The sequence below is a fragment of the Streptomyces sp. NPDC001709 genome (assembly GCF_053596375.1).
Genome location: NZ_JBSFGB010000014.1, coordinates 1 through 112714, shown reverse-complemented (window position 1 = coordinate 112714; position 112714 = coordinate 1). Strand labels below are relative to the sequence as shown.

105 protein-coding genes, 5 tRNA genes and 1 pseudogene (1 of these 111 cut by a window edge) are annotated in these 112714 nt (G+C 70.7%); 77 read left to right on the top strand and 34 right to left on the bottom strand.

The window, feature by feature from the left end:
• Positions 1-162, top strand: the 3' end of a protein-coding gene (locus ACWC0C_RS21640; protein WP_449199297.1) for a branched-chain amino acid aminotransferase. It extends 927 nt beyond the left edge of the window; the window shows 162 of its 1089 coding nt (coding positions 928-1089); its start codon lies off the left edge, out of view; its stop codon occupies positions 160-162.
• On the opposite strand, the gene ACWC0C_RS21635 is transcribed toward ACWC0C_RS21640, so the two are convergent.
• Entirely contained in the window at positions 159-1631 is a 1473-nt protein-coding gene (locus ACWC0C_RS21635) for a cytosine permease (protein ID WP_450865274.1), read from the bottom strand. The two genes, ACWC0C_RS21640 and ACWC0C_RS21635, sit on opposite strands and share 4 nt — an antisense overlap.
• A 144-nt stretch (positions 1632-1775) precedes the next feature.
• Here ACWC0C_RS21635 and ureA point away from each other — a divergent pair, with 144 nt between their 5' ends.
• The 6 genes from ureA to cimA all read left to right on the top strand — a co-directional run bounded on the left by ureA (position 1776) and on the right by cimA (position 9069).
• Positions 1776-2459, top strand: a complete 684-nt coding sequence (gene ureA, locus ACWC0C_RS21630; protein ID WP_450865273.1) for an urease subunit gamma — start codon at positions 1776-1778, stop codon at positions 2457-2459.
• On the top strand, positions 2456-4138 hold the full coding sequence (locus tag ACWC0C_RS21625; protein ID WP_449199300.1) for an urease subunit alpha: 1683 nt from the start codon (positions 2456-2458) through the stop codon (positions 4136-4138). Before ureA ends, ACWC0C_RS21625 begins: the two co-directional genes overlap by 4 nt.
• 29 nt (positions 4139-4167) lie before the next feature.
• A complete protein-coding gene (locus ACWC0C_RS21620; protein WP_450865272.1) occupies positions 4168-5208 on the top strand; it encodes an agmatine deiminase family protein in 1041 nt (346 codons plus the stop codon).
• A gap of 17 nt (positions 5209-5225) precedes the next feature.
• The gene (locus ACWC0C_RS21615; protein WP_450865271.1) at positions 5226-5831 is read left to right on the top strand and encodes a TetR/AcrR family transcriptional regulator; all 606 of its coding nucleotides are present in this window, start codon (positions 5226-5228) and stop codon (positions 5829-5831) included.
• Between the two features lie 40 nt (positions 5832-5871).
• Positions 5872-7173: an MFS transporter gene (locus ACWC0C_RS21610; protein WP_449199303.1), complete on the top strand. Its 1302-nt coding sequence runs from the start codon at positions 5872-5874 to the stop codon at positions 7171-7173.
• A 285-nt stretch (positions 7174-7458) separates the two neighbouring features.
• On the top strand, positions 7459-9069 hold the full coding sequence (cimA, locus tag ACWC0C_RS21605) for a citramalate synthase (RefSeq protein ID WP_449199304.1): 1611 nt from the start codon (positions 7459-7461) through the stop codon (positions 9067-9069).
• 37 nt (positions 9070-9106) lie between these two features.
• Here the strand turns inward: cimA and ACWC0C_RS21600 are convergent, their stop codons facing one another.
• On the bottom strand, positions 9107-9706 hold the full coding sequence (locus tag ACWC0C_RS21600) for a GOLPH3/VPS74 family protein (protein ID WP_449199305.1): 600 nt from the start codon (positions 9704-9706) through the stop codon (positions 9107-9109).
• Between the two features lie 57 nt (positions 9707-9763).
• Complete coding sequence (locus ACWC0C_RS21595; protein WP_450865270.1) at positions 9764-10429, bottom strand: TetR/AcrR family transcriptional regulator C-terminal domain-containing protein; 666 nt, start codon at positions 10427-10429, stop codon at positions 9764-9766.
• Positions 10430-10550: 121 nt separating this feature from the next.
• Here ACWC0C_RS21595 and ACWC0C_RS21590 point away from each other — a divergent pair, with 121 nt between their 5' ends.
• Entirely contained in the window at positions 10551-11012 is a 462-nt protein-coding gene (locus ACWC0C_RS21590; RefSeq protein WP_450865269.1) for an ester cyclase, read from the top strand.
• A gap of 29 nt (positions 11013-11041) precedes the next feature.
• Here the strand turns inward: ACWC0C_RS21590 and ACWC0C_RS21585 are convergent, their stop codons facing one another.
• The gene (locus ACWC0C_RS21585; protein ID WP_450865268.1) at positions 11042-12916 is read right to left on the bottom strand and encodes a lectin; all 1875 of its coding nucleotides are present in this window, start codon (positions 12914-12916) and stop codon (positions 11042-11044) included.
• 149 nt (positions 12917-13065) lie between these two features.
• Between ACWC0C_RS21585 and ACWC0C_RS21580 the strand changes: the two genes are divergently transcribed.
• Positions 13066-16080 carry a glycoside hydrolase family 3 protein gene (locus ACWC0C_RS21580; protein ID WP_450865267.1) on the top strand — a complete coding sequence of 1005 codons (3015 nt, stop codon included), beginning with the start codon at positions 13066-13068 and terminating at the stop codon, positions 16078-16080.
• A gap of 47 nt (positions 16081-16127) precedes the next feature.
• Positions 16128-17507, top strand: coding sequence for a hypothetical protein (locus ACWC0C_RS21575; protein WP_450865266.1), 1380 nt, complete (start codon positions 16128-16130; stop codon positions 17505-17507).
• A 20-nt stretch (positions 17508-17527) separates the two neighbouring features.
• On the opposite strand, the gene ACWC0C_RS21570 is transcribed toward ACWC0C_RS21575, so the two are convergent.
• On the bottom strand, positions 17528-17980 hold the full coding sequence (locus tag ACWC0C_RS21570; RefSeq protein WP_450865265.1) for a MarR family winged helix-turn-helix transcriptional regulator: 453 nt from the start codon (positions 17978-17980) through the stop codon (positions 17528-17530).
• A 61-nt stretch (positions 17981-18041) separates the two neighbouring features.
• Between ACWC0C_RS21570 and ACWC0C_RS21565 the strand changes: the two genes are divergently transcribed.
• Positions 18042-19121, top strand: a complete 1080-nt coding sequence (locus ACWC0C_RS21565; protein ID WP_450865264.1) for an FUSC family protein — start codon at positions 18042-18044, stop codon at positions 19119-19121.
• Positions 19122-19148: 27 nt separating this feature from the next.
• On the opposite strand, the gene ACWC0C_RS21560 is transcribed toward ACWC0C_RS21565, so the two are convergent.
• Entirely contained in the window at positions 19149-19745 is a 597-nt protein-coding gene (locus tag ACWC0C_RS21560; protein ID WP_449199314.1) for a YceI family protein, read from the bottom strand.
• A 402-nt stretch (positions 19746-20147) separates the two neighbouring features.
• Between ACWC0C_RS21560 and ACWC0C_RS21555 the strand changes: the two genes are divergently transcribed.
• The gene (locus tag ACWC0C_RS21555) at positions 20148-21743 is read left to right on the top strand and encodes an acyl-CoA carboxylase subunit beta (protein WP_449203599.1); all 1596 of its coding nucleotides are present in this window, start codon (positions 20148-20150) and stop codon (positions 21741-21743) included.
• A 35-nt stretch (positions 21744-21778) separates the two neighbouring features.
• Positions 21779-21967 carry an acyl-CoA carboxylase subunit epsilon gene (locus ACWC0C_RS21550; RefSeq protein ID WP_449202322.1) on the top strand — a complete coding sequence of 63 codons (189 nt, stop codon included), beginning with the start codon at positions 21779-21781 and terminating at the stop codon, positions 21965-21967.
• A gap of 138 nt (positions 21968-22105) precedes the next feature.
• Here the strand turns inward: ACWC0C_RS21550 and ACWC0C_RS21545 are convergent, their stop codons facing one another.
• The 8 genes from ACWC0C_RS21545 to ACWC0C_RS21510 all read right to left on the bottom strand — a co-directional run bounded on the left by ACWC0C_RS21545 (position 22106) and on the right by ACWC0C_RS21510 (position 32688).
• Positions 22106-22687, bottom strand: a complete 582-nt coding sequence (locus ACWC0C_RS21545; protein WP_031224757.1) for a GTP-binding protein — start codon at positions 22685-22687, stop codon at positions 22106-22108.
• Positions 22668-23237, bottom strand: a complete 570-nt coding sequence (locus tag ACWC0C_RS21540) for a DUF742 domain-containing protein (RefSeq protein ID WP_449202268.1) — start codon at positions 23235-23237, stop codon at positions 22668-22670. Before ACWC0C_RS21540 ends, ACWC0C_RS21545 begins: the two co-directional genes overlap by 20 nt.
• Positions 23238-23333: 96 nt before the next feature.
• The gene (locus ACWC0C_RS21535) at positions 23334-23747 is read right to left on the bottom strand and encodes a roadblock/LC7 domain-containing protein (RefSeq protein WP_004983065.1); all 414 of its coding nucleotides are present in this window, start codon (positions 23745-23747) and stop codon (positions 23334-23336) included.
• 10 nt (positions 23748-23757) lie between these two features.
• The gene (locus ACWC0C_RS21530) at positions 23758-26988 is read right to left on the bottom strand and encodes a nitrate- and nitrite sensing domain-containing protein (RefSeq protein WP_450865263.1); all 3231 of its coding nucleotides are present in this window, start codon (positions 26986-26988) and stop codon (positions 23758-23760) included.
• Positions 26989-27377: 389 nt separating this feature from the next.
• A complete protein-coding gene (locus ACWC0C_RS21525; protein ID WP_069778535.1) occupies positions 27378-27953 on the bottom strand; it encodes a GTP-binding protein in 576 nt (191 codons plus the stop codon).
• Positions 27934-28332, bottom strand: a complete 399-nt coding sequence (locus ACWC0C_RS21520) for a DUF742 domain-containing protein (RefSeq protein ID WP_009190816.1) — start codon at positions 28330-28332, stop codon at positions 27934-27936. The genes ACWC0C_RS21525 and ACWC0C_RS21520 overlap by 20 nt, the downstream gene beginning before the upstream one ends.
• Before the next feature lie 111 nt (positions 28333-28443).
• A complete protein-coding gene (locus ACWC0C_RS21515) occupies positions 28444-28857 on the bottom strand; it encodes a roadblock/LC7 domain-containing protein (protein ID WP_003973453.1) in 414 nt (137 codons plus the stop codon).
• A 9-nt stretch (positions 28858-28866) separates the two neighbouring features.
• Positions 28867-32688, bottom strand: coding sequence for a nitrate- and nitrite sensing domain-containing protein (locus tag ACWC0C_RS21510; RefSeq protein ID WP_450865262.1), 3822 nt, complete (start codon positions 32686-32688; stop codon positions 28867-28869).
• Between the two features lie 570 nt (positions 32689-33258).
• Here ACWC0C_RS21510 and ACWC0C_RS21505 point away from each other — a divergent pair.
• The 3 genes from ACWC0C_RS21505 to gltX all read left to right on the top strand — a co-directional run bounded on the left by ACWC0C_RS21505 (position 33259) and on the right by gltX (position 35941).
• On the top strand, positions 33259-33450 hold the full coding sequence (locus ACWC0C_RS21505; RefSeq protein WP_449201396.1) for a hypothetical protein: 192 nt from the start codon (positions 33259-33261) through the stop codon (positions 33448-33450).
• A gap of 228 nt (positions 33451-33678) precedes the next feature.
• Positions 33679-34464: a fumarylacetoacetate hydrolase family protein gene (locus ACWC0C_RS21500; RefSeq protein WP_449201397.1), complete on the top strand. Its 786-nt coding sequence runs from the start codon at positions 33679-33681 to the stop codon at positions 34462-34464.
• Positions 34457-35941, top strand: coding sequence for a glutamate--tRNA ligase (gene gltX, locus ACWC0C_RS21495; protein WP_450865261.1), 1485 nt, complete (start codon positions 34457-34459; stop codon positions 35939-35941). Before ACWC0C_RS21500 ends, gltX begins: the two co-directional genes overlap by 8 nt.
• A 60-nt stretch (positions 35942-36001) precedes the next feature.
• Here the strand turns inward: gltX and ACWC0C_RS21490 are convergent, their stop codons facing one another.
• Positions 36002-36286, bottom strand: a complete 285-nt coding sequence (locus ACWC0C_RS21490; RefSeq protein WP_449201399.1) for a type II toxin-antitoxin system RelE family toxin — start codon at positions 36284-36286, stop codon at positions 36002-36004.
• Between the two features lie 41 nt (positions 36287-36327).
• Here ACWC0C_RS21490 and ACWC0C_RS21485 point away from each other — a divergent pair, with 41 nt between their 5' ends.
• From ACWC0C_RS21485 to ACWC0C_RS21460, 6 genes are all read left to right on the top strand, one after another.
• Positions 36328-37059 (top strand): HAD family hydrolase, encoded by a 732-nt coding sequence (locus tag ACWC0C_RS21485; RefSeq protein ID WP_450865260.1) that lies wholly within the window; start codon positions 36328-36330, stop codon positions 37057-37059.
• Between the two features lie 90 nt (positions 37060-37149).
• A tRNA-Gln gene (locus tag ACWC0C_RS21480) sits at positions 37150-37221 on the top strand.
• A 21-nt stretch (positions 37222-37242) separates the two neighbouring features.
• A tRNA-Glu gene (locus ACWC0C_RS21475) sits at positions 37243-37315 on the top strand.
• Between the two features lie 29 nt (positions 37316-37344).
• Positions 37345-37417, top strand: a tRNA-Glu gene (locus ACWC0C_RS21470).
• Positions 37418-37438: 21 nt separating this feature from the next.
• Positions 37439-37510 (top strand) — tRNA-Gln (locus ACWC0C_RS21465).
• A gap of 28 nt (positions 37511-37538) precedes the next feature.
• Positions 37539-37611: transfer RNA gene (locus tag ACWC0C_RS21460), tRNA-Glu, on the top strand.
• A 53-nt stretch (positions 37612-37664) separates the two neighbouring features.
• On the opposite strand, the gene ACWC0C_RS21455 is transcribed toward ACWC0C_RS21460, so the two are convergent.
• Positions 37665-38309, bottom strand: coding sequence for a MerR family transcriptional regulator (locus ACWC0C_RS21455; RefSeq protein ID WP_449201401.1), 645 nt, complete (start codon positions 38307-38309; stop codon positions 37665-37667).
• Positions 38310-38393: 84 nt separating this feature from the next.
• Here ACWC0C_RS21455 and ACWC0C_RS21450 point away from each other — a divergent pair, with 84 nt between their 5' ends.
• Entirely contained in the window at positions 38394-38903 is a 510-nt protein-coding gene (locus ACWC0C_RS21450) for a DUF4188 domain-containing protein (protein ID WP_450865259.1), read from the top strand.
• Positions 38904-39508: 605 nt separating this feature from the next.
• On the opposite strand, the gene ndgR is transcribed toward ACWC0C_RS21450, so the two are convergent.
• Entirely contained in the window at positions 39509-40225 is a 717-nt protein-coding gene (ndgR, locus tag ACWC0C_RS21445; protein ID WP_009320373.1) for an IclR family transcriptional regulator NdgR, read from the bottom strand.
• Between the two features lie 208 nt (positions 40226-40433).
• On the opposite strand from ndgR, the gene leuC reads away from it, so the two are divergent.
• The 4 genes from leuC (at position 40434) to ACWC0C_RS21425 (ending at position 43747) form a co-directional block, all read left to right on the top strand.
• Entirely contained in the window at positions 40434-41858 is a 1425-nt protein-coding gene (gene leuC, locus ACWC0C_RS21440) for a 3-isopropylmalate dehydratase large subunit (protein WP_449201403.1), read from the top strand.
• Positions 41859-41864: 6 nt separating this feature from the next.
• Positions 41865-42458 carry a 3-isopropylmalate dehydratase small subunit gene (gene leuD, locus ACWC0C_RS21435; protein ID WP_449201404.1) on the top strand — a complete coding sequence of 198 codons (594 nt, stop codon included), beginning with the start codon at positions 41865-41867 and terminating at the stop codon, positions 42456-42458.
• A gap of 265 nt (positions 42459-42723) precedes the next feature.
• Complete coding sequence (locus ACWC0C_RS21430) at positions 42724-42954, top strand: SCO5555 family protein (protein WP_449201405.1); 231 nt, start codon at positions 42724-42726, stop codon at positions 42952-42954.
• A 136-nt stretch (positions 42955-43090) separates the two neighbouring features.
• Positions 43091-43747 carry an HU family DNA-binding protein gene (locus tag ACWC0C_RS21425; protein WP_449201406.1) on the top strand — a complete coding sequence of 219 codons (657 nt, stop codon included), beginning with the start codon at positions 43091-43093 and terminating at the stop codon, positions 43745-43747.
• 71 nt (positions 43748-43818) lie between these two features.
• On the opposite strand, the gene ACWC0C_RS21420 is transcribed toward ACWC0C_RS21425, so the two are convergent.
• Entirely contained in the window at positions 43819-44022 is a 204-nt protein-coding gene (locus ACWC0C_RS21420) for a hypothetical protein (protein WP_449201407.1), read from the bottom strand.
• Between the two features lie 122 nt (positions 44023-44144).
• Positions 44145-44783 carry a 2-phospho-L-lactate guanylyltransferase gene (gene cofC / locus ACWC0C_RS21415; protein ID WP_449201408.1) on the bottom strand — a complete coding sequence of 213 codons (639 nt, stop codon included), beginning with the start codon at positions 44781-44783 and terminating at the stop codon, positions 44145-44147.
• A gap of 154 nt (positions 44784-44937) precedes the next feature.
• Here cofC and ACWC0C_RS21410 point away from each other — a divergent pair, with 154 nt between their 5' ends.
• The 3 genes from ACWC0C_RS21410 (at position 44938) to ACWC0C_RS21400 (ending at position 48000) form a co-directional block, all read left to right on the top strand.
• On the top strand, positions 44938-45732 hold the full coding sequence (locus ACWC0C_RS21410) for a lysophospholipid acyltransferase family protein (protein ID WP_450865258.1): 795 nt from the start codon (positions 44938-44940) through the stop codon (positions 45730-45732).
• The gene (locus tag ACWC0C_RS21405) at positions 45729-46739 is read left to right on the top strand and encodes an NAD(P)H-dependent glycerol-3-phosphate dehydrogenase (RefSeq protein ID WP_450865257.1); all 1011 of its coding nucleotides are present in this window, start codon (positions 45729-45731) and stop codon (positions 46737-46739) included. The genes ACWC0C_RS21410 and ACWC0C_RS21405 overlap by 4 nt, the downstream gene beginning before the upstream one ends.
• Positions 46740-46842: 103 nt before the next feature.
• Positions 46843-48000 (top strand): D-alanine--D-alanine ligase family protein, encoded by a 1158-nt coding sequence (locus ACWC0C_RS21400; RefSeq protein WP_449201411.1) that lies wholly within the window; start codon positions 46843-46845, stop codon positions 47998-48000.
• Positions 48001-48010: 10 nt separating this feature from the next.
• Here the strand turns inward: ACWC0C_RS21400 and ACWC0C_RS21395 are convergent, their stop codons facing one another.
• Both ACWC0C_RS21395 and ACWC0C_RS21390 read right to left on the bottom strand, forming a co-directional pair.
• The gene (locus ACWC0C_RS21395; RefSeq protein ID WP_450865256.1) at positions 48011-48529 is read right to left on the bottom strand and encodes a DUF3515 domain-containing protein; all 519 of its coding nucleotides are present in this window, start codon (positions 48527-48529) and stop codon (positions 48011-48013) included.
• A gap of 20 nt (positions 48530-48549) precedes the next feature.
• Complete coding sequence (locus ACWC0C_RS21390) at positions 48550-48783, bottom strand: Lrp/AsnC family transcriptional regulator (RefSeq protein WP_069778518.1); 234 nt, start codon at positions 48781-48783, stop codon at positions 48550-48552.
• Between the two features lie 247 nt (positions 48784-49030).
• Here ACWC0C_RS21390 and ACWC0C_RS21385 point away from each other — a divergent pair, with 247 nt between their 5' ends.
• Together ACWC0C_RS21385 and thiD are read left to right on the top strand one after the other, a co-directional pair.
• A complete protein-coding gene (locus tag ACWC0C_RS21385; RefSeq protein WP_449201413.1) occupies positions 49031-49996 on the top strand; it encodes a thiamine-phosphate kinase in 966 nt (321 codons plus the stop codon).
• Entirely contained in the window at positions 49993-50778 is a 786-nt protein-coding gene (gene thiD / locus ACWC0C_RS21380; protein WP_450865255.1) for a bifunctional hydroxymethylpyrimidine kinase/phosphomethylpyrimidine kinase, read from the top strand. The genes ACWC0C_RS21385 and thiD overlap by 4 nt, the downstream gene beginning before the upstream one ends.
• 90 nt (positions 50779-50868) lie before the next feature.
• Here the strand turns inward: thiD and rpmB are convergent, their stop codons facing one another.
• Positions 50869-51054, bottom strand: coding sequence for a 50S ribosomal protein L28 (gene rpmB, locus ACWC0C_RS21375; protein WP_003993230.1), 186 nt, complete (start codon positions 51052-51054; stop codon positions 50869-50871).
• A 261-nt stretch (positions 51055-51315) separates the two neighbouring features.
• Between rpmB and ACWC0C_RS21370 the strand changes: the two genes are divergently transcribed.
• Positions 51316-52986, top strand: a complete 1671-nt coding sequence (locus ACWC0C_RS21370) for a DAK2 domain-containing protein (protein WP_450865254.1) — start codon at positions 51316-51318, stop codon at positions 52984-52986.
• Between the two features lie 51 nt (positions 52987-53037).
• Here the strand turns inward: ACWC0C_RS21370 and ACWC0C_RS21365 are convergent, their stop codons facing one another.
• Together ACWC0C_RS21365 and ACWC0C_RS21360 are read right to left on the bottom strand one after the other, a co-directional pair.
• Positions 53038-56505, bottom strand: coding sequence for a tetratricopeptide repeat protein (locus ACWC0C_RS21365; protein ID WP_450865253.1), 3468 nt, complete (start codon positions 56503-56505; stop codon positions 53038-53040).
• The gene (locus tag ACWC0C_RS21360; RefSeq protein WP_450865252.1) at positions 56502-58340 is read right to left on the bottom strand and encodes an HSP90 family protein; all 1839 of its coding nucleotides are present in this window, start codon (positions 58338-58340) and stop codon (positions 56502-56504) included. The genes ACWC0C_RS21365 and ACWC0C_RS21360 overlap by 4 nt, the downstream gene beginning before the upstream one ends.
• Positions 58341-58561: 221 nt before the next feature.
• On the opposite strand from ACWC0C_RS21360, the gene ACWC0C_RS21355 reads away from it, so the two are divergent.
• The 8 genes from ACWC0C_RS21355 to mutM all read left to right on the top strand — a co-directional run bounded on the left by ACWC0C_RS21355 (position 58562) and on the right by mutM (position 66731).
• Entirely contained in the window at positions 58562-61597 is a 3036-nt protein-coding gene (locus ACWC0C_RS21355) for a helicase-related protein (protein WP_450865251.1), read from the top strand.
• Positions 61598-61680: 83 nt separating this feature from the next.
• Positions 61681-62268: a 16S rRNA (guanine(966)-N(2))-methyltransferase RsmD gene (gene rsmD / locus ACWC0C_RS21350; RefSeq protein ID WP_449201419.1), complete on the top strand. Its 588-nt coding sequence runs from the start codon at positions 61681-61683 to the stop codon at positions 62266-62268.
• Between the two features lie 26 nt (positions 62269-62294).
• Positions 62295-62774 (top strand): pantetheine-phosphate adenylyltransferase, encoded by a 480-nt coding sequence (gene coaD, locus ACWC0C_RS21345; protein ID WP_055704332.1) that lies wholly within the window; start codon positions 62295-62297, stop codon positions 62772-62774.
• 66 nt (positions 62775-62840) lie between these two features.
• The gene (locus ACWC0C_RS21340) at positions 62841-63920 is read left to right on the top strand and encodes an ATP synthase F0 subunit B (protein WP_450865250.1); all 1080 of its coding nucleotides are present in this window, start codon (positions 62841-62843) and stop codon (positions 63918-63920) included.
• Between the two features lie 153 nt (positions 63921-64073).
• Complete coding sequence (locus tag ACWC0C_RS21335) at positions 64074-64727, top strand: YceD family protein (RefSeq protein WP_450865249.1); 654 nt, start codon at positions 64074-64076, stop codon at positions 64725-64727.
• A gap of 2 nt (positions 64728-64729) precedes the next feature.
• Complete coding sequence (rpmF, locus tag ACWC0C_RS21330) at positions 64730-64903, top strand: 50S ribosomal protein L32 (protein WP_003951102.1); 174 nt, start codon at positions 64730-64732, stop codon at positions 64901-64903.
• Positions 64904-64911: 8 nt separating this feature from the next.
• Positions 64912-65769, top strand: a complete 858-nt coding sequence (gene rnc / locus ACWC0C_RS21325) for a ribonuclease III (protein ID WP_449201422.1) — start codon at positions 64912-64914, stop codon at positions 65767-65769.
• Between the two features lie 101 nt (positions 65770-65870).
• Positions 65871-66731 carry a bifunctional DNA-formamidopyrimidine glycosylase/DNA-(apurinic or apyrimidinic site) lyase gene (gene mutM / locus ACWC0C_RS21320; RefSeq protein WP_449201423.1) on the top strand — a complete coding sequence of 287 codons (861 nt, stop codon included), beginning with the start codon at positions 65871-65873 and terminating at the stop codon, positions 66729-66731.
• Here the strand turns inward: mutM and ACWC0C_RS21315 are convergent.
• Positions 66704-67114: a winged helix-turn-helix transcriptional regulator gene (locus ACWC0C_RS21315; protein WP_450865248.1), complete on the bottom strand. Its 411-nt coding sequence runs from the start codon at positions 67112-67114 to the stop codon at positions 66704-66706. The genes mutM and ACWC0C_RS21315 overlap by 28 nt on opposite strands.
• A gap of 106 nt (positions 67115-67220) precedes the next feature.
• On the opposite strand from ACWC0C_RS21315, the gene ACWC0C_RS21310 reads away from it, so the two are divergent.
• Positions 67221-67814 carry a flavodoxin family protein gene (locus ACWC0C_RS21310; RefSeq protein WP_450865247.1) on the top strand — a complete coding sequence of 198 codons (594 nt, stop codon included), beginning with the start codon at positions 67221-67223 and terminating at the stop codon, positions 67812-67814.
• 37 nt (positions 67815-67851) lie between these two features.
• On the opposite strand, the gene ACWC0C_RS21305 is transcribed toward ACWC0C_RS21310, so the two are convergent.
• Positions 67852-69108, bottom strand: a complete 1257-nt coding sequence (locus ACWC0C_RS21305) for a CAP domain-containing protein (protein ID WP_450865337.1) — start codon at positions 69106-69108, stop codon at positions 67852-67854.
• 181 nt (positions 69109-69289) lie between these two features.
• On the opposite strand from ACWC0C_RS21305, the gene ACWC0C_RS21300 reads away from it, so the two are divergent.
• The 4 genes from ACWC0C_RS21300 (at position 69290) to ACWC0C_RS21285 (ending at position 75645) form a co-directional block, all read left to right on the top strand.
• A complete protein-coding gene (locus tag ACWC0C_RS21300) occupies positions 69290-69571 on the top strand; it encodes an acylphosphatase (RefSeq protein WP_449201427.1) in 282 nt (93 codons plus the stop codon).
• A 382-nt stretch (positions 69572-69953) separates the two neighbouring features.
• Complete coding sequence (locus ACWC0C_RS21295; protein ID WP_014675251.1) at positions 69954-70157, top strand: hypothetical protein; 204 nt, start codon at positions 69954-69956, stop codon at positions 70155-70157.
• Positions 70158-70404: 247 nt separating this feature from the next.
• Positions 70405-74016, top strand: a complete 3612-nt coding sequence (gene smc / locus ACWC0C_RS21290) for a chromosome segregation protein SMC (protein WP_450865246.1) — start codon at positions 70405-70407, stop codon at positions 74014-74016.
• 210 nt (positions 74017-74226) lie between these two features.
• Complete coding sequence (locus tag ACWC0C_RS21285; RefSeq protein ID WP_450865245.1) at positions 74227-75645, top strand: sugar porter family MFS transporter; 1419 nt, start codon at positions 74227-74229, stop codon at positions 75643-75645.
• 189 nt (positions 75646-75834) lie between these two features.
• On the opposite strand, the gene ACWC0C_RS21280 is transcribed toward ACWC0C_RS21285, so the two are convergent.
• Positions 75835-76806 carry an LLM class flavin-dependent oxidoreductase gene (locus ACWC0C_RS21280; protein WP_450865244.1) on the bottom strand — a complete coding sequence of 324 codons (972 nt, stop codon included), beginning with the start codon at positions 76804-76806 and terminating at the stop codon, positions 75835-75837.
• Positions 76807-76898: 92 nt separating this feature from the next.
• Between ACWC0C_RS21280 and ACWC0C_RS21275 the strand changes: the two genes are divergently transcribed.
• On the top strand, positions 76899-77099 hold the full coding sequence (locus ACWC0C_RS21275; protein ID WP_450865243.1) for a hypothetical protein: 201 nt from the start codon (positions 76899-76901) through the stop codon (positions 77097-77099).
• A 6-nt stretch (positions 77100-77105) separates the two neighbouring features.
• On the opposite strand, the gene ACWC0C_RS21270 is transcribed toward ACWC0C_RS21275, so the two are convergent.
• Positions 77106-78557 carry a cytosine permease gene (locus tag ACWC0C_RS21270; protein WP_449201432.1) on the bottom strand — a complete coding sequence of 484 codons (1452 nt, stop codon included), beginning with the start codon at positions 78555-78557 and terminating at the stop codon, positions 77106-77108.
• Positions 78558-78725: 168 nt separating this feature from the next.
• Between ACWC0C_RS21270 and ftsY the strand changes: the two genes are divergently transcribed.
• Positions 78726-79931: a signal recognition particle-docking protein FtsY gene (gene ftsY / locus ACWC0C_RS21265; protein WP_449201433.1), complete on the top strand. Its 1206-nt coding sequence runs from the start codon at positions 78726-78728 to the stop codon at positions 79929-79931.
• A gap of 114 nt (positions 79932-80045) precedes the next feature.
• Here the strand turns inward: ftsY and ACWC0C_RS21260 are convergent, their stop codons facing one another.
• A complete protein-coding gene (locus tag ACWC0C_RS21260) occupies positions 80046-80702 on the bottom strand; it encodes a bifunctional DNA primase/polymerase (protein WP_450865242.1) in 657 nt (218 codons plus the stop codon).
• 490 nt (positions 80703-81192) lie between these two features.
• On the opposite strand from ACWC0C_RS21260, the gene nsdA reads away from it, so the two are divergent.
• The 6 genes from nsdA to ftsH all read left to right on the top strand — a co-directional run bounded on the left by nsdA (position 81193) and on the right by ftsH (position 90848).
• Positions 81193-82671: a transcriptional repressor NsdA gene (gene nsdA, locus ACWC0C_RS21255; RefSeq protein WP_449200913.1), complete on the top strand. Its 1479-nt coding sequence runs from the start codon at positions 81193-81195 to the stop codon at positions 82669-82671.
• A gap of 345 nt (positions 82672-83016) precedes the next feature.
• A complete protein-coding gene (locus ACWC0C_RS21250) occupies positions 83017-84360 on the top strand; it encodes an ammonium transporter (RefSeq protein WP_449200914.1) in 1344 nt (447 codons plus the stop codon).
• Positions 84357-84695 carry a P-II family nitrogen regulator gene (locus ACWC0C_RS21245; protein ID WP_030990174.1) on the top strand — a complete coding sequence of 113 codons (339 nt, stop codon included), beginning with the start codon at positions 84357-84359 and terminating at the stop codon, positions 84693-84695. The genes ACWC0C_RS21250 and ACWC0C_RS21245 overlap by 4 nt, the downstream gene beginning before the upstream one ends.
• Before the next feature lie 29 nt (positions 84696-84724).
• Positions 84725-87166 (top strand): [protein-PII] uridylyltransferase, encoded by a 2442-nt coding sequence (locus ACWC0C_RS21240; RefSeq protein WP_449200915.1) that lies wholly within the window; start codon positions 84725-84727, stop codon positions 87164-87166.
• A gap of 126 nt (positions 87167-87292) precedes the next feature.
• Positions 87293-88843: a signal recognition particle protein gene (ffh, locus tag ACWC0C_RS21235; RefSeq protein WP_449200916.1), complete on the top strand. Its 1551-nt coding sequence runs from the start codon at positions 87293-87295 to the stop codon at positions 88841-88843.
• Between the two features lie 61 nt (positions 88844-88904).
• Positions 88905-90848, top strand: a complete 1944-nt coding sequence (ftsH, locus tag ACWC0C_RS21230; protein WP_450865241.1) for an ATP-dependent zinc metalloprotease FtsH — start codon at positions 88905-88907, stop codon at positions 90846-90848.
• Here the strand turns inward: ftsH and ACWC0C_RS21225 are convergent.
• Positions 90845-91753: an SAM-dependent methyltransferase gene (locus ACWC0C_RS21225; protein ID WP_450865240.1), complete on the bottom strand. Its 909-nt coding sequence runs from the start codon at positions 91751-91753 to the stop codon at positions 90845-90847. The two genes, ftsH and ACWC0C_RS21225, sit on opposite strands and share 4 nt — an antisense overlap.
• Positions 91754-92274: 521 nt before the next feature.
• Here ACWC0C_RS21225 and ACWC0C_RS21220 point away from each other — a divergent pair.
• The 17 genes from ACWC0C_RS21220 (at position 92275) to ACWC0C_RS21140 (ending at position 105329) form a co-directional block, all read left to right on the top strand.
• Positions 92275-92871 (top strand): hypothetical protein, encoded by a 597-nt coding sequence (locus ACWC0C_RS21220; RefSeq protein ID WP_449200919.1) that lies wholly within the window; start codon positions 92275-92277, stop codon positions 92869-92871.
• A gap of 327 nt (positions 92872-93198) precedes the next feature.
• Entirely contained in the window at positions 93199-93618 is a 420-nt protein-coding gene (gene rpsP / locus ACWC0C_RS21215) for a 30S ribosomal protein S16 (RefSeq protein WP_449200920.1), read from the top strand.
• 5 nt (positions 93619-93623) lie between these two features.
• Positions 93624-93863: an RNA-binding protein gene (locus ACWC0C_RS21210; protein ID WP_003973401.1), complete on the top strand. Its 240-nt coding sequence runs from the start codon at positions 93624-93626 to the stop codon at positions 93861-93863.
• A 94-nt stretch (positions 93864-93957) separates the two neighbouring features.
• Positions 93958-94500, top strand: coding sequence for a ribosome maturation factor RimM (rimM, locus tag ACWC0C_RS21205; protein WP_449200921.1), 543 nt, complete (start codon positions 93958-93960; stop codon positions 94498-94500).
• On the top strand, positions 94500-95333 hold the full coding sequence (gene trmD, locus ACWC0C_RS21200) for a tRNA (guanosine(37)-N1)-methyltransferase TrmD (protein WP_449200922.1): 834 nt from the start codon (positions 94500-94502) through the stop codon (positions 95331-95333). Before rimM ends, trmD begins: the two co-directional genes overlap by 1 nt.
• 135 nt (positions 95334-95468) lie before the next feature.
• Complete coding sequence (gene rplS / locus ACWC0C_RS21195; RefSeq protein WP_361234944.1) at positions 95469-95819, top strand: 50S ribosomal protein L19; 351 nt, start codon at positions 95469-95471, stop codon at positions 95817-95819.
• A 63-nt stretch (positions 95820-95882) separates the two neighbouring features.
• The gene (lepB, locus tag ACWC0C_RS21190; protein ID WP_450865239.1) at positions 95883-96584 is read left to right on the top strand and encodes a signal peptidase I; all 702 of its coding nucleotides are present in this window, start codon (positions 95883-95885) and stop codon (positions 96582-96584) included.
• A complete protein-coding gene (lepB, locus tag ACWC0C_RS21185; protein WP_449200924.1) occupies positions 96577-97668 on the top strand; it encodes a signal peptidase I in 1092 nt (363 codons plus the stop codon). The genes lepB (ACWC0C_RS21190) and lepB (ACWC0C_RS21185) overlap by 8 nt, the downstream gene beginning before the upstream one ends.
• Positions 97556-98536 (top strand): signal peptidase I, encoded by a 981-nt coding sequence (gene lepB / locus ACWC0C_RS21180; protein ID WP_449200925.1) that lies wholly within the window; start codon positions 97556-97558, stop codon positions 98534-98536. Before lepB (ACWC0C_RS21185) ends, lepB (ACWC0C_RS21180) begins: the two co-directional genes overlap by 113 nt.
• A gap of 91 nt (positions 98537-98627) precedes the next feature.
• Positions 98628-99365: a signal peptidase I gene (lepB, locus tag ACWC0C_RS21175; protein ID WP_449200926.1), complete on the top strand. Its 738-nt coding sequence runs from the start codon at positions 98628-98630 to the stop codon at positions 99363-99365.
• Complete coding sequence (locus ACWC0C_RS21170; protein WP_449200927.1) at positions 99355-99891, top strand: NUDIX hydrolase; 537 nt, start codon at positions 99355-99357, stop codon at positions 99889-99891. Before lepB (ACWC0C_RS21175) ends, ACWC0C_RS21170 begins: the two co-directional genes overlap by 11 nt.
• Before the next feature lie 75 nt (positions 99892-99966).
• The gene (locus ACWC0C_RS21165) at positions 99967-100275 is read left to right on the top strand and encodes a DUF2469 domain-containing protein (protein WP_003965949.1); all 309 of its coding nucleotides are present in this window, start codon (positions 99967-99969) and stop codon (positions 100273-100275) included.
• Between the two features lie 113 nt (positions 100276-100388).
• Complete coding sequence (locus ACWC0C_RS21160; RefSeq protein ID WP_449200928.1) at positions 100389-100754, top strand: YraN family protein; 366 nt, start codon at positions 100389-100391, stop codon at positions 100752-100754.
• Complete coding sequence (locus tag ACWC0C_RS21155; RefSeq protein ID WP_450865238.1) at positions 100755-102380, top strand: YifB family Mg chelatase-like AAA ATPase; 1626 nt, start codon at positions 100755-100757, stop codon at positions 102378-102380.
• Positions 102377-103537, top strand: a complete 1161-nt coding sequence (dprA, locus tag ACWC0C_RS21150; RefSeq protein WP_450865237.1) for a DNA-processing protein DprA — start codon at positions 102377-102379, stop codon at positions 103535-103537. Before ACWC0C_RS21155 ends, dprA begins: the two co-directional genes overlap by 4 nt.
• A gap of 321 nt (positions 103538-103858) precedes the next feature.
• The gene (whiG, locus tag ACWC0C_RS21145; RefSeq protein WP_449200931.1) at positions 103859-104701 is read left to right on the top strand and encodes an RNA polymerase sigma factor WhiG; all 843 of its coding nucleotides are present in this window, start codon (positions 103859-103861) and stop codon (positions 104699-104701) included.
• Between the two features lie 70 nt (positions 104702-104771).
• Positions 104772-105329: a TetR/AcrR family transcriptional regulator gene (locus ACWC0C_RS21140; protein WP_450865336.1), complete on the top strand. Its 558-nt coding sequence runs from the start codon at positions 104772-104774 to the stop codon at positions 105327-105329.
• A gap of 34 nt (positions 105330-105363) precedes the next feature.
• Here ACWC0C_RS21140 and ACWC0C_RS21135 read toward each other — a convergent pair whose 3' ends face one another.
• On the bottom strand, positions 105364-105960 hold the full coding sequence (locus tag ACWC0C_RS21135; RefSeq protein WP_450865236.1) for a murein hydrolase activator EnvC family protein: 597 nt from the start codon (positions 105958-105960) through the stop codon (positions 105364-105366).
• Positions 105961-106233: 273 nt separating this feature from the next.
• Between ACWC0C_RS21135 and rpsB the strand changes: the two genes are divergently transcribed.
• The 6 genes from rpsB to ACWC0C_RS21105 all read left to right on the top strand — a co-directional run bounded on the left by rpsB (position 106234) and on the right by ACWC0C_RS21105 (position 111590).
• Entirely contained in the window at positions 106234-107112 is an 879-nt protein-coding gene (gene rpsB, locus ACWC0C_RS21130; protein ID WP_450865235.1) for a 30S ribosomal protein S2, read from the top strand.
• A gap of 184 nt (positions 107113-107296) precedes the next feature.
• Entirely contained in the window at positions 107297-108133 is an 837-nt protein-coding gene (gene tsf / locus ACWC0C_RS21125) for a translation elongation factor Ts (RefSeq protein WP_449200934.1), read from the top strand.
• A 207-nt stretch (positions 108134-108340) separates the two neighbouring features.
• Positions 108341-109099 (top strand): UMP kinase, encoded by a 759-nt coding sequence (pyrH, locus tag ACWC0C_RS21120; RefSeq protein ID WP_449200935.1) that lies wholly within the window; start codon positions 108341-108343, stop codon positions 109097-109099.
• A 185-nt stretch (positions 109100-109284) separates the two neighbouring features.
• Positions 109285-109842, top strand: coding sequence for a ribosome recycling factor (gene frr / locus ACWC0C_RS21115; RefSeq protein ID WP_067041614.1), 558 nt, complete (start codon positions 109285-109287; stop codon positions 109840-109842).
• Positions 109842-110987 (top strand): phosphatidate cytidylyltransferase, encoded by a 1146-nt coding sequence (locus ACWC0C_RS21110; RefSeq protein WP_450865234.1) that lies wholly within the window; start codon positions 109842-109844, stop codon positions 110985-110987. The genes frr and ACWC0C_RS21110 overlap by 1 nt, the downstream gene beginning before the upstream one ends.
• A 156-nt stretch (positions 110988-111143) precedes the next feature.
• A complete protein-coding gene (locus ACWC0C_RS21105; protein ID WP_450865233.1) occupies positions 111144-111590 on the top strand; it encodes an SRPBCC family protein in 447 nt (148 codons plus the stop codon).
• Positions 111591-111601: 11 nt separating this feature from the next.
• Here ACWC0C_RS21105 and ACWC0C_RS21100 read toward each other — a convergent pair whose 3' ends face one another.
• The 3 genes and pseudogenes from ACWC0C_RS21100 to ACWC0C_RS21090 all read right to left on the bottom strand — a co-directional run.
• The gene (locus tag ACWC0C_RS21100) at positions 111602-112267 is read right to left on the bottom strand and encodes a YceI family protein (RefSeq protein ID WP_450865232.1); all 666 of its coding nucleotides are present in this window, start codon (positions 112265-112267) and stop codon (positions 111602-111604) included.
• Between the two features lie 148 nt (positions 112268-112415).
• Positions 112416-112619, bottom strand: coding sequence for a hypothetical protein (locus ACWC0C_RS21095; protein ID WP_450865231.1), 204 nt, complete (start codon positions 112617-112619; stop codon positions 112416-112418).
• A 9-nt stretch (positions 112620-112628) separates the two neighbouring features.
• A pseudogene (locus ACWC0C_RS21090) lies at positions 112629-112714 on the bottom strand (IS5/IS1182 family transposase); the annotation flags it as partial.

The following is a 112714-nucleotide window of genomic DNA, read 5'->3' as shown; positions in this document are numbered from 1 at the left end:
GCGGTGATCACCCCGGTCGGCACGGTCAAGCGGGCCTCTGCCGAGTGGCGGCAGAGCGGCGGAGAGCCGGGTGAGGTGACCCTCCGTCTGCGCCAGGCCCTGCTCGACCTTCAGCGGGGTACCGCTGGGGACAAGCACGGGTGGATGCACAAGATCGGTTAAGCGCGCGGTTCGAAGTGCCGGGAAGGGGCGTCGGGCGTCTGCGGGGCCGTTGTGGCCGGTCGCGCAGTTTCCCGCGCCCCTTCGGGGCGCCGGCCGACTGACGTCAGCAGCAGGTACACCGCGCCGCCCACCGCCCCCGACAGCAGGAAGCTGCAGTCCACCCCGCCGGTCAGGTGCAGCAGCGGGCCCTGGTACGAGGGCAGGGACACCGCCAGCAGGCCGACCGCGGCACCGGCCGCCCAGGAGACGGCCGCCCGCACGTTCCAGCCGGCCCGGTACCAGTAGATCCCGCCCCGCGAACGGCGGTTGAAGACCTGCAGGGCGTCCGCGTCGTACACCCCGCGGCAGCGGGCGAAGCCGATGAGGGTGATGACGGCCCACGGGGTGCCGATCGCGGTGAGGAGCAGGACGAAGGACGTCATGGCGGACTGCGCGTTCCAGGTGTAGTGGCCGACGAACACGCAGGCCGTGGCGACGGCGGCGACCGTGTAGGTGGCGCGGGCACGCGAGGCCCTGGGCAGGATCGCGTCCAGGTCGAGGCCCATCGAGTACAGCATCAGACCGGCGTTGCCCACCGAGCCCGCGGACGCGGCCAGCAGCAGCGGGACCAGGTACCAGGTGGGGGAGGCGGAGACCAGCGGGCCCGCGTAGTCGGTGGCCGCGCCGGCCGCGTACGCCGTGAAGGTGCCGAAGAGCTGCGGCACCAGCAGGCCGAGGACCAGGCCGAGCCAGGTGGCGTGCAGTACCCGGCGGCTGGAGTGCCGGGACGGCGAGATGTAGCGGGTGTAGTCGCCGAGCAGGGTGATGAAGGCGATGGGGCCGGAGAGGCCGGCGGCCACCGCAGACAGGAACCAGGTCGGCCAGAACGAGCCCAGTAGATAGCCGCCCGCGCCGGGCAGCGCCGAGGCGGTGAAGTGCGGGGCGTAGGCGACGATCCCGAGGGCCAGTAGGGCCGTCATGCCGATGGACAGCACCTTCGACATGTTCAGCAGCACCCGGTAGCCGTAGACCGCGCCCGCGACGGTGGCCGCCGCGAGCACCGCGTAGACCAGGGCGTACGACACCCCGTCCGCCGGCACCCCGAACAGCCGGCCGAGCACGCTCAGCATCACATCGCCGCCGATCCACACGGTCAGCGCGGTGTAGCCGAGGGCGAGCAGCAGACCCACGACCGAGCCGACCAGCCGGCCCCGGACCCCGAAGTGGGCGCCGGAGGACGTGGACAGGTTGGTGGCGGTGCGCAGCGAGATGAGGGCGAGCGGGGCGGTGACGGCCGTACCGACTACCGTGCCCGCGACGATCGCGCTCACCGACGCCCACCAGCCGAGCCCGAAGGACGGCGGCAGCCAGCCGAAGATGATCACCCCGAGGCAGAGGTTGGAGCCGAGCAGGATCGAGACGAGGTCGCGCGGACCACTGGTCCGCTCCTCGTCCGGGATGGTGTCGACTCCGCGCTGTTCTATCGGCATGGCTGGTCTCCTTCGACTACCGCCAGAGAGTTTGAGCGACGTTCAATGTGACGTGCAGCTTCCACATCGGTCAATGCTTCAGTTCCATGAATTCTGTGTTTAGAGTGGTGTTCTAACCTGGAGATGGCAAGGAGGTGCCGCGAGGTGAGACTGACCCCCACGGAACGTGACCGGCTGCTGCTCTTCGGAGCCGCCGAGCTGGCCCGGGCCCGCCGGGCGCGCGGCCTCAGGCTGAATGTGCCGGAGGCGACCGCGCTGATCGCGGACACCGTGTGCGAGGCCGCGCGGGACGGCAGGCGGCTCGCCGAGGCGATCGAGGCGGCCCGGTCCGTGCTCGGCCCCGAGGACGTGCTTCCGGGGGTCGCCGACGTCGTCACCGAGGTGATGGTCGAGGCGGTCTTCGACGACGGCTCCCGGCTCGCGGTGGTCTCCGACCCGATCGGCGGCAGCCTCGGCGACCAGGCGCCGGGCGCGCTGCTGCCCGCGCCCGGGCACGCCGAGCCGGCGGCGGCCGTACGGCTGCCGGTCACCAACACGGCGACCGTGCCGGTCTCCGTCACCTCCCACTTCCACTTCTTCGAGGCCAACCCGCGGCTCGACTTCGTACGCGAGAAGGCCTACGGGATGCGCCTCGCCGTCCCCGCGGGCTCCTCGGTGCGCTTCGGCCCCGGCGAGAGCGTCGAGGTGGGACTGGTGCCGATCGGCGGTGACCGGGTCGCGATCGGCTTCGCCGGACTGGTCGACGGGCCGCTGGACGCGCCCGGCGCGAAGGAAGAGGCCCTGCGCAGGGCCGCAGCCTGCGGATACCTGGGAGCTGAGCAGCGATGAACCCCTACGAGTACGCGGCCACCCACGGCCCCCGCGCCGGCGACCGCATCCGCCTCGGCGACTCCGGGCTCACCATCCGCGTCGAGTCCGACTCCCAGCGCTACGGCGACGAGTTCCTGGCCGGCTTCGGCAAGACCGCCCGCGACGGACTGCACCTGAAGGCCGCCGCCGTCCGCGAGACCTGTGACGTCGTCATCAGCAATGTGGTGGTGATCGATGCCGCGCAGGGCATCCGCAAGGTGTCCATCGGCATCCGGGAAGGCCGGATCTGCGCCATCGGACGCGCCGGCAACCCCGACACCCTCGACGGTGTCGACGTCGTGGTCGGCACCGGCACCTCCATCGTCTCCGGCGAGGGGCTGATCGCCACCGCCGGGGCCGTGGACACCCACGTCCACCTGCTGTCGCCGCGCATCATGGAGGCCTCCCTCGCCTCCGGCGTGACCACGATCATCGGGCAGGAGTTCGGCCCGGTGTGGGGCGTCGGCGTCAACTCCCCCTGGGCGCTGCGCCACGCCTTCAACGCCTTCGACGCCTGGCCGGTCAACATCGGCTTCCTGGGCCGGGGTTCGTCGTCCCACGACGCGCCCCTGATCGAGGCGCTGGCCGAGGGCGGCGCGTCCGGCTTCAAGGTGCACGAGGACATGGGCGCCCACACCCGCGCGCTGGACACGGCGTTGCGCGTCGCCGAAGAACACGACGTGCAAGTCGCCCTGCACAGCGACGGCCTGAACGAGTGCCTGTCGGTCGAGGACACCCTCAAGGTGCTGGAGGGCCGGACGATCCACGCCTTCCACATCGAGGGCTGCGGCGGCGGACACGTGCCCAACGTGCTGAAGATGGCCGGCGTCCCGAACGTCATCGGCTCCTCCACCAATCCCACCCTGCCCTTCGGCCGGGACGCGGTCGCCGAGCACTACGGCATGATCGTCTCCGTCCACGACCTCAAGCCCGACCTGCCCGGCGACGCCGCCATGGCCCGCGACCGCATCCGCGCCGGCACGATGGGCGCCGAGGACGTGCTGCACGACCTGGGCGCGATCGGCATCACCTCCTCCGACGCCCAGGGCATGGGCCGCGCCGGTGAGACGGTCCGCCGTACCTTCGCCATGGCCGGCAAGATGAAGGCCGAACTGGGCCCCCTGGCGGGCGACGGCGAGGGCGACGACAACGCCCGCGTCCTGCGCTACATGGCCAAGCTGACGATCAACCCGGCCATCGCGCACGGCCTTTCGCACGAGGTCGGCTCCATCGAGGCCGGCAAGCTCGCGGACATCGTGCTGTGGCGCCCGGAGTACTTCGGCGCCAAACCGCAGCTCGTGTTGAAGTCCGGCTTCCCGGCGTACGGCGTGGTCGGCGATCCCAACGCGGCCACCGACACCTGTGAACCGCTCGTCCTGGGCCCGCAGTTCGGCTCGTACGGCGCCACCGCCGCCGACATCTCGGTCGCGTTCGTCGCCCGGGCCGCCGTCGACCAGGGGGGCGACTCGATGCCCACCCGCCGTCGCCGGGTCGCCGTGCGCGGCACCCGGGGGATCGGCCCGGCCGACCTGCGGCTGAACGCCCGTATCGGCGCGGTCGACGTCGACCAGCACACCGGTCTGGTCACCCTCGACGGCGATCCGCTGCGCTCCGAGCCCGCCGACTCCGTCTCCCTCAACCGCCTCTACTTCCTCTGACCCCCTGACGCAAGGACCCGGGAATTCCCATGACGACCCCCGCCGCCGACGGCTTCCGTATGCCCGCCGAGTGGACCCCGCACGAGCGCACCTGGATGGCGTGGCCGGGCCCCAACCCCACCTTCGAGGACCCCGAGGACCTCGCCGCCTCCCGGGTCGCGTGGGCGAGGGTGGCCCGCGCCATCCATCGCTTCGAGCCGGTGACCGTGGTCTGCGGCCCCGGCCAGTCGGCCGAGGCGCGGGCGCTGCTCGGCGACGGCATCGACACCGTCGAGCGCGAGCTGGACGACGCCTGGATGCGGGACATCGGCCCGACCTTTCTCACCAACGGCAAGGGTGAACTGGCCGCCGTGGACTGGACGTTCAACGGCTGGGGCGCCCAGGACTGGGCCCGCTGGGAGCACGACTCCAAGATCGCCGCCTATGTCTGCGACCTCGCGGGCGCGAAGACGTACGCCTCGAAGCTGGTCAACGAGGGCGGCGCGATCCACGTCGACGGCGAGGGCACCGTGCTGCTCACCGAGACCGTGCAGCTCGGCCCCGAGCGCAACCCGCACTGGTCGAAGGCGGAGGTCGAGGCCGAGATCCACGCCCACCTCGGCACCAGCAAGGCGATCTGGCTGCCGCGGGGCCTCACCGGCGACTACCCCCCGTACGGCTTCGGCACCCTCGGCCACGTGGACATCGTCGCCGCCTTCGCCCGGCCGGGCGTCGTGGTGGCGCACTCCCAGCCGGACCCGGCCCACCCCGACCACGAGGTCACCAAGGAGGTCATCGGCATCCTGAAGTCGGCGACCGACGCCCGGGGCCGCAGGCTGGAGGTCGTCGAGGTGCCCGCGCCCACCGTCCTGGAGGCCGACGGCCACTGGGCCGACTACTCCTACATCAACCACTACATCTGCAACGGCGGCCTGGTGCTGTGCGGCTTCGACGACCCGCGCGACGAGATCGCCGCCGGGATCTTCCGCCGCCTCTTCCCGGAGCGGACGGTGACCCTGGTGGACGCGCGTACGATCTTTGCGGGTGGGGGCGGCATCCACTGCATCACCCAGCAGCAGCCCAAGGCATGAACATGTAGGAGACTCGGATGGCCGGTGCGGCACGGGCGCGGAAGAACGCGCCGCCGCGCGAGGAGGTCCTCGCCGCCGCCATGGACATGATCGCCGAGCGCGGTCTGGAGAAGCTGACCATGGCGGCGCTCGGCCGCGAGGTGGGGATGAGCAGCGGCCATCTCCTCTACTACTTCCGCTCCAAGGACGAGCTGCTGCTGCAGACCCTGGAGTGGAGCGAGGGCCGGCTCGGCGCGGAGCGGGGCCGGCTGCTGACCCGTCCCGGCACGGCACACGAGCGGCTGTCGGCGTACGTCGACCTGTACGTCCCGGACGGCCACCGGGATCCGCACTGGACGCTGTGGCTGGAGGTCTGGAACCGCTCGCAGAACGCGGACGACGACGCACGTGCCCGGCAGTCCGCGATCGAGGGGGCGTGGCACCGCGACCTGGTCGCGCTGATCGCCGAGGGGGTCTCGCGGGGGGAGTTCCGCCGGGTGGACGCGGACCGTTTCGCGGCGAGGCTGCGCGCGCTGCTGGACGGGTTCTCCATCCACGTCGCCATCGGGTTGCGCGGTACCGACAGGGACCAAGTCCTCTCGCATGTCCGGGAGTTCATCGAGGACGCGCTTGTGGTTCCTTAGTCAGGAATCGTTCACTCCGCCGCCGGGCAGGTTACGCCGCATGGGACGACAACACTGGAAGAAGATCTGGGTCGGTTCGGCGGGGAACATGGTCGAGTGGTTCGACTGGTTCGTGTACGCGAGCTTCGCCACCTACTTCGCCGGCGCGTTCTTCCCGAGCGGCAACCCCACCGCCCAGCTCATGAACACCGCCGGCATCTTCGCCGTCGGATTCTTCATGCGCCCCGTGGGCGGCTGGCTGCTGGGCCGCGTCGGCGACCGCAAGGGCCGTAAGGCGGCGCTGACACTGACCGTGACGCTGATGTCCGCGTCGGCGGTCCTCATCGCCGTCGCCCCGACCTACGCGGTCGCCGGCTACGGCGGGGCGCTCGTGCTGCTCGTCGCCCGCCTGCTGCAAGGACTGTCGGTCGGCGGCGAGTACGCGGCCAGCGCCACCTATCTGACGGAGGCCTCGGACCCGAAGAGGCGCGGGTTCGCCTCCAGCTTCCAGTACGTGTCCATGACCGCCGGCCAGATCGTCGGCCTCGGGCTTCAGATCATCCTCCAGCGCACCCTGTCCGACAGCGCGCTGCACAGCTACGGCTGGCGCATCCCGTTCGTCGTCGGCGCACTCGGCGCCGCCGTCATCTTCTATCTGCGGCGCAGCATGCTGGAGACCGAGGTGTACGAGGAGGACTCCTCCCACTCCGAGGAGCGCGGCACCCTGCGCGCGCTGTGGCGGCACCGGCGGGAGGCGTTCCTGGTCGTCGCCCTCACCATGGGCGGCACGGTCGCGTACTACACGTACACCACCTATCTGACCAAGTACCTCTCCAACTCGGCGGGCCTGTCCAAGGAGACGGCGACGCTCGTCTCCTTCACCGCGCTGATCGTCTTCGCCGCGCTCCAGCCGCTCGCCGGCGCCCTCTCCGACCGCATCGGCCGCCGCCCGCTGCTGATCACCTTCGCGGTCGGCTCCACCCTCCTCACCGTGCCGATCATGACTCTGCTCAAGCACGCGGACGGCTACTGGACGGCCCTCGGGCTCGCCCTGCTCGCGCTGGTCGTCGTCACCGGCTACACCTCGATCAACGCCTGTGTGAAGGCGGAGCTGTTCCCGACCGGGGTGCGCGCCCTCGGTGTGGCCCTGCCGTACGCCATCGGCAACGCCCTCTTCGGCGGCACCGCGGAATACATCGCCCTGTGGTTCAAGAAGGCCGGGATCGAGTCCGGCTTCTACTGGTACGTGGCGGGCTGCGCCGCCGTGTCCCTCGTGGTCTACGTCGGCATGCGGGAGACGAAGGACCTGGACCTCGCCCGGGGGAGGGACCGTACGGATTCCAGTCTGACGCCCGCATCCTGAGACGGTCCGTGAGCCGGGGGCGGGGCTGTGCCAGACTGCCCCCGTGCTCTCGTTCGCCATGATTATTGGCAGCAGGCGCGCCGGTCCGCAGTGACCACCTCGTACGACCAGGTGCGGGTGGCCACCGTCGTCCTCGACCCGCGCGCAGACCTCTCGCACCCGCGAGGGGTTTTTTCGTTTTCCGGCCCACCTTCAGCCGGGAGCGGTGCGCGAGGGACCATTGGGGGGACGGTGGAGCCGGTCATTCCGGTAAGACCGAAGATCCACAACAGGAGCCTTGAGACCATGACCGAGACGGCAACCAGCGAGCTCGACGACTCGTTCCACGTCTTCGACACCACGCTGCGCGACGGCGCGCAGCGCGAGGGCATCAACCTCACCGTCGCGGACAAGCTCGCCATCGCACGGCACCTGGACGACTTCGGCGTCGGCTTCATCGAGGGCGGCTGGCCCGGCGCGAACCCCCGTGACACCGAGTTCTTCGCCCGCGCGCAGGCGGAGATCGACTTCAGGCACGCCCGGCTGGTCGCCTTCGGCGCCACCCGCCGGGCGGGTGCGAAAGCCGCCGAGGACCCGCAGGTCAAGGCGCTCCTCGCCTCCGGCGCCCCGGTGATCACCCTGGTCGCCAAGTCGCACGACCGGCATGTGGAGCTGGCGCTGCGCACCACGCTGGACGAGAACCTGGAGATGGTCCGCGACACGGTGTCGTACCTGCGCGAGCAGGGCCGCCGCGTCTTCGTGGACTGCGAGCACTTCTTCGACGGCTACCGCGCCAACCCCGAGTACGCCAAGGCGGTCGTCCGTACGGCGTCGGAGGCGGGCGCCGACGTCGTCATCCTCTGCGACACCAACGGCGGCATGCTCCCCGCCCAGATCCACGCGGTCGTCGCCACGGTCCTCGCCGACACCGGCGCCCGGCTCGGCATCCACGCCCAGGACGACACCGGCTGCGCGGTCGCCAACACGCTCGCCGCCGTCGACGCGGGCGCCACCCACGTGCAGTGCACCGCCAACGGCTACGGCGAGCGCGTCGGCAACGCCAACCTCTTCCCGGTGGTCGCGGCCCTGGAGCTGAAGTACGGCAAGAAGGTGCTGCCCGAGGGCAAGCTGCGCGAGACGACCCGGATCTCGCACGCCATCGCCGAGGTCGTCAATCTGACTCCGTCGACGCACCAGCCGTACGTGGGCGTCTCGGCCTTCGCGCACAAGGCGGGCCTGCACGCCTCCGCGATCAAGGTCGACCCGGACCTGTACCAGCACATCGACCCCGAGCTGGTCGGCAACACCATGCGCATGCTGGTCTCCGACATGGCGGGCCGCGCCTCGATCGAGCTGAAGGGCAAGGAGCTCGGCATCGACCTGGGCGGCGACCGGGAACTGGTCGGCCGGGTGGTCGAGCGGGTGAAGGAGCGCGAGCTCAAGGGCTACACCTACGAGGCGGCGGACGCGAGCTTCGAGCTGTTGCTGAGGGCCGAGGTCGAGGGCCGCCCGCTGAAGTACTTCGAGGTGGAGTCCTGGCGGGCCATCGTCGAGGACCGCCCCGACGGCACCCACGCCAACGAGGCCACGGTGAAGCTGTGGGCCAAGAGCGAGCGGATCGTCGCCACGGCGGAGGGCAACGGCCCGGTCAACGCCCTCGACCGCGCACTGCGCGTGGCCCTGGAGAAGATCTACCCGCAGCTCGCCAAGCTGGACCTGGTCGACTACAAGGTCCGCATCCTGGAGGGCAAGCACGGCACGTCGTCCACCACCCGCGTGCTGATCTCCACCTCCGACGGCTCCGGCGAGTGGTCCACGGTCGGTGTGGCGGACAACGTGATCGCCGCGTCGTGGCAGGCGCTGGAGGATGCGTACACGTACGGGCTGCTGCGGGCGGGAGTGCAGCCGGCGGAGTAGGGCGCCCCGAACGGGCGGGGCACCCGCTGGCGGAGCGTCACGGCGCTCGCCAGATGTTGTCGAAGGCCACGTTCTCGATGCGCCGCCGCTCCCGCACGGCCTCCAGTTCGGTCACCGCGTCGCCGACCGCCACCAGGACGGTGACGACCGCATCCTCGCCGGGTTCCTCCTCGGGCGGGCGTTCGCCCTGGATGCCCAGGGTGGCGGCGAGCGAGGAGAGGACCGGCTCACGGGACCACCAGCGGTCGGCGGCGTGCCGGCGGGCCGGGGTGTCGGCCGCCGCTGCCTGGCCGGCCCGGTGGGGCCAGCGGTGCCGCTTCCCGGAGAGCTGCCCCGCCGAGTCCAGGACGTCGCGATAGGCCGTGGCCAGCCCCTCACCCCGGCGCCACAGCCAGTCCTCGACCGTCTCGTACGGCTCCTCGCGCCGGAGCGCCGCCCCGGCCTCGTCCAGCATCCGGTCACCCGTGGTCAGCACGGCACCGGGCACGATGCGCTCACCGTCCAGGGTGAGCGCCCGCGCGCCGAGGAGGTCGATCAGCTCGGCCCCCGCGAGTGCCAGCGACAGATCGCCCTGCTCGACGGGGTGATCGCCGGGCACGTCGAGGCTGACGAGAAACAGATCCTGCGGTGTGGTCATACCCCTACGATGTGCCGGTCGGCTCCGAAACGCAGCACGGCGACACACTTCTGCGGTTCAGCTGGTGCGTAGTTCGTCGAACCCGATCAGCATCGCGTCGACGGCGAGGGCGAAGCGCTCCTCGTCGTCCACGCCCGCTCCGTCGCGCGCGGCCCTGGTGATGAGCGGATACCGCTCCGCCCCCAACTCGGCCAGTCGGCCCGTGCCCCCCGGCTCGTGCGCGTCCACGACGAGCTGTGCCTCCATGACGGCGTGCCCGATCGCGAACACCGACAGCGCGTTGAGGGCGTGCAACGCACGGCCGAGTGGAAATCCGTTGTCCGTCAGCATGCGCAGGCAGGCCTCGATGTCGTCGAGCGTCGCCGGGGTGACCGCGGGGCGGGAGGAGACGAGCGGGAGGATGGCCGGGTGCCGCAGCAGACCCTCGCGCAGGGCCTTCGCGTACGCGCGCAGCGCCGCCTGCCAGTCGGAGGATCCGTCCATCGCCGGTGCGGCGGCTTTGAACACCTGCTCCACCAGTCCGTCGAGCAAGGCGTCCTTGTTCGGGACGTAGTGATAGAGCGTCATCGCCTCGACATCGAGCTGCTCGCCGAGTGAACGCATGGTCAGGGCCTTGAGCCCCCTGCGGTCCACCAGGTCCAGTGCCGCGTCGAGGATTCGCTGCCGGCTCAGTCCTACGCGCTCGCCACGGCGGCGCCGTGGACCCGGCTTCTCGGCCGTCATGCCTCGTCCTTCCGCTGCACCCCCGAGCAATTGACTTTCTTACAAGGTAAGGCAACAATCGATCCCAGCGAAACTTACATCGTAAGAATCCGGAACGCTTCCCGACGCCACAGGAGCAGAGATGTCCTCCGTCACCGCCTCCGTCACCGCCTTCGGCACCAAGCAGGTCGTCCTCGACTTCATCGCCGCGCTCAACGACCGCTCGAGCCAGGACTGGGTGCGCCACCTCGCGCCGGATGTGATCGACCACAACAAGATCATTTTCGGGGAGGAGGAAGCGCCGGGCGCCGCGATAGAGGGCTTCCGGCAGCAGCTCGCCGCATTCAGTGCCGAGCATCCGGACGACGGCTTCCGCGTGGAGCAGCTCATCGCCGAGGGTGACGAGGTCGTGGCGCGGCTTCGGGTGCGCGGCGTCCACACCGGGTATCACGCCCGGATGCCCGAGCCGACCGGCCGACGTTGTGACGTCGAACAGATCTGGATCTTCACCGTGCGCGCAGGCAGGATCGCCGAGATCCGTGCGGTGAGTGACCGTCTCGGAATGTTCCTGCAGCTCGGCTGGGACTGGCCGAGCGAGGACTGAAGGAGTGGCGAAGCCCCCGGTGCGGGGCGTTACCGCAGGTGCCACTTCTGGTTGGCCGCGCCCGTGCAGGACCAGATCTGTGCCCGCGCCCCGTTCGCCGACGAGTTGTCCGTCACGTCGAGGCACTTGTCGGCGGCCGTGTTGACGACATCACCGGTGGAGGCGTTGTACGACCACTGCTGCGCACCGGTGCCGTTGCAGTCGTACAACTGCACCTTCGCGCCGTCCGCCGTCGACCCCGACGTCACGTCCAGGCACTTGCCCAGCGCCCGGACCGACCCGTCGGCCGTCACCGTCCACTGCTGGGCCGAGGAGCCGTTGCAGTCGTAGAGCTGCACCGCCGTACCGTTGGCGCTCGAACCGCCCGCCACGTCGAGGCACTTGCCGGCCAGGCCGACGAAGGACCCGGTCCGCGTACTGCCGCCGGACTGGGTGCCGGACCAGGTGAAGGTGGCCGAGGTCTTGCCGGGCAGCGAGTAAGTGGCGTGCTGGGAGCCCCAGTTGATGGTCACCGTCTGAGCCGAGGTCGAGTCGTTGTACGCGATGAGCGCCTTGCTGCCGTCCGGGTTGCGCCAGGCCACGTTCGGCACGGCGGTGGACGCCGTCGAGGCGATCCGCTGGGCGCCCGGCCGGACGAACTTGGTCAGGTGACCCATGTCGTAGTACTCGACGGTGTAGTCCACGGTGCCGCTCGCGCCGTCCCCGTTGTGCACCGTGACCAGCCCGGTGCAGGTGCCGCAACCCCCGTTGTGAGGACCGCCGTTCTGGTCCACGGCCAGCGACCACTTGGTCACCGACTTCGCCCAGTTGCGGGTGTAGTCGATGATGTTGGACATGTCTTCGCGCTGCTGGTCGGTGATCCAGGTGCCGCCGGAGTGCTCGGTGCCGAAGGCGTCCAGCGAGGGGTACTGGTTGTGCACGGTGGTCTGCTTGGTGACGTCACCGCCGTAGCCGTGCCAGGCGATCCCGCCGAAGTTGGGGTGGTTGCGGATCGCCGGGTCGTCGACGCTCTGGGCCGCATAGGAGTCGTACGTGTCCCAGTTCCAGTCGTGGGCCAGGACCTTGGTGCTCAGGCCCGCCGACCGCAGCTGCGGCAGCAGGTCGTTCTTGAGGAAATACTGGATGCCGGAGGCGTTCCAGCTCATCGACGGATAGCCGGAACAACAGGTCGGCTCGTTCTGCGGGGTGACGTACGAGACGTTGATCCCCTGGTCCCTGTACGCCTGGAGGTACTTCACGAAGTACGCGGCGTACGCCCCGTAGTCCTCGGCCTTCAGCCAGCCGCCGTCGAGTGAGCCGCTGTCCTTCATCCAGGCCGGGGCGGTCCAGGGGGAGGCCATCACCGTCAACGCCGGATTCAGCTGGAGCGCCTGCTTCGTGAGCGGCGCGACGTCGGCCAGGTCGTGCGCGATCGAGAACTTCGCCACAGACGGGTCCGTCTGCCCGGACGGCACGTCGTCGTACGTGTAGCCGTACCGCGCGAGGTCCGAGGCGCCCATCGGGTTGCGCAGGAACGACAGCCCGATGCCGTCCGTCGGTGAGAACAGCTTGCGCATGGTCGCGTCCCGGGTGGACTGGGACAGCGCCCCGCTGCTGTTCATCAGCCAGGCCGCCGTGTCCGTGAAGGACGCGCCGCCGCCGGTGAAGGTCTGGTACCGGGTGTTCTCGTCCACGGTGATGTTCGTGCCGCTGCCGCCGGTGCCGGACTGGAACGCGAACGGCGTCTGGGCCTGGAGCCCGCGCACGACATGCCGGCCCGCGGAGTCGTCGGTGGTGGTGAGCCAGGCCGTGACCTGCTCACCGGCCGCGTGCGCGGGGGGTACGGCGGCGGTGAAGCCGGCGGCGGAGAGCAGCCCGGCCAGCAGCAGCCGGACCGCGCGGGGGGTTTTCCGGGTTCTCCTCATGGTGCGTCGCCCTTCCTCTCGGGTCGACCGGGCGGGTATCCAAGATGAGCGGCACAACTGACGTGCCGTCTTGACGGTTTGGCGAGGCGTGAGTTAACTCACGACGTGAGCTAAGCCATGAGTGAACCATGAGAGTCGAGGGAAGGTCTATGCCGAGAACCGCCCTGCTCGTCTCCGGGGCCTTGCTCGCCGCCCTGTTGCCCCTGTCCGCCGCAGCCCACGCCGCCGACGACCCCGCCCCGGTCCCCGTCGACCGCTTCGAGGGCGAGGTCCCCTTCGCCTCCCAGCCCGCCGACGGCATCTTCACCTGGGGGAGCGACGCCGACGACCCGCCCACTCTCCACCTGGCCGACCGCGCCGACGCCCCCGAGGGCGCCAAGGTCCTCACCGGCACCTACGACATCAGCGGCTACGGCGGCTTCACCCACGACTTCGCCGCCGACCGGCCCGCCCACGACTGGTCCGCCCACCGGGGCATCCGCTTCTGGTGGGAGGGCCGGAACAACGGCCGCAAGATCGCCTTCGAGATCAAGGACGGCGGCGCGAACGGCGAGGCCTCGGAGCTCTGGACGACCTCCTTCACCGACGACTTCACCGGCTGGAAACAGATCGAGATCCCCTTCACCGACTTCGCCTACCGCACCGACTACCAGCCCGTCGGCGGCATCGACCACGTCCTGGGCCTCACCCGGATGTGGGGGTACGCCGTCACGCTCCCGGCCGGCACCAAGGGCGACTTCGCCATGGACGACGTGGAGTTGTACGGAAAGGCCGACCCATCACTGCGCGCCTCCGTCGCCACCGACGCGCCCGTCTACCCCGTCAAGGAAGGCGGCACCGCCAAGGTCGAGGTCACCCTGGCCACGACCGGCGACCGGCCCGTCGACGACCCGGTGACGGTCACGTACGCGACGGACGGCGGCACCGCCACCGCCGGCCGGGACTACACCCCGGTCTCCGGCACCCTCACCTTCCCGGCCGGCACCGCCTCGGGCACGGCCAGGACCATCGAGGTGCCCACGCGCAAGAGCAAGGGCGCCGCACCCGCCCGGACCATCCCGCTCAAGCTCACGGTCACCGGCGCCAAGGCCCCCGCCGAGACCCCGCAGATCGTCATCGACGCGCACGGACTGCCGTACCTGGACGCCAAGTTGCCGGTCAAGAAGCGCGTCGCGGACCTGCTGTCCCGCATGTCCCTGGCGGAGAAGGCCGGGCAGATGACCCAGGCCGAGCGCGGGGCCGTGGGGACCGGGGGTGACATCGCGACGTACGCCCTCGGCTCGCTCCTGTCCGGCGGCGGCTCCACGCCCACGCCCAACACCCCCGAGGCGTGGGCCAGGATGATCGACGGCTTCCAGCTGCGCACACAGGCGACCCGCTTCCAGGTCCCGCTGGTCTACGGCGTCGACGCGGTCCACGGGCACAACAACCTGAACGGCGCCACGATCATGCCGCACAACATCGGCATCGGTGCGAGCAGAGACCCTCAACTCGCCTACCGAACCGGCTCGGTGACGGCCGCGGAGGTCCGCGCCACCGGCACTCCCTGGGACTTCGCGCCCTGCCTGTGCGTGAGCCGCGACGAACGCTGGGGCCGCTCCTACGAGTCCTTCGGCGAGGACCCCGCTCTCGTGCAGTCCATGGAGACCATGATCCAGGGCCTCCAGGGCCGGGCCGACGGCCGTGACCTGAGCCGGAACGACAAGGTGCTCGCCACCGCCAAGCACTTCGCCGGCGACGGAGGCACCGCCTACGGCTCCTCCACCACCGGCACCTACACGACCGACCAGGGCGTCACCACGGTCACCCGGCGGCAGCTGGAGGACATCCACCTGGCGCCGTACAGGACCGCCGTCGAGCGGGGCATCGGCACCGTCATGCCGTCGTACTCCTCCCTCGACATCGTCGGCGACGGCAAGGGCGCGGTGAAGATGCACGCCCGCGGCGACATGATCAACGGCGTGCTCAAGGACCGGATGGGCTTCGGCGGCTTCGTCATCAGCGACTGGAACGCCATCGACCAGCTCCCCGGCGACTACGCCACCCACGTCCGCACGGCGGTGAACGCGGGCGTCGACATGATGATGGTCCCGTACGGCTACAAGGACTTCAGCGGCACGCTCGCCGACGAGGTGAAGGCGGGACGGATCAGCGAGAAGCGGGTCGACGACGCCGTCTCCCGCATCCTCACCCAGAAGTTCAGGCTGGGGCTGTTCGAGCACCCGTACGCCGACACCAGCGGCGCCGCCGCCATCGGCTCCCCGGCGCACCGGGCGGTCGCCCGCAAGGCGGCGGCCGAGTCGCAGGTGCTGCTGAAGAACAGCGGCGGGCTGCTGCCGCTGAAGAAGAGCGAGAAGGTGTACGTCGCCGGGTCCAACGCCGACGACCTCGGCAACCAGACCGGCGGCTGGACCATCACCTGGCAGGGCGCGTCCGGCACCCACACCCGGGGCACGACCATCCTCCAGGGCATGCGGGACGCCGGGGGAGACGTCACCTACTCCAAGGACGCCTCCGCGCCGACCGCCGGCTACGACGTCGGCGTGGTCGTCGTCGGCGAGACCCCGTACGCCGAGGGCGTCGGCGACGTCGGCAACGGTCACAGCCTCCAGCTGTCGGCGGCCGACCAGGCGGCCGTGGACAAGGTGTGCGCGGCCATGAAGTGCGCGGTGCTGATCGTCTCCGGCCGACCGCAGCTCATCGGCGACCGGCTCGGCAGGATCGACGCGCTGGTGGCCTCCTGGCTGCCCGGCACCGAGGGCGAGGGCGTCGCCGACGTCCTCTACGGCACGCGCCCCTTCACCGGACAGCTCCCCGTCACCTGGCCGAAGTCCGAGTCCCAGCTCCCGATCAACGTCGGCGACACGTCGTACGACCCCCAGTTCCCGTACGGCTGGGGCCTGACCACGCTCACCGGCGTGCCCGGGGGCGGTACGGCCACCCTGAAGGCGCTGGGAGCGGCGGCGACGGCGGCCGAGCGCAAGGGTGACGCCCGGACGGGCCGCGCGCTGGTGGCCACGGCGCGGCTGCTGGTCCAGCAGAAGATCGGTGACCGGATGACACAGGCGGTGGCCAAGCCCTTCGCCGACGCCGACCACCTGCTGCTGACCGGCCGGTACGGAAAGGCGGTGGAGAAGCTGACGCAGGCGTACCGGGCCGCGTAGACCTCGTCTGTTGTCCGGTTATGGGAGGCTTCGGGTAGCTTCGAAGCATGAAGGCCGTCCTGCGGACCCGAAGCCTCCCGGCCCTGCTGCTGGCCGCCCTCGCCCTGGCCCTCGCGACCATGTTCGCGCCCTCGGCGAGTGCGGACACGAGCATCTCCACCATCGCCCAGGCCCTGCGCAAGAGCCCGGTCTACGTCGACCCGGCCGCCTCGGCCCAGCTGCCGAAGGCGGAGGCCGACGCGCTCGCGAAACGCATCAAGGACGCGAACAAACCGCTGTTCATCGCGGTGCTCCCGGCCGGCTACCCGACCGCGCACCTCTTCTCCGGCCTGCGCGCGGCCACCGGCGTCACCGGCCTGTACGGCATCCGCCTCGGCGACCGCTTCGACGCCCGCGCCGACTCCTCCGTCATGTCGGCGACGGCCCGGCAGAACCTGGTGACGAGCGTCCAGGGCGAGTCGGCGAAGGCCCAGCTCACCGACTTCACCGACCGCGCCCTGGCCAACATGGGCGGGCACGCGCCGAAGAGCTGGGGCGGCTCCTCGGGCGCGGGCACAGGGTCCTTCGGCACGGCGCTGATCGTGGCCGGTGCGGTCGTGGTGGCCGGTGGAGCGGGCACCTACGCACTGGTGCGCCGCAACCGCCGTCGGCACGCCGAGGAACAGCGGGCCGCCCTGGACCGGCTGCGGGTGGTCGTGGACGAGGACATCACCGCCTTCGGCGAGGAACTGGACCGCCTGGACTTCCAGCCGGCCGAACCCGGCGCCGACGACGCGATGCGCGCCGACTACGAACACGCCCTCGACGCCTACGACACCGCCAAACAGCGCATGGCGCGGGCGAGCCGCCCGGAGGACGTGCGCGCGGTCACGGAAGCCCTGGAGGACGGCCGCTTCTCGCTGGCCCGCCTGGCCGCCCGCCGCGAGGGCCGCCCCCTGCCCGAGCGCCGCCCGCCCTGCTTCTTCGACCCGCGCCACGGCCCCTCGGTGAGCGACGCCACCTGGACGCCGCCCGGCGGCGCCCCGCGCCAGGTCCCCGTCTGCGCGGCCGACGCCACCCGGCTGGCCGACGGCCGCGACCCGGTGATGCGCGAGGTCGACACGGACCACGGCCGCCGCCCCTACTGGGACGCGGGCCCCGCCTACGGCCCCTGGGCGGGCGGCTACTTCGGCGGCGGCATCCTGCCCGGCCTGCTCGTCGGCACCCTCCTGGGCAGCATGATGGCCACCCCGTCCTACGCGGCCGACTACGGCACCGGCTACGGCGACTTCGGCCCCGGCTACGGCGATGACTTCGGGGGCGGTTACGAGGGCGGCGACGTCTCCGGCACGGATTTCGACGCCGGTGACTTCGGAGGCGGATTCGGGGACGGCGGAGACTTCGGCGGTTCGGACGGCGGCGGGGGCGACTTCGGCGGGGGCTTCTGAACGGCGGACCTGCCGATCCGTCAGCGGTGGCCGCCCTCGCCGTCCCCGTCCCCGTCCAGGGACCCCAGCCGCTCCATCAGCCCGGCCGCCAGCGCCAGCACCCCGCGTTCCGTCTCGCCGAGCGTCCCGAGCGCCCCGGCGAGCCAGGCGTCCCGCTCGGCCATGTCCCGCTCCAGGGCCTGCCGCCCGGACGTGGTGAGCGAGAGCACGGACTGCCGCCGGTCGTCCGTGCCCCGCTCCCGCTCGATCAGCCCCTCGGACTCCAGTTCCGCGTAGACCCGGGTGAGCGACTGCGGCCGCTGCCGCTCCTCCGCGGCGATCCAACCGGGCGTCGACGGCCCGTGCCGGTGCAGATATCCGAGCACGACGAGCTGGTTGGGGCTGAGACTCCCGTCCCCGCGCTCCTGCCGCAGACGCCGGTTGAGCCGGACGACGGCGCTGCGGAACCGGGCGGCTTCGGAGAGATGATCCATGGAGGAGATCGTACGCGCATACTTACTACTTCTCGGGAGTAGCCCGCTGTAGAGTCGCCGAGTGCGCACAAAACTCATACGCAACGCGTACGAATCTCTGCTGACGATGACCGCGGTCCTGCTGTGCTGGACAGTCGCCCTGTGGCTGGAGGGCGCGGCCGGGCTCCACACGGACGTGCTCGTTCTCGCGGTCGCCCTGACCCTCACCCTGTCCTCGACCCAGCGCACCGCGCCCACGCGCCGGAGGCTGGCGGCACTGGTGCTGCTGCCCGCCACGGCCGCGGGTGCCCAGTTCCTGGGCCGCCTGATCATGCATCAATACGCTGTGGGCGCCGCCGTGTTCACGGGGGGTGTCTCCCTGTGCATCTGGATGCGCCGCTATGGCCCCACGGCGACCAGAGCGGGCACGCTGCTGACGCTGCCGTTCGTGGCGCTGCTGGTCGTCCCGGGCCCGGCGCTGCCGCCCGCGGCCGAGAGCGGGCTGGTCAGCTGGTTCTGGGCAGCGGTGATCAGTGTCCTGGCCTGCCTCTGCGTCTGGCTGGTCCAGGGCCTCGGCGACCGGTACGGCCCCTGGCGCCCGGATCCCGAGCGGTCCGCGCCCCGCGGGGTCTCCCGTCTCCGCCCGCGTCCCAGCACACGCATGGCCGTGCAGATGGCGGTGGCCGTGGCCGCGGCGTTCCTGTTCGGCCGGCTCCTCTTTGACGACCACTGGCCGTGGGCGGTGCTCACGGTGTACGTCGCGGCGAGCGGCAACCGCGGCCGGAAAGACGTACTGCGCAAGGGGATCGAGCGCTTCGTCGGCGCGACCGCGGGCACGCTCCTGGCCACCGGGGTGGCGGCCGCGGGCATCACCGGCAGGGCGTCGGTGGCGGTGATGTTCGTGATCCTCGCCGTGTCCTTGTGGCTCCGCCCGCTCAACTACGCCTACTGGGCGGCCGGAGTGACCACGGCCCTCTCCCTGCTCCTCGGCTACTTCGGCCAGGACGCGGTGAGTTTGCTGCCGACCCGCCTCGCCGCGATAGCCGTGGGGGCGACCCTGTCCATCGCGGCGGCGTGGTGGCTCCTGCCCGTCATCGGCCGCGCCGGCGGGCGTACGGTTCCCCGGCAGCATGCCACCAGGCAGGCGGAGAAGGCCGGTTGACCACATTCGGGCCGTGGCGCCGGAGGCTCAGGCCTGCTTGATCGCCGAGATGTCGAAGTTCAGCTTGATCTTGTCGGAGACGAGCACACCGCCGGTCTCCAGTGCCGCGTTCCAGGTCAGGCCCCACTCGGAGCGCAGGATCTCGGCCTTGCCCTCGAAGCCGACGCGCTCGTTGCCGAAGGGGTCCTGCGCGGCGCCGTTGAACTCCAGGTCGATGGTGATCGGCTTGGTCACGCCGAGGAGGGAGAGGTCGCCGGTGATGCGGTAGTCGTCGCCGCCCAGGGCCTCCGCCTTGGTCGAGCGGAAGGTCATGACCGGGAATTCGTCGATCTTGAAGAAGTCGGACGATTTCAGGTGACCGTCCCGGTCCGCGTTGCCGGTGTCGATGCTGTCCATCGTGACGTCGAGCGTGGCGGTGGACTGGGCGGGGTCGGCCCCGTTCAGGTGCAGGGTGCCGGTGAAGTCCTGGAAGGCTCCCTTGACGTTGGTGACCATGGCGTGGCGCGCCACGAAACCGATCGTGGTGTGCGCCGGGTCGATCGTGTAGTCACCGGTCAGCGCGGTCAGGTCGGGGCCGGCGGCAGGGGCCTGAGAGACGGTGTTCTTGCGGCTGAAGATGCCCATGGTGTCCTCCTGGAGATTTCTGTTTAACGTTCAACGAACCCAACGGTTTCGACCGTAGGCCTATTCCGTCCGGTTTTCAACATCATCCGCAGGGTGACTTGTACGTGACTTTCAGTCACCAGGCGTGGGACCTTCTGGCGGTACGGTGGGGAGGCCTCGCCGCCCCTTCGGCAAACCGCCGTCCGGGGCTCCGTGTCACCCCGGGGATGGCATGTGCCAGCCGCGTATGTGAGGTGGCTCTCAGGTGACGTCTTTGTGGCCCCTCTACAACGCCGAAGCCCTGTATGCAGTCGGAACGGCTGCACGCGGCGATGGTTCTGTTCACTGGCACCAGGAAAACGCGCCGGAGACTGTACGGAGTCGACGGCTCGCTTTCCTTGGTGTCCTTCGTAAGGTCGCTACATGACCGTTTTGGAAGAGACGACGGGTGAGCCGACCGGCGAGCCGACGGACGCGCGCGGACGGGTCGCCGAGCTGCACGAGATTCGTGCCCAGGCCGTGGCCGGCCCCAGCGAGAAGGCGACCGAGGCGCAGCACGCCAAGGGCAAGCTGACGGCGCGGGAGCGGATCGAGCTGCTCCTGGACCCGGGGTCCTTCCAGGAGGTGGAGCAGCTGCGCCGGCACCGTGCGCAGGGCTTCGGTCTGGAGGCGAAGAAGCCGTACACCGACGGTGTGATCACGGGCTGGGGCACGGTGGAGGGCCGTACGGTCTTCGTGTACGCGCATGACTTCCGGATCTTCGGCGGTGCGCTGGGCGAGGCCCATGCCACGAAGATCCACAAGATCATGGACATGGCCATCGCGGCCGGTGCGCCGCTGGTCTCCCTGAACGACGGCGCGGGCGCCCGCATCCAGGAGGGCGTCTCGGCCCTCGCCGGATACGGCGGCATCTTCCAGCGCAACACCAAGGCGTCCGGGGTGATCCCGCAGATCTCCGTGATGCTCGGCCCGTGCGCGGGCGGCGCGGCCTACTCGCCGGCGCTGACGGACTTCGTGTTCATGGTCCGCGAGACCTCGCAGATGTTCATCACGGGTCCGGACGTGGTCAAGGCGGTCACCGGCGAGGAGATCACCCAGAACGGGCTCGGCGGCGCGGACGTGCACGCGGAGACCTCCGGCGTCTGCCACTTCGCGTACGACGACGAGGAGACCTGCATCGCCGAGGTGCGGTACCTGCTGTCGCTCCTCCCGCAGAACAACCGCGAGAACCCGCCCCGGGTGGACTCGTCCGACCCGGCGGACCGTCGCAGCGACGTGCTGCTGGACCTGGTCCCGGCCGACGGCAACCGGCCGTACGACATGGCCAAGGTCATCGAGGAGATCGTCGACGACGGCGAGTACCTGGAGGTCCACGAGCGCTGGGCGCGGAACATCATCTGCGCGCTGGCCCGCCTGGACGGCCAGGTGGTCGGCATCATCGCCAACCAGCCGCAGGTCCTCGCGGGCGTCCTGGACATCGAGGCGAGTGAAAAAGCTGCGCGCTTTGTCCAGATGTGTGACGCTTTCAATATCCCGATCGTCACCTTCCTGGACGTGCCGGGGTTCCTCCCCGGTGTCGACCAGGAGCACGGCGGAATCATCCGCCACGGCGCGAAGCTGCTGTACGCCTACTGCAACGCGACCGTGCCGAGGATCTCGCTGATCCTGCGCAAGGCGTACGGAGGTGCCTACATCGTCATGGACTCCCAGTCGATCGGCGCCGACCTCACCTACGCCTGGCCGACGAACGAGATCGCCGTGATGGGCGCGGAAGGCGCGGCGAACGTCATCTTCCGCCGCCAGATCGCCGGTGCCGAGGACCCCGAGGCCATGCGTCAGAAGATGGTCAAGGAGTACAAGGCCGAGCTGATGCACCCCTACTACGCGGCCGAACGCGGCCTCGTCGACGACGTCATCGACCCCGCCGAAACCCGTGAGGTCCTGGTGAAGTCCCTGGCGATGCTCCAGTCCAAGCACGCCGACCTGCCCTCCCGCAAGCACGGCAACCCCCCGCAGTAACCCAGCGGACACTTCTCTCACGGAGACTGACACCCATGGACAACGCTGAGATCCGCGTCGAGAAGGGCCACGCCGAGCCCGAGGAGGTCGCCGCCATCACGGCCGTCCTCCTGGCACGTGCGGCGGCCACCCCGTCGGCCCCGACGCACCGCGCCCGCAGGAAGGCCGCCTGGCGCCGCCTGGAACGAGAGGGCGGCTTCCGCGCCCCGCACAGCTGGCATTAGCCCGTACGACGAAGAAGGGCCCCTCCTCATGGAGGGGCCCTTCTTCGTGCGCCCGAAGGGGCGCGGGGAACTGCGCGACAAGCCAAAGGGCTGCCCGCAGACGGCATACAACCGTGAGGGGCAGCCCAGTAGCCGAATTCAGCGAAGCCGAGCCATCAGAGCGTGCTCCACGAGAGTGATCAGCGTCGACTTGGCGTCGGCCCGGTGCCGGGCGTCGGTCGTGATGATCGGCGTGTCCGGCCCGATCTGCAGCGCCTCGCGGACCTCGTCGGGGTTGTACGGCTGGTTGCCGTCGAAGCCGTTGAGGGCGATCACGAACGGCAGGCCGCTGTTCTCGAAGTAGTCGACGGCCGGGAAGCAGTCGGCGAGGCGCCGGGTGTCCACGAGCACCACCGCGCCGATCGCGCCGCGTACCAGGTCGTCCCACATGAACCAGAAGCGGTCCTGGCCGGGGGTGCCGAACAGGTACAGGATCAGGTCCTGGTCCAGGGTGATGCGGCCGAAGTCCATGGCGACGGTGGTCGTCGTCTTGTCCCCGGTGTGGGTGAGGTCGTCGATGCCGGCCGAAGCGGACGTCATCACGGCCTCTGTGCGCAGCGGGTTGATCTCCGAGACGGCGCCGACGAACGTGGTCTTGCCCACGCCGAAGCCGCCCGCCACCACGATCTTCGCGGAGGTGGTGGAGCGGGAAGGACCGCCGCTAGAGCTTGCGAAGTCCACTGAGCACCCTTTCGAGCAGTGTCACGTCTGGCTGGCCACCGGCGTTCTCGTCGCCGCCGGGCTGATGGATGGCGACCAGGCCCGCCTCCGCCAAGTCGGCGACGAGAATCCTGGCCACGCCGAGGGGGATCGTCAGCAGGGCCGAGATCTCGGCCACGGACTTGATCTCCCGGCACAGGTTGCAGATCCGCTGATGCTCGGGCAGCTGGCCCTGCATCTGGTGCGGAGCGGCGGTGGTGTGCACCAGTGCCTCGATGGCGAGCTGGTAGCGCGGGCGGGTCCGGCCGCCGGTCATGGCGTACGGACGCACCAAGGGGTTGTTCGATGCGCTCGCGGGCGCCGGCTCGGGGCGGCGCTGCGGTTGCACCGGCTGGATCCGCGGGGCCGGCGGCTGGTCGTACGGCGAGGGGCCGGGGCCCTGCGGCGCGTACGGCTGCCGGTGGCTCGGGGCGGAGGGGAAGTTGTACCGGTTCGCCGAACCGTCGCCCTGGCCCTGGGCAGGCCCGTACGACCAGTTGCCGCGATTCGAACCGCCTGGGGGTGTTGCCACTTTCTCTCCTCCTCCGACCGTGCCGGGCACCCATCCATGTGGAGCCGCGTCCCGAAACCTTACGGCCCCGGGACACGTAAACGCACCGTCCGATTACTAGTTGAGAAGGCTTCCCTGGAGCTCCGCACGGAGATCCGGGGTCAGGACCGTGCCCGCGCGGTCCACCAGAAGGGCCATCTCGTACCCGATGAGGCCGATGTCCGCTTCCGGGTGGGCCAGGACGGCCAGCGAGGAACCGTCGGAGATGGACATGATGAAGAGGAATCCCCGCTCCATCTCCACAACCGTCTGGTTCACACTGCCGCCCTCGAAGATGCGCGAGGCGCCTGCCGTCAGAGACGTCAGACCGGAGGCGACGGCCGCGAGCTGGTCCGCGCGGTCGCGGGGGAAGCCTTCGGACATCGCCAGAAGGAGTCCGTCGGCGGAGACCACCACCGTGTGGGACACCCCCGGGGTGTTGTCCACGAAGTTGGTGATCAACCAGTTCAGGTTCTGTGCCGCCTGGCTCATCGGGCTCACACTAACGCTCCTGGTTGTAGGTGCTGTCAGGACCGAAGCCCTGGCCGTTCGTTTCACTGCCTGCGCTGCGTCCGCGCTGGACGCCCCTGCGCAGGTTGCTCAGCCTGCCCCGGACGTCCTCCGGGGCGCGGGAGACCTGTGGGCCCCCCTGGGGGGTGGTTTCGGCGGCGCCTTCGACCAGGTTGGCCTTGGGTACCCGCCGCGGCAGGCCGGATGCGGTGACCCCGCCCGCCTTGGGCTTCCGGAGCTGGGCGGCCTGCTGCCACCGCTCGTCGTTGGCCGAGCGCCAGCCGTTGTCGCCGTTCGCCCCCGGAGCATTGCCCGGTGCGGGAGCCGGCGCTTCCTGCTGCACGCGCGCCGTGCCGTTCGCGGCACTCGAGCCGTTGGAGCCGCTCGCGGCGGATCCGCGGCGGGGCAGCCCGGCGTCGGTCAGCTCGTGGGCGGCGGGAGAGGCCGGTCCCGGACGGTCGAAGCCTACGCGGTTCCGCTCACTTGCGTCAGCGGCCTGCGAGGATTCCGTTTCCGGAGCGTACTGGTCCGGATAGCCGTTCGTGTAGCTGTTCTGCTGGGGCCAGTCGTCCTGGTAGGAGTGCGGCTGGGCCGGCTCCGCGTACGCCGGATCGGGGTAGCCGCCGCCCGCGGGGGCCGAGAAGCCGTCGTCCTGCGGCAGGCCGCCGTTCGGCGCGAAGAACTGGTCCTCGTACGAGACGTGCTGCTGCTCCTCGTACGAGGTCTGCTGCGCCTCCTCGTACGTCGGCTCCTGGTACGCCTGCTCCTGGTACGGCTGCTGAGGCAGATCCTGGAACGTGTGCTGCCCGTCGAACAGCGGGTCGGCGTACGACGGCGCGGGCGCCTCGTTCTCCTGCTGCGGCTCGGCCGGCTGCTGGCCGTGGGTCTGGGCCTCCAGGGCCGCCCGGCGCTCCTCGCGCATCAGGGAGCGGCCGACGGGGTCCAGGTCACGGATGTCGTCGGGGACCTCCGTGTACCGGCTGTCGTCGAAGCCCAGCTCGGCGGCGGTGCGCATGGGCTGCACCTGGTTGAAGCTCTCACCCTGGAACTGCTGCTCCGGGATGATCTGCGAGACGGTGAACTCCTCGCGGTCCAGCGGCGACTCGCCGCCACCGCCGTGCGTGATCGCGTCCGGCAGCATGACCAGGGAGGTCGTACCGGCCTGCTCGCCCGAGGGGCGCAGCTGGACGCGGATGCCGTGCCGGTCGGACAGCCGGCCGACCACGAACAGACCCATGCGCTGGGAGATCGCGGCGTCCACGGTCGGCGGGTTGGCCAGCTTGTGGTTGATGTCCGCGAAGTCCTCGGCCGTCAGACCGATGCCCTTGTCGTGGATCTCGATCATGATGCGGCCGTCGGGGAGACGGGTCGCGGTGACGCGGACCTTGGTCTGCGGGGAGGAGAACGTGGTGGCGTTCTCCAGCAGCTCCGCCAGCAGGTGCACGAGGTCGGTGACCGCGCGGCCGTGGATCTCGGCCTCCGGGACGCCGGACAGCTCGATGCGCTCGTACTGCTCCACCTCGGAGGAGGCGGCGCGCAGGACGTCGACCAGCGGGACCGGCTGGTCCCAGCGGCGGCCGGGCTCCTCGCCCGCGAGGACCAGGAGGTTCTCGCCGTTGCGGCGCATACGGGTCGCGAGGTGGTCCAGCTTGAAGAGGTTCTCCAGCTGGTCCGGGTCGGCCTCGTTGTTCTCCAGGTCGGTGATCAGGGTCAGCTGGCCCTCGATCAGCGACTGGTTGCGGCGCGAGAGGTTGGTGAAGATCGCGTTGATGTTGCCCCGCAGCAGGGCCTGCTCGGCGGCGAGCCGGACGGCCTCACGGTGGACCTGGTCGAAGGCGCGGGCGACCTCGCCGATCTCGTCCTTGGTGGTGATCGGGATCGGCGCGACCCGGGTGTCGACCCGGCCCGGGTCGGTGCGGGAGAGCTGGTCGACCAGCATCGGCAGCCGCTGCTCGGCGATGCCGAAGGCGGCGTTGCGCAGCTGGCGCATGGAGCGGCTCATCTGGCGGGCCACGGCACCGGCCAGGATGAAGGCAAGGAGCAGGGCGACCACGACGACCCCACCGGTGATGAACGCCGACGTCTTGGCGTTGTCGGCGATGTCCGAGGCCTCGTTCACCGCCTTGTCGGCCATGTCCGACTCGATCTGGCGGTACGCGTTGAACTTGAGGGTGTTGACCGCCCACCAGTTCTGCGCGGTGATGCCCTTGAGGGCGAGCTGCTGACGCGCGGCCGTGCCGGGGGAGTCCAGCGTGGCGAGGGCCGTGATCATGTCCTTGGGGTCGGACGGCGGCGCCACGTAGTTCGGGTCCTTGGCCTTGGCCTCCTGGACCATCGCGGCGGCCTGGGTCTGGATGTTCTTCTTCTCCGACTCCAGCTTCGCCGCGTCGGCCTCGGTACCACCGCCCACGTACTCCTCGACGGCGATGCCCTCCAGGTAGGCGTAGGAGGACAGGGCGACGCGCTGGCTCGCCAGGTTGGGGGCGTCCGGACCCGGCTTGACCAGCATGTGCATGCCGATCGAGCGTTCCAGGGACAGCGCCGCCTTGGTGAGCGAGATGGCGTAGACGGTACGGCCGTAGGAGGTGATGTTGCCGGTGCCCAGACCCAGCTCGTTGGCGAACTCCATCAGCGGGTGGGCGACGGTGACGTAGCCCTCCTCGGTCTGCACGCCGGTGAACTTGGAGGTGTAGGAGCCCGCGCGCAGCGTCTGCAGGAAGGGCTCCGACTGGCGGAACAGCTTCAGCCGGCGCTCCAGGCCCGACTTGTGCGGCATGTTCTGCGCGGCCTGGTCGAAGGCGTCGGCGGCCTTGTCGGTCGCGTTGCGGGCCGCCGTGACGGTCGCCTTGTCCTTGGCGGTCTCCAGCTTGCCCTTGAGCAGGGGAGCGGCGCTGACGTCCCGCTCGTTGTAGAGGGCGTCGGCGTACGACAGTGAGGCACGTACCAGGCGGGCGGTGTTCTCGGCGTCCCGGGCCTGCTGCCAGGTGTCGATCGAGCTCTTCACCTGGAAGCCGCCCATGACGAGACCGACCGCCACGGGTATCAGCAGGATCGCGTTCAGTCTGGTCGGCACGCGCCAGTTGCGCGGCGAGAAGCGACCGCCGCTCGGCGCGGGAGTGGCCGCCGGCTCCCCACCGGATACAGGGGTGGGCGCCGCAGCGCGCGGCGGCGGGGTGAAGTTGCCCCGCGCCGACGGCTCGGGACCGTTCTTGCTTCGCCTCACTCGACCAACAACCTCTCGGCGGTCGGCACCTACGTCGTGCCGCAGTCTCTCAGAGCCCGGTTCGTCATCAACCACTCAGTACGAGTTTGACTAATGGGCAGTTCAGGCATTCCAGCACGTGGACCAGGGGACTTCCAAACAGTGGAAACCCGGCCGCGCAGCTCTTGTAAGCCCCAGATAAAACGGTCATAAAGAGCGAGCCCCGCCAAAAGGCGGGGCATTTGTGAGCGCAGCGGTACTGCGCGACCGCGTCGCGTGGTGATACCGGGGGATTCCTCTGCCGAACTGTTATGAACACCGGAGCCGACCGTGTCAAAGGCCACAGCCGGCTCCGGACCGCTTACGGCAACTGCCGTGTCCGACGACGCACTTGGGTGCGTACGCGTGTGCTACTTGAGGCGTGCCATCAGGGCGTGCTCGACCAGCGTGATCAGCGCACTCTTCGCGTCGGCCCGGTGCCGGGCGTCGGTCGTGATGATCGGCGTGTCCGGCCCGATCTGCAGCGCTTCCCGCACTTCCTCGGGGGCGTAGGGCTGCTGGCCGTCGAAGCCGTTGAGGGCGACGACGAACGGCAGGCCGCTGTTCTCGAAGTAGTCGACCGCGGGGAAGCAGTCGGCGAGGCGCCGGGTGTCCACGAGCACCACCGCGCCGATCGCGCCGCGTACCAGGTCGTCCCACATGAACCAGAAGCGGTCCTGGCCGGGGGTGCCGAACAGGTACAGGATCAGGTCCTGGTCCAGGGTGATGCGGCCGAAGTCCATGGCGACGGTGGTCGTCGTCTTGTCCCCGGTGTGGGTGAGGTCGTCGATGCCCGCGGACGCGGACGTCATCACGGCCTCTGTGCGCAGCGGGTTGATCTCCGAGACGGCGCCGACGAACGTGGTCTTGCCGACACCGAAACCGCCCGCCACCACGATCTTCGCGGAGGTGGTCGCCCGCCCTCCGTCAGAGCTTGCGAAGTCCACTGAGCACCCTTTCGAGCAGCGTCACGTCCGGAGCGCCGCCGTTGTTCTCGTCGCCACCCGGCTGATGGATGGCGACCAGGCCGGCCTCGGCGAGGTCGGCGACCAGGATCCGGGCCACTCCGAGCGGCATGGCCAGCAGCGCGGAGACCTCCGCGACCGACTTGACCTCCCGGCACAGGTGGCAGATGCGCTGGTGCTCCGGGAGCAGACCCATGAGCGCTGCCGGGTCGGCCGTGGTGCTGATCAGCGCCTCGATCGCGAGCTGGTAGCGCGGCCGGGTCCGGCCGCCGGTCATCGCGTACGGACGTACCAGCGGCTGGTCGCCCTCGTCCCCGTACGGCTCCGCGTACGGATCATGATGGGCGGTGGGCGGGGTCATGAATCCTCCGGGCGGGACAGCAAGTCGGTCAGTCAAGCCGTCTGACGGGGCCGGTGGGGGGATTGTGGCGGCCGGACGGTGGTTTGGTGAGGTGGGTGGTGCCGGGGGCGGTCAGTGGAGCAGACTGCCTTGGAGTTCGGCGCGCAGGTCCGGGGTGAGTACCGCCCCCGCGCGGTCGACGAGCAGTGCCATCTCGTAGCCGACGAGACCGATGTCGCACTCGGGGTGGGCCAGGACCGCGAGGGACGACCCGTCCGAGACGGACATCAGGAAGAGGAAGCCGCGCTCCATCTCGACGACCGTCTGTGCCACGTTGCCGCCCTCGAAGATCCGGGACGCCCCGGCCGTGAGGGAGGTCAACCCGGAGGCGACGGCGGCGAGCTGGTCGGCGCGGTCCCGCGGGAAACCTTCGGACATCGCCAGCAGAAGGCCGTCGGCGGAGACCACCACCGTGTGCGACACCCCGGGGGTGTTGTCCACGAAGTTGGTGATCAACCAGTTCAGGTTCTGTGCCGCCTGGCTCATCGGACTCAACTAACGCTCCTGCTGGTGAGTGGGGTTCGGGTAGCTGCCGGTCTGGCCGTTGCCGGCCTGACGACCCTGTGCGATACCCCGACGGAGATTGGTCAGCCGGCCGCGTACGTCGTCAGGCGCACGCGAGACCTGCGGACCGGCTTGGTGCTGTTGCTGCTGAGCGGTGCCCGGGACGAGGTTCGCCCGGGGCACCCGGCGCGGCAGGCCGGAGGTGGTGACGCCGCCCGCCGCGGGCTGCCGGACGCGCTCCGCCTGGCGGACGAGCTCGTCGTTCGGCGAGGTGCGCCAGGAAGCGGTGGCGGAACCGTTGCCGTTGCCGTTGGCCGGGCGCTGCGGGGCGGCCGGGGCGGGCGCCTGCGGCTGCTGCGGCGCGGCCTCGGCCTGCTGCGGACCGCCGTGGAACCAGTTGGTCTCCAGCGTGTCGTACAGCGGGGTACGGCCGTCGACCGGGCCACTGGCCGGCGGCAGGGCCTCCGGCTCACGGTGCACCGGACGCTGCTGTGGGGCCGGCTGGCGCGGGGCGCCGAAGTCCTCCCGGGCGGCAGGCTGCGGGCGCTCGAACTGGCCGGTCTGGGCCGGGTTCTGCTGCCCGGGCAGGGCGTGCCGGCCGGTGGAGCTGCCGTCGTAGCCGCCGTCGAAGCCCTGCGGGGCCGCGAACTGGCCGGTGTTCTGGCCCGTGTTCTGCGCGGGGTCGTCGCGGCGCGGCGCCGCCGTGCCGAAGATGTCGGAGCGGACGAACTGGCCGGTGCCCTGCTGGTCGCCGGCCTGGTCGAACCCGCCCGGCAGCTCCGGCGCCTCGGGGCGGGGGAACTGGCCGGTCTGCTGCGGGTTGTCGGGACGCGCGAACTGCCCCGTCTGCTGCGGGTTGTCCGGGCGGGCGAACTGGCCGGTGTTCTGGGGGCCGCCCAGGCCGTTCAGGTCGGGGCGCGGGAACTCGCCCGTGGCGGCGGGGCCCTGTGCGTCTATGCGGGGTATCTCCGCGGTCGAACCCGCACCCTGGCGGTCGTCGACGCGCGGCATGCGCGCGGTGTGCGCCGGGTCCTGCTCGTCATGGCCGCGCGGGGTGTCCAGCGAGGCGCGCGACAGCGGGGCCTGGGTGTCGCCCCAGTTGGGGGTACGCGGCTGGTCACCGCCGGGCAGCTCGGCCCGCGGGCCGCCGCGCGGCGGTAGCTGGGGCTGACGGTCCTGGTCGGAGGGGGTACCGGGGCGCTGCGCGGCACGACCGCCGAAGAGGTCCTGCTGCGGCCCGGCCGGGTTCGCGGCCTGCAGACCCTGCGGAGCGCCGGGTGCCTGACCGCCGAAGCCGCCCGCACCGGCACCCGCGGGCGTCGGCCGGCCCTGCTGCGGACCACCGAAGGCACCGGGACCGCCCTGGGGACCGCGGGCACCGCCCGGCGCACCGGGACGGCCGCCCTGGCCGGTGCCGGGCAGCGCGGCCCGGGGACCCTGACCGGCGCCGACCTGACCGCGCGGAGCGGGACCGGCACCGAGCAGACCGCCACCGGCCGGAGCGCCGCCGAGGGCACCGCCGTTGCCGTTACCGGCCTGCCGCCGTGCCGCCGCGGCACCCGCCGCTGCCTGCGCGGCGGCGGGGCCACCGGTGCCACCGGGGCCGCCCGGCTTGCCCGGAGCGGGCTTCTTGCCGCCCTGGGCCACGTCCACGGGCAGCATGACCAGCGCGGTCGTACCACCGGAGTCGGACGGGCGCAGCTGGATGCGGATGCCGTGCCGCTGGGACAGCCGGCCGACCACGAACAGGCCCATGCGGCGGGAGACGGAGACGTCCACGGTGGGCGGCGAGGCGAGCCGCTCGTTGATCGCCGCGAGGTCCTCGGGGGAGAGGCCGATACCGGTGTCGTGGATCTCGATCAGCACGCGGCCGTCGGGCAGCGCGTGACCGGTGACCTTGACCTTGGTCTGCGGCGAGGAGAAGGAGGTGGCGTTCTCCAGCAGCTCGGCGAGCAGGTGCACGAGGTCGTTGACCACGCGGCCGGCGACCTCGGTGGTCGGCACCGAGGCCAGCTCGATGCGCTCGTACTGCTCCACCTCGGACGCGGCGGCGCGGAGCACGTCGACCAGCGGGACCGGGCGGGTCCACCGGCGGCCGGGCTCCTCACCCGCGAGGACGAGGAGGTTCTCACCGTTACGGCGCATACGCGTGGCGAGGTGGTCCAGCTTGAACAGCGAGGACAGCTGGTCCGGGTCGGCCTCGCGGGACTCCAGCTCGGAGATCAGCGACAGCTGGCGCTGGATGAGGCCCTGGGAGCGGCGCGAGAGGTTGGTGAACATCGCGTTGACGTTGCCCCGCAGCAGGGCCTGCTCGGCGGCGAGGCGGACCGCCTCGCGGTGCACGTCGTCGAAGGCCGCGGCCACCTGGCCGATCTCGTCCCGGGAGTGCACACCGACCGACTCCACGGACGTGTCGACGTCCTGCGGGTCGGACTCCGACAGCTGCTTGACCAGCTCGGGCAGACGCTCCTGGGCGACCTTGGTCGCGGTCTCCTGCAGCCGGCGCAGCGAGCGGATCATGGAGCGGGCCACGATGAACGCGCCGACCAGCGACACACCGAGCACGAGCAGGATCAGCGCACCGGAGATGATCGCGTCCTGCTGGGTCGCGCTCTTCAGCTCGCGGGCCTTCTGCTCCATCTCCTCGAGCAGCGTGTGCTCGATCTTCTTCATCTGCTCGATCTTGGTCGAGCTGTCGTCGACCCAGTCCTTGTAGGAGCGGGCGTTGAGGCTCGCGATGCCGTCGCGGGAGTCGAAGACGCGCTTGGCGTAGGTGTCCGCGGACTCGATCGTCGGGTTGCCCTCGTCGATCGGCTTGAGGAGTTCCTCGGCGTTGTTGTTGGCGTAGATCTTCCGGAAGATCGCGATTTCCGAGTTCTCGCTCTCGTAGGCCGACTGGCCGTAGAGACGGTCGTTCTCGGAGAGGTCGCCCTTCTGGTCCGTGGTCGCGGGCAGCGCGGCGGCGATCGTGGCGCGCTGCATGGAGGCGTACTCCTTGGCGGTGGAGAAGGCCGCCAGGGCACGGGTACGGGAGATCATCTCCGGGTTGCTGGACGCCTGCGCCATGTCCTGGGACAGGTCGACCAGCTGGATGATGAGCCGGTGGTAGGCCTCGATCGTCTGGGTCGAGTTGGACTTGGACCCGTAGGCGGACTTGCGGATCTTGGCCAGCTGGTCCAGCTGGTTGAAGATCCCGACGAGGTTGTCGCGGACGCCCTGGAGGTTGCCCTCCTTGCTCGCGGAGTCGATCTCCTCGGTGGAGTTCTGGAAGTTCACGAGGGCGCGGTCGGTCTTGTCCCGGAAGCCCTTGACCGTGTAGTCGCTCGCGCTCAGACCGTGCGCCATCGGACCGGCGGACTGGTCGCGCTCCTCCTGGAGCGCGGCGGCCAGCTCGGTGGCCTGCTTGGTCATGTCCGTCAGCAGCTTCATGTTGTCGAGCTGCTGGATGTCGGTGATGTTCTGGTCGATGCGCAGCGCGCCGAGCGAGGTCGCGGCGACCACGGGCAGCGCGAGCAGCGACACCAGACGCGTGGAGATGCGCCAGTTGCGCAGGGCCACGCGCGAGCCGGGGCCGGTGGAGCCCTTGGCGGGCTTCACGGCCGGCGCGGGGGCGGCGCCGGAGCTACCGGTCCCGGTGACGGTCGGCGAGGCCGACAGACCGGGGCGTCCGCCGCGCTCACCGCCGTCGGCGGAAGGGTTCGGGCCCGGGTTCTGGGCGTGCTGGGGCGAGGAGCTGCCCTTCATGGGACCAGTCCCGTCGTGCGACTCCGGCTCCGCCGAAGCGCTGCCATCCCTCTTGAAACGTCCCTGCACTAGCGTCGCAACCTCTGGACCAGGCGCCCCTCCGGATGAACGGAGGAACACGGTGTCGGCGTTGTGGGGAGCGTCCTGAATACGCCCCACGGTGGTCTTGAGTGACCGGCGCTGGTTCCCCCCATCTCACCGCCGCTCGGCGCTGCTTTGCGCCCTATATGCGCCGGCTCGATCCCGCGGCGGTCCGTGGAATTCCAGCACAGTGCCGGATCTCCAACAAGGGCCGTGCCCCGAGCTGTGACCTAGGTGACGGGCTGTGAGTGCCGCGTCACCAGCCGTGGAAGCCGATCCTGTGCAAAACGGGCGTATCCCTGTGAGTTGCCTCTGAGCGTCAGGTGTCTGAGTCGCCATGATCAGGAGCGGAATGATGGCTTCAGGGGGTCAATGTCCGTTTCGTTGGGGCGCATTGCAGATGAGGTTTGACCGGTTTGTCCGCGAGGTCGTGAGGAAACTCACATGAACATCGTGACCAGTTGGCGCCATCGGCGGGGAATCGGATGTTTAGCCTGACGCTTTACAAGAGGGTCGTATCTGTAAGCCCGCCGACACACGACTAGGACGCGTACAACCGTGAAGACGACGATGATGTTCCACAAGATCGCCAATCCCCGGCGCACGACCCTGGTGCATCTGAAGGACACCGGCGAACTGCAGACGCCCGAGCAGCCGGAGCACTCCGTCGACCTCCCCGCCCAGACGGCCAACCCCCGGCGCACGGTCCTGGTGGACGTCCCGGTGGCCGCGGCGGCCACGGCAGAGTAGCCGAAGGCCCCGCCTCACCTTTTCCGCTGAATTCCGAAGCCCTCGATTTCGACGGGGCGCCTTTCCGGATTTCGGCTGGTCCCCGCGCCACGGGGCCGGGGACCGGCCGCCTGGCGCACTCCGGCAGCCCCACCCGTACGACGGCCCTTTCCCGGCGGAAATGCGCGGTCCGACCGGTTAACCTGAGGCGTCAGTACGCCGGTTCTCAGTAAGGGGCGCAAGGATCCCGTGCGCATCGCCAGGTTCTCCATCGACGGGAACGTAGCCTTCGGCGCGGTCGAGGGCGACAAGCAGGACGAGCTGGTCCTCGACATCATCAAGGGCATCCCGTTCGCGGACCACGAGCTGTCCGGTACGAAGGTGCCGCTGAGCAAGGTCAGACTGCTCCCGCCGGTGCTCCCCAACAAGGTCGTGGCGTTCGGCCGCAACTACGCCGAGCACGCGCGCGAGCTGGGCAACGAGGTGCCCGAGGCACCGTTCGCCTTCTTCAAGCCCTCCACCTCGGTGATCGGGCCCGGCGACGACATCCAGTACCCGCCGTTCTCCGAGGAGCTGCACCACGAGGCCGAGCTGGCCGTGGTGATCGGCCGCATGTGCCGCGAGGTCCCGCGCGAACGCGTCAAGGACGTGATCTTCGGCTACACCTGCGCCAACGACATCACCGCCCGCGATGTGCAGAAGCGCGAGAAGCAGTGGGCCCGGGCCAAGGGCTTCGACACCTCCTGCCCGCTCGGCCCCTGGGTGGAGACGGACCTGGACCTGGAGCGCGCGAACGACCTGACCATCCAGCTCACGGTCAACGGCCTTCAGCGCCAGCTCGGCCGCACCAGCGAGATGATCCACCCCATCGAGGACCTCGTCGTCAACATCTCCGAGGCGATGACCCTGCTCCCCGGCGACGTCATCCTCACCGGCACCCCGGCAGGGGTCGGCCCCCTGAACGTCGGCGACGAGGTCGCCGTCACCATCGAAGGCATCGGCACTCTCACCAACAAGGTTGTCAAGCGTGGCTAGCGCACCCGGCTCACCCGTACGCGTTCGTTTCTGTCCCTCGCCCACCGGTAACCCGCACGTGGGCCTGGTCCGCACCGCCCTGTTCAACTGGGCGTTCGCCCGGCACCACCAGGGCACCCTGGTCTTCCGCATCGAGGACACCGACGCGGCCCGCGACTCCGAGGAGTCGTACCACCAGCTGCTCGACGCGATGCGCTGGCTCGGCTTCGACTGGGACGAGGGCCCCGAGGTCGGCGGCCCGCACGCGCCGTACCGCCAGTCGCAGCGCATGGACATCTACGCGGACGTGGCCCAGAAGCTGCTGGACGGCGGCTACGCCTACCACTGCTACTGCTCCCAGGAGGAGCTGGACACCCGCCGCGAGGCCGCCCGCGCCGCCGGCAAGCCCTCCGGCTACGACGGCCACTGCCGCGACCTGAGCGCCGAGCAGGTCGAGGAGTACCGGGCCCAGGGCCGCACCCCGATCGTCCGCTTCCGGATGCCCGACGAGACGATCACCTTCACCGACCTGGTCCGCGGCGAGCTGACCTTCACCCCGGAGAACGTGCCGGACTACGGCATCGTCCGCGCGAACGGCGCCCCGCTGTACACGCTGGTCAACCCGGTCGACGACGCGCTGATGGAGATCACCCACGTGCTGCGCGGCGAGGACCTGCTCTCCTCCACCCCGCGCCAGATCGCGCTCTACATGGCGCTGACGGAGCTGGGCATCGCCAAGCAGACCCCGCAGTTCGGCCACCTCCCCTACGTCATGGGCGAGGGCAACAAGAAGCTGTCCAAGCGCGACCCGCAGGCGTCCCTGAACCTCTACCGCGAGCAGGGCTTCCTCCCCGAGGGCCTGCTCAACTACCTGTCCCTGCTGGGCTGGTCGCTCTCCGCGGACCAGGACATCTTCACGACCGCCGAGATGGTCGCCGCCTTCGACATCTCCGACGTGAACCCCAACCCGGCGCGCTTCGACCTGAAGAAGTGCGAGGCGATCAACGGCGACCACATCCGCATGCTGGATGTGAAGGAGTTCACCGAGCGCTGCCGCCCGTGGCTGAAGGCCCCCTTCGCGCCCTGGGAGCCCGAGGCCTTCGACGAGGCCAAGTGGGAGGCGATCGCCCCGCACGCCCAGACCCGTCTGAAGGTCCTGTCGGAGATCACCGACAACGTCGACTTCCTGTTCCTGCCGGAGCCGGTCGAGGACGAGGCCTCGTGGACCAAGGCGATGAAGGAGGGCAGCGACGCCCTGCTCCGCACGGCCCGCGAGAAGCTGATGGCGGCCGACTGGACGTCCCCCGAGTCGTTGAAGGAGGCCGTCCTGGCCGCCGGCGAGGTCTACGGCCTCAAGCTCGGCAAGGCCCAGGCCCCGGTCCGCGTCGCCGTCACCGGCCGCACCGTCGGCCTGCCGCTCTTCGAGTCCCTGGAAGTCCTGGGCAGGGACAAGACGCTGGCCCGGATCGACGCGGCGCTGGTGAAGCTCACCGCGTAGTCATGGCCGAACGCCGAGGGGCGGCAACCGGAACTCCGGTTGCCGCCCCTGTCGCGTTGGTCACTGAGCGTCGGCTTCGTCGATCAAGTAGTGGCTCTCATCGAAGATCTCCAGCACGACGACGACCATGATCGCGCCGGCCACCATGTACTCCAGCATGAGGCCGGGGGCCACGTACGCCTTGCGCAAGTGCTCGTCGGGGCCGAGCTGGGCCGTCGATGTCTTCCGGAACGGGTCACGGGCCAGTATCCCCAGGGCCCTGTCCAGCTGAGCCTGGCGGGAGCCGGGCAGGGAGTCGTATGCCGCACGGGCTTCGACGGTGAACTGGATGCGGTACTCGCTCATAGCCACCAGCCTGCCAGCCGTCCGGCGGTACCGTCGGTGTCATGACGATCAGAGCCGTGGTCTGGGACGTGGACGACACCCTGTTCGACTACACGACCGCGGACCGGGAGGGCATGCGGGCGCATCTCGCGGCGGAGGGGCTGCTCGCCGGGTACGACAGCCCGGAGCAGGCCCTTCTGCAGTGGCGGGAGATCACCGACATCCAGTGGGCCCGGTTCGCCTCCGGTGAGGTCGACTTCGTCACACAGCGCCGCGACCGCACCCGGGTCTTCGTCGGCCAGGAGCTGACCGACGCCGAGGCCGACGCATGGTTCGCGCGCTACCTGGTCCACTACGAGGCCGCCTGGAGCCTCTTCCCGGACGTCCTGCCCGCCCTGGAGGCCCTCGCCGCCAGCCATCGGCACGCGGTGCTGTCCAACTCCAGCATCACCGTCCAGGAGCACAAGCTGCGCACCCTCGGCCTCCTCGACCGCTTCGAGGTCGTGCTGTGCGCCGCCGAGCTGGGCGTCTCCAAGCCGGAGGCCGGTGCCTTCCTGGCCGCCTGTGAGGCGCTGGGGTTGCCTCCCCGCGAGGTGGCCTACGTCGGCGACCACCCGGAGATCGACGGGCGGGGCGCTGCCGAGGCCGGGCTGCTGTCCGTGTGGATCGACCGCGGGACGGGCTCCGCGCAGGCCGAAGGGGAGGTTGCCGCGCACCGGATCTCGACGCTCGCCGAACTACCCGCGCTCGTCCGCGCGGATACCCGTTTTGGAGCCCCGTCCACCTTCGGGTAATGTTCTTCCTGCGCCGAGGGGAGCGGGCCGGAAGGCCGGAGCCCCGAGGAGCAAGCTAGAACGAGAACCCCGCAGGGGCTTGAGTTCCAGTGGCCTATGGTGTAATTGGCAGCACGACTGATTCTGGTTCAGTTAGTCTTGGTTCGAGTCCAGGTAGGCCAGCTCGCAGAGCTTATCTGCAAAGCCCCCGTTGTGTAGCGGCCTAGCACGCTGCCCTCTCAAGGCAGTAGCGCCGGTTCGAATCCGGTCGGGGGTACTGATCCTGATCCTGTCGGGATCGCTAGGGCCCCCGTTGTGTAGCGGCCTAGCACGCCGCCCTCTCAAGGCGGTAGCGCCGGTTCGAATCCGGTCGGGGGTACTGACTGGTCTAAACCATCATTGGTCTATGGTGTAATTGGCAGCACGACTGATTCTGGTTCAGTTAGTCTTGGTTCGAGTCCAGGTAGACCAGCTCGGACCTGCGGAAACGCAGTGTCCACGCCCCCGTTGTGTAGCGGCCTAGCACGCCGCCCTCTCAAGGCGGTAGCGCCGGTTCGAATCCGGTCGGGGGTACAAGAGGAAGGCCCTTCGCTTCGGCGGAGGGCCTTCGTCGTGCCCGGCGCCGGCTACTCGAAGCCGTACCGCCGCGCCGTCTCCTCCTCCTGGGCCAGCCGGTGCAGCGCCTGCAGCACCGGCTCGTTGAGGATCGCCCCCAGGATCGCGAACTCGACCCGCTCCGCCTGCGACGGGTACGTCTCCATGTTGTCCAGGTCGAGGACGGCTGTCCGGTGCATCAACTCGGCGTACGGCGCGAGCAGTTCGGACCCGAAGCCGTAGCCGAGCCGGCGGAACGCGGCCACCGCCACCACCAGCGAGCGGTACGCGGGGGAGATGGTCGTGAGCTGCTTGGCGTTCTGCCAGCCGAGCCGGTCCAGGAGCGTGTCGATCTCCTGGTGCGCGGCCTGGACGTACTCGTCGTCCTCGTCCGGCTCCGGCACCTGCGGCAGCGCCCACAGCGCCGCGCCCAGGCGGATCGTGCGGGGCAGGGAGTCGTCGTCCACGTGCCCGAGCACCTCGCGCACCTTCGCCACCGGCACCCCGCCCACCTGGATCATCGCCCGCACCAGCCGCAGCCGGCGCAGATGCTCCTCGTCGTACTCGGCCGTCGTGGCGTTGATCTGGCGGCCCGGCGGCAACAGGCCTTCGCGCAGGTAGTACTTGATCGTCGCGGTGGACACACCGCTGTGCTTGCTCAACTCCGCCAGCCGCATCTCTTGCGCCTTTCCTTGGGCAGTGCCACTATCCAATCATCAGGCACTTGGATAGCGCCGCTCGCCAATAGGGGGGAAGTGGTCATGATTTCCCGTACGACCGCCGACGCGAAGGGCGAGGTCGTCGTCCTGCTGATCGGCATGCGCATCAACCGCTTCTGGGCCGTCCATCTGTGGCTGCCGGTGATGCTCGGGATGTTCCGCATGCTGCGGGAGCTGGAGAAGGACCCCGCGCGGGGCCTGCGCAGCCGGGTCATGCTGACGGCGTCGCCGCGGACGTACTACATCGTGCAGTACTGGGAGTCCAAGGAGAAGCTGTACGCCTACGCGAGCGCGCCGGACGCCTTCCACCACAAGGCCTGGGCCCAGCTCAACCGCAAGGAGCGGACCGGGAAGCTGCGCGGGCAGGTGGGGATCTGGCACGAGGCGTATGTCGTGCCGGAGGGGTCGTACGAGGCGATCTACGGGGACATGCCGGCATTCGGCCTCGCGGCCGCGCACGGGCAGATCCCGCTGGAGAAGCGGGGGCGCTACGCGAGGGACCGGTTCGCCTATCGGTCCCAGAAGACACCCGCGGCCGAGAAGACCGGCTGAACCGGGGGACGGGGGAGCGAGGAGGGCCTGCCACGGCGTTGAGGCAGGCCTTCCTCGGCGTTTGCCGGAGTCCCGGATGCGGGGGTCGGCCGAGCGGCGCGGGGTCTCGGGGAGGCGGGGTGGTTCGCGCGGGCCTGGTTCGCCTGTCGGTCCGAGAGGGCGCGTGTGGGCGAGAAGGTCGGCTGAGCCGGGGGACGGGGGAGCGAGGAGGGCTTGCCGCGGCGTTGGGGCAGGCCCTTCTCGGCGTTTGCCGGAGTCCCGGGAGCGGGGGTCGGCCGAGCGGCGCGGGGTCTCGGGGAGGCGGGGTGGTTCGCGAGGGCCTGGTTCGCCTGTCGGTCCGAGAAGGTGCCTGTGGGCCGGGGGAGGGGAGTGAGGAGGGCCTGCCGCGGCGTTGGGGCAGGCCCTTCTCGGTGTTTGCCGGAGTCCCGGATGCGGGGGTCGGCCGAGCGGCGTGGGGTCTCGGAGGGGCGGGGCGGTGCGCGAGGGACCGGTTCGCCCATCGGTCCGAGAAGGCTGGCTGAAGCGGGGGCGGGGGAGTGAGGAGGGCCTGCCGCGGCGTTGGGGCAGGCCCTTCTCTGTGTTTCCCGGAGTCCCGGAGGTGGGGCTCAGCCCGAGCGGCGCAGTGCCTCGGAGAGGCGGGCGGCCGCGTCGATGACCGCCTGGGCGTGCATACGGCCGGGATGGCGCGTCAGGCGCTCGATCGGGCCGGAGACGGACACCGCGGCCACCACGCGGTTGGAAGGGCCGCGTACGGGCGCGGAGACGGACGCGACGCCCGGCTCGCGCTCGCCGATGGACTGGGCCCAGCCGCGCCGCCGTACGCCCGACAGGGCCGTCGCCGTGAAGCGGGCGCCCTGCAGGCCGCGGTGCAGCCGCTCGGGCTCCTCCCAGGCCATCAGGATCTGTGCCGAGGAGCCCGCCTTCATCGTCAGCGTGGAGCCGACCGGGACCGTGTCCCGCAGGCCGGACAGGCGTTCCGCCGCGGCCACACAGATCCGCATGTCACCCTGGCGCCGGTAGAGCTGTGCGCTCTCGCCGGTGACATCGCGGAGGTGGGTGAGCACGGGGCCCGCCGTCGCGAGCAGGCGGTCCTCGCCGGCCGCCGCCGCCAGTTCCGCGAGACGCGGGCCGAGGATGAAACGGCCCTGCATGTCGCGTGCCACCATGCGGTGGTGTTCCAGGGCCACGGCCAGGCGGTGGGCCGTGGGTCGTGCCAGTCCGGTCGCGCCGACCAGACCCGCGAGGGTGGCCGGACCGGACTCCAGAGCGCTCAGAACGAGGGCCGCCTTGTCCAGAACGCCGACGCCGCTACTGTTGTCCATGCAACGATACTTGCGTCTCACTCTGTGAAACGCAAGTTCAATTTTCCGTGGAACACGCCACCCTGGAACCACACAGCGGCCCGCAGACCAACGGGCCTGGCGGTGGACGCCCGGAATCACGACTTCATGGGGCCCCTCAGCGGGCAGTCGCCGCTTCCTCAAGATCTCGAGTTGGGCCGGTGGACGTGTGCCGGCCGGAGGGAAAGCGATGGGTAGGACACTCGCGGAGAAGGTCTGGGACGACCACGTCGTCCGGCGCGCCGAGGGCGAGCCCGATCTCCTCTTCATCGATCTGCACCTGCTGCACGAGGTGACCAGCCCGCAGGCCTTCGACGGGCTGCGCCAGAACGGCCGGAAGGTCCGCCGCCTCGACCTCACCATCGCGACCGAGGACCACAACACCCCCACCCTCGACATCGACAAGCCCATCGCCGACCCGGTCTCCCGCGCCCAGCTGGAGACGCTGCGCAAGAACTGCGCCGAGTTCGGGGTGCGGCTGCACCCGCTGGGCGACGTCGAGCAGGGCGTCGTGCACGTCGTCGGCCCCCAGCTGGGCCTGACCCAGCCCGGCACGACCGTGGTCTGCGGCGACTCCCACACCTCCACGCACGGCGCCTTCGGCGCGCTGGCGTTCGGCATCGGCACCTCGCAGGTCGAGCACGTGCTGGCCACCCAGACGCTGCCGCTGGCCCGCCCCAAGACCATGGCGATCACCATCGAGGGCGAGCTGCCCGAGGGCGTCACCGCCAAGGACCTGATCCTGGCGATCATCGCGAAGATCGGCACCGGCGGCGGCCAGGGCTACGTCCTGGAATACCGCGGCTCCGCCATCGAGAAGCTCTCGATGGAGGCCCGGATGACCATCTGCAACATGTCGATCGAGGCCGGCGCCCGCGCGGGCATGATCGCCCCCGACGAGACCACCTTCGCGTACCTCAAGGGCCGCCCGCACGCCCCCGAGGGCGAGGACTGGGACGCCGCCGTCGCGTACTGGAAGACGCTGAAGACGGACGCCGACGCCGAGTTCGACGCCGAGGTCGTCATCGACGCCGCGTCGCTGTCCCCGTTCGTCACCTGGGGCACCAACCCCGGCCAGGGCGCGCCGCTTTCGGCGTCCGTCCCCGACCCGGCTTCGTACGAAGACGCTTCGGAGCGCCTCGCCGCCGAAAAGGCCCTGGAATACATGGGGTTGGAGGCCGGCCAGCCGCTGCGCTCCATCAAGGTGGACACCGTCTTCGTAGGCTCCTGCACCAACGGCCGCATCGAGGACCTGCGCGCCGCCGCCGACCTGCTGCGGGGCCGCAAAGTCGCCGACGGCGTACGGATGCTGGTCGTCCCGGGCTCCGCGCGCGTGGGTCTGCAGGCCGTCTCCGAGGGCCTGGACGTGGTCTTCAAGGAGGCCGGCGCCGAATGGCGGCACGCGGGCTGCTCGATGTGCCTCGGCATGAACCCCGACCAGCTGGCCCCGGGTGAGCGCTCCGCGTCCACCTCCAACCGCAACTTCGAGGGCCGGCAGGGCAAGGGCGGTCGTACGCACCTGGTGTCGCCGCAGGTCGCGGCGGCCACCGCCGTCCTGGGCCACCTGGCCTCCCCGGCCGACCTGTCCGACACCTCTGTGCCCGCTGGAGTCTGATCAGTCATGGAAGCTTTCACCACGCACACCGGCCGGGCCGTCCCGCTGCGCCGCAGCAACGTCGACACCGACCAGATCATCCCTGCTCACTGGCTCAAGAAGGTCACCCGGGACGGCTTCGAGGACGGGCTGTTCGAGGCCTGGCGCAAGGACCCCGAGTTCGTGCTCAACCGCCCCGAGCGGCAGGGTGCCACGGTCCTGGTCGCCGGCCCCGACTTCGGCACCGGCTCCTCCCGCGAGCACGCCGTCTGGGCGCTGCAGAACTACGGCTTCAAGGCCGTGATCTCCTCCCGCTTCGCGGACATCTTCCGGGGCAACTCGCTGAAGAACGGCCTGCTCACGGTGGTCCTGGAGCAGAAGATCGTCGACGCGCTGTGGGAACTCACGGAAGCGGACCCCACTGCTGAGGTCACTGTGGACCTTGAGGCGCGTGAGGTTCGCGCCGAGGGCATCACCGCCTCCTTCGAGCTGGACGAGAACTCCCGCTGGCGGCTGCTGAACGGCCTGGACGACATCTCCATCACGCTCCAGAACGAGGCCGACATCGCCGCCTACGAGGCCAAGCGGCCCGGCTACAAGCCGCGGACCCTCCAGGTCTGATCCGGACCCCCTCCGCGGGGCTGGTTTCGGCCACGCCAACACCCCTTCTGTACCCCCGATCGCCACGATTGGGGGTACAGCCATATCTGCGCCCGAACAGCCCCGCACGCTTCTCACATCGCGCTCAACTTCCCACGTTACGAAGGTCGTTGCCTGGGTACGTGAGTGCTGGGATCGCGTCCTCCGCAAGTGCCTGGAAGGCCATTCGAGGCGGCAGTTGCCCCCTGCGCAGGCGACAACTCGCCCCAGATGGCACAATCTGTGCATGGAACACGACGGCCAACTCCAGCTCTATACGGCGGTCGCGAACCAGCTGAAGGAAGCGCACGCAAGAGTGCGCGCACTGCAAGTCCCGGAGGGCGTACGGATGGCGCTGACCCGGAAGCTGCTGGTCATTACGGCCGCGGCCAAGCACGATCCGGCCGCTGCGGCAAGGCGGCTCGAGCGGTTCAACGCGGACCTCGACGAGGGTCGGATCCCCGACGAGGACCACTGAACAGCCCGAGATCACCGAGTCCGTTGCGGCACAAGGGTGATAAGCCCGTTTCGTGTTTGATTTGCGGTATATATCTGCCTAACGTGCGAAAAAGCTTGAACACTTTCGTTCTGGCGATGTCTCCGAAGGGGAAGACGTGAACAAGGCGCAGCTCGTAGAAGCGATTGCCGACAAGGTGGGTGGCCGCCAGCAGGCCGCCGAAGCCGTCGATCATGTCCTGGACGCCATTGTCCGCGCGGTCGTCGCGGGCGAGCGGGTCTCGGTCACCGGCTTCGGGTCCTTCGAGAAGGTGGACCGCCCCGCCCGTTACGCCCGCAACCCGCAGACGGGAGAGCGGGTTCGGGTCAAGAAGACCTCCGTGCCGCGCTTCCGCGCAGGGCAGGGCTTCAAGGACCTGGTGAGCGGCTCGAAGAAGCTGCCGCGCGGTGGCGAGGTCTCGGTCAAGAAGGCGCCGAAGGGCAGCCTGACCGGCGGCGCCGCGGCGACGGTCAAGAAGGCCGCGGCGAAGAAGACCACCAAGGCGGCCGCGAAGAAGGTCACGGCCAAGAAGGCGGCGCCGGCGAAGAAGGCGGCCGCCGTGAAGAAGACCGCGGCGAAGAAGGCGCCCGCCAAGAAGGCCGCCGTCAAGGGAGCCGCCGCCAAGACCACGGCGGCGAAGAAGACCACCGCCAAGAAGGCGACGGCCAAGAAGGCCCCGGCGAAGAAGGTCACCGCGAAGAAGGCCCCGGCCAAGAAGTCGACGGCCCGCAAGACCACCGCCAAGAAGGCGACCGCCCGCAAGGCGACGTCATAAGGACGCCGGGGCACACACGCGCCGGGCCGGACTCCTCCAGGGAGCCCGGCCCGCGGCGTGTGTAAGGGCAGTTACAGGGTTTGAAGGGTTACGAGGGTGATGCGCAGGGAGTCGCCCTGCCCCTCGGTCTCGATCCGCACCCGCTGCCCGGGCCGCAACAGCCGCAGGCCTCCGGCGGTGAAGGCGGCGGCGTCGTACGGCACCGGGGTGCCGTCGTCGAGGAGCACCTGTCCGCTGTGGGTTTCGGGATCGTAGGTGTATGCGGTGGCCTGCATGACGGCCAGCCTAATGCTCGCCGTTGCGGGCGGCGCCGCAGGGCTTCGGGCCGTCCGCGGACTGCGGGCCGTCCACGGCTGATCGCGCAGTTCCCCGCGCCCCTTCAGGGCGCAGCGGCACCTCAGGACCCCGGGATCAGCAACCCCGCCGACACCGCGGCCGTATACGGCCCGACCCCCAGCGCCAGTGCCGCGCGCAAATCCTCGCCGGTGTCCACGTCCTGCCGCACCGAATCCACCCCCGAGAGCCGGAGTTCCGCAGCCCCGGAGGCGCGATGCCGGCTTCGGGAATCCTCGCCGAAAGCGGGGGCCAGTTCGCGATCACCCGCCGCCGCGAGCAATGTCGTCCCCACCCCGGCCGCATCCGCCAGAAACGCCCGCGGAAACCCCTCCGCGGCGGCCAGCACCCGAAACAGCTCGGCCCTGCGCAGAGCGGGGAGATCGGCGTTCAGGGCCGCGACCGGTGTGCGCGGGCGCATTTCCCGTACGACGGCCGCGCCGTGCGCCAGAGCGGCGTTCAGGCCGTCCGCCGGGCTGTCCGGGACGATCCGCGCGCCCAGCGCCGCCAGCTCACGCGCCGCCAGCTCGTCGTCCGTGACGACCGCCACATCCGCCACCGCCGGACACGCCAGCGCCGCGGCCACCGTGTCCTGCGCGAACGCGAGCGCCAGCCCCGGGCGCACCCCGTCGGCCGCGGTGTCCGAGAGCCTGCTCTTCGCCCGCGACAGGGGCTTCAGCGGGATGACCAAGGTCCACTGCACCGGCGTACCGTCCCTCTCTCGTCACGATCATTGTCCCCCGCGCCATCTGGCGCCGTCGGTGGCGGGGCGTACGGTGTTCTCGACAGACCGGCGGCTCGGGGCGACAATCGTGCGGCCCCCGCCGGGGTGGCAGCCCCTAGAGGAAGGTGTCCTTGTGCCCCGCCGCAGAATCGGCTTCTGGTATCGCTTCGCCGCGGTGCTCTGCAAACCGCCGTTGGTGGTTCTGATCAAGCGGGACTGGCGCGGAATGGAGCACATTCCGGCCGAGGGCGGATTTATCACCGTGGTGAACCACAATTCCCACGTGGACCCCTTCGCGTATGCGCACTATCAGTACAACACCGGGCGGGTTCCGCGATTCCTGGCGAAGAGCGGGCTTTTCAAGAAGGGATTCGTGGGCGCCGCCATGCGCGGCACCGGGCAGATCCCCGTCTACCGCGAGTCCACGGACGCGCTCAGCGCCTTCCGGGCCGCGATCGACGCCGTGGAGCGTGGCGAGTGCGTCGCCTTCTACCCCGAGGGCACCCTGACCCGCGACCCGGACGGCTGGCCCATGACCGGCAAGACCGGCGCCGCCCGTGTCGCCCTGCAGACCAAGTGCCCGGTCATCCCGGTCGCCCAGTGGGGCGCCAACGAACTGCTGCCGCCGTACGCCAAGAAACCGAACCTCTTGCCGCGCAAGACCCATCACGTCCTCGCGGGCCCGCCCGTGGACCTCGCGCGCTTCTACGGCAAGGAGATGACCCCGGACCTGCTCAAGGAGGCCACCGAGGTCATCATGGCGGCCATCACCCGCCTGCTGGAGGAGATCCGCGGCGAGAAGGCGCCCGAGACGCCCTACGACCCGCGCCGCGAGCGGATCGAACAGCGGCGCCGCACCCAGGCGCAGACGCAGGCACAGGCACAGGCGCAGACGCAGGGCAAGGAACCGGAGGGGCAGGGCAAGTGAGCAAGGCGGTTAAGGCGGCGGTCTTCAGCGCCGGTTCGTGGGGCACGGCCTTCTCCATGGTGCTCGCCGACGCCGGGTGCGACGTCACCCTGTGGGCCCGGCGCGCCGAGGTCGCGGAGGCGATCAACACCACCCGCATCAATCCCGACTACCTGCCGGGCGTCGAACTCCCCGAGAACATCCGGGCGACCACCGACCCCGCCGAGGCCCTGGCCGACGCCGACTTCACGGTCCTCTCCGTCCCCTCCCAGACCCTGCGCGCCAACCTCGCCGAGTGGACCCCGCTGCTCGCCCCGGACACCGTGCTGGTCTCCCTGATGAAGGGCGTCGAACTCGGCTCCACCATGCGCATGAGCGAGGTCATCGAGGACGTCACCAAGGTGGGTCCGGACCGCATCGCCGTCGTCACCGGGCCCAACCTGGCCCGTGAGATCGCCGCCCGCATGCCCGCGGCCGCCGTCGTCGCCTGCACCGACGAGGCCGTCGCCCAGCGCCTCCAGGCCGCCTGTCACACGCCGTACTTCCGGCCGTACACCAACACCGACGTCGTCGGCTGCGAACTGGGCGGCGCGGTCAAGAACGTCATCGGCCTCGCGGTCGGTATCGCCGACGGCATGGGCCTCGGCGACAACGCCAAGGGATCGCTCATCACACGCGGTCTCGCCGAGACCACCCGGCTCGGCATGGCCCTGGGCGCCGACCCGCTGACCTTCTCCGGACTCGCGGGCCTCGGCGACCTGGTGGCCACCTGCTCCTCGCCGCTGTCCCGCAACCACACCTTCGGCACCAACCTCGGCAAGGGCATGACCCTGGAGGAGACCATCGCGGTCACCAAGCAGACCGCCGAGGGCGTCAAGTCCTGCGAGTCGGTGGCGGATCTGGCCCGCCGGCACGGCGTGGAGATGCCCATCACCGAGACGGTCGTGGACATCGTGCACGAGGGCAAGCCGCCGGTGGTCGCCCTCAAGGAGCTGATGTCGCGCAGCGCCAAGTCCGAGAGGCGCTGAATCCCCCTCCGTGCGACGCTGAGCGACCGTTGGGGGGACGCTAAGTCACGGCGGCCCAGCGGGCGCTGACTCGGGGGATACCAGCGGGTACTCTCAACGCGATATGAGCACCGAGAACCTTCCCCAGAGCCCCGAGCAGCCGTCCCGCAAGCCGCGCGTGGCCGTCGTGTTCGGCGGGCGCAGTTCCGAACACGGGATCTCCGTGGTCACCGCCGGCGCCGTCCTCAAGGCCATCGACCGGACGAAGTACGACGTCCTGCCGATCGGCATCACCCGGGACGGCCGTTGGGCACTGACGGCCGACGAGCCGGAGCGGATGGCCATCACCGACCGCCGGGTACCGGCGGTCGAGGAACTGGCCGAGTCCGCCGAGGGCGGCGTGGTGCTCCCGGTCGACCCCGCCAACCGCGAGGTCGTCTACAGCGAGCCCGGCTCGGTGCCCAAGGCGCTCGGCGAGGTCGACGTGGTCTTCCCGGTGCTGCACGGCCCGTACGGCGAGGACGGCACCCTCCAGGGCCTCCTGGAGCTGTCCGGGGTGCCGTACGTGGGCGCCGGTGTGCTCGCCTCGGCCGTCGGCCAGGACAAGGAGTACATGAAGCGGATCTTCACGTCCTACGGGCTCGAGGTCGGCCCCTACGTGGTGATCCGGCCCCGCGAGTGGGAGCGGGACGAGTCCGCCGCCCGCAAGAAGATCGTCGACTTCGCCGGTGAGCACGGCTGGCCGCTGTTCGTGAAGCCCGCGCGTGCGGGTTCGTCGATCGGCATCACCAAGGTCGACGACCTGTCCGGCCTGGACGAGGCGATCGCCACCGCGCAGGCGCACGACCCGAAGATCCTGGTCGAGGCCGCCGTGCGGGGCCGCGAGATCGAGTGCGGCGTACTGGAGTTCGAGGACGGGCCGCGCGCCTCCGTGCCGGCCGAGATCCCGCCGCCGGACGCGCACGCGTACTACGACTTCGAGGCCAAGTACATCGACTCCACGCCCGGAATCGTCCCGGCGCCGCTCACCGAGGAGCAGACGGCCGAGGTGCGGCGGCTCGCGGTGCAGGCCTTCGAGGCGGTCTCCTGCGAGGGCCTGGTCCGCGCGGACTTCTTCCTCACCGAGGACGGCGAGTTCGTGATCAACGAGGTCAACACCCTGCCCGGCTTCACGCCGATCTCGATGTACCCGCAGATGTGGCAGGCCAGCGGCGTCAGCTACCCCGAGCTGATCGACCGCCTGGTCCAGGCGGCGCTGCGCCGCCCGACCGGACTGCGCTGAGCCCGCACGCTCACCTCATGGAGGCGATCCCCTTGGGGATCGCCTTCTTCACCGCGGGCGCGAGGCCCGTCAGTACGCCGGTGCCCTCCTCCTGCGCGGACATCCCCTTGGGCAGGCTGATCTGCACATACGCCAGGCGGCCGGCGCTGGTGAACCGCCAGGTGCCGTCGCCCTGCTTCTCCATCAGCCAGTCGACGCCGTTCACCCCGCCCGCGATGGCGTCGGGGTCACCGCCCTCTGCCACCTTCGGATCGATCATCTTCGGCGGCCGTACGACACCGCAGCGCAGTATGATCGCCGGGTTTCCCCAGCCCGCCGTGTAGGCGGAGTGGGGTTCGGGGTCGTTGCGGCTCCGTCCGTCGAGCTTCTGCGGCAGCACCCGGTGCAGTTCCCGGCACACCGTCGCCGTCTTCGCGTCGGGGCTGGGAACCGCCACCGTGGGGCTGTCGTCTGCCGATGAGCAGCCCGCGACCGCGATCAGCAGCGCGGGCGCGAGCAGGCCGAGGGGCCGGTGACGGAAGAAGTTCACCGGCCAAGGGTAGACGGGGGCTACAGATGCACGACCGGACAGGTCAGGGTGCGGGTGATGCCGTCCACTTGCTGGACCTTCGCGACCACCATGCGACCGAGGTCGTCGACTGTCTCGGACTGGGCGCGCACGATCACGTCGTACGGTCCCGTCACGTCCTCAGCCTGGATCACTCCAGGGATCTTGCTGATCGTCTCGGCGACGGTCGACGCCTTGCCGACCTCCGTCTGGATCAGGATGTACGCCTGTACCACGGAACCTCCAGGGCGGCCACGAGGATCATGTGGGGAAAAGGAACGCCACGGTATCGCGTTGCCGCTCCCCGCGGGGAGACCTGCGGGAACCGGGCTTGCGCGCCAGGGTGCAGGCACGACGGAAGTTGACGGTCGCATGGACCGTATCGACGGTCATCCGGACCGTATCGACAGCCACCTCGACCGTATCGGGGACACTGATGACGCGCGAGTGGGCACGGCATGGCAGAGAAGGGGAGCCAGAACAATGAAGGGCACTGTTGGTGAGCTCGGGGAGTTCGGGCTCATCAGGGAGCTCACCTCCCGTCTCACCACCACACCGGCGGTCCGGGTCGGCCCCGGCGACGACGCCGCGGTGGTCGCCGCGCCCGACCGGCGGGTGGTGGCGAGCACCGACATCCTGCTGGAGGGGCGGCACTTCCGCCGCGACTGGTCCACGGCCTACGACGTCGGCCGCAAGGCGGCGGCACAGAACCTCGCTGACATCGCCGCGATGGGCGCCGTACCGACCGCCCTGCTGCTCGGCCTGGTCGTGCCGGCCGAGCTCCCGGTGACCTGGCCGAGCGAGCTGATGGACGGCCTGCGCGACGAGTGCCAGGTGGCGGGCGCCTCCGTGGTCGGCGGCGACGTCGTGCGCGGCGACACGATCATGGTGTCGATCACCGCGCTCGGCGATCTGCGCAACCAGGAGCCCGTCACGCGCGCGGGAGCCCAGCCCGGCGACCTGGTGGCCGTCACGGGCTGGCTGGGCTGGTCCGCGGCCGGATACGCGGTGCTCTCCCGCGGCTTCCGCTCCCCGCGCGCCTTCGTGGAGGCCCACCGGCGCCCCGAGCCGCCGTACCACGCGGGCCCGGCCGCCGCCGCGCTCGGCGCGACGGCGATGTGCGACGTGAGCGACGGGCTGATCGCCGACCTCGGGCACATCGCCGAGGCCAGCAAGGTCCGCATCGACATCCGCTCCGGCGCGATCGACATCCCGACCCAGATGAACGACATCGGGCAGGCCGTCGGCGTCGACCCGCTGCAGTGGGTGCTGACCGGGGGAGAGGACCACGCGATCGTCGCGACCTTCCCGCCGGACACCAAGCTCCCGGCCCGCTGGAAGGTCATCGGCGAGGTCCTCAACCCCTCCGCGCTGCCCCAGGTGACCGTCGACGGGGCGCCCTGGACCAGCAAGGGCGGCTGGGACCACTTCGGGGACATCGAGTCATGATCCCCCGCGTGCTGACCGTGGCGGGCTCCGACTCGGGGGGCGGCGCCGGCATCCAGGCCGACCTGAAGACGATGCTGGCGCTCGGCGTGCACGGGATGAGCGTGATCACGGCCGTGACCGCGCAGAACTCACTGGGCGTCCAGGGCGCCTGGGAGCTGCCCGTGGCGGCCGTGCGGGCCCAGTACCGCAGTGTCGTGGACGACATCGGCGTCCAGGCCGTGAAGACCGGCATGCTGGCCTCGGCGGAACTGGTCGAGGCGGTCGCCGAGTTGATCTCCGGCACGGACGCGCCGGCCGTGGTGGACCCGGTGGGCGTCTCCAAGCACGGCGACCCGCTGCTGGCCGCCTCCGCGCTGGACTCCGTACGCACGAAGCTGCTCCCGGCGGCCACGGTCGCCACCCCGAATCTCGACGAGGTGGCCCAACTCACGGGGGTGCGGGTCGAGTCGGAGGATGATCTGCGACGGGCCGCGGCGGCCGTGCTGGAGTACGGGCCGCGGTGGGTGCTGATCAAGGGCGGGCACCTGGCGGGAGACGCGGTCGACCTGTTGACCGACGGCTCCGAGGAGTACCGGCTGCGGGCGCCCCGCCACGACAACCGGCACACGCACGGCACGGGCTGCACGCTGGCCTCCGCGATCGCCTCGGGGCTGGCGAGGGGCCTGAACGTGCCGGAGGCGGTCACAGCGGCCAAGGAGTACGTCACGGGGGCCATCGCGGCCGGGTTCGCGCTGGGCGCGGGGATCGGTCCCGTGGACCACGGGTGGCGCATGCGGGCGTGAGCGCCGGAGCACGGCAAAAAGCCGGCCCACCTTTCGGTGGACCGGCTCAGTGCAGCGAACCAGCAGTGGCCGCGCGCTCAGCTGTTGGCGTCAGCGCGAGACCTTGCCGGCCTTGATGCACGAGGTGCAGGCGTTCACGCGCTTCGGCGTCCCGCCGACCACGGTACGCACACGCTGGATGTTCGGGTTCCAGCGGCGGGACGTACGGCGGTGCGAGTGCGAGATGTTGTTGCCGAAGCCCGGCCCCTTGCCGCAGACGTCGCAGTTGGCAGCCACGGGTCACTCCAAAGACTTCAGATGCACTTACGGATAATCCCGGCATGCCGGGATCGAGATCCTAAGACCTGAGATCTTGAGTGGCGTTGCCAGGGGAACGGCCCGATCAGGATCGGGCAACCGGAGCAGCATACAACGACTGCGTCCGTACAACGAAACTACCATGGCAGCTCAGGGCCCCGCTCCCGGCCCTCTTCCGGAGGACACCGCCTCGGGGTCTACGCTGCGTCCACGTCCAGCCAGCAGGTCAGGGAGGCGCAGGTGGCGCAGGTGCCGCAGACATTCCTCGATGCTCTCGCGGTGCGCACCTGGTGCGGTCTGGCGCTCAGGGCGCTGGCGCGCGCGCGTGAGGAGATCGACGCGATCAACGTGTACCCGGTGGCCGACGGCGACACCGGAACCAATCTCTACCTCACCCTGGAGTCGGCGGCGACGGCCGTGGACGCGGTGTTCGCCGGGTACGAGACGGGCGCCGGGGAGCCGTCCCTGGCGGACGCCGTGCACGCGATGGCCCACGGGGCGCTCATCGGGGCCCGCGGCAACTCCGGGACGATCCTGGCGCAGCTGCTGCGGGGCATGGCACAGGTGCTGGCCGACGACACCGGGCGCGGGACGCACATCGACGGCGCGGGGCTGCGGCTGGCGCTGCGGCGTGCCGCCGACTCCGCCCGGCAGGCGGTGGCCCATCCCGTCGAGGGCACGGTACTGACCGTCGCCTCGGCCGCCGCCGAGGCCGCGGAGGAGGCCGAGGGCGACTGCGGGACGGTCGCCCGGGCGGCCTACGAGGGCGCGCGGACGGCCCTGGCGGCCACTCCGGGGCAGCTGGCCGTCCTCGGCCGGGCCGGAGTGGTCGACGCGGGCGGCCGGGGGCTCGTGACGATTCTGGGGGCGCTGGTGGAGGCGTTCACGGGGGAGGCGGTGCGGGAGGCCCCGGACGGCTTTTCCGGCGGGCACGCGCGCGTGGAGAGCGTGTCCGATGCCGACCTCTGCGCCGACGCCACCGACGCCGACGGCCCCGCCTACGAGGTGATCTACCTCCTGGAGGCCGGGGACCAGGCCGTGGCCCGGCTCCGGGCGCGCCTCGACGCGCTCGGTGACTCGCTCGTCGTGGTCGGCGGCGACGGGCTGTGGAACGTCCATGTGCACGTGGACGACGCCGGCGCCGCCGTGGAGGCGGGCGTGGAGGCCGGACGGCCGTACCGGATCCGGATCACCCACTTCGGGCTCGGGGACGCGCACACCGGCGGCGAGCGGCCCCCGCGCGAGCGCGCCCAGCGGGCCGTCGTCGCCGTCGTGCCGGGCGAAGGCCTGGCCGGGCTGTACACCGAGGCGGGCGCCACGACCGTCCTCGCGCGCCCCGGGGAGCCGCCCGCCAGCGGGGAGCTGGTGCAGGCGGTACGACGCGCCCACGCGCGCGAGGTCGTTCTGCTGCCCAACGACGCCGAGCTGCGCCACACGGCCGCCGCTGCCGCCGAACAGGCCCGCACCGAGGGCATCCGGGTGGCCCTGATCCCGACCCGCTCGGCGGTCCAGGGCATCGCCGCGCTCGCCGTGCACGCGCCGGAGCGCCGGTTCGACGAAGACGTCGTCCAGATGACCGCGGCGGCGGGCGCCACCCGGTACGCCGAGGTCGTCGTCGCCGAACACCAGTCCTGGACGACGGCCGGCATCTGCCAGGCCGGGGACGTGCTCGGGCTGATCGACGGCGACGTGGCGGTGATCGGCCCGGATGTCACCGCCACCGCCGCGACCGTCCTGGACCGCATGCTCCAGGCGGGCGGCGAGCTGGTCACCCTCGTCGTCGGCGACGGGGCCCCCGAGGACGTCGCCGAGCACCTGGAGGCCCGCGTACGGGAGTCCTACCTGGCCGTGGACACGGTGGTGTACCGGGGCGGGAGGCAGGGGACGCTGCTGCTCATCGGTGTGGAGTGAGGGCCGGGGAGTGAGGGTCGGGGGGTCGAGGGCCGGGGGAGCGAGCCGGCCTCACGCTTCCTCCTGTTCCCCCTGTTCCCCCTGTTCCTCCTGTTCCCCCTGTTCGAGCATCTGGGCGGCCTCCGCCCGCCGCGCCCGTACGGTCTCGTCCTCTTCGTCGGCACCCTCGTAGGCCGCGAGTACGGCACGCGCGCGTGCCGCCGCCCGAGCGGGCCGGCCGAGGTCGGCCTCCAGCCGGCCCGCGGTGAGTTCGGCACCGGTACGGTCGTGCAGCCCGTCCGCGCCGAGCGTGCCGAACAGGGCGGCCGCGCGGTCCAGCTGGACCAGCGCCGCCTCGCAAGCGGCCTGGCCAGCGCCGTCTTCGGACTCCTCGGACTGCTCGGACTCCTCGGCCGCCGAGCGGGCCAGCAGGTCGGCGAACTGGCGGTGGGTGTGGGCCAGTTCGGCCGTGAGCTGCTCGCGGGACACCGGGTCGGCCGCGTCGTCCCGGGCCCGCTCGCACGCCCGCACCGCCTCCGCCATCGACTCCCGCGCGCCCTCGGCTCCGCCCTCCCCGCGCAGCGCCAGCCAGCCGCGGGCGCGCAGCGAGCGGACGAGGAAGGCCCAGTTGCCCAGCGCGCGCCACAGTTCACCCGCCCTCGCGTAGGCCTGTTCCGCCTCCGTCAGCAGACCGGCCCTGCTCAGGGACTCGGCGGCGAGGTGGGCGAGCGTGGCGTGGTCCTGCTGCTCGGGCCAGTGCCGGGCGATCTCCGCCGCCCGCAGCCGCTGTTCGGCCGCCGCCCGGTGATCATCCAGCTCGCTCAGACAGTCGCCGAGCCACCACCGCGCCTGTACGACGGCCCCGTCCCCGTGAGTCTCGGCGGACAGGTCGGCCAGTGCCGACTCCAGTACCTCGGCGGCCTCGGCGCACCGCCCCTGCCGCAACAGGAACCCGCCCAGCTGCTGCCGCGCCCAGGCGCCCAGCGTGCCGCTCTCGCCCGCCTCGTCGGCCCAGTGCGCGGCCTGCAGGGCGTGCTCGGCGGCCTCGACGACCTCACCCCGGGCGCCGACGACCTCGGCGAGCTGCAGATGCAGCTGGGCCCGCCCGACCGGCTCCACGTACGGCCCGCCGTGCTCCAGCGCGGACCGCAGCGCCCGCTCGACCCCGGCCGGGTCACCCGCCTGATGGGCCAGCGCGGCGACCTGCACCTCGTACTCCACGGCGAACCACGGCAGCCCGGCGCTCACGTACTCGTCGGCCGCCCGCCGGAACAGCTCGGCGGCCCGCCCGGCGTCTCCCCGCAGCCCGGCCAGCTCGGCGAGCATCGCCCGCGCCTCCGCGGCCCGGGCGGCCAGCCGCACGTCGTCGCCGGTCCGCCCGTCGACCAGAGCCAGCACCTCACCCACGGCCCGCTCGGCCCGCGCCGCGAATTCCCCCCGCGCCTCCACACCCCGCCCGAGCCCCGCCCCGTCCGGCACGGTGCGCTGGGCGACCGCCCCTTCCGGAGCCACTGCGTCCGTCCCGAACCGGTCCGGCTCCGCTGCCTCGGGCGCCGCTCCCTCCGCGACCGATTCGGGCTCTCCTCGCGCTTCCTCACGCGACGCCGGCCGCTCGTGTCCCTCCCGCCCGAGCCCCGACCCGTCCGGCACGGGGCGCTGGGCCGCCGTCCCTTCCGGTGTCACCGCGTCCGGGGCGGGCCCGCCCGAGGAGGCCTGTTCCTGCGTGGCTCGGTGCGGCTCCGGCGTGCGGGAGACGGTTCCCTCCGGCCCGGACCGGTCCCGCGCCGCGCCCTCCGGCACGGGCCCGCCAAGGACCGGCCCTTCCGGAGCCGCTCCGTCCGGGGCGTGCCCGCCCGGTACCGGCTCGCCCGCAACAGGCTTCTCCTGCCCGGAGCCGTCCGGCGCCGCCGCCTCGTCCGCGGGCCACATGGTCGCCGGTCCCTCGAACACAGCCCCCTCGTGCACGCCCCGCATCAGGATCCGGGCCCGGCTCATCACCACCGAGGCCGTCTGTCGTACGCCGGTGGCCTCCTCGGCGTACAAGGCGAGGGCCTCGTCGTACAAGGGTGTGACCGTCCTGAGAGCCAGGTCCACCTCGCCCGTCAGGGCGCGGACGTATGCGCCACGCGCGCGTGCCGCCAGTGCCTCGCCGGGGTCGCCGGCCTCCGCGTACAGGGCCGCCGCCCGCTCGAACAGCTCGATGCCCTCGGGGCCGCGGGCCATCGCCTCGTGGTCGGCGATCTCCGCGCGATCGCGGGGCTCCAGTTCCGCTCCCCGCGCGGCCCGCGCGACCGCCGCCCAGGCCTGAAGGGCATGCGGCCGCAGGGTCTCCGACAGCCGGCGTGCCTCGGCCAGGAGGGCTGCCAGGTCGGGTTCGCCGGGTGCCTGCGGTGACGGGGGCGCGGTCACCGGTGCCGGCGCGGGGCGCACCGTGCGCACGCCGAGCGGCAGGCGGTCCACCAGCGGCCGCTGGGCCATACGCGCGCGTGCCCGGTCTCCGACGTGCGACGTGCCGTTGCGCCGGTCGAACCGCCCGGCCAGGTCGAGTGTCTCCACGCGTGCGTGAGCGGCGAGTTCCCCCGCGGTCCAGGTCCGCCCCACCGGTCCCGGCACCCGCTGTCCGGCGAGCCCCAGCTCGGTCAGCCGGTCCATCAGCAGCGCCACCACGGCCATGAAGTCCAGCCGGCTGCGCGGATGCCCGGTGTCCGTGAAGTACGCCGGCCGTTCCGCGAGCAGCTCCAGCGCGCGTGCCTCGTTGCCGGTCAGCGCGCAGAACTCCACATGGTCGGCGTACGCGCCGCGCATCGACTCCATCGGGCGGACGAGCCTCAAGCCCCGCAGGTGGTGTGCGCGAGCCTCCTCCAGGCGGCCCAGACGCAGCAGCGGGGCCAGCGAGGAGGCCAGCACGGTGTGCGGTTCGTGCGCGCAGGCGAACTCGCCCTCCAGCACCGGCCGCCACAGCTCCAGCGCCTCCTCGTCCCGCCCGAGCTCGGCCTGCCAGAAGCCCTGTCCGTGCAGCTCGCAGGCGTGGCAGTCGGCCATCGCGTCCCGGTCCGCGGCCAGCCAGGCCGCGTACGCCCGCTCCGCGCGCGTCAGGTCCCCGACGTGCGCGGCCACGCTGAACTCGGCGCTGCGCACGGCCCGTTCGGAGTGCCCGGCGAGCCGGTAGCGGTGCTCCATCTCGCCGAGCCACTTCTCGATCGAGGCGAGCGGGATGTGCGGCTGGTCCAGCATGCCCGCGGACATCCACTTGAAGACCCAGTGCAGCGAGTGCGCCTCGTACGCGTCGAAGTCCTCGGGCCGTTCGTCCCACATGCGCAGCAGCCGCGCGAACGGGACGAACATCTTGTCCTTCTCGGAGCTGTAGTTGTAGACCTTCAGCTGGTGCCCGAGCGCCTCGATGACGGCCAGGGGGACACCGAGCCCCTCCGCCTCGGCCAGCAGCCGCTCCGCGCGCGCGTTGCGGCCCGGGCCCTCCGGCTGTTCGCCGTTCTCCGCCATCGCCCGGCGCAGCGCGTCGAAGTCCGTGATCTCACTCATCGACGGCCGTCCTCCCCATGCGTGGCCCACTCCAGCAGGCCGATGAACGCCCGGTTGAGCAGTGCCGAGTCGGCCGGCCTGAGCGGGCGCTGCGCCATCAGCAGGGCCTGCCCGTACAGCGACTCGGTGGCGGTGCCGATCAGTTCGGGGTCCTTCAGTGAACCGATGCGCCGCACCAGCGGGTTGAGATGGTTGAGCACCAGACGCGCGCGCGGCGTGCTGCCGCGCAGCGAGCCGAGGATGCCCGCCCACAGATCGTTGGCCTGCTCCTCGGCCGCCGCGCGGGCCTGCTCGTGCCGGGCGGACCGGTCGTCCAGGTGCAGCGCGGGCACCGACAGCGGGTGGAAGGCGCGCAGGACGACGTCACAGCCGAGCGGGTCCAGCTTCGCCCGCGCGGCTGCCAGGAAGCCGGACAGCGCCAGCTCCTCGCCCGGGTCGACCGCGTCCAGGTGCGCGGTCACGGTATCCGCGTCCAGCTCGGCGACCACCGTCCCCGGCCGCACCGACGCCAGCGCCTCGACCAGTTCGCTGTCGTACGTGTAGCCGCCGTTGACGACCCCGACGCCCTGCGCGGAGGCGATCGGCGCGACCTGCCGGTACTCCTCGACGGTCCGCGTGAAGTGCACCACGGGGTGCCGCTGCGCGAACTCCTCCAGGGACAGCTGTCCGTCGGTCGTCTCGAACGGCAGCCAGGGCAGCATCGTGCGCAGCATGTCGCGGTCGTGCCGGGCGAGCGACTTCACCCCCAGGTGGTGCACGGCGAGGAAGGCCGCAAGCCGCTCCGGATCACCGGCGGCGAGCCCCGTGAGCCACGAGCGGATCCTTTCCCCGAGAGCCTCCCGCACGGCGGCCAGCGTCTCGTCCTCGTACAGCGCCTCGCGCGAGGCCGTGGGCCGAAGGCTGTCGGTGTCCAGCACACAGCGCACGAAGAACGCCCAGTCGGGCAGCACCTGTTCGGCCCGCTCGGTCAGCAGCATGCCCTTCAGGTGCACCCGGTGCGTCGCCCGCTGGGCAGGGCTCACGGCCGACGGCAGCACGTACGCCACCCCGCGGATCCCGGCCAGCGGCACGTCCAGGTCGATCGAGTCCAGCGGTGTGAACCCGAACAGCTCGTGACAGTGCCGGGCCAGCGCCACCCTTCTGCCGGCGGGGCTCGGATACGAACGGTCCCAGGGCGCGGGCAGATCGGTGACCGGCTCCTCGCCCACCCGGACGTCGTACGGCAGCAGGGCACCGAAGTCCCGGGCCAGGGTCCGCACCCGCTCCGGCGACAGCCACTCGGCCGCGCCGGGCCGCGCGGTCAGGTGCACGGTCGTGCCGGGCTCGGGCCGCGCGGAGCCGGGCAGGGTCCGGACCGTGTACGACCCGTCGTCGCGCGCCGTCCACTCCACCGGCGGCGCGCCGGGCGTACGGGCGCTGCGGCTGACCACCCGGATCCGCTCGGCGACCACGAAGCAGGCGAGCAGGCCGATGCCGAACTGGCCGAGGAAGTCCGAGCGGGCCTCCCGCAGGCCCTCGGCCCGCTTGGAACTGCGCCCGATGGTGGCCAGCAGATCGTGCACGTCGGCCTCGGTGAGCCCGATACCGCTGTCCTCCACCCGCAGGCCGCCGCCGTCGGCGTACAGCCGCACCCGGGCCGGGGCGTCGGGCTCCGCACCCCGCCGTGCCGTGATGGCGTCGACGGCGTTCTGCAGCAGCTCGCGCAGATAGACCTTGGGGCTGGAGTAGAGGTGATGGGAGAGCAGGTCCACGAGACCGCGCAGGTCGACCTGGAACGTGTGAGGTGGGTGAGGCGGCTGGGATGCCTGGGATGACTGTGGGGTCTGGGAGTCCATCGTCACTGCGCCGGAGGGGGAGTGCGTGCGGCGCGGGGTCGGGCGGTCCCGGCGGGGCGGTGACCGCGAAGGATGGCCGGAGCGCGTCATCCTAGAGCCGAAACAGCCCACCTGACCAGGGGTTTCCCGATTCGTCCGAGATCCTGCGAAGAATCCCCCGGACAGCCGCCGCGGCACATCCGCAGGGCAGTGCTACGGCATTGTCAGTGCCGTGGTGTGCAATGGATCTCGTGCCCGCACTGGAAGAACCACTGAAGCAGCCACTGAAGTCGGTGCTCGGCCCCGCCACCGCGAAGGTGATGGCCGAGCACCTCGGCCTGCACACCGTCGGCGACCTCCTCCACCACTACCCGCGCAGATACGAGGAGCGCGGCCAGCTCACCCACCTCGCCGACCTCCCCATGGACGAGCACGTCACGGTCGTCGCGCAGGTCGCCGACGCCCGCCTGCACTCCTTCGCCTCCGCCAAAGCCCCCCGCGGCAAGGGCCAGCGCCTGGAGGTCACGATCACCGACGGCAGCGGCCGGCTGCAGCTGGTCTTCTTCGGCAACGGCGTCCACAAGCCCCACAAGGAGCTGCTGCCGGGCACCCGCGCGATGTTCGCCGGCAAGGTCTCCGTCTTCAACCGCCGCCTCCAACTCGCCCATCCCGCCTATGAGTTGCTACGCGGCGACAGCGAGGAATCGGTCGAGACCTGGGCCGGCGCCCTCATCCCCATCTACCCGGCCACCGCCAAACTGGAGTCCTGGAAGATCGGCAAGGCGGTCCAGACGGTGCTTCCCACCGCCCAGGAGGCCCGGGACCCGCTGCCGCCGCCCCTCCGCGAGGGCCGCGCCCTCCTCCCGCTCCCCGAGGCCCTCCTCAAGATCCACCGCCCGCACACCAAGGCCGACATCGCCGACGCCCGCGCCCGCCTGAAGTGGGACGAGGCCTTCGTCCTCCAGGTCGCCCTGGCCCGCCGCCGCTACGCCGACAGCCAACTCCCCGCCGTCCCCCGCAAACCCAAGCCCGACGGCCTCCTCACGGCCTTCGACGACCGCCTGCCCTTCACCCTCACCGACGGTCAGCAGAAGGTCTCCAAGGAGATCTTCGACGACCTGGCCACCGAGCACCCGATGCATCGCCTGCTGCAAGGAGAGGTCGGCAGCGGCAAGGCCCAGCCGCTGGACTCGCTCGTGCTCACACCCCGCGGTTTCCGGCGGATGGGTGACCTGGAGGTGGGCGACGAGGTCATCGTGCCGACAGGCGAGATCGCTTTGATCGACGGGGTCTTTCCACAAGGTGACCGGGACGTCTGGCGCATCGTGCTCTGTGACGGGAGTTCGGTGGAATGCGATGACGAACACCTCTGGATCGTCGGCACGAGTCGCGGGTGGGACTGCGGTCAGACCCCCGAAGTCCTGACCACGCGGGAAATCCGGCACGACCTGTTCGAGGCCGACGGATCGCCGAAGTGGTACATCCCAGCGGCCGCCCCGGTGGACCTCGGCGACGACACCGGGCTCCCCCTGGACCCCTATCTGTTCGGACTCCGGGTGACGTCTCAGGACACGTTCATCCCTGCCCCGTTCAAGAACACGTCGATCAAGAATCGCCTCGCCCTCCTGCAAGGGCTCATGGATTCCGGCGGCACGGTTGATCAAGACGGTACGAGCATGTCGGTGTGCTCGGCATCGCGGACATGGGCGGACGATGTTGCCTGGCTCGTCCGTTCCCTGGGTGGTCGGGCGAGTGTTCTGCCGCAGAAGGCCGCCTTCCACGTCTCCGTGGCCCTGCCCGATGGCTACCCCCCGTTCCGACTCCCCCGCAAAGCCGAACGCGTAGGCCCACGGCCGAAGGACGACACCTTCCGCCGTGGCATCCGCTCCGTGGAGCACGTGGGCCGCAAGCCGGTCCAGTGCATCAGCGTCGCCCACCCCGGTCATGCCTACGTCACCGATCACTTCACGGTGACTCACAACACGATGGTGGCCCTGCGCGCCATGCTCGCCGTGGTCGACGCGGGCGGTCAGGCGGCCATGCTCGCGCCCACCGAGGTCCTCGCCCAGCAGCACCACCGCTCGATCACCGAGATGATGGGCGAGCTGGCCGAGGGCGGCATGCTGGGCGGCGCCGAGCAGGCCACCAAGGTCGTGCTGCTCACCGGCTCCATGGGCGCCGCCGCCCGCCGCCATGCCCTGCTCGACCTGGTCACCGGCGAGGCCGGCATCGTCATCGGCACGCACGCCCTGATCGAGGACAAGGTCCAGTTCCACGACCTCGGGCTGGTCGTCGTCGACGAACAGCACCGCTTCGGCGTCGAACAGCGCGACGCCCTGCGCGGCAAGGGCAAACAGCCCCCGCACCTGCTGGTCATGACGGCCACCCCGATCCCCCGCACGGTCGCCATGACGGTCTTCGGCGACCTGGAGACCTCCGTCCTCGACCAGCTCCCCGCCGGCCGCTCCCCGATCGCCAGCCACGTCGTCCCGGCCGCCGACAAGCCCCATTTCCTCACCCGCGCCTGGGAGCGGGTTCGTGAGGAGGTGGAGAACGGCCACCAGGCGTACGTCGTCTGCCCCCGGATCGGCGACGACATCGACGAGGCGGCCGACCCCAAGAAGGCCGGCAAGAAGAAGTCGCCCGAGGACGAGGCGGAGAAGCGCCCGCCGCTCGCGGTCCTGGACGTGGCCGACCAGCTGACCAAGGGCCCCCTCCACGGCCTGAAGGTGGAGGTCCTCCACGGCCGTATGAACCCCGACGACAAGGACGCGGTGATGCGCCGCTTCGCGGCCGGCGAGACGGATGTCCTGGTCGCCACGACGGTCATCGAAGTCGGCGTGAACGTCCCCAACGCCACGGTCATGGTCATCATGGACGCCGACCGCTTCGGCGTCTCCCAGCTCCACCAGCTCCGCGGCCGCGTCGGCCGGGGCTCGGCCCCCGGCCTGTGCCTCCTGGTCACCGAGATGCCCGAGGCCAGCGCGGCCCGCCAGCGCCTCAACGCCGTCGCCGCCACCCTCGACGGCTTCGAACTCTCCCGCATCGACCTCGAACAACGCCGCGAGGGCGACGTCCTCGGCCAGGCCCAGTCCGGCGCCCGCTCCAGCCTGCGCGTCCTCGCGGTCATCGAGGACGAGGAGGTCATCGCGGAGGCGAGGCAGGAGGCGACGGCGGTGGTGGCGGCCGATCCGGAGCTGGAGCGGCTCCCGGGTCTGCGTACGGCTCTGGACGCCCTCTTGGACGAGGAGAGGGAGCAGTACTTGGAAAAGGGCTGAGGCGGAAGCGCCCCCGAAGGGGCGCGGGGAACTGAGCGACCAGCCACAATGAACGTAAAGCCGCCCACGAAGAAGGACCCCACATGACCCGCGTGATCGCCGGCCGGGCCGGCGGACGGCGCCTCTCAGTACCCCCTGGCACCGGAACCCGGCCGACATCAGACCGTGCCCGCGAAGGTCTCTTCTCCACTTGGCAGTCCCTCCTCGGCGGTCCGATCGACGGCGAACGGGTCCTTGACCTCTACGCCGGCTCAGGCGCCGTAGGCCTGGAGGCCCTGTCCCGGGGCGCGAGCCACACCCTCCTGGTCGAGGCCGACGCCCGCGCAGCCAAAACCGTCCGCGAGAACGTCAAGAACCTGGGCCTCCCCGGCGCCGAGGTCAGAACGGGCAAAGCGGAACAGATCATCAAGTCGCCGGCCCCGGCGGCACCGTACGACCTGGTCTTTCTCGACCCCCCGTACGCCGTCACGGACGACGATCTTCGCGAGATTCTGCTCACACTCCGCTCGGAACGCTGGCTCGCTGAGCAAGCGCTCGTCACCGTGGAGCGCAGCACCAGAGGCGGCGAATTCCGGTGGCCGGACGGCTTCGAGGCGATCCGGTCCCGTCGCTACGGCGAGGGAACGTTTTGGTACGGTCGCGCCGCCTCTACGTGCGAAGACGCACGATGACCGGACCGGAGAGCGAGGGATCACAAGTGCGCCGCGCCGTCTGTCCCGGGTCGTTCGACCCGATCACCAACGGACATCTCGACATCATCGCCCGCGCCTCCCGTCTGTACGACGAGGTCTATGTCGCGGTGATGATCAACAAGTCCAAGAAGGGCCTGTTCGAGATCGAGGAGCGGATCGAGCTGATCCGCGAGGTCACCGCCGACTACGCCAACGTGCGGGTCGAGGCCTTCCACGGCCTCCTCGTCGACTTCTGCAAGCAGCGCGACATCCCCGCCATCGTCAAGGGCCTGCGCGCCGTCAGCGACTTCGACTACGAGTTGCAGATGGCGCAGATGAACATCGGCCTCACCGGCGTCGAAACGCTGTTCGTGCCCACCAACCCCACCTACAGCTTCCTCTCCTCCTCGCTGGTCAAGGAGGTCGCGGCCTGGGGCGGCGACGTCTCCCACCTGGTGCCCGCCCCGGTGCTCGAGGCCCTGAACAAGCGCCTGCGCAAGGTCTGATGGGACCGATGGGACTACAGTCGTCCCGTCCGTCTCCATCCCGGCTGTAGAGAGTGGCGAGCACAGGTGGACGTGCAGAAGAAGCTCGACGAGATCGTCTCCGCGGTCTCAGGCGCCCGATCCATGCCCATGTCGGCGTCCTGCGTGGTCAACCGCGCCGAGCTGCTCGCGATGCTGGAAGAGGTGCGCCAGGCCCTGCCCGGCTCCCTCGCGCAGGCGCAGGAGCTGATCGGCGGCCGTGAGCAGATGGTCGAGCAGGCCCGCATCGAGGCCGAGCGGATCATCGAGAACGCGCACGCCGAGCGCGGCTCGCTGATCTCGGACACCGAGATCGCCCGCCGCTCCCAGGCCGAGGCGGACCGGATCGTCGACGAGGCCCGCAAGGAGGCCGAGGAGATCCGCGCCGACGCCGACGACTACGTCGACTCCAAGCTCGCCAACTTCGAGGTCGTCCTCACCAAGACCCTCGGCTCGGTCGGCCGCGGCCGCGAGAAGCTGCTCGGCACCGGCCCCGGCCTGGACGAGAACGGCTACGAGGACGAGGACGCCCCCGAGCGCAGCCACGACCCGGAGACCCTGCGCCACAACGCCGACCAGTACGTCGACGCCAAGCTGGGCGCCTTCGAGGCGGTCCTCGCCAAGACCCTGGAGGCCGTCGGCCGTGGCCGGCAGAAGCTGCACGGCCGGATCGCCACGGACGACCTCGGCGCCCTCGCCGCGGACACCACGACCTTCCAGCACTCCAGCGACGCCGACTACCTCGCCGATCTCGCCGCCCTCGCCGAGCAGGACGCCCCCGCCGAGCGCCCCGCCCAGCCGGCCCAGCAGCAGCCGCAGCAGCCGTCGTACGAGCCGCAGCCGGCGTACGCGTACGACCAGCAGCAGGATCCCTACGGTGGTTTCCCCCAGCAGCCGGCCTACGCCCAGCAGGACCCCTACGGCTACCAGCAGGCCGACCCCTACGCCTATCAGGGCGGCTACGACCCCCAGCAGGCCGCCTACGACCCGCAGCAGGCCCAGCAGGCCCACCAGCCCCACCAGCACCAGCCGCAGCAGGGCTACGCCCTCGACGAGACCAGCCTCTTCGACACCGGCATGATCAGCGCGGAGCAGCTGAGGGCGTACGAACAGGGCCGGGGACTGTAGCGGGCCCGGGAGTACCGCGCGCCGACCACCGGATTGGGCTGTGAGCGAAAGGTCCAGTATCCTGGCTCTTCGGTCGCGTGTACGTCCGCGATCACCGCTGCCCGCACTACCCGACGGGCGGCGGCCCTCCGAGTTCGAAGATCGAAAGCAGGAATGGCTTCCAACGCCCGCCTCGACCACCGCAACCCCCTCGTGTTCGACACGCACGAGCTGGGTCGGCGTCCTGGCGCGCTCCAGCGCCTGACCCGCACGATCGACGCTCCCGTGGATCTCGGCATCCAGGGGGTCATCGGAGTGCCGGAAGGCGCACCGGTGGAGCTCGAACTCCGGCTCGAGTCGGTCATGGAAGGGGTGCTCGTCACAGGCACCGCCCGTGCACAGGCCGAGGGGGAGTGCGTAAGGTGTCTGGAGCCGGTCGAGCTGGAGCTCGAAGCGGACTTCCAGGAACTGTTCTCGTACCCTGACGCCGATGACCGGGGCCGCGTGATCGCGGAACCGGGCGACGACGCCGAGGACGACGAGGACAGGTTCTTCATCGAGGACGGAATGTTCGACCTCGAACCTCTGCTGCGCGATGCGGTGGTGCTCGCACTGCCGATGCAGCCGGTGTGCCAGGAAGACTGCCCGGGCCTGTGCTCCGAGTGCGGAGCGCGGCTCGCGGACGACCCGGACCACCACCACGACGCCGTCGACATCCGTTGGGCGGCTTTGCAGGGACTCGCCGGTTCACTCGAAGACGGCGAGAAGGACGAGATGAGCGGCGACGCGACTCGATCAGCGCGCGTCGACGAGAAGCAGGAGAAGTAGCCGTGGCTGTTCCGAAGCGGAAGATGTCGCGCAGCAACACGCGCCACCGCCGGTCGCAGTGGAAGGCTGCGGTCCCCACCCTGGTTGCGTGCGAGCGCTGCCACGAGCCCAAGCAGCAGCACATCGCGTGCCCGTCTTGCGGCACCTACAACAAGCGCCAGGTCCTCGAAGTCTGAGCGGGCTGGTGAGAGGCACTGTGTCCAGTCCCAAGAAGGCGGAAGACGCCAAGGCGGACGCACCCGCCAAGAAGAAGGCGGACAACACGGCCTCGTCCCACACGCTTCTGGAAGGGCGGCTCGGCTACCAGGTCGAGTCCGCCCTTCTGGTGCGCGCGCTGACCCACCGTTCCTACGCGTACGAGAACGGCGGTCTGCCGACGAACGAGCGGCTGGAGTTCCTCGGTGACTCCGTCCTCGGTCTCGTCGTCACGGACACGCTGTACCGCACCCACCCCGACCTGCCCGAAGGCCAGCTGGCCAAGCTGCGGGCCGCGGTGGTCAACTCGCGTGCGCTGGCGGAGGTCGGCCGTGGCCTCGACCTGGGCTCCTTCATCCGGCTCGGCCGCGGTGAAGAGGGCACGGGCGGCCGGGACAAGGCGTCCATCCTGGCCGACACCCTGGAAGCGGTGATCGGCGCGGTCTATCTCGATCAGGGCCTCGACTCGGCGTCCGAGCTGGTGCACCGGCTCTTCGACCCGCTGATCGAGAAGTCCTCGAACCTCGGTGCCGGCCTGGACTGGAAGACCAGTCTCCAGGAGCTGACCGCGACGGAGGGTCTCGGCGTGCCCGAGTACCTGGTCACGGAGACCGGCCCCGACCACGAGAAGACCTTCACTGCTGCCGCCCGCGTCGGAGGCGTCTCGTACGGCACCGGCACCGGCCGCAGCAAGAAGGAGGCGGAGCAGCAGGCCGCCGAGTCCGCCTGGCGGGCCATCAAGGCCGCGGCGGACGAGCGCGCCAAGGCGGCCAAGGCGGCCAAGCAGGCCGCCGAGGAGGCCGAGGAAGCCGTGCAGGACGGCGAGTCGTCGTCCGCTCCCGCCTGACCCACAGCAGTACGAGCGCCCGCCCCGCCGTTCCCGGCGGGGCGGGCGCTCGGCTCGTCCACCGCTGCACACGCTCGTCCACGCTCTGTACGGGGGTCCCGATGCCCGAGTTGCCCGAGGTCGAGGTCGTCCGGCGCGGCCTGGAGCGCTGGGTCGCCCACCGCACCGTCGCCGAGGTCGAGGTGCTGCACCCGCGTGCCGTACGCCGGCACATCGCGGGCGCCGACGACTTCGCGCACCGGCTCAAGGGCCACCACATCGGCACCCCCAGCCGGCGCGGCAAGTATCTGTGGCTGCCGCTGGAGGAGACGAACCAGTCGGTCCTCGCCCACCTCGGCATGAGCGGCCAGCTGCTGGTGCAGCCGCACGAGACCCCGGACGAGAAGCACCTGCGCATCCGGGTCCGGTTCGCCGACGGCCTCGGCACCGAGCTGCGTTTCGTCGACCAACGCACCTTCGGCGGGCTGTCGTTGCACGACAACACCCCCGAGGGGCTGCCCGACGTCATCGCGCACATCGCCCGCGACCCCCTCGATCCGCTGTTCGACGACGAGGCCTTCCACCAGGCGCTGCGCCGCAAGCGGACCACCATCAAACGGGCCCTGCTGGACCAGTCGCTGATCAGCGGTGTCGGCAACATCTACGCGGACGAGGCGCTGTGGCGCGCCCGCATCCACTACGAACGCCCCACGGCGAACTTCACCCGCCCGGTCACGACCGAACTCCTCGGACACATCCGGGACGTGATGAACGCGGCCCTCGCCGTCGGCGGCACCAGCTTCGACAGCCTGTACGTCAACGTCAACGGCGAGTCGGGCTACTTCGACCGGTCGCTGGACGCGTACGGCCGCGAGGGCCTGCCCTGCAAGCGGTGCGGCACGCCCATGCGCCGGCGTCCCTGGATGAACCGCTCCAGCTACTTCTGCCCGAAGTGTCAGAGGGCGCCGCGCGTCTCGTCGTAACGCGCGCGTGCCGCGAGTACGTCGTCCATGGCGCCCTCCACGCAGTGGATGAGCGCCAGCAGCCGCTCGGCCACCTGACGGCCCAGGGGAGTCAGTTCGTAGTCCACGCGGGGCGGGTTCGTCGGCTGGGCCTCGCGGTGCACCAGTCCGTCGCGCTCCAGCGCGTGCAGCGTCTGGGACAGCATCTTCTCGCTCACCCCGTCGACGCGGCGGCGCAGCTCGTTGAAGCGCAGCGAGCCCTCGTACAGCGCGCCGAGCGTCAGTCCGCCCCAGCGGCCCGTGACGTGCTCCAGTGTGCCGCGGGACGGGCAGGCCTTGGCGAAGACGTTGTAGGCGAGGTCGTCGCAGGCGAGGTCCTCGTGCTCCTGGGCGGTGGCGGTCATGACACCAAGAGTACGCGGCTACAGCGCTAACCACTAGGTTGCACTAACTAGAAGTTAGTGCTTTCCTGGGGTCACCGCTTTCGAGCTGCCCATTCGAGGAGTCCCCGTGACCACGCCTGTCGTTTCCATCGCCTACCACTCCGGTTTCGGCCACACCGCCGTCCTCGCCGAGGCCGTCCGCACCGGTGCCGTCGGCGCGGGTGCCGAGGTGCACCTGATCAAGGTCGACGAGATCACCGACGAGCAGTGGGAGACGCTGGACCGCTCCGACGCGATCGTCTTCGGCTCGCCCACCTACATGGGCACCGCCTCCGGCGCCTTCCACGTCTTCGCCGAGGCGACCTCCAAGCGCTGGTTCGGCCAGGACTGGAAGGACAAGCTGGCCGCCGGCTTCACCAACTCGGCCTCCAAGAGCGGCGACAAGCTGCACACCCTGCAGTTCTTCCAGACGCTCGCCGCCCAGCACGGCATGACCTGGGTCAACCTCGGCCTGCACCCGGGCTGGAACGCCAGCACCGCCTCCGAGAACGACCTCAACCGCCTCGGCTTCTTCTCCGGCGCTGCCGCCCAGAGCAACAACGACCAGGGGCCCGAGGGCGTGCACAAGGCGGACATAGCCACGGCCGAGCACCTGGGCCGGCGCATCGCGGAGACGGCGCAGGTGTTCGCGCGGGGGCGGGTCGCCGCACCGGCTCAGTGACGGCTCCGGGCCCGCCGGGCGTTCGTCGGCGAGACCCTCAGTACCCGAAGTCCTGAGTCCACCAGGGCCCGCCCGGGCCGAAGTGGACACCGACGCCGAGGGTCTTGAAGTCGCAGTTCAGGATGTTGGCGCGGTGGCCGGGGCTGTTCATCCAGGCCTCCATCACGGCCGCCGCGTCGGCCTGGCCGCGGGCGATGTTCTCGCCGCCGAGGTCGGTGATGCCGGCCGCCGCGGCCCGGTCCCACGGCGACTTGCCGTCCGGGTCGGTGTGGTCGAAGAAGCCCCGCGCCGCCATGTCGTCGCTGAACGACCCGGCCAGCTTGCCCAGCGAGGAGTTCGCCGCCAGCGGGCTGCACCCGACCTTCGCCCGCTCCTGGTTGACGAGCGTGAGCACCTGCGCCGCGGCGGAGTTCTCCTTCGACACCGCCATCGGTGCGGAACCCGCCTTCGGCGCCTTGCTCGCCGCACGCGACGCGGAGCCGTGCGGTGTGCCGGACGGTGTCGCCCGCGGCGACGGCTTCTCGGCCGCCGTCTTCGACGGGGTGGGCGTGGGGGAGGCCGACGCCGACGCCGATGCCGACGCCGTCGGGGAGGCGGAGGGGCTCGGGGGCTCCGGGCGCGTGGTGTCCCGGCTGGCGCTCGTGCCGCCCTGGCGGCTGTCGCCACCGCCCGCGCCATTGCCGGCGCTGCCCGAGGTGCCGCCCTGCTCGGCGGCCGTGTTGCTCGGCGTGCCCGCCGCCTGCAGCTGCTCGCCGCCGGTGGCGTGCGTATCGCCGCCCAGCTTGTAGTTCTGCAGACCGGGCACCACGCCGGTCGCCACCGCGGCCGTACCCAGGGCGACCGCGGCGGACACCCCGAGCAGGCCCGCGCGCACCGGCCTCGGGCCCTTCCTGCGGCGCCGGCGGCCGCGGGAGGAGTCGCCGGCGGGGGTGAAACCGCCGCCCGCGCTGCCGCCCGGTCCGCCGTCCTCCGCCGCGAACAGGTAGGCGTGGGCCTTGGCGGTCGCGTCGGCGTAGGCCATCGGGCTGTGGCCGGTCGACCTGCTGTAGGCCTCCGGGTTCAGATACGGCGCGATGCCCCGGGGCGCCTGCCAGGGGATCAGCTCGCCCGCGTACGAGTTCCTGAGCTCCAGCTCACTCCCGTGCGCGTTCCGCCTGGGGACCGGCTCGCCCGCGTACGAGTCCTGGGGTTCCGCGCCACCGGTGGTCCCGGTGCTGGAGCGCTGCGCGCGTATGCCCCCCGTGGCGCGGCCCCTGGCGGCGCGGCCGGCGGCGGAGCGTCGGTGGCGTCCCATGTCCTTGCCCTCTTCCTCGTCCTCGCGGTCGACCGGTGCCTGCGCGGCGAGTGACTCCCTCTGGCCGACCCGACTCACTCGATCGAATGAGTTTCATATGAGATGCATCGGCTCGGGACGCTACCGCATGCCGCCGACGGGCGATGTGTCCCGAGCGACACCGGCCGGTTAGGTTGCACCCATGAGCGAGGAAGTGCGACTGGTCGCCTGGGTGCGCGGGCGCGTGCAAGGTGTGGGTTTTCGCTGGTTCACGCGTGCCAAGGCACTGGAGATCGGCGGCCTGAGTGGCTTTGCTCTCAATTTGGCCGACGGTCGCGTCCAGGTGGTCGCGGAAGGGGCGCGCGAGGGCTGCGAGGGGCTGCTGGACTGGCTCCAGGGCGACGACACGCCCGGACACGTCGACGGAGTCACCGAGATCTGGGACACACCCCGTGGCGGCTACGACGGCTTCGCCATCCGCTGAGCCGATTCTGTAAAGGCGCGCAGGCAGGCGCACGGGGAGCTGCCGGGGGCACATGCGGAAAGCAGAAACGACCTGGTGGTTGCCAAGAACGGCCGGGCATGGCAGGCTCCGCTGGTACAGCTGATCGCCACGCCCCGAGGGCCCCGGACGAGTCGCACCGCCGCCGCTTTTCCGGCCGCGCGCCCCGGGTTGCCCGCCAATACGGGGCGTGATCGTGTTGACCGTCAAACTTTTTGGTGAGACGCTGAAAGCCCCGCGCACCTTAGCTGTTTGGCATGGAACAACAGCAGAGCAACACCCGGATGTGCCAAGCACCGCGGGTGCGAATCCCTCACGACCCACACCGCATCGGTCGGTCACTCAGTGTGGAGGACCATCCATCATGGCAAAGGCGCTTCTCGGTTACGTCGGCGGCTCCGACCCTCGACTCCTCGCCGAGATGCGACGGCTGCAGCAGCGCGTCCAGGACCTGGAATCCGAGCTCGTACGCATCCAGGCCGAGAACGAAGCGCTGACGGCTGCCGCCTCTCAGGACAGGATCATGGAGAGCATCGACGCACACCAGGCGGAGCCTGCGCTCACCTGATCACTGCATCAGCTCCACAACAGCAGTCGCAGCGATCGGGCTGCCGTATCAACCGCATCAGTTGATCAGGCGGCCGAAACCCGGTCGTCAGAGTTTGCAAGGGACGCTTCGGCGTCCCTTCTTTCTGTGCTCCGCGCATCCTTTCACTGTCTTTAACGTACGGTGTGCCCTGCATGTTCAATGGCGAAACCGCGCGGTTGCGAGGGTTCATGGAGTGGGATAGCGGCGCCCGGTAGAGTCCAGCGGCGTGCACCTCAAGGCCCTGACCCTGCGCGGGTTCAAGTCGTTCGCCTCGGCGACCACGCTCCGGTTCGAACCGGGTATCACGTGTGTCGTCGGACCGAACGGCTCGGGCAAGTCCAATGTCGTGGACGCGCTCAGCTGGGTCATGGGCGAACAGGGTGCCAAGTCGCTGCGCGGCGGCAAGATGGAGGACGTCATCTTCGCCGGCACCACCGGCCGCCCCCCGCTGGGCCGCGCCGAGGTGTCCCTGACCATCGACAACTCCGACGGCGCGCTGCCCATCGAGTACGCCGAGGTCACCATCACGCGGATCATGTTCCGCAACGGCGGCAGCGAGTACCAGATCAACGGCGACACCTGTCGTCTTCTGGACATCCAGGAACTCCTGTCCGACTCCGGCATCGGCCGCGAGATGCACGTCATCGTCGGTCAGGGCCAGCTCGACTCCGTCCTGCACGCCGATCCCATGGGCCGCCGTGCCTTCATCGAAGAGGCGGCCGGCGTCCTCAAGCACCGCAAGCGCAAGGAGAAGGCCCTGCGCAAGCTGGACGCGATGCAGGCCAACCTCGCGCGCGTGCAGGACCTCACGGACGAACTGCGCCGCCAGCTCAAGCCCCTGGGCCGCCAGGCGGCGGTCGCGCGCCGGGCCGCGGTGATCCAGGCGGATCTACGGGACGCACGCCTGCGCCTGCTGGCCGACGACCTCGTACGACTGCGCGAGGCGCTCAAGACCGAGGTCGCGGACGAGGCGGCCCTGAAGGAACGCAAGGAGGCGGCCGAGCAGGAGCTGAAGAGGGCCCAGCACCGCGAGGCCCTGCTGGAGGATGAGGTACGGCAGCTCACGCCCCGCCTCCAGCGCGCCCAGCAGACCTGGTACGAGCTGTCCCAGCTGGCCGAACGCGTCCGCGGCACGATCTCGCTGGCCGACGCCCGGGTGAAGAGCGCCACCTCCGCCTCCCCCGAGGAGCGGCGCGGCCGTGACCCCGAGGACCTGGAGCGCGAGGCCGCCCGCATCCGCGAACAGGAGGCCGAGCTGGAGGCGGCGCTGGAGGCGGCCCAGCACGCCCTCGACGACACCGTCGCCCACCGTGCCGAGCTGGAGCGCGAACTGGCGGTGGAGGAACGCCGCCTGAAGGACGTGGCCCGCGCCATCGCCGACCGCCGCGAGGGCCTGGCCCGTCTGACCGGGCAGGTCAACGCGGCCCGCTCGCGCGCGGCCTCCGCCCAGGCCGAGATCGACCGCCTGGCCACGGCCCGCGACGAGGCCCAGGACCGCGCGGTGCACGCCCAGGAGGAGTACGAGGCACTGAAGAGCGAGGTCGACGGCCTCGACGCCGACGACGCGGACCTGGCCGAGCGGCACGAGGCGGCGGGGCGGCAGCTCGCCGCGGCCGAGGCCGCCCTGAGCACGGCCCGCGAGGCACTCACCACCGCCGAGCGCACCCGAGCGGCGACCCAGGCCCGCCACGAGGCGCTGGCGCTGGGCCTCAGGCGGAAGGACGGCACCGGGATACTGCTCGGCGCCCGCGACCGTCTCACCGGAGTCCTCGGCCCGGCGGCAGAACTGCTGACGATCACCCCGGGCTACGAGGTCCCGCTGGCGGCGGCTTTCGGGGCGGCGGCGGACGCGATCGCCGTGGCGACTCCCGCATCGGCGGCGGAGGCAATCAGGTTCCTGCGCAAGCAGGACGGCGGCAGAGCGGCACTGTTGCTGGCTGGGGAAGCGCCCCAAAGGGGCGCGGGGAACGGCGCGACCGGCCACGACGAACCCGCAGCCGCCGAACCGCCCGTCACCACCCTCCCCGCGGAGCGCACGGCCCTTCCCGCGGAGCGCCTCGTGCACGGTCCCACCGACCTCATGCCCTCCGTCCATCGCCTCCTGCAAGGAATCGTGGTGGTCGGCACCCTGGAAGACGCCGAAGACGTGGTCTACGCGCACCCGGAACTGACCGCGGTGACCGCCGAGGGCGACGTACTCGGCGCCCACTTCGCGCACGGCGGCTCCGCCGGCGCCCCGAGCCTGCTGGAGGTGCAGGCCTCCGTGGACGAGGCCGCCGCCGAGCTGGCGGAGCTGGCCGTGCGCTGCGCGGAGCTGACCGAGGCGCAGCGGGCGGCCGCTGAACGGCGTACCCAAGCCGCCACCCTCGTAGAAGAGCTGGGAGAGCGCCGCCGGGCCGCTGACCGGGAGAAGTCGGCCGTGGCCCAGCAGCTCGGCCGGCTCGCCGGACAGGCGCGGGGTGCCGCGGGCGAGGCCGAGCGGTCGGCCGCGGCCGCTGCACGCGCGCAGGAAGCGCTGGAGAAGGCGGTAGAGGAAGCCGAGGAGCTGGCTGAGCGGCTGGCGGTCGCCGAGGAGATGCCGGTCGAGGAGGAGCCGGACACCTCCGTGCGCGACCGGCTCGCCGCCGACGGTGCCAACGCCCGGCAGACCGAGATGGAGGCCCGCCTCCAGGTCCGTACCCACGAGGAGCGGGTCAAGGGGCTCGCCGGGCGGGCCGACTCGCTCGACCGGGCCGCCCGTGCGGAACGCGAGGCACGCGCGCGTGCCGAACAGCGCCGCCTCCGGCTGCGGCACGAGGCGGCCGTCGCCGAGGCCGTCGCCTCCGGCACCCGGCAGCTGCTCGCGCACATCGAGGTGTCCCTCGCCCGCGCCGAACGGGAACGCGCCGCCGCCGAGGCCGCCAAGGCGCGGCGCGAGCAGGAGCTGACCGCCGCGCGCACCGCCGGCCGCGAACTGAAGTCGGAACTCGACAAGTTGACGGATTCGGTGCACCGCGGCGAGGTGCTCGGCGCCGAGAAGCGGCTGCGGATCGAGCAGCTGGAGACCAAGGCGCTGGAGGAGCTGGGTGTCGAGCCGGAGGGACTGGTGACCGAGTACGGCCCGCACCAGCCGGTTCCCCCGTCGCCCCCCGCCGAGGGCGAGGTACTGCCGGACGACCCCGAGCACCCGCGCAACCAGCCCAGGCTCTTCCACCGCGCTGAGCAGGAGCGGCGGCTCAAGGCCGCCGAGCGGGCGTACCAGCAGCTGGGCAAGGTCAACCCGCTGGCGCTGGAGGAGTTCGCGGCGCTGGAGGAGCGGCACAAGTTCCTCAGCGAGCAGCTGGAGGACCTGAAGAAGACCCGCGCCGACCTGCTGCAGGTGGTGAAGGAGGTCGACGAGCGCGTCGAGCAGGTCTTCACCGAGGCCTACCGGGACACGGCCCGGGAGTTCGAGGGCGTCTTCAGCAGGCTGTTCCCCGGCGGCGAGGGCCGCCTGGTGCTGACCGACCCGGACAACATGCTCACCACCGGCGTGGACGTCGAGGCGCGCCCGCCGGGCAAGAAGGTCAAGCGGCTGTCCCTGTTGTCGGGTGGCGAGCGCTCGCTGACGGCCGTCGCGCTGCTGGTGTCGATCTTCAAGGCCCGGCCGAGCCCGTTCTACGTCATGGACGAGGTCGAGGCGGCGCTGGACGACACCAACCTGCAGCGGCTGATCCGGATCATGCAGGAGCTGCAGGAGGCCTCGCAGCTGATCGTGATCACGCACCAGAAGCGCACGATGGAGGTCGCCGACGCGCTCTACGGCGTGTCCATGCAGGGTGACGGCGTGTCCAAGGTCATCTCGCAGCGTTTGCGGTAACCAGGTCACCATCTCTTCAAGAAGTGAACACAACTCCCTCGGGACTTCGCCCGGACTCTCTCGGCCTATCTCAAAACTCACAGCCGTTGAAGTATTGACTTCGAAACTTGAAGGCATAGTCTCTGCAACGTTGCTTTTACCTTCAGGTGTCACCACCTGAGAGGGCTCACCCCCACCCCGGCAGCGTTGCCGTGGCCCGAGGAGATACACGTGACCAGCACAGCGCAGGCACCTCAGTCAGGAGTCAGGACGGCTCACCCCGAGCATCTCGGGCACGTCATCTTCATCGCGGCGGCTGCCGCCATGGGCGGTTTCCTCTTCGGTTACGACAGCTCAGTGATCAACGGCGCGGTCGAGGCCATTCGCGGCAAGTACGACATCGGCTCCGCGGCCCTCGCCCAGGTCATCGCGATCGCCCTGATCGGCTGTGCCGTCGGCGCCGCGACCGCGGGCCGCATAGCCGACCGCATCGGCCGTATCCGCTGTATGCAGATCGCCGCGGTCCTCTTCACGATCAGCGCCGTCGGCTCCGCGCTGCCCTTCGCCCTGTGGGACCTGGCCCTGTGGCGGGTCGTCGGCGGCTTCGCCATCGGCATGGCCTCCGTCATCGGCCCGGCTTACATCGCCGAGGTCGCCCCGCCCGCCTACCGCGGCCGCCTCGGCTCCTTCCAGCAGGCCGCGATCGTCGTCGGCATCGCCATCTCCCAGCTGGTCAACTGGGGTCTGCTCAACGCCGCCGGCGGCGACCAGCGCGGCAAGCTGATGGGCCTGGAGGCCTGGCAGATCATGCTCGGCGTGATGGTCGTCCCGGCCGTCCTGTACGGCCTGCTGTCCTTCGCGATCCCCGAGTCCCCCCGCTTCCTGCTCTCGGTGGGCAAGCGCGACCGCGCCAAGGAGATCCTCGCCGAGGTCGAGGGCGAGCACACCGACCTGGACGCCCGCGTCGCCGAGATCGAGCACGCGATGCAGAGCGAGCACAGGTCCACCTTCAAGGACCTGCTCGGCGGCGGCTTCTTCTTCAAGCCGATCGTCTGGATCGGTATCGGCCTGTCGGTCTTCCAGCAGTTCGTCGGCATCAACGTCGCGTTCTACTACTCCTCCACCCTCTGGCAGTCGGTGGGCGTCGACCCGACGGACTCGTTCTTCTACTCCTTCACGACGTCGATCATCAACATCGTCGGCACCGTGATCGCGATGATCTTCGTGGACCGCGTCGGCCGCAAGCCGCTCGCGCTCATCGGCTCGGTCGGCATGGCCCTCGGCCTCGCCCTGGAGGCCTGGGCGTTCTCGTACCACCTGGTGGACGGCAAGCTGCCCACCACCCAGGGCTGGGTCGCCCTGATCGCCGCCCACGTGTTCGTCCTCTTCTTCGCCCTGTCGTGGGGCGTGGTGGTCTGGGTCTTCCTCGGCGAGATGTTCCCGAACAAGATCCGCGCCGCCGCCCTGGGCGTGGCCGCCTCCGCGCAGTGGATCGCCAACTGGGCCATCACCGCGAGCTTCCCGTCGCTGGCCGACTGGAGCCTGTCCGGCACGTACATCATCTACACCGTCTTCGCGGCGCTCTCCATCCCGTTCGTCCTGAAGTTCGTCAAGGAGACGAAGGGCAAGGCACTGGAGGAGATGGGCTGACCAGCCCCGTGAACTCGGGGAGAAGGGCCAAGTCCCCGCTGCCCCTCTCCCCGTACCTTCCGCCGCCCCCGGCCCGGCCACTGCCCGGTCCGGGGGCGGCGGTGTCGTACGCGCCGGTCACCAGAGCCGGTGACGAGAGCCGGTCACCAGATGGCGGCTCGCGATCCCGTCACCGGATATCGCCGCAGGTCAGTCACCCAGTGCCGGAATCACCCGCTCCGTGAACAGCCGCAGGCTCCGCCACCCCTCCTCGATCGGCATTCCGCCCACCAGCGGGTGCAGGACCAGGCTGTCCAGCCCGGCGCCCGCGCACTGCTCCGGTGCGAGGACGCGGTACACGCCCTCCGCGCGCAGCTCCGCCACCGTCGTGGCCGCCGACCGCACCGCCGAGCGGATCTGCCCCGACTGCCAGGAGGCGTATGTCCGCGCCTCGTGCAGGAAGTGCTCGCCGTACTCCGCCCACGTCCGGTCCGGGTCCTCGGAGATGTGCAGCAGGGGCGTCTCGGCCGCGGGCATCATGACCCAGCCCTCGGTGCCGTACTCGGCGAGCTTCTCCTTGTAGTAGGACTCCAGTTCCGGCAGATGTGCGCTCGGGAAGAAGGGCAGGCCGAGCCGGGCGGCCCGGCGGGCGGCGGCCTTCGAGGAGCCGCCGACCAGCAGCAGGGGGTGCGGGTCGGTGAACGGGCGCGGGGTGAGCCGTACCGTACGGCCCCGGTATGCGAACTCCTCGCCGGACCACGCCTTCAGCAGGGTCCGAAGCAGCTCGTCCTGGAGCCGGCCCCGGCGCTGCCAGTCCACGTCGAACAGCGCGTACTCCTCGGGCCGGTAGCCGATCCCGGCCACCGTCACCAGCCGCCCGCCGCTCAGCAGGTCCAGTACGGCGATCTCCTCGGCCAGCCGCAGCGGATCGTGCAGCGGGCCGATCACCGCCGACACCGTCACCGCGATGGTCCGGGTCGCCCCGAACACCGCGCCGGCGAAGGCGAACGGCGACGGCAGCCAGTTGTTGTCCGCGCCGTGGTGCTCCTCGGTCTGCACGGTGGTGACCCCGTGCTCGTCCGCGTACGCGGCCATCTCCAGGGCGGCCCGGTAGCGGGCGGAGAGGGCGGCGGGGGAGGCGCCGGGAGCGACGAGGTTGAAACGGACGACCGTGACGGGCATGGGAAGTCCCCCTCCGGTGCGATGCGGTGGAGGGGGACGGTAGCTGACGCAGCGTCAGATGGCTATGGAGGAAGGGAGGGTAGGGTCGCGGGATGACCGAAGCCGTGCCCACCGATCCGCAGGCGGAAGCCGACCGGGGCCGGGTTGCCCTGTGGCTCGATCCGGACGATCTGCGGTGGCTCGCCCGCCACAGCTGTTGTCCCGAGGACGCCGACCAGGAGGCGAAGGACCGCTGCTCCCGCCTCCGCTTCCGCGCGAGCGCTGCCCTGCACAAGGGCGGCCCGGCCGGCTGACGACCGTCAGGCGTCGACGGTCGCGGGCTCCTCGACCGGCTCGGTGGCCTCCGCCGGGCGGACCACCGCCGGCTTCGGCAGCGCCAGGTACAGCAGGCCGGAGATCACGATCGTGGCGACCCAGCCGAGGCCGTACTCGCCGATGACGTTGTTCTTCGCGAGCGGGCCGGTGAACCAGTCCGAGGTGGTGAACATCAGGCCGGAGACCAGGCCGATCGCCCAGGCGGCCACGGCCGCGGGGGAGAAGCCGCCCTTGTACCAGTAGGCGCTGGCGCGGGTGGTGTCGGTCATCGCCGCGCCGTCGTACTCCGTGCGGCGCAGCATGTCCGCGCCGAACACGCCGACCCAGGCGGAGAAGGCGACCGCCAGCAGCGACAGGAAGGCGATGAACGAGCCCATGAAGCTCGTCGCGACCAGCATCAGCACCCCGCCGAAGAGCAGCGAGATCACGGCGTTCACCGAGACCGCCCAGTGGCGCGGCACCTTGAAGCCGAGGGTCTGCGCGGTGAAGCCCGCGGAGTACATCGACATCGAGTTGATCAGCAGCATGCCGATCAGCGCGATGAACAGGTACGGCACCGCGATCCACGTCGGCAGGATCTCGCCGAGGAAGGACACCGGGTCGGTGGCCGAGGCCAGGTCCGGAGTGGACACCGCCATCACCGCGCCCATCAGGACCATGGGCAGCACGACGATGCCGGCGCCGCCGACCGCCGTACCCACGATCGCCTTCGAGGACGCCGTGCGCGGCAGATAGCGGGTGAAGTCCGGCGCGGTCGGGATCCAGCTGACACCGCCCGCCGCGATCATGCCCACACCGGTGATCACCGCGGCCGTGGAACCGCCGCCGTGGTGCACCACCTTCGACCAGTTCGTGTTCGCCACCAGGTAGACCAGGACCAGCACCGAGAAGACGCCGAAGAGGTACGTCGCGTACTTGTTGCACTTCTGTACGGCGTGGATGCCGAGCCCGGAGATCGCGAAGGTCGCGACCACGAACACCAGCAGCATCACCATGTCCAGCACGCTGTTGGCCTTGAGGCCGAACAGGATGTCCAGGATGGTGAGCATCGCGTAGGCGCCGGTGACCGCGTTGATCGTCTCCCAGCCCCAGCGCGCGACCCAGATCAGCGAACCGGGCAGCAGATTGCCCCGCTGGCCGAAGACCGCGCGCGACAGCGCCATGCCGGGTGCGCCGCCCCGCTTGCCGGCGATGCCGATCAGCCCGACCAGGCCGTACGACACGACCGGCGCGGCCACCGCGACGACGAGCGCCTGCCAGATGTCCAGGTGGTATGCGACGACGAGGCTCGCGCCCATCGTCAGCAGCAACACGCTGATGTTGGCGCCGACCCAGGTCGGGAACAGCTCACGGGTCTTCGCGGTGCGCTCGTGATCCGGGACCTGCTCGATGCCTCGGGTCTCGAGAGCGCCTTCGGTCTCGACGGTTTTGCTCATGAAGGAACGGCCAGACGTGGGGGGACAGGGACGATCGGACTCTACGCGCGTCAACAGAGCCGCCACCATCGTACTTTGCTCCGACTCCTTGCTTTAAGTGGCGTTTGTCTCTCGGAGGAAGCCACAAACAGGCTTCCCTCGTGCCCCATGGCTGATACTGGACGAGTTATGGAAACCGTCATCCTTGCTGTAGTCATCGCCGTAGTCGTGCTCGGCGCGCTCGGCGGGCTGATCGTGGGTAGCCGGCGCCGGAAGCCGCTGCCTCCGCCACCCCCGAAGACGCCCGACATCACCGCGCCCCCGGCCGAGCCGCACGTCGGCGACGAGGCCGAGACGCCGCGCGACGAACCGCGCCGGACCATCGAGGAGGTGGATCTCCCCGGCGGCCCCGCACCGGTCGCCGTGGAGGAGCCTCCCGCCCCCGTAGCGGCTCCCGAGATCGAGATCCCGGAGCCCACCGCCGGGCGGCTGGTCCGCCTGCGCGCCCGCCTCTCCCGCTCCCAGAACGCACTCGGCAAGGGCCTGCTCACGCTGCTCTCGCGCGAGCACCTGGACGACGAGACCTGGGAGGAGATCGAGGACACGCTGCTCACCGCCGACGTCGGCGTGCAGCCCACCCAGGAGCTGGTCGAGGGCCTGCGCGAGCGCGTGAAGGTGCTCGGCACCCGCACCCCCGAGGAGCTGCGCGGCCTGCTGCGCGAGGAGCTGCTCAAGCTGGTCGGCACCGACGTCGACCGCACGGTGAAGACCGAGCCCGAGGACCGCAAGCCCGGCATCGTGATGGTCGTCGGCGTCAACGGCACCGGCAAGACCACCACCACCGGCAAGCTCGCGCGCGTGCTGGTCGCCGACGGCCGTACGGTCGTGCTCGGCGCCGCCGACACCTTCCGTGCCGCCGCCGCCGACCAGCTCCAGACCTGGGGCGAGCGCGTCGGCGCCTACACCGTGCGCGGCCCGGAGGCCGGTGACCCCGCCTCCGTCGCCTTCGACGCGGTCAAGGAAGGCAAGGAGATGGGGGTCGACGTCGTCCTCATCGACACCGCCGGGCGGCTGCACACCAAGACCGGCCTCATGGACGAGCTGGGCAAGGTCAAGCGGGTCGTGGAGAAGCACGCGCCGCTGGACGAGGTGCTGCTGGTCCTGGACGCCACCACCGGCCAGAACGGTCTGGTGCAGGCCCGCGTGTTCGCGGAGGTCGTGGACATCACCGGCATCGTGCTGACCAAGCTGGACGGCACGGCCAAGGGCGGCATCGTCGTCGCGGTCCAGCGCGAGCTGGGCGTCCCGGTCAAGCTGGTCGGCCTCGGCGAGGGCGCGGACGATCTCGCGCCGTTCGAGCCGGAGGCGTTCGTGGATGCGCTGATCGGTGACTGAGGGGTCAGCCCCTTTACTGCCTGCTTCAGGAAGCGCCCGCCCCGGTCGAGGGGGTGGGCGCTTCCGGTTTTCGTGCCTGAGCCGTGGGTTTGCGTGGCCTGAGCCGTGGGCGCATCACGTGCGCGATCGGTGGGCGACGTAGGCCAGCGTCCCGAGCAGCAGACGCGCCGCCGGAGGCCGGGTCGCCGAGTCCAGCGCGGGCGGGCGCAGCCAGCGCACCGGGCCCAGGCCGCCCCGGTCGGAGGGCGGCGCGGTGATGTGCGTACCCGGGCCGAGGCCGCGCAGGTCCAGGGCCGAGGGGTCGTCCCAGCCCATGCGGTAGAGCAGCCGGGGGAGGTCGGCGGTGGCGCCGGGAGCGACGAAGAAGTGGGCGCGGCCGTCCGGGGTGGCGGTCACCGGGCCCAGCGGAAGGCCCATGCGCTCCAGGCGGACCAGGGCGCGCCGGCCGGCGGCCTCGGAGACCTCGATGACGTCGAACGCCTGGCCCACCGGCAGCATCACCGCGGCACCGGGGAACTCCGACCAGGCCTTGCTGACCTCGTCCAGCGTGGCTCCGGCCGGTACCTGGGGCGCGAAGTCCAGCGGATGCGCACCCGGTGCCGTACAGTCGGGGCGTCCGCACGAGCAGGCGCCCGCGGCGGCCCGCGCCCCCGGCACCACGTCCCAGCCCCACAGCCCGGTGAACTCGGCGACGGCGGTGCACTCCGACGAACGGCCGCGCCGGCGCGTGCCGGAGCGGATCTCGCGAATGCCGCCGATCGTGAAGCCCATGCCCCCTCCAACGGGTCCAGCGCGCCGGTGGTTACGACACGGAACGAGACGGAAGCGGAACGTAACGCTACGGCTCCGCCTTCCCTCTTCGGCATGAGGTCAAGGCGGCGCCTTGGAGCGTGTCGGGTGGCGCATCGGGGTGTGCGCGCCCCCGCTTGCATCACTCCGCCCACTTCCGGCCGTCCTATGTCAAGTGAATCGCGGACGGGCGACCGTGAGTTCATTCGAAGGGGTGGCGAATGGTGGCGTTTCATGGATCCACGTGGCTGAGCGGGTGATCGTAGGATTACTGTGAGTGTGCGAGTCCGAGAGGCATATGCATCCGTGGGTATGCCGGAGGCGAGTCGTCAGCTCGTTCGAAGGGTGAGAACCGGCGGACGGGAAGCCGTATTTACCGGCATTCTGATAGGGCTTGGCGCGCGACGGTCTCCCTCCGGGGCGACCAAGGGTCGCAACGACGACAAGTGGTCTCAGGGATGGGGGCGTTCCAGTGAGCGGCAACGGCGGTAGCGGAGCGAACGCTGACAAGCGCCCCAACGAGCTGCTCGGTTCGTGGTTCGTGCGCAGCGGCTGGTCCAAGGGCGAGCTGGCTCGGCAAGTGAACCGCCGGGCCCGCCAGTTGGGGGCCAACCACATCTCCACCGACACCTCGCGCGTGCGCCGCTGGCTGGACGGGGAGAATCCGCGCGAGCCGATCCCGCGCATCCTCTCGGAGTTGTTCTCCGAGCGCTTCGGCTGTGTGGTCTCCATCGAGGACCTCGGCCTGCGCGCCGCCCGCCAGTCGCCCTCCGTGTCCGGCGTCGACCTGCCCTGGACGGCCCCGCAGACGGTCGCCCTGCTCAGCGAGTTCTCGCGCAGCGACCTGATGCTCGCCCGGCGCGGCTTCCTCGGCACCTCCCTGGCGCTGTCCGCCGGCCCCTCCCTCATCGAGCCCATGCAGCGCTGGCTCGTCCCGAGCCCCCTCTCCCCCCTCCCCGCCGCACCCGAGCCGGTCATCGACTCGCGTCGGCCCGGCCGGCTGTCCAAGCCCGAGCTGGACCTGCTGGAGTCCACCACCCGGATGTTCCGCCAGTGGGACGCCCAGTGCGGCGGCGGCCTGCGCCGCAAGGCGGTCGTCGGCCAGCTGCACGAGGTCACGGACCTGCTCCAGGAGCCCCAGCCCGAGGCCACCACCCGCAAGCTCTTCAAGGTCGCCGCCGAACTCGCCGAACTGGCGGGCTGGATGTCGTACGACGTGGGCCTGCAGCCCACCGCGCAGAAGTACTTCGTCCTCGCCCTGCACGCGGCCAAGGAGGCCGGCGACAAGCCGCTCGGCTCGTACGTCCTGTCCAGCATGAGCCGCCAGATGATCCATCTCGGCCGGCCCGACGACGCCCTGGAGCTGATCCACCTCGCCCAGTACGGCAGCCGGGACTGCGCGAGCCCGCGCACCCAGTCCATGCTGTATGCGATGGAGGCCCGCGCCTACGCCAACATGGGTCAGCCCGGCAAGACCAAGCGCGCGGTCCGCATGGCCGAGGACACCTTCGCCGAGGCCGACGAGTGGGACGAGCCGGACCCCGACTGGATCCGCTTCTTCTCCGAGGCCGAGCTGTACGGCGAGAACTCCCACTCCTTCCGCGACCTCGCCTACGTCGCCGGACGCAGCCCGGCCTACGCCTCACTCGCCGAGCCGCTCATGCAGCGGGCGGTGGAGCTGTTCGCCAAGGATCCCGAGCACCAGCGGTCGTACGCGCTCAATCTGATCGGCAAGGCCACCGTGCACCTGCTCCAGCGCGAGCCCGACCGGAGCGCCACCTATGCCTCACAAGCCATGGACATCGCCAAGAAGGTCCGCTCCGAGCGTGTGAACACTCGTATTCGAAAGACGGTCGACACGGCCGTCAGGGACTACGGCGACCTGGCCGCCGTGGTCGACCTCACCGACCAGCTCGCCGTCGACCTGCCGGAGAACGCCGAAGCGGTCTGACCCGCTCCGGCACCCGCGCCCCGGCCGCGGCCGGTCCTCCCGAACTGCCCGACTCGGCTCCCCCATCGCCAGGTCATCGGGAGGCCCGCCGCGGCCGGCCTGTGTCCCCGGCAGGATCCCCCGGGGCAGGTTGCGTCACGATAACGATCGGCGCGGCCGAGATCCGGCAGTTCATGGACGCGTAACACGCCAGGCGTCTTCGTCACCCCGGCGAAACAACGAGGGGCTCCCACCGAAACCGCGCTGCGCCAATCTCATGGCGCATAACCGGCCCACACCCCCCGACCCGCCGGACCGCCCAGGCACCGCCCGCACGGGGCCGTACCAACCGACGAGGAGACGCCGATGGCACCAGCCATCACGCTTGCCGCGGAGGCACCCAAGCTTTCCTCCGCGAACACAGGCTTCATGCTCATTGCTTCCGCCCTGGTGCTGATCATGACGCCGGGTCTCGCCTTCTTCTACGGAGGCATGGTCCGCGTCAAGAGCACCCTGAACATGCTGATGATGAGCTTCATCAGCATGGGCATCGTCACCATTCTGTGGGTGCTCTACGGCTTCTCCCTCGCCTTCGGTACGGACAACAGCCTCATCGGCTGGGACTCCGACTGGTTCGGCCTCCGCAAGATCGGTCTGACGGAGCTGTGGCCCGGCTACAGCATCCCGATCTTCGTGTTCATGGTCTTCCAGATGATGTTCGCGATCATCACGCCGGCCCTGATAAGCGGCGCCCTCGCGGACCGCGTCAAGTTCTCCGCCTGGTCGCTCTTCATCGCCCTGTGGGTCACGATCGTCTACGTCCCGGTCGCCCACTGGGTCTGGGGCGCCGACGGCTGGGCCTTCAAGCTCGGTGTGATCGACTTCGCGGGTGGTACGGCGGTCCACATCAACGCGGGTGCGGCGGCCCTCGGTGTCATCCTCGTCATCGGCAAGCGCGTCGGCTTCAAGAAGGACCCGATGCGCCCGCACAGCCTCCCGCTGGTCATGCTCGGCGCGGGCCTGCTGTGGTTCGGCTGGTTCGGCTTCAACGCGGGCTCCTGGCTCGGCAACGACGACGGCGTCGGCGCGCTGATGTTCGTCAACACGCAGGTCGCGACGGCCGCCGCGATGCTGGCCTGGCTCGCCTACGAGAAGATCCGCCACGGCGCGTTCACCACGCTGGGCGCCGCCTCCGGCGCGGTCGCCGGTCTGGTCGCGATCACCCCGTCCGGCGGTGCGGTCTCCCCGCTCGGCGCGATCGCCGTCGGCGCCATCGCCGGTGTCGCCTGCGCCGCGGCCGTAGGCCTGAAGTTCAAGTTCGGCTACGACGACTCCCTGGACGTCGTCGGCGTCCACATGGTCGGCGGCATCATCGGCTCCCTGCTGATCGGCTTCTTCGCCACCGGCAAGGGCCAGTCCACCGCGACCGGTGTCTTCTACGGCGACCACTCCTTCACCCAGCTGTGGAAGCAGTGCGCCGGTGTCGGCGCGGTCCTCGCCTACTCCCTGATCGTCTCCGCGGTCCTCGCCTTCCTGCTCGACAAGACGATCGGCATGCGGGTCACCGAGGACGAGGAGATCTCCGGCATCGACCAGGCCGAGCACGCCGAGACCGCCTACGACTTCAGCGGCGCCGGCGGCGGCGTCATCGGCTCCGCCGCCCACGCCCCGTCCCTGGCCGCCACGCAGACCAAGAAGGTGGACGCATGAAGCTCATCACCGCCGTCGTCAAGCCCCACCGGCTGGACGAGATCAAGGAAGCGCTTCAGGCGTTCGGCGTGCACGGCCTGACGGTCACCGAGGCCAGCGGTTACGGTCGTCAGCGGGGCCACACCGAGGTCTACCGCGGTGCCGAGTACACCGTCGACCTGGTCCCCAAGATCCGCATAGAGGTCCTGGCCGAGGACGACGACGCGGAGCAGCTGATCGAGGTCATCGTCAAGGCGGCCCGCACCGGCAAGATCGGTGACGGCAAGGTCTGGTCCCTGCCGGTCGAGACCGCCGTACGGGTCCGCACCGGCGAGCGCGGGCCGGACGCGCTCTGATCACACCTTCTCAGAACGGGAGTCGCTGGGTGACGGGAACGGACGAGCGGATGGCAGAGGACTCGGGACCCAGCGGCTACGCGGCGGCCCGGCTGCGCCTCCTCACCGAGGGGGCGCGGTCCGGGCCGCCGCGCCGTGCCGCCCTCGCGGAACTGACCGACGGCTGGCTCGGCGGCCTGTTCACGGCGGCGGCCGAAGGACTCGCGGGCGTCTCCCTGGTCGCCGTCGGCGGCTACGGCCGCGGTGAGCTGTCCCCACGCAGCGACCTGGACCTCCTGCTGCTGCACGACGGCTCCGACCCGAAAGCGGTCGCCGCCCTGGCCGACCGCCTCTGGTACCCCATCTGGGACCTCGGCCTGGCCCTCGACCACTCGGTGCGCACCCCGGGGGAGGCCCGCAGGACCGCCGGGGAGGACCTGAAGGTCCACCTCGGTCTCCTGGACGCCCGCCACCTCGCCGGCGACCTCGGCCTCACCGCCGGCCTGCGTACGGCCGTCCTCGCCGACTGGCGCAACCAGGCCCCCAAGCGCCTCCCCGAACTCCAGGAACTGTGCACCGAACGTGCCGAGCGCCAGGGCGAGCTGCAGTACCTGCTGGAGCCCGACCTCAAGGAGGCCCGCGGCGGCCTGCGGGACGCCACCGCCCTGCGTGCCGTGGCCGCCTCCTGGCTCGCCGACGCACCGCGCGAGGGCCTCGCCGACGCCCGTCGGCGCCTGCTCGACGTACGGGACGCGCTGCATCTGGCGACGGGCCGCGCGACCGACCGGCTCGCGCTCCAGGAGCAGGACCAGGTGGCGGCCGAGCTGGGGCTGCTGGACGCGGACACACTGCTGCGGCAGGTCTACGAGGCGGCGCGGGTCATCTCGTACGCCAGTGACGTCACCTGGCGCGAGGTGGGGCGCGTGCTGCGTTCGCGCGCCGTCCGCCCGCGCCTGCGCGCCATGCTGGGCGGCGGCAAGCCGGTCGCGGAACGGTCGCCCTTGGCGGAGGGCGTGGTCGAGCAGGACGGCGAGGTGGTGCTCGCCCGTGCCGCGCGCCCCGAGCGCGACCCCGTCCTCCCCCTGCGCGCCGCGGCCGCCGCCGCGCAGGCCGGCCTGCCGCTCTCCCTGCACGCCGTACGGCGCATGGCCGCCCTCGCCCGCCCCCTGCCCACGCCCTGGCCCGCCGAGGGCCGCGAGCAGCTGGTCACGCTGCTCGGCTCCGGCCGCCCGACCGTCGACGTCTGGGAGGCACTGGAGGCGGAGGGCCTGATCAGCCACCTGCTGCCGGACTGGGAGCGGGTCCGCTGCCGCCCGCAGCGCAATGCCGTCCATGTGTGGACAGTCGATCGGCATCTGATCGAGACGGCCGTGCGCGCCTCCGAACTGACCCGCCGCGTCAGCCGCCCCGACCTGCTGCTGGTCGCCGCCCTGCTGCACGACATCGGCAAGGGCTGGCCCGGCGACCACTCGGTGGCCGGCGAGATCATCGCCAAGGACGTGGCCGCACGGATCGGCTTCGACCGGTCGGACGTGGCCGTGCTGTCCCTCCTGGTCCGCCACCACCTGCTGCTCATCGAGACGGCCACCCGTCGCGACCTGGACGACCCGGCCACGGTCCGCTCGGTCGCCGAGGCCGTGGGCACCCAGAGCACCCTGGAGCTGCTGCACGCGCTCACGGAGGCCGACGCCCTCGCCACCGGCCCGGCGGCCTGGTCCTCCTGGCGCGGCTCCCTCGTCGCCGACCTCGTCCGGCGGGTCTCCGCCGTGCTCGCCGGGGACGTCCCCGAGGAGCCCGAGCCGGCCGCGCCCACGGCCGAGCAGGAGCGGCTGGCGATCGAGGCGTACCGCACGGGCGGCCCGGTCCTCGCGCTGCGCGCACAGACGGAACCGGTCACCGAGCAGGAGCCGTCCGGCGAACCGCTCGGCGTGGAGCTGGTCATCGCCGTACCCGACCAGCCCGCCGTGCTCCCGGCGGTGGCCGGCGTCCTCGCGGTCCACCGCCTCACCGTCCGCACCGCGGAACTGCGCGCCCTGAGCCTGCCCGACGACGTCGACGACGGCTCGGTACTGCTGCTCAACTGGCGGGTGGCCGCCGAGTACGGCTCCCTGCCGCAGGCCTCCCGGCTGCGCGCCGACCTCGTCCGCGCCCTCGACGGCACCCTGGACATCGCCGGCCGCCTCGCCGAACGGGACGCGGCCTACCCCCGCCGGCGCGGCTGGGTCGCCCCGCCGCCCCGGGTGACCGTGGCCCCGGCGGCCTCCCACCACGCCACGGTGATCGAGGTCCGCGCCCAGGACGCCCCGGGCCTGCTGCACCGGATCGGGATGGCCCTGGAGAAGGCGGGGGTGCGGGTGCGGAGCATGCATGTGAGCACGCTGGGCTCCAACGCGGTGGACGCCTTCTACGTCACCACGGGCGCGGGGGAACCGCTGCCGGGGCAGGACGCGGCGTCGATGGCCCGGGTGCTGGAGGAGACGCTCCGGGCGTGACCCCGCGGTGCCCGCGACCCATGGGCCCCGCTCGCCGATCGCGACGGGTGGGGACTGCTGCCTTGCCGGGGCGGATACCCTGGAGGGCAGCCCACACCATCTCCGACCCCGAGGACCGACGCCACCGTGTTCGATACCCTCTCCGACCGCCTCAGCGCGACTTTCAAAAACCTCCGCGGCAAGGGCAGGTTGTCCGAGGCGGACATCGACGCCACGGCACGCGAGATCCGCATTGCGCTCCTCGAGGCCGACGTGGCGCTGCCGGTCGTCCGCACGTTCATCAAGAACGTCAAGGAGCGCGCGCTCGGCGCCGAGGTCTCGCGCGCGCTGAACCCGGCCCAGCAGGTCCTGAAGATCGTCAACGACGAGCTCGTCACCATCCTCGGCGGCGAGACCCGGCGGCTGCGCTTCGCCAAGCAGCCGCCCACCGTGATCATGCTGGCGGGTCTGCAGGGTGCCGGTAAGACCACCCTCGCGGGCAAGCTCGGCCGGTGGCTCAAGGAGCAGGGCCACTCGCCGCTCCTGGTCGCCGCCGACCTCCAGCGCCCGAACGCCGTCAACCAGCTGAGCGTCGTCGCCGAGCGCGCGGGTGTGGCGGTCTTCGCGCCCGAGCCGGGAAACGGCGTCGGCGACCCGGTGAAGGTCGCCAAGGACTCCATCGACTTCGCGAAGTCCAAGGTCCACGACATCGTGATCGTGGACACCGCCGGCCGCCTCGGTATCGACGCCGAGATGATGCAGCAGGCCGCGGACATCCGCGACGCCGTCTCCCCGGACGAGATCCTGTTCATCGTCGACGCGATGATCGGCCAGGACGCCGTCAACACCGCCGAGGCCTTCCGCGACGGCGTCGGCTTCGACGGCGTGGTGCTCTCCAAGCTCGACGGTGACGCCCGCGGTGGTGCCGCCCTGTCGATCCGGCAGATCACCGGCAAGCCGATCATGTTCGCGTCGAACGGCGAGAAGCTGGACGACTTCGACGCCTTCCACCCGGACCGGATGGCCTCCCGCATCCTCGACCTGGGTGACCTGCTCACCCTGATCGAGCAGGCGGAGAAGACCTTCAGCCAGGAAGAGGCCGCCAAGATGGCCTCGAAGCTGGCGTCCAAGAAGGGCCAGGACTTCACCCTGGACGACTTCCTGGCCCAGATGGAGCAGGTCAGGAAGATGGGCTCCATCTCCAAGCTGCTCGGCATGCTCCCGGGCATGGGCCAGATCAAGGACCAGATCCAGAACATCGACGAGCGGGACGTCGACCGCACCGCCGCGATCATCAAGTCGATGACCCCGGGCGAGCGCCAGGACCCGACGATCATCAACGGCTCGCGCCGCGCCCGTATCGCCAAGGGTTCCGGTGTCGAGGTCGGCGCGGTGAAGAACCTGGTCGAGCGGTTCTTCGAGGCCCGCAAGATGATGTCCCGCATGGCGCAGGGCGGCGGCATGCCGGGCATGCCGGGGATCCCGGGCATGGGCGGTGGCCCCGGCCGGCAGAAGAAGCAGCAGAAGAAGGCCAAGGGCAAGCAGCGCTCCGGCAACCCGATGAAGCGCAAGCAGCAGGAGCTGGAGGAGGCCCAGCGCCGCGAGGCCGCCGCGCAGGGCGGAGGCGCCTTCGGGCTGCCGCAGCAGGGCGGCCAGGACTTCGAGCTGCCGGACGAGTTCAAGAAGTTCATGGGCTGAGTCCGCCCCTGGTTTCACCGCTGCGCGTGCCGGGGGTTGGTCGTTGCCGTACCGTCCGCATATGACCAACCCCGCGCCGCCACGCAAGTCGCCCGACCAGCCATGGCGTACCGAGGGCGCCCCCGACGAGCCGCCGCAGCAGCCGCCGGGCGGGCGCCGGATGCGCGGCGGCTGGTGGCGGCTGATCATCACCGCCCTGGTCGTGTACCTGATCGCCAACCTGGTGCTGTCGTACTTCGACCAGGCCAACGAGCCGACGATCTCGTACACCGAGTTCAGCAAGCAGGTGAACGACGGGAATGTCGCCAAGATCTACGCCAAGGGCGACTCGATCCAGGGCCAGCTGCGCAAGGGGCGGAAGAAGCCCGAGGGCGGCGGGAACTACACCAAGTTCAACACCGAGCGCCCGTCCTTCGCGAACGACAACCTCTGGTCGAACCTGACCAAGCACCATGTCACGGTCACGGCCGAACCGGTCGTCCAGCACCGCAGCTTCCTGTCCAACCTGCTGATCTCGCTGGCCCCGATGCTGATCATCGTCGCCCTGTGGATCTTCGTCGCACGGCGGATGAGCGCGGGACTCGGCGGCGCGGGCGGCATGCTGGGCCGCAAGGCGCCGCCGAAGCCGGTCGAGCTGGTGCCGGGGGAGAAGCGCACCACCTTCGCCGACGTGGCCGGTATCGACGAGGTCGAGGGCGAGCTGAACGACGTCGTCGACTTCCTGAAGAACCCCGACGCCTACCGCCGTATGGGCGCCAAGATGCCCCGCGGCGTCCTGCTCTCCGGCCCTCCCGGCACCGGAAAGACACTGCTCGCGCGCGCGGTCGCCGGTGAGGCGGGCGTGCCGTTCTTCTCCGCGTCCGCCTCCGAGTTCATCGAGATGATCGTGGGCGTGGGCGCCTCCCGCGTCCGGGAGCTGTTCGCGGAGGCCCGCAAGGTCGCCCCGTCGATCATCTTCATCGACGAGATCGACACCATCGGGCGGGCCCGCGGCGGCGGTGCGTCGATGGGCGGGCACGACGAGCGCGAGCAGACCCTGAACCAGATCCTCACCGAGATGGACGGCTTCTCCGGCTCGGAGGGCGTCATCGTCATCGCGGCCACCAACCGCGCCGACATCCTCGACCCGGCCCTGACCCGCCCAGGCCGCTTCGACCGGATCGTCCAGGTCTCACCCCCGGACCGCGGCGGCCGCAAGGCCATCCTGGAGATCCACACCCGGGACATCCCGCTCGACCCCGGCGTCGACCTCGCCCACGTGGCGCGTACGACCCCGGGCATGACCGGTGCGGAACTGGCCAACCTCGCCAACGAGGCCGCCCTGCTCGCGGTCAAGCGCAAACAGCAGAGGGTGACACAGACCGACCTGTCCGAGGCACTGGAGAAGATCCAGCTCGGCGCGGAGCGGGCGCTGGTGATGCCGGAGGAGGAGCGCCGGCGCACCGCCTACCACGAGAGCGGCCACGCCCTGCTGGGCATGCTGCAGCCGGGCGCCGACCCGGTCCGCAAGATCACCATCGTGCCGCGCGGCCGGGCCCTCGGCGTCACCCTCTCCACGCCGGACGCGGACAAGTACGCGTACACCGAGGAGTACCTGCGCGGCCGGATCATCGGCGCACTCGGCGGCATGGCGGCCGAGCACGTCGTCTACGACGTGATCACCACCGGCTCCGAGAGCGACCTGGAGCAGGTCACCAACATCGCGCGCGGGATGGTGTCCCGCTGGGGCATGAGCGAGGAGGTCGGCCGCCTCTCCGCACTCCCCAACGACGCCCAGCAGGCCTACGGCCTCGCCGCCGCCCCGCAGACCCTCGACGCGATCGACACCGAGATGCGGCGGATCGTGGACGAGTGCTACGAGGAGGCGTGCCGCAAACTCCGCGACCACCGCGGCCAACTGGACGCCCTCGCCCAGGCGCTGCTGGAGAACGAGACGCTGGAGGAGGCGGACGCGTACCGGATCGCGGGCATCACGCGCCTCACGAAGGACGTCGAGGAGGCCTAGGGCACGCGCGCGACAAGGTAACGGAAGACGTTCGGCATCCACACGGCTCCGTCCGGGCGCCGGTGCGGGTGCAGGGCCTCGGCCAGCTCCTTCTCCACCTGCTTGGCGTCCGTCGCCGCGATCGCCGCGTCGAACAGGCCGGTCGACAGCAGCCCGCGTACGGCGCTGTCGACGTCGGCGTACCCGAACGGGCAGGCCACCCGCCCCGAGCCGTCCGGCTTCAGTCCCGCCCGCTGGGCGACCTCCTCCAGGTCGTCCCGCCGGGCCGGCCGCCAGCTGCGCGCGCTGCGCAGGGGATCGGCCAGTTTCGTCGCCACCCGCAGCACCGAGGAGGTGGCACAGCGCTCCGGCGGCCCCCACCCGGCCAGCACCACGGCGGCCCCGCGCGCGGCCAGCGGCAGCGCGTCCGCCAGCAGCTCGCCGAGCCCCTCGGAGTCCCCCGCGAGACAGCCGATCGGCTCGAAGACGGTCACCAGGGTGTACGCCGCCGTCTCCGCGCCGGCCGCGTCACGGGGCGAGCCGTCGACGAGCCGCGCGGCGGCACGCGCGTGTGTGCGGCTTCTTCCGGCACTCGGACGGCGGCCGCCGGGGACGCCGCCGTTCGTGCCGCGCGGGGCATCCGCCAGCAAGCGTTCCCGGGCGAGGGCGAGCCGTTCCGGCGCGGAGGCGTCGGCGCCGGTGACCGCGGCACCTCTGCCGGCCGCCAGCAGCAGCGCGAGTCCGGAGCCGCAGCGCAGGCCCAGCAGCCGGGTGGCGGGGCCTACTTCGAGTCGTTCGTAGACGGCTTCGTAGAGCGGCACCAGCATCCGCTCCTGGATCTCGGACCAGTCACGCGCGCGTGCGCACAGGTCCACGCGTGCGGAGTCCGCGCGGGACGTGTGCTGCCGCACGAGCGTAGGTGTCATAGGTAAGCGCCCCAATCCGCCGACATTTCGCCGCTGTGCCCGGTTGCGTGGCCCCCGTGCGTGCGCGCGCACTTCTCACGTATGCCAGGTAACTCCCGGCTCGCGGCCCCGTCCAGGGGTTGTGGGGCCCGGCTTGGGCTCCTGGCGCCGGTGTGGCGAGATTTCATATCCCGGCAATCTGGGTGGCCCTACGGTGTCGAATTCGGGGGAACCGGCCGGTGCCGGGGGCGGGACCGGGCGCAGTAACGCCACGCCCGTCACGGACGCTGACCGGAGTGGGACTCGGCGACGAGAGCGGCCGAAACGCATCTTGTGCAAACGCCGACCGCAGGGGCATCGGGCCGTACGCGCCGGATCGTAGGGCGGACTACGCACCAGCTTGTTACGAGCTGCGAGGCTTCTCCGCAGATCAGCGCACCCGCCCTCGTCCGGACGCATCAGCGGCAACTGACGGGTACGTGCAAATTATTTGGGATGCCCCGGAATAGGAACACAGCGGCACCCCCGCTCGTTGTCATTACGTGAGCACGACACAGACACCACCTGTTCTCGCCGCAGAGCTGGCGCAGGCGTGGGCCGACATTCAGCGGTACCACCCCGAGCTGCCGGACCTTGCCGCGCCAGAGTCCCTGATCGGGGAGTCGTCGTCCGCGTGCGGTCACGAACTCTCCTTCGAGCGACTGCTCCATGAAGCAGTCCACGGCATCGCCGCCGCCCGTGGGATCCGCGACACCTCCCGCGCCGGCCGATACCACAACCGCCGTTTCCTCGCGATCGCCGAGGAGCTGGGCCTCGACCACCCCGAGGAGCCGCACCCGAGCAGCGGCTTCTCCCTGGTCACGCTCAACCCCGAGGCCAAGCGGCGCTACCGCCCGACCATCGAGCGGCTCCAGCGGGCGCTGAAGGCCCATACGGCGGCGACCTCGTCGGACGCCACCCGCACCTTCCGCGGCCCGGCCGCCCGGCACGGCTCCTCCGGTGGCGGTGTCCGCGTCAAGGCGGTCTGCGACTGCGGCCGCAACGTCCGCGTGGTCCCCTCGGTCCTGGCCCAGGCCCCGATCGTCTGCGGCGGCTGCGGCAAGCCGTTCCGCATTCCGGAGGTCGCCGGGGCGGCGTGACGCGGGCCGCGAGCACCGGCATCTCGTGGGTGCCGGGTCGTGGACGCCGATGAGCCGCACCGGCCCGACAACTTCACAGCTCCGAGCAGCGCACCCGACGTACGGTCACCTCCACGCCGGGTGCGTCCGAGGCATGCCCAGCCGCAGCTCACGCCCCCCTGGGCCAAAAGCGGCCCGCAGGGTGTGGCACAATGGCTAGCTGTACTCGACAGCCGCACAGGACCCCTCTCTCCTCCGGCTGACGCGTCCATCGGGCACTCGGGTACCGCAACCCCACGCGGCAATCTCGCCGTGCCCAACCACGTCAATCCAGGAGAATCCACTCCCGTGGCAGTCAAGATCAAGCTGAAGCGTCTGGGCAAGATCCGTTCGCCTCACTACCGCATCGTCGTCGCCGACTCCCGTACCCGCCGTGACGGCCGGGCCATCGAGGAGATCGGCAAGTACCACCCGACCTACAACCCGTCGGTCATCGAGGTGGACGCCGAGCGCGTGGCGTACTGGCTGGGTGTCGGCGCGCAGCCGACCGAGCCCGTTCTCGCCATCCTGAAGAAGACGGGCGACTGGCAGAAGTTCAAGGGCGAGCCGGCCCCCGCGCCGCTGCTCGTCGCCGCGCCGAAGGCCGCGCGTCCGTCGTTCGAGGCTCTCGGCGGTGACGACGAGGGCAAGGGTGAGGCCATCACCCAGAAGAAGAAGGCTGAGAAGAAGGACGAGGCCGCGGCTGAGTCCGAGTCGACCGAGGCCTGAGCAGCATGCTCGAAGAGGCGCTTGAGCACCTCGTGAAGGGCATCGTCGACAACCCTGACGATGTGCAGGTCGCCTCGCGCAACCTGCGCCGCGGGCGCGTACTCGAGGTCCGGGTCCACCCCGACGACCTCGGCAAGGTGATCGGCCGCAACGGCCGTACCGCACGTGCCCTGCGCACCGTCGTGGGCGCCATCGGCGGTCGCGGTGTCCGCGTCGACCTGGTCGACGTGGACCACGTCCGCTGACGCTTTCGCAGCACCGGCTCGGGCCGGGGAGGGCCTCTGGGCCGTCCCCGGCCCGCAGTCGTATGGCCGGTCGTATGACAGGAGATCAAGCACAGTGCAGCTGGTAGTCGCACGGATCGGCCGTGCCCATGGCATCAAGGGCGAGGTCACCGTCGAGGTACGCACCGACGAGCCGGAACTCAGGCTCGCCCCCGGCGCCGTACTCGCCACGGATCCCGCCTCCGCGGGACCGCTGACCATCGAGACGGGCCGCGTCCACAGCGGCCGCCTCCTCCTGCGCTTCGAGGGCGTCGGCGACCGCAACGCGGCCGAGGCCCTGCGCAACACCCTCCTGATCGCCGAGATCGACCCGGAGGAACTGCCCGAGGGCGAGGACGAGTACTACGACCACCAGCTCATCGACCTCGACGTGGTCACCGAGGACGGCACGGAGGTCGGCCGGATCACCGAGATCTCGCACCTGCCCTCCCAGGACCTGTTCATCGTGGAGCGGCCCGACGGCAGCGAGGTGATGATCCCGTTCGTGGAGGAGATCGTCACCGAGATCGACCTGGAGGAGCAGAAGGCGGTCATCACGCCCCCGCCGGGCCTGATCGACGACCGCGCGGTGATCGACTCGACCCGGGACGAGGCCTGATGCGCCTCGACGTCGTCACGATCTTCCCCGAGTACCTGGACCCGCTGAACGTCTCCCTCGTCGGCAAGGCACGCGCGCGTGGACAGCTCGACGTCCATGTGCACGACCTGCGCGCGTGGACGTACGACCGGCACAACACCGTCGACGACACGCCGTACGGCGGCGGCCCCGGCATGGTCATGAAGACCGACCCCTGGGGCGACGCCCTGGACACGGTCCTCGCCGACGGCTACGAGACCGGCGCCCAGGCCCCCGCGCTGCTCGTGCCCACGCCCAGCGGCCGTCCCTTCACCCAGGAACTGGCCGTGGAGCTCTCCGAGCGCCCCTGGCTGATCTTCACCCCGGCCCGCTACGAGGGCATCGACCGGCGTGTCATGGACGAGTACGCCACCCGTATGCCCGTCTACGAGGTCTCCATCGGCGACTACGTCCTCGCCGGCGGTGAGGCGGCCGTACTGGTCATCACGGAGGCCGTGGCACGGCTCCTGCCCGGCGTCCTCGGCAACGCCGAGTCCCACCGGGACGACTCCTTCGCGCCCGGCGCGATGGCGAGCCTCCTGGAAGGCCCCGTCTACACCAAGCCGCCCGTCTGGCGCGGCCGGGACATCCCGGACGTGCTGCTCAGCGGCCACCACGGCAAGATCGCCCGCTGGCGCCGCGACGAGGCCCTCAGGCGTACGACCGCCAACCGGCCCGACCTGATCCAGCGCTGCGACCCCAAGGCCTTCGACAAGAAGGACCGCGAGATGCTCTCCATCCTGGGCTGGGAACCGGACCCGGCGGGGGAGCCGTACGGCCGATTTTGGCGGCGGGCCGAGGGCGTGGAAGAATAGACCGCTGTTGTGTGTCCGTCCGGCGTGCGCCCCTGCCACAGGGGGACACGACGCCCGCCCCGACCCGCACACGGCTTCGTACAAACACCTAGTTGCCGTTGATGACCTGTGGCATCAGCGAAGAAAGCAGACGAAATGTCTCACCTGCTCGACACCGTCGACGCCGCGTCGCTGCGCAGCGACATCCCGGCCTTCCGCCCGGGCGACACCGTCAACGTCCACGTTCGCGTCATCGAGGGCAACCGCTCCCGTGTGCAGCAGTTCAAGGGCGTTGTGATCCGCCGTCAGGGCTCGGGTGTCCGCGAGACCTTCACGGTCCGCAAGGTCTCGTTCTCCGTCGGCGTCGAGCGCACCTTCCCGGTGCACACCCCGATCGTCGAGAAGATCGAGCTCGTCACCCGCGGTGACGTGCGTCGCGCCAAGCTCTACTACCTCCGTGACCTGCGCGGCAAGGCCGCGAAGATCAAGGAGAAGCGCGAGAGCTGAGCGCCTCCCCGGTGTCACGGCCTTCACCGAGGTCATAGCGGAGCCGGATAGCATCTGGCTCCGATGGACACCGAAGCACAGCCGACGGAACGCGACCGCTCCTCCCACCCGGATTCCCCGGGGCCGGAGGGACGGTCGCGTTTCGCGTTGGTGGCGCGGGTCGCCGACTGGCTGCCGGGCGGCCGGATCACCCTCACCCTCTTCGCCTGCCTGGCGTTTTTGCTGGTCCTCAACACTTTCGTGGTGCAACCGTTCCAGATTCCGAGCGGATCCATGGAGCAGGGGTTGAGGATCGGGGACCGCGTTCTCGTAAATAAGTTGGCGTACCGTTTCGGTGCCCCGCCGCGCCGCGGCGATGTGATCGTGTTCGACGGCACCGGGTATTTCGGGGACGCCGACTACGTCAAGCGCGTTGTCGGGGTGGGGGGAGACCATGTCGTGTGCTGCGACAAGAAGGGGAGGATCGAGGTGAACGGCCGCGCGGTCGACGAGTCGGCGTTCCTCTATCCCGGGGACGGCGCCTCGGGCGTGCCTTTCGACGTCGCCGTGCCCGCCGGTCGCCTGTTCGTCCTCGGCGACCACCGCAGCGACTCCAGCGACTCCCGGGACCACCTCGGCTCGCCCGGCGGCGGCATGATCCCGGTCGGCGACGTCATCGGCCGCGCCGACTGGATCCTGTGGCCCTACGACCACTGGACACACCTGACGCGACCCTCCGCCTACGCGCGCGTGCCCGCCGCATCGCCGGAGGGCACGCATGGGTAACCGCGGCAAACCGCGCGGGGTGCCCAGCAGCCCCGCCGAGGATCTGCTGCCCACCGGGTCGCGCCGCACCTCCGCGCCCGGCGGCGGCCGTACGCGCGCGGAGCGACGGAAACTCCAGCGCAAGGTCAAGCGCAAGCGCCGGCGTTCGGCCGTTCGGGAGATCCCCCTTCTGGTCGGTGTCGCGGTCCTCATAGCGCTCGTCCTGAAGACCTTCCTCGTCCAGGCCTTCGTGATCCCGTCCGGCTCGATGGAGCAGACGATCCGGATCGGCGACCGGGTCATGGTCGACAAGCTCACCCCGTGGTTCGGCACCAAGCCGCAGCGCGGCGACGTCGTCGTCTTCCACGACCCGGGAGGCTGGCTGGCCGACGAGCAGACGGCCAAGAAGCACGACCCGGTCGTCGTCAAGCAGCTCAAGGAAGGCCTCACCTTCATCGGCCTGCTGCCCTCGGACAACGAGAAGGACCTGATCAAGCGGGTCATCGGGGTCGGGGGCGATCACGTCAAGTGCTGTGACGCGCAGGGCCGGGTGACCGTCAACGGCGTACCGCTGACCGAAGGCGATTACCTCTATCCGGGGAACTCGCCCTCCTCCACCCCCTTCGACATCACCGTGCCCAAGGGCCGGCTGTGGGTCATGGGCGACCACCGGGACGACTCCGCCGACTCCCGCGCCCACCAGAACACCCCGTACGGCGGAACGGTCTCCGAGAACTCCGTCGTCGGCCGGGCCGTCGTCATCGGCTGGCCGGTCGGCCATTGGACACGCCTACGGGAACCTAAAACCTTCGCAAGCGTCGCCGACTCCGGGTCGGCTGCGACCGCCGGTACCCGGCTGTCGCATAGGGTTGCCTCCGAGAATCCGAACGGAATGACCCAGCTCCCGACCCCTGCGGAACTCCCGCTCGTTATGGGAGTGGTGGGCCTGCGTCGTATGTGGGGCAGGCGGCGGCACAGAGTGAGGAGTTGGCGTGGGGGATGTGGCGGTTGGCGCACGGTCGGGGCACGACGGCGAGGAGCACCGCGGGCACCCCGTGGAAGCGAACGCCCCCGTGCCGGACGGCGTCATGACTTCAGGGAATGACCCGGCGGGCGACCAGGGCACGCCGGACGACGAGCAGCGGGCCCCGGCCGGGGACGCGGATGCGGGCGAGGCCGGCGGCCGGCCGAGGAAGCCACGCTCCTTCTGGAAGGAGCTGCCCATCCTCGTCGTCATCGCGCTGGTGCTGGCGCTGCTGATCAAGACGTTCCTGGTGCAGGCGTTCTCGATCCCGTCCGCCTCGATGCAGAACACCCTCCAGGTGGGTGACCGCGTCCTGGTCGACAAGCTCACGCCGTGGTTCGGCTCCAAGCCGGAGCGTGGCGAGGTCGTCGTCTTCCACGACCCGGACGACTGGCTGGCGGGCGAACCGGCGCCGACCCCGAACGCCGTGCAGCAGGTCCTCAGCTGGATCGGCCTGATGCCGTCCGCCAACGAGAAGGACCTGATCAAGCGTGTGATCGGCGTCGGCGGTGACACGGTCCAGTGCAAGGGCAGCGGCCCGCTGCTGGTCAACGGCCATGCGCTGAACGAGCCGTATGTGTACGCCGGCAACACCCCGTGCACCGATGACGACCTGGGCGGCCAGTTCAAGGTGAAGGTCCCCAAGGGCTACATCTGGGTGATGGGCGACCACCGCCAGAACTCCCGCGACTCGCGCTACAACCAGTCCGACAAGCACCACGGCATGGTCCCGGTCAACGACGTGGTGGGCCGCGCGATCGTCAAGGCCTGGCCGATCAACCACTGGGGCACCCTGCCCGTCCCGGACACCTTCGACCAGGCCGGCATCAACCAGCAGTCGTCGGCGTCCGCCGCCCTGACGGTGGCCCCGCAGGGCGTGGCCCTCGCGGCCGTGCTGCCGGTGGTGGTGTGGCGGCGCCGCAGGGCTGTGAAGGCGGAGCGCGGCTGAGAGGTCGAGGGACATGTCCCGGAGCCCCCTGGTGGGGTCTGGGACGGAGCCCCTGGGCAAGCCCGGGTACCGCCGGGTAGGGTCCGGGTCCATGAGTGGTGAGAGCAGGCAGGGGCTCGGACAGCGGCTGTCCGGAGTGGCGGTGGCACTGGGTCTGGTGCTGTTCCTCGGCGGATTCGCCTGGGCGGCGATGACCTACCGGCCGTACACCGTACCCACCAGCTCCATGACACCCACGATCGACGCCGGCGACCGGGTGCTGGCGCAGCGCGTCGACGGCACTGAGGTGCGCCGCGGTGACGTGGTGGTCTTCGAGGACAAGACCTGGGTCACCGGCGCCAAGGTGGTCAAGCGCGTGGTCGCGGTCGGCGGCGACACCGTCTCCTGCTGCACGAACGGCAAGCTGACCGTCAACGGCAAGCAGATCGACGAGCCCTATCTGCCCAAGGGCAGCCTGGCCGAGAACCAGAACTTCCCGACGGTGACCGTCCCCAAGGACCGCCTGTTCCTCCTCGGCGACGAGCGCCAGGGCTCCCTGGACTCCACGGCCCACCTCACCGACGCCGCCAAGGGCACGGTCTCCCGCGACGCCGTGGACGCCCGGGTGGACGCCGTCGTATGGCCCTGGAAGGGCTCGCTCAAGCGCCCCACGGGCTTCGAGGCCCTGGGCACCCTCTCCCAGCCCGGCCCGCTCACCACGATCGAGCTGCTGATCGTCGCCGGCGCCGTCCTGGTCCTGGCCGGCGGCGCCTATGGCCCGATCGCGGCGCGCAAGGCCCGCTCCCGTGCCCGCGCCGCCGCCCGCCCGGAGGCGGCCGGTGTCCGCTGACCCCGCGCGAACCGGCGAGGGGCTGTACGAGGAGTCGTACGCGGGCGGTCTGCGCAAGGTGGCCCGGGTGGTCCTGCTGGACCCCGAGGACCGCATCCTCCTCCTCCACGGCCATGAGCCGGACGATCCGGCCGACGACTGGTGGTTCACCCCGGGCGGCGGTCTGGAGGGCGCCGAGACGCGCGAGGAGGCCGCGCTGAGGGAACTCGCCGAGGAGACCGGCATCACGGACGTCGACCTCGGCCCGGTGCTGTGGCGGCGCAGATGCTCCTTCCCGTTCGCGGGCCGCCGCTGGGACCAGGACGAGTGGTACTACCTGGCCCGTACGACGCAGACGGCCACCGCGGCGACGGCGCTGACGGAGCTGGAGCGGCGCAGTGTCGCCGGAGCGCGCTGGTGGACGTGTCAGGAACTGACCCGGGCACATGAGACGGTGTATCCGACCAGACTCGCCGAGCTGTTGCGCACGCTGCTCGACGAAGGTCCCCCGGCCAGTCCTGTCACCCTCGACGCGGAAATCGTCTAGCGACCCGGAAATCGTCTGAGGGGCCGTCGGACTGGCGCACAATGGTGGGATCGCACGGCTGAAGGGGAACATGCCATGAGCGCCGAGGACCTCGAGAAGTACGAGACCGAGATGGAGCTGAAGCTCTACCGGGAGTACCGAGACGTCGTCGGTCTGTTCAAATATGTGATCGAGACCGAGCGGCGTTTCTACCTCACCAACGACTACGAGATGCAGGTGCACTCGGTCCAGGGTGAGGTGTTCTTCGAGGTGTCGATGGCCGATGCCTGGGTCTGGGACATGTACCGGCCGGCGCGCTTCGTCAAGCAGGTCCGGGTCCTCACGTTCAAGGACGTGAACATTGAGGAGCTGAACAAGAGCGACTTGGAGCTGCCGGGCGGGTGAGACCCGCTGTTGCTCGTGTGGGTGACGAAGTTTTCCACAACCGCTGAGTAGCCCACCAAGATCAACACGTGTGGGTCGGATGCGTGACCGTTGGCGCCGGAGGTGGTGCCGACATGAGCAAGGCACGCAACGGACTGGGCAAGTACGGCGAGGACCTGGCCGCCCGGCGGCTCGCCGAGGCCGGGATGACGATCCTGGAGCGCAACTGGCGCTGCGGCCGTTCCGGCGAGATCGACATCGTGGCACGGGACGGGGACGCGCTCGTCGTCTGCGAGGTCAAGACCCGTAGGGACGGCGGCTATGAACACCCGATGGCCGCGGTGACCCCAGAGAAGGCGGCCAGGCTGCGCGAGCTGGCCGAACACTGGATCCAGGCCCACGGAGGGGCACCGCCGGGCGGCGTCCGCATCGACCTGATCGGTGTCCTGCTGCCCCACCGGGGCGCTCCGTCCGTCGAGCACGCGCGGGGGGTGGCCTGAATGGGCTTCGCCCGCACCTGCTCGGTGGCCCTGGTCGGCGTGGAGGGCGTCGTCGTAGAGGTCCAGGCCGACCTGGAGCCCGGCGTCGCGGCCTTCACCCTGGTAGGCCTCCCGGACAAGAGCCTGACGGAGAGCCGCGACCGGGTTCGGGCGGCGGTGGTGAACTCGGGCGGCGAGTGGCCGCAGAAGAAGCTCACCGTCGGACTCAGCCCGGCGTCGGTACCGAAGGCCGGCTCCGGCTTCGACCTGGCCGTCGCCTGCGCGGTGCTCGGCGCCGCCGAACGGATCGATCCGCGCGTCCTCGCGGACATCGTCATGATCGGGGAACTGGGCCTGGACGGCAGGGTCCGGCCGGTCCGCGGCATCCTGCCGGCCGTGCTCGCCGCGGCCGACGCGGGCTACGAGCAAGTGGTCGTGCCCGAGTGCGCCGCCGCCGAGGCCACGCTGGTCCCCGGCGTCTCCGTGCTCGGCGTCCGGAGTCTGCGCCAGCTCATCGCGGTCCTCACCGAGGAACCCGTCCCCGACGAGGAACCGGACGACCAAGGCCGCCCCGACCCCCTCCTGGCCGGTCTGCGCGTGCCGGGCACGGGCGCGGCCACCGGCATGCACAGCGTCGGTGCCGCACAGCACGATCACGATCACGACCTGGCGGACGTCGTGGGCCAGACCTCGGCCCGCACGGCCGTGGAAGTGGCCGCCGCCGGTGGCCACCACCTGTTCCTCGAAGGGCCGCCCGGCGCGGGCAAGACCATGCTCGCCGAGCGGTTGCCCGCCGTCCTTCCCCGGCTCACCAGGGAGGAATCGCTGGAGGTCACGGCGGTGCACTCGGTGGCCGGGCTGCTGCCGCCGGGCAAGCCGCTCATCGACGTCGCCCCCTACTGCGCCCCGCACCACTCGGCCACGATGCAGTCGCTCGTCGGCGGAGGCCCGGGCATCGCACGACCCGGCGCGGTCTCCCTCGCCCACCGCGGCGTGCTGTTCCTGGACGAGGCGCCCGAGTTCCACAGCCAGACCCTGGACGCCCTGCGCCAGCCGCTGGAGTCCGGGCACATCGTGATCGCGCGCAGCGCGGGCGTCGTCCGGTTCCCGGCACGCTTCCTCATGGTGCTGGCGGCCAACCCCTGCCCCTGTGGACGCTTCTCGCAACGCGACTCCCTGTGCGAGTGCCCGCCCTCGGCGATCCGCCGCTACCAGTCCCGGCTCTCCGGTCCGCTGCTGGACCGGGTGGACCTGCGCGTCGAGGTCGACCCGGTCACCCGGGCCCAGCTCACCGAACCCGGCGCCCGCGGCGAGTCCACGGCGACCGTGGCCGAGCGGGTACGACGGGCCCGCGAGCGCACGGCGGCCCGCCTGGTCGGCACCCCCTGGCACACCAACAGCGAGGTCCCCGGCCGGGAACTGCGAGGCCGCTACCACCCCGTGGCCGGCGCGATGGACGAGGCCGAGCGCAACCTGGAGCGGGGAGTGCTCACCGCCCGCGGTATCGACCGGGTGCTGCGCGTCGCCTGGACGGTCGCCGACCTCGTCGGACACGACCGCCCGGACGCGACCGACGTCGCCCTGGCCCTGCAACTGCGCACCGGAGTCCCCCGAGGGGTGCCGATGGCCATCGGGGCGCTGACATGACCACGGGCGAGGACCTTGGAGACGAGGTGCTCGGGCGGGTCTTTCTGTGTCGGGTTGTCGAGCCGGGGGACGAGGTCGGGGGGCGGTGGGTCCGGGAGTTCGGGGTGGGGGAGGTGGTGCGGCGGCTGAGGGAGGGGGCGCCGGCCTTGCCGGGGGTGAGCGAGGTGCGGTGGGCCGGGCTGGTCGCGCGGGCTCGGCGGGCCGAGCCGGGGCGGGATCTCGCGGTGGCCGGGGAGGCCGGGGCGCGGTTCGTGGGGCCGGGGGATGCCGAGTGGCCCGGGCAGCTGGACGATCTCGGGGACGCCCGGCCGATCGGGCTGTGGGTGCGCGGGCGGCCGAGCCTGCGGATGTGGGCGCTCAGGTCGGTGGCCGTGGTTGGCGCGCGTGCCTGCACCGAGTACGGCACCCATGTCGCCGCCACCCTCGCCGGAGGCCTTGCCGAGCGGGGCTGGGTGGTGGTGTCGGGCGGCGCGTACGGCATCGACGGCGCCGCCCACAGAGGCGCCCTCGCCGCCCGCGGAGCCACCGTCGCCGTTCTGGCCTGCGGCGTCGACCGGCCCTACCCGCGCGGCCACGCCGCACTGATCGACAGGATCGCGGAACAGGGACTGGTGATCGGCGAGTTGCCCCCGGGCGACCACCCCACACCGAGCCGCTTCATCCTCCGCAACCGCGTCATCGCCGCGCTGACCAGGGGCACCGTCGTCGTGGAGGCCGCCCACCGCAGCGGCTCGCTGGCCACCGCGAGAGCCGCGCAGCGCCTCGGGCGGTTCACCATGGGCGTGCCCGGCCCCGTCACCAGCGCCCTCTCCGCCGGCGTCCACGAACTGCTGAGGGGAGAGGCCGTCCTGGTCACCGATGCCGCGGACGTCGTCGAACTCGTGGGTGACATGGGTGAGCTCGCCCCGGTCCGCAAGGGCCCCGTGCTCCCGCGTGACCTGCTGGAACCCGCCGCCCGGGCCGTCCTCGCCGCCCTCCCCGGCAGCCGCGCGGCCGGCGTCGAGGAGATCGCGCTCGGCACGCCGACCACCCGGGACGAGGCGATCGCGAGACTGTACGAACTCCGAGCACTTGGTTACGTCGAACGACACGGCGACAGCTGGAAGTTGACACGCCAGGCGGTGATGTCGGTCCGCACCGGTCGCGGCACCCGCTGACCGAGCGTGTTCGGCCGTCCGGGGGAACCCCCGACGCCCTTGATGTTTCCCGGAGTTGACGCTCCGGCCGGTCACACAGAGCGAGCCGGGGAAGGCGCGCGTGACGTCGGCCGGAGCGCCCCGCGCACGGGTGGAGCCGCACTGTTCGCACACCGCGACACCTCAGTCACGCTACGCTCACGAAGGCGCCGACACAGATCGCGCCAACTCGACACCAGAGCGACAGCTCACCCAGGCAGCCCACTTCACCCCACGAAACCCACGCCCTCTCACTTCACAGCACTTCACAGCACTTCACTGCAGAACGGCACAAGGCGACGAATGCCCCAGCACACCTCCGGGTCCGACCGGGCGGCGATCCCCCCAGCCGCCCGCGACGGTGGCAGCGTGCGGCCGCCCGCTCCCTCGACGCTCGACGAGCTGTGGCGGTCCTACAAGGCGACGGGGGACGACCGGCTGCGGGAGCAGCTGATCCTGCACTACTCGCCGCTCGTGAAATACGTGGCGGGGCGGGTGAGCGTCGGTCTGCCGCCCAATGTGGAGCAGGCCGACTTCGTCTCCTCGGGCGTCTTCGGGCTGATCGACGCGATCGAGAAGTTCGACATCGACCGGGAGATCAAGTTCGAGACGTACGCGATCACCCGGATCCGCGGCGCGATGATCGACGAGCTGCGGGCGCTGGACTGGATCCCGCGGTCGGTGCGGCAGAAGGCGCGCAACGTGGAGCGGGCCTACGCCACCCTGGAGGCACGGCTGCGGCGCACCCCGAGCGAGGGTGAGGTCGCGGTCGAGCTGGGCATGGAGGTCGACGAGCTCCACGCCGTGTTCAGCCAGTTGTCGCTGGCCAACGTGGTCGCGCTGGAGGAGCTGCTGCACGTGGGCAGCGAGGGCGGGGACCGGCTCAGCCTGATGGACACGCTGGAGGACACCGCCGCCGACAACCCGGTGGAGGTAGCCGAGGACCGCGAGCTGCGCCGCTTCCTCGCGCGGGCGATCAACACGCTGCCCGAACGGGAGAAGACCGTGGTCACGCTGTACTACTACGAGGGGCTCACCCTCGCCGAGATCGGCAACGTCCTCGGGGTCACCGAGAGCCGGGTCAGTCAGATCCACACCAAGTCGGTGCTGCAGCTGCGGGCCAAGCTGGCGAGCTTCGGGCGCTGAGCGCGGTGGCTCCCGTTCGGGTGGGAGCGTCCGTAAAGTGGTTGACGTGCCAAGGATTCGAGCGGCCTCCGTGGCCGAGCACCGGTCGATGCAGCGAGCCGCCCTGCTGGACGCGGCTCGTTCTTTGCTGTCCGAGGGGGGGACCGAGGCGCTGACCTTCCCGGCCCTCGCCGAGCGGACGGGGCTCGCGCGCTCGTCCGTGTACGAGTACTTCCGGTCGCGGGCCGCCGTGGTCGAGGAGCTGTGCGAGGTCGACTTTCCGCTGTGGGCGGCGGAGGTGGCCGCCGCGATGGAGCGGGCCGACACCGCCGAGGGCAAGGTCGAGGCGTATGTGCGGCAGCAGCTGGCGCTGGTCGGGGACCGGCGGCATCGGGCGGTCGTCGCCATCTCCGCGAGTGAGCTGGACGCCGGGGCGCGGGAGAAGATCCGGGCGGCGCACGGGGGGCTGGTCGCGATGGTCGTCGAGGCGCTCGGGGAGATGGGACACGGGCAGCCCCGGCTGGCGGCGATGCTGCTGCAGGGGGTCGTGGACGCGGCTGTGCGGCGCATCGAGCTCGGTGCCGCCGAGGACCCCGCGGCGGTGACGGACGCCGCCGTGGCGATGGCGCTGCGGGGCGTGCGGGGCTGACCTTGGCTGCCGCCGGGCACGACTGCCCCAGGCCCTAGGACGGCCGGCCCGGCAGCGGTACCCCCAGTACCGGCAGCAGTCTCGGTGGTCCCCTGTGCAGGAGCCAGGGCGGCAGCAGGGACAGGGGGTTCAGGTAGGTCTCGCCCCTCCGCAGGCCCCAGTGGACGCACGTGTCCGTTCCGCAGTGGGAGACCGGCTGTTCCACCCTTCCCACGACCTCGCCCGGCTCCACCTCGTCCCCCTCGTGGACCAACGGACCAACCGGCTCGTACGTGGTCCGCAGGTCCGTCCCCGTCAGGTCCACCGACACCACCCCCCTCCCCGCCACCCGACCCGCGAAGGACACCCGCCCCGCGGCGACCGCCCGTACCGGGGAACCGGCCGGCGCCGAAAGGTCCACGCCCCGGTGGCCGGGGCCGTACGGCGTGGACGGTGGCTCCCAGCCCCGTAACACCAAGGGGTGTACGCCCACCGGCCAGGTGCGGGCGATGGCCGGTACCGGGGCTCGAGGGGGTGGGGAAGGGGCCGGAGGCGGGGGACCCGCCCAGGCCCAGCCGGGCAGCAGGGCCGCCACCGCCAGACCCAGCGGCAGACCCACCGACAGCAGGACATATCGCATCGCTCGTCGCATGCGAGAACCCTCCCGCACCTCCGCCGATCATGGCCGGAGTCCGTGGACAACTCACCGGTTGTGGACAGCGGCGTCACCCGGTGCCCCGGCGGTCCCGTACACTTCTTCTGGCGATCCGGGTCACCGGGTCGACTTCGCACGCCCCGACACCGGGCCGCCATGCGGTTGGTGTCAGCGCCTCTCGGTCCCTTGTGGCAAGGCGCATCGCGGGCGTCAGGCGCGGGAGCCGTCCGGCATCCGCGGCACAACCGAGAAACTCAAGGAGATACGGCCATGGCCGTCGTCACGATGCGGGAGCTGCTGGAGAGCGGCGTCCACTTCGGTCACCAGACCCGTCGCTGGAACCCGAAGATGAAGCGCTTCATCTTCACCGAGCGCAACGGCATCTACATCATCGACCTGCTCCAGTCGCTGTCGTACATCGACCGCGCCTACGAGTTCGTCAAGGAGACCGTCGCCCACGGCGGCACGGTCATGTTCGTCGGCACCAAGAAGCAGGCGCAGGAGGCCATCGCCGAGCAGGCCACCCGCGTCGGCATGCCTTACGTCAACCAGCGCTGGCTGGGCGGCATGCTCACCAACTTCTCGACCGTCTACAAGCGTCTGCAGCGCCTCAAGGAGCTCGAGCAGATCGACTTCGAGGACGTCGCCGCGTCCGGTCTGACCAAGAAGGAGCTTCTCGTGCTCTCGCGCGAGAAGGCCAAGCTGGAGAAGACCCTCGGTGGTATCCGCGAGATGCAGAAGGTGCCGAGCGCCGTCTGGATCGTGGACACCAAGAAGGAGCACATCGCCGTTGGTGAGGCCCGGAAGCTGAACATTCCGGTCGTCGCGATCCTCGACACCAACTGCGACCCCGACGAGGTCGACTACAAGATCCCGGGCAACGACGACGCGATCCGCTCCGTCACCCTGCTCACCCGTGTGATCGCCGACGCCGTCGCCGAGGGCCTCATCGCCCGCTCCGGCGTCGCCACCGGCGAGAAGGGCGAGAAGGCCGCGGGCGAGCCGCTCGCCGAGTGGGAGCGTGACCTGCTCGAGGGTGACAAGAAGGACGAGGCTCCGGCTGCCGAGGCCGCTCCGGCTGCCGAGGCCGCTCCGGCCGCCGAGGCTGCTCCGGCCGAGGAGAAGGCCGCCGAGGGCGAGCAGGCCTGACGCCGGTCCGTCAGCGTTCGACGGCGGGGGCGGTACCGGATCCAGCAGCGCCTCCGGCGCGGTGAAGTCCGCCCCCGCTGTTCACCCGTAGGTCGGCACGACGTACGCGATCCGCGACTACATGTGGAGCGCACACCGTGCGGATCTGAAGATCTCCCAGACTTCGAGAAAGACTCACAGACTCATGGCGAACTACACCGCCGCCGACGTCAAGAAGCTCCGTGAGCTCACCGGCGCCGGCATGATGGACTGCAAGAAGGCGCTGGACGAGGCCGAGGGCAACGTCGAGAAGGCCGTCGAGGCGCTGCGCATCAAGGGCCAGAAGGGCGTCGCCAAGCGCGAGGGCCGCTCCGCCGAGAACGGCGCCGTGGTCTCGATCATCGCCGACGACAACTCCTCCGGTGTCATCGTCGAGCTGAAGTGCGAGACGGACTTCGTCGCCAAGGGCGAGAAGTTCCAGGCCGTCGCCCAGGCGATCGCCGAGCACGTCGCCAAGACCTCCCCGGCCGATCTCGAGGCCCTGCTCGCCTCCGAGATCGAGGCCGGCAAGACCGTCCAGGCGTTCGTGGACGAGGCCAACGCCAACCTCGGCGAGAAGATCGTCCTGGACCGCTTCGCGCAGTTCGCCGACGGCTTCGTGCTCGCCTACATGCACCGCACCATGCCCGACCTGCCCCCGCAGATCGGTGTCCTGGTCGAGCTGGACAAGCCGAACGCCGAGGTCGCCAAGGGCATCGCCCAGCACATCGCCGCCTTCGCGCCGAAGTACCTGGCGAAGGAAGACGTGCCGGCCGACGTCGTCGAGTCGGAGCGTCGTATCGCCGAGGAGACCACCCGCGCCGAGGGCAAGCCCGAGGCCGCGATCGCCAAGATCGTCGAGGGTCGGCTCAACGGCTTCTTCAAGGACGCCACGCTGCTCGGCCAGCCCTACGCGCTCGACAACAAGAAGTCGGTCCAGAAGGTGCTGGACGAGGCCGGTGTCACCCTGAAGCGCTTCTCGCGCATCAAGGTCGGCATCTGAGTCCGTACCGCGATCGACGCGCGACCCACAGGGAAATCCCGATAGGGTCGGTCGACAGCAGTCGTCCGTACGCACCGCCACACCAGGTGCGTGACGGACGGCAGCAGATCTGACGAGGAGGCCATTGCCGCGCATGGGAGCGAAAAGCGACCCCATCGGCAATGGCCTTCTTCGTATGTGCAACACGTGAAAGAGGCGGGATCTCCCATGACCACCAAGCCCCAGAAGAGCGACGACGGCAAAGTACGCGGCCGGTTTCTGCTGAAGCTGTCCGGAGAGGCCTTCTCCGGCGGCGGGGGCCTGGGCGTGGACCCGGACGTGGTGCACAAGATCGCCCGCGAGATCGCGGCCGTCGTGCGCGACGGGGCCGAGATCGCGGTCGTCATCGGCGGCGGCAACTTCTTCCGTGGCGCCGAGCTCCAGCAGCGCGGCATGGACCGCGCCCGCTCCGACTACATGGGCATGCTCGGCACCGTGATGAACTGCCTCGCCCTCCAGGACTTCCTGGAGAAGGAGGGCATCGACAGCCGGGTGCAGACCGCCATCACCATGGGCCAGGTCGCCGAGCCGTACATCCCGCTGCGCGCCGTGCGCCACCTGGAGAAGGGCCGCGTGGTCATCTTCGGCGCCGGTATGGGCATGCCGTACTTCTCCACCGACACCACCGCCGCCCAGCGCGCCCTGGAGATCGACGCCGAGGCGCTGCTCATGGGCAAGAACGGCGTGGACGGGGTCTACGACTCCGACCCCAAGACCAACCCCGACGCGGTCAAGTTCGACGCCCTCGGCTACGGCGAGGTCATCACCCGCGACCTCAAGGTCGCCGACGCCACCGCCATCACGCTGTGCCGTGACAACAAGCTCCCGATCCTGGTCTTCGAGCTTCTCGCGGAGGGCAATATCGCCCGCGCCGTCAAGGGTGAGAAGATCGGCACGCTGGTGGGCGACCAGGGCAGCCGGGACTGACCGGCACACCCCCCGTCGCCCGGGATGCGCCACCTGTCCGGGGGACGGACGGGACGCGCCCTGGCCGGGGGATGGACAATGTCCTGCCGGTCGGGAACCGTGCAGGAAGAAGACGCGACGCAGCCGGCCGCCGCCCGACACAGGAACCGCAGCCGGGCCTTACTCAAGACACGCAGGAGCAAGTGGTGATCGAAGAGACCCTCCTCGAGGCCGAGGAGAAGATGGAGAAGGCCGTCGTGGTCGCCAAGGAGGACTTCGCCGCGATCCGCACGGGCCGTGCGCACCCGGCGATGTTCAACAAGATCGTGGCCGACTACTACGGTGCGCCGACGCCGATCAACCAGCTGGCCTCGTTCTCCGTGCCGGAGCCGCGCATGGCGGTCGTGACGCCGTTCGACAAGAGCGCGCTGCGCAACATCGAGCAGGCGATCCGCGACTCCGACCTGGGCGTCAACCCCAGCAACGACGGCAACATCATCCGGGTGGTGTTCCCCGAGCTGACCGAGGAGCGCCGCCGCGACTACATCAAGGTCGCCAAGGGCAAGGCCGAGGACGCGCGCGTGTCCATCCGCTCCGTGCGCCGCAAGGCCAAGGACGCGATCGACAAGCTGATCAAGGACGGCGAGGTCGGCGAGGACGAGGGCCGCCGTGCGGAGAAGGAGCTGGACGACACCACGGCGAAGTACGTCGCCCAGGTGGACGAGCTCCTGAAGCACAAGGAAGCGGAGCTGCTCGAAGTCTGATGAGCGACTCTTCCTGGGGGGCGCCGCCACCGACGGGGCAGGCCGGCTTCTGGGGGCCCACGGTGGGTGGGCCTGTCCAGGGGGCCGCCCCGGCGGGTCCCGCGTACGATGCGCCTGAGGCGCAGCACACTCGCCCCATGCCCATCGTGCCCGACGAACCCACGCACGGCCCGGACCAGGCCGGCGCCCGGGGGGCCGCTCGGCCGAGCGGCCCCTTGTTCCAGGACGAGTTCCGCCCCGAGCCGCCGCCGGCCCGGACTCTCCCGGCCGCGAACCAGAATCCGGAGCCCATGCCCGACGCCCACCAGCCGGCGCCAGCGCCGCAGAAGAAGAGCGCGGGCCGTGACCTGAGCGCGGCCATAGGGGTCGGGATCGGGCTCGGTGTGGTGATCGTCGCGTCCCTGTTCATCAAGAAGGCCGTCTTCGTCGGAGTGATCGCGGTCGCCGTCGTCGTCGGTCTGTGGGAGCTCACCAGCAGGCTGCGCGAGCGCAAGGGCATCAAGGCGCCGCTGGTGCCGCTCGCGGTCGGCGGTGCGGCGATGGTGGTCGCCGGGTACGTCCGCGGCGCCGAGGGTGCCTGGGTCGCCATGGCGTTGACGGCGCTGGCGGCCCTGGTCTGGCGCATGACGGAGTCACCGGAGGGCTATCTCAAGGACGTCACGGCGGGCGTCTTCGCGGCGTTCTACGTGCCGTTCCTGGCCACGTTCGTCGCGATGATGCTCACCGCGAAGGACGGCCCCTGGCGCGTCCTGACCTTCCTCCTCCTCACGGTCGTCAGCGACACCGGCGCGTACGCGGTCGGCTGGCGCTTCGGCAGGCACAAGCTGGCCCCGCGTATCAGCCCCGGCAAGACCCGCGAGGGCCTGCTGGGCGCGGTGCTGTTCGCGATGGTCGCGGGCGCCCTGTGCATGCAGTTCCTGATCAACCACGGCACCTGGTGGCAGGGCCTGCTGCTGGGCCTCGCGGTAGCGGCCAGCGCCACGCTGGGCGACCTCGGCGAGTCCATGATCAAGCGAGACCTGGGCATCAAGGACATGGGCACGCTGCTCCCGGGGCACGGCGGCATCATGGACCGCTTGGACTCCTTGCTGCCGACGGCTCCGGTGGTGTGGCTTCTGCTGGTGGTCTTCGTCGGCTCTGCGTGAGGTCTGCTCGGTACGGCGTCGGAGCCCCGTCCTCCTCGTAGGGCGGGGCCCTTTGCGTGCGCGGTGCGGGGATGGTCGTGGCGGCGGTCAAGTGGGACGATTCTGGGCGTAAGCCCTCTGGGTTGCCCGGTGGGGACGTCTGGAAAGGAGGGCGCCGTGTCCGCCTTCCACGAAGAGATCGACGTCGACCGGAGTCCCGGTGACGTCTGGGCGTACATCAGTGACCCGGCTCATCTGCCGGAGTGGCAGGAGAGCGCGGTGTCGGTCGAGGAGCTGGACGAAGGCCCGTTCGGGATCGGCTCCCGGATCCGGATCACGCGGCATGTCGGCGGCCGCGACATGCCGATGACCATGCAGGTCACCGAGTTCGAGCCGCCGCGTTCCTGGGGCATGCGCGGCATCGACGGCCCGGTGCGCGGCCGGGTCCACGGCGAGGTCACCCCGCTCGCCGAAGGCCGCACCCGGGTGATCATGGACCTGGACTTCGAGGGCCGCGGCATCGGCAAGGTCCTGCTGCCCCTCGTCGTGAAGCCCCAGGTCCGCAGGGAACTGCCACACAACGAGAGGCTGCTCAAGGAGCGGCTGGAACACACGGCCGCGTAGCCGGAAGGGCCTCAGGCGCCGGAGGTGGCGCGGATGGCCGCTATGTCGAACTGGAGGCGGACCGTCTCGCTCACCATGGTCCCGCCCTGGGCCAGCCGGGTGTCGTAGGTCAGACCCCAGTCGGAGCGGCTGATGGTGGTGGTGCCGTCGAAGCCGACGCGCTCGTCACCGAACGCGTCGGTGACATGACCGATGTAGGTGAGTTCCAGGGCGACGGGGCGCGTGGTGTCCTTGATCGTGAGGTCGCCGGTCATGCGGTAGACGTCCTTGCCCGTGAGCTCCACGGCGGTGCTCGTGAAGGTCATCCGCGGGTACGCCCCGGCGTCCAGGAACTGCCGGCCGACCAGGTGCGCGTCGCGCTGCTCGACACCGGTCTCGACGCTGGCCGTGTACAGCACGATGTCGGCCCGGGAGCGGGCCGGGTCACGGCCGTCGAAGTACAGGCGGCTCTCGTACTCCGTGAAGGCGCCCCGCACCGTCGTCACCATCGCATGCCGCACCGAGAACCCGATCCTGCTGTGCGCGGGATCGATCAGCCACGCACCGGTGAGGCCCCCCAGCTCGGGATCGGGCAGAACGGCGGTGGCATGGCCACCGGCCACCGGGGCGGCGGTCGCCACGGGATCGGCGGACGGCTGTGCCTGCCGGCGGGAGGAGTTGCGGCCGAAAAGGTTCATGGCTCACCTGGTTAACGTCACTCCGAGGGCCGCGACAAGGCCCGACCAGGAAACCCGACCGTTCGTCGGCAGAACTTCACAGCTCGCCGGAGGTCGCACATGGTGCGCGGCGTCGCCGGGCCAAGTGGATCGGCGGCACTGCCCTGCCTTACAGACGCCTCAACATGGTCGACAGGGCGTTGATCGCATCGTTGATATTCCCGTCCTGCGAGTCGGCGCGAGTGACGTACACCTGCATCAGGAACTGCCCTTGGCGGGCTGTGAGATATGTGTAGTAGTTGTTCATGGCCTTGCCGGTTTGATCCGTGACCTGACGCCCTTCCTCGACCGCGAAGTCGTCAAGCCCCTTCAATGAGCTTCTTCAGCGTTGCCGCTCCAGGGTGAGGACGGCTTTGGCGATTGACGTCATGCGGTTTGGACTGCATCGGGATCTGCGGAAGATGCGCC

What these genes read in the sequence shown, in the direction of transcription:
- rplS (WP_361234944.1), top strand. Translation starts at nt 95,469, where the DNA reads ATGTCTCACCTGCTCGACACCGTCGACGCCGCGTCGCTGCGCAGCGAC.
- ACWC0C_RS21100 (WP_450865232.1), bottom strand. Translation starts at nt 112,267, where the DNA reads ATGAACCTTTTCGGCCGCAACTCCTCCCGCCGGCAGGCACAGCCGTCC.
- ACWC0C_RS21280 (WP_450865244.1), bottom strand. Translation starts at nt 76,806, where the DNA reads ATGCCCGTCACGGTCGTCCGTTTCAACCTCGTCGCTCCCGGCGCCTCC.
- ACWC0C_RS21420 (WP_449201407.1), bottom strand. Translation starts at nt 44,022, where the DNA reads ATGCAGGCCACCGCATACACCTACGATCCCGAAACCCACAGCGGACAG.
- ACWC0C_RS21355 (WP_450865251.1), top strand. Translation starts at nt 58,562, where the DNA reads ATGGATCTCGTGCCCGCACTGGAAGAACCACTGAAGCAGCCACTGAAG.
- ACWC0C_RS21295 (WP_014675251.1), top strand. Translation starts at nt 69,954, where the DNA reads ATGGCAAAGGCGCTTCTCGGTTACGTCGGCGGCTCCGACCCTCGACTC.
- ACWC0C_RS21305 (WP_450865337.1), bottom strand. Translation starts at nt 69,108, where the DNA reads ATGGGACGCCACCGACGCTCCGCCGCCGGCCGCGCCGCCAGGGGCCGC.
- dprA (WP_450865237.1), top strand. Translation starts at nt 102,377, where the DNA reads ATGACCACGGGCGAGGACCTTGGAGACGAGGTGCTCGGGCGGGTCTTT.
- ACWC0C_RS21490 (WP_449201399.1), bottom strand. Translation starts at nt 36,286, where the DNA reads ATGAGCGAGTACCGCATCCAGTTCACCGTCGAAGCCCGTGCGGCATAC.
- ACWC0C_RS21135 (WP_450865236.1), bottom strand. Translation starts at nt 105,960, where the DNA reads ATGCGACGAGCGATGCGATATGTCCTGCTGTCGGTGGGTCTGCCGCTG.
- ACWC0C_RS21250 (WP_449200914.1), top strand. Translation starts at nt 83,017, where the DNA reads ATGGCACCAGCCATCACGCTTGCCGCGGAGGCACCCAAGCTTTCCTCC.
- ACWC0C_RS21260 (WP_450865242.1), bottom strand. Translation starts at nt 80,702, where the DNA reads ATGGGCTTCACGATCGGCGGCATTCGCGAGATCCGCTCCGGCACGCGC.
- ACWC0C_RS21625 (WP_449199300.1), top strand. Translation starts at nt 2,456, where the DNA reads ATGAACCCCTACGAGTACGCGGCCACCCACGGCCCCCGCGCCGGCGAC.
- ACWC0C_RS21335 (WP_450865249.1), top strand. Translation starts at nt 64,074, where the DNA reads ATGGCTTCCAACGCCCGCCTCGACCACCGCAACCCCCTCGTGTTCGAC.
- ACWC0C_RS21450 (WP_450865259.1), top strand. Translation starts at nt 38,394, where the DNA reads ATGATTTCCCGTACGACCGCCGACGCGAAGGGCGAGGTCGTCGTCCTG.
- lepB (WP_449200924.1), top strand. Translation starts at nt 96,577, where the DNA reads ATGGGTAACCGCGGCAAACCGCGCGGGGTGCCCAGCAGCCCCGCCGAG.
- ACWC0C_RS21560 (WP_449199314.1), bottom strand. Translation starts at nt 19,745, where the DNA reads ATGGGCATCTTCAGCCGCAAGAACACCGTCTCTCAGGCCCCTGCCGCC.
- ACWC0C_RS21365 (WP_450865253.1), bottom strand. Translation starts at nt 56,505, where the DNA reads ATGAGTGAGATCACGGACTTCGACGCGCTGCGCCGGGCGATGGCGGAG.
- ACWC0C_RS21430 (WP_449201405.1), top strand. Translation starts at nt 42,724, where the DNA reads ATGGAACACGACGGCCAACTCCAGCTCTATACGGCGGTCGCGAACCAG.
- ACWC0C_RS21570 (WP_450865265.1), bottom strand. Translation starts at nt 17,980, where the DNA reads ATGGATCATCTCTCCGAAGCCGCCCGGTTCCGCAGCGCCGTCGTCCGG.
- ACWC0C_RS21520 (WP_009190816.1), bottom strand. Translation starts at nt 28,332, where the DNA reads ATGACCCCGCCCACCGCCCATCATGATCCGTACGCGGAGCCGTACGGG.
- lepB (WP_449200926.1), top strand. Translation starts at nt 98,628, where the DNA reads ATGAGTGGTGAGAGCAGGCAGGGGCTCGGACAGCGGCTGTCCGGAGTG.
- ACWC0C_RS21270 (WP_449201432.1), bottom strand. Translation starts at nt 78,557, where the DNA reads ATGAGCAAAACCGTCGAGACCGAAGGCGCTCTCGAGACCCGAGGCATC.
- ACWC0C_RS21600 (WP_449199305.1), bottom strand. Translation starts at nt 9,706, where the DNA reads ATGACCACACCGCAGGATCTGTTTCTCGTCAGCCTCGACGTGCCCGGC.
- ACWC0C_RS21275 (WP_450865243.1), top strand. Translation starts at nt 76,899, where the DNA reads ATGACCGAAGCCGTGCCCACCGATCCGCAGGCGGAAGCCGACCGGGGC.
- ACWC0C_RS21515 (WP_003973453.1), bottom strand. Translation starts at nt 28,857, where the DNA reads ATGAGCCAGGCGGCACAGAACCTGAACTGGTTGATCACCAACTTCGTG.
- ACWC0C_RS21225 (WP_450865240.1), bottom strand. Translation starts at nt 91,753, where the DNA reads ATGACACCTACGCTCGTGCGGCAGCACACGTCCCGCGCGGACTCCGCA.
- ACWC0C_RS21360 (WP_450865252.1), bottom strand. Translation starts at nt 58,340, where the DNA reads ATGGACTCCCAGACCCCACAGTCATCCCAGGCATCCCAGCCGCCTCAC.
- ACWC0C_RS21155 (WP_450865238.1), top strand. Translation starts at nt 100,755, where the DNA reads ATGGGCTTCGCCCGCACCTGCTCGGTGGCCCTGGTCGGCGTGGAGGGC.
- ACWC0C_RS21620 (WP_450865272.1), top strand. Translation starts at nt 4,168, where the DNA reads ATGACGACCCCCGCCGCCGACGGCTTCCGTATGCCCGCCGAGTGGACC.
- ACWC0C_RS21165 (WP_003965949.1), top strand. Translation starts at nt 99,967, where the DNA reads ATGAGCGCCGAGGACCTCGAGAAGTACGAGACCGAGATGGAGCTGAAG.
- ftsH (WP_450865241.1), top strand. Translation starts at nt 88,905, where the DNA reads ATGACCAACCCCGCGCCGCCACGCAAGTCGCCCGACCAGCCATGGCGT.
- ACWC0C_RS21315 (WP_450865248.1), bottom strand. Translation starts at nt 67,114, where the DNA reads ATGACCGCCACCGCCCAGGAGCACGAGGACCTCGCCTGCGACGACCTC.
- ftsY (WP_449201433.1), top strand. Translation starts at nt 78,726, where the DNA reads ATGGAAACCGTCATCCTTGCTGTAGTCATCGCCGTAGTCGTGCTCGGC.
- ACWC0C_RS21610 (WP_449199303.1), top strand. Translation starts at nt 5,872, where the DNA reads ATGGGACGACAACACTGGAAGAAGATCTGGGTCGGTTCGGCGGGGAAC.
- ACWC0C_RS21635 (WP_450865274.1), bottom strand. Translation starts at nt 1,631, where the DNA reads ATGCCGATAGAACAGCGCGGAGTCGACACCATCCCGGACGAGGAGCGG.
- ndgR (WP_009320373.1), bottom strand. Translation starts at nt 40,225, where the DNA reads ATGGACAACAGTAGCGGCGTCGGCGTTCTGGACAAGGCGGCCCTCGTT.
- ACWC0C_RS21245 (WP_030990174.1), top strand. Translation starts at nt 84,357, where the DNA reads ATGAAGCTCATCACCGCCGTCGTCAAGCCCCACCGGCTGGACGAGATC.
- ACWC0C_RS21575 (WP_450865266.1), top strand. Translation starts at nt 16,128, where the DNA reads ATGAAGGCCGTCCTGCGGACCCGAAGCCTCCCGGCCCTGCTGCTGGCC.
- lepB (WP_450865239.1), top strand. Translation starts at nt 95,883, where the DNA reads ATGGACACCGAAGCACAGCCGACGGAACGCGACCGCTCCTCCCACCCG.
- ACWC0C_RS21615 (WP_450865271.1), top strand. Translation starts at nt 5,226, where the DNA reads ATGGCCGGTGCGGCACGGGCGCGGAAGAACGCGCCGCCGCGCGAGGAG.
- whiG (WP_449200931.1), top strand. Translation starts at nt 103,859, where the DNA reads ATGCCCCAGCACACCTCCGGGTCCGACCGGGCGGCGATCCCCCCAGCC.
- ACWC0C_RS21110 (WP_450865234.1), top strand. Translation starts at nt 109,842, where the DNA reads ATGAGCGACTCTTCCTGGGGGGCGCCGCCACCGACGGGGCAGGCCGGC.
- ACWC0C_RS21550 (WP_449202322.1), top strand. Translation starts at nt 21,779, where the DNA reads ATGGACAACGCTGAGATCCGCGTCGAGAAGGGCCACGCCGAGCCCGAG.
- trmD (WP_449200922.1), top strand. Translation starts at nt 94,500, where the DNA reads ATGCGCCTCGACGTCGTCACGATCTTCCCCGAGTACCTGGACCCGCTG.
- ACWC0C_RS21535 (WP_004983065.1), bottom strand. Translation starts at nt 23,747, where the DNA reads ATGAGCCAGGCGGCACAGAACCTGAACTGGTTGATCACCAACTTCGTG.
- leuC (WP_449201403.1), top strand. Translation starts at nt 40,434, where the DNA reads ATGGGTAGGACACTCGCGGAGAAGGTCTGGGACGACCACGTCGTCCGG.
- ACWC0C_RS21455 (WP_449201401.1), bottom strand. Translation starts at nt 38,309, where the DNA reads ATGCGGCTGGCGGAGTTGAGCAAGCACAGCGGTGTGTCCACCGCGACG.
- mutM (WP_449201423.1), top strand. Translation starts at nt 65,871, where the DNA reads ATGCCCGAGTTGCCCGAGGTCGAGGTCGTCCGGCGCGGCCTGGAGCGC.
- ACWC0C_RS21585 (WP_450865268.1), bottom strand. Translation starts at nt 12,916, where the DNA reads ATGAGGAGAACCCGGAAAACCCCCCGCGCGGTCCGGCTGCTGCTGGCC.
- rpsB (WP_450865235.1), top strand. Translation starts at nt 106,234, where the DNA reads ATGGCCGTCGTCACGATGCGGGAGCTGCTGGAGAGCGGCGTCCACTTC.
- leuD (WP_449201404.1), top strand. Translation starts at nt 41,865, where the DNA reads ATGGAAGCTTTCACCACGCACACCGGCCGGGCCGTCCCGCTGCGCCGC.
- ACWC0C_RS21555 (WP_449203599.1), top strand. Translation starts at nt 20,148, where the DNA reads ATGACCGTTTTGGAAGAGACGACGGGTGAGCCGACCGGCGAGCCGACG.
- ACWC0C_RS21590 (WP_450865269.1), top strand. Translation starts at nt 10,551, where the DNA reads ATGTCCTCCGTCACCGCCTCCGTCACCGCCTTCGGCACCAAGCAGGTC.
- ACWC0C_RS21160 (WP_449200928.1), top strand. Translation starts at nt 100,389, where the DNA reads ATGAGCAAGGCACGCAACGGACTGGGCAAGTACGGCGAGGACCTGGCC.
- ACWC0C_RS21580 (WP_450865267.1), top strand. Translation starts at nt 13,066, where the DNA reads ATGCCGAGAACCGCCCTGCTCGTCTCCGGGGCCTTGCTCGCCGCCCTG.
- rsmD (WP_449201419.1), top strand. Translation starts at nt 61,681, where the DNA reads ATGACCCGCGTGATCGCCGGCCGGGCCGGCGGACGGCGCCTCTCAGTA.
- thiD (WP_450865255.1), top strand. Translation starts at nt 49,993, where the DNA reads ATGATCCCCCGCGTGCTGACCGTGGCGGGCTCCGACTCGGGGGGCGGC.
- ACWC0C_RS21300 (WP_449201427.1), top strand. Translation starts at nt 69,290, where the DNA reads ATGAGCGAGGAAGTGCGACTGGTCGCCTGGGTGCGCGGGCGCGTGCAA.
- ACWC0C_RS21385 (WP_449201413.1), top strand. Translation starts at nt 49,031, where the DNA reads ATGAAGGGCACTGTTGGTGAGCTCGGGGAGTTCGGGCTCATCAGGGAG.
- ACWC0C_RS21485 (WP_450865260.1), top strand. Translation starts at nt 36,328, where the DNA reads ATGACGATCAGAGCCGTGGTCTGGGACGTGGACGACACCCTGTTCGAC.
- tsf (WP_449200934.1), top strand. Translation starts at nt 107,297, where the DNA reads ATGGCGAACTACACCGCCGCCGACGTCAAGAAGCTCCGTGAGCTCACC.
- pyrH (WP_449200935.1), top strand. Translation starts at nt 108,341, where the DNA reads ATGACCACCAAGCCCCAGAAGAGCGACGACGGCAAAGTACGCGGCCGG.
- cimA (WP_449199304.1), top strand. Translation starts at nt 7,459, where the DNA reads ATGACCGAGACGGCAACCAGCGAGCTCGACGACTCGTTCCACGTCTTC.
- ACWC0C_RS21400 (WP_449201411.1), top strand. Translation starts at nt 46,843, where the DNA reads ATGAGCACCGAGAACCTTCCCCAGAGCCCCGAGCAGCCGTCCCGCAAG.
- ACWC0C_RS21210 (WP_003973401.1), top strand. Translation starts at nt 93,624, where the DNA reads ATGCTCGAAGAGGCGCTTGAGCACCTCGTGAAGGGCATCGTCGACAAC.
- ACWC0C_RS21595 (WP_450865270.1), bottom strand. Translation starts at nt 10,429, where the DNA reads ATGACGGCCGAGAAGCCGGGTCCACGGCGCCGCCGTGGCGAGCGCGTA.